Below are 113,026 nucleotides of genomic sequence, written 5' to 3'. Positions count from 1 at the left end.
TGGGCGCGGCGGCCCGGCTGCACCGGATCGGCCTCACCCCGTCCCCGGCCGGGGACCTGGCGTACACCATGCACCCCTGGGTGGTCAGTGTGAGCCGCCTCCACGACGCGGGATGGCGTCCCCAGTGGACGAATGAGGAGGTCCTCGCCGCGCTGCTGGAGGAGGTGGAGGGCCGCCACACGGTGGCCGGCCGCCGCCTCGGCCGCAAGGACGCGACCGCAGCGGGTGCCGCGGGAGCGACGGTCGCGCTGCTCGGTACGGCCGCGCTGGTGCGGCGGGCGCGCAAGGCGCGGCGGCGTCTGTAGGAGGCTCCAAGGAGGCGTGTTCCCGGCCGGGCGAATGGGCTATTCCGCGATGTCAGTGGCGTACGGCACGATGGACGGCATGGCAAGCAGGTACGACCACCCCGGCGAGCAAGCGGCGAACGACCCCATCCGCCTGCTCGCGATCCGTGACACCCCGCTCTCCGTCGACGAGGTCTTCGCTGCCGTCGGCGACGACGCGGCGGGAGGCACCGCGCTCTTCGTCGGCACGGTGCGTAATCACGACGGCGGCGCCGATGTCGACACGCTGGGGTACTCCTGCCACCCCACGGCCGAGGCGGAGATGCGCCGTATCGCCGAGAAGGTCACGGCGGAATTCCCCGTTCGGGCGCTCGCCGCCGTCCACCGTGTGGGTGACTTGGCAGTCGGCGATCTGGCGGTCGTCGTCGCCGTGTCGTGCCCCCACCGCGGGGAGGCCTTCGAGGCATGCCGGAAGCTGATCGACGACCTCAAGCACGAGGTGCCCATCTGGAAGCACCAGAAATTCTCCGACGGCACGGAAGAGTGGGTCGGCGCCTGCTGAGGCGGTGGGCCGATCGGAGCCCGTTGAAACCCGGTCGGCTCCCATGCGCCCCGATTTGCGTAACCGCCCCCCTGGCCTGAGCGTTGAACCGGCAGATGACTAGTCTGCTGATCATCCGGTTTCGTTCGCTCACAGGGTAGGGAGGTCGCGATGGCAGCACTCGCCTGGTTGCTGATTCCGCTTTTCGCTGCCGTCGGGGCTGCGATATGGGGAGGCTGGGCTTCACGGAACCGGACGACCGGGGATGTCGCCGAGCTTGCCGGTTATGCGCGGTTCCGCGACGCGATGGAGAAAACCGACTCCGGTACTGACGCCGCTTGACCCGGGTGTGACCCCGCCGCCGACCGTACGCAGTTGCCAAGTCGCCCCGTACGCAGCGTCCCCGACGGTGGTCTGACAGACCCGTCCCGTACTGTCGTTCCATGCCACGCCGCACCGCGACGATGCTCGCCTCCACCCTGACTTTCATCGCGCTTCTCTGCGCAGGGGTGTTCATCACCGTGCCGTACTCGGAGATGTCGCCCGGACCGACGGTCAACACGCTCGGCGCGGCTGGTGGCGAACCGGTCCTGCAGATCTCCGGCCGCAAGACATACCCGACGACCGGCCATCTCAATATGACGACGGTCAGGGTTACCGGCGCGGACTACAAGATGAACCTCGTCGAGGCGGTGTACGGCTGGCTGGCCCACGACGACGTGGTGGTGCCGCACGACACGCTCTACCCGGACGGGAAGACCGAGGAGCAGTCGACTCAGGAGAACGCCGAGGAGTTCAGCCAGTCTCAGGAGAGCGCCAAGGTCGCCGCGCTGAAGCAGCTGAAGATCCCGGTGAAGTCGCGGGTCGTGGTCTCCACGGTCCTCAAGGACTCGCCCTCGGAGAACCGGCTGCACGCGGGCGACGTCATCCGCGCCGTCGACGGCACGGCGGTGAAGGAGCCCGGTGACGTGGCCAAGTTGGTCGTGAAGCACAAGCCCGGCGAGGACGTGGTCTTCACGATCGTCCCCGCGAAGGAGGCGGCAGCGGCTGAGAAGGCGGGCAAGGAGCCCAAGGGCACCGAGAAGGTCAGCATCACCACGGTGAAGGCGGACAAGGGCGACCGGGCGATCGTCGGCATCCATGCCGGGACCGACCACACGTTCCCGTTCGGGATCGACATCAATCTGGCGGATGTGGGGGGTCCCAGCGCGGGCCTGATGTTCGCTCTCGGGATCGTCGACAAGCTGACGCCGGGGGACCTCACGGGCGGGAAGTTCGTGGCGGGCACCGGCACGATCGACGACCAGGGGAAGGTCGGTCCGATCGGCGGGATCGAGATGAAGCTCGTCGGGGCGCGCAATGCGGGCGCGAAGTATTTCCTGACGCCGAGTGAGAACTGCGCGACGGCGGCGTCGGACATTCCGGACGGGCTGACGCTGGTGAAGGTGAAGACGATCGACGACGCGGCGAAGTCGCTGGAGAAGATCAAGTCGGGGGACACGGCGGACCTGGTGGGCTGCTCGGCGAGCTGACGCCCGGGGCGGCGGGCTCCGCGGCGACGCCGCCCGGCGGTACTCCTCCGCCCCGCGAGGCGCCTGTAGGCCGCCCCGCGCCTGCTGGGCCGTCGCCTGCGCCGCTGCCTGCGGCTCTGCTCCGAGCGCGCCCCGCGCCTGCTCGGCCGTCGGCCGCGCGGGGCCCGCGGCTCTGCTCCGAGCGCGCCTCGCGCCCAGCCGTCCCGCGCCCGCCGCTGCGCCGCGCCGGGCGCCCGCACCGCGCCGCCCACGGCAAACCGCCGTACCGGGTCCCTCCCGACCCGGTACGGCGGTTTCCTCGTGCCGTCAGGACTGGCTACGCCTCGAACGTCGCCGCAAGCGCCTCCGCGAGGCCCGGGACCAGGGCCGAGCCCGTCAGGACCTCCTTCGGGGAGTCCTTCTCGCGCAGGCGCAGCGCCGACTCGCGGGCGCCGTCTCGGAGGACCGCCACCGTCATCCGGACCTCCTGGCGGTCCGGATGGGCGGCGACCCACTTGGTCAGGGCCTTGTCGTCGAGGCCGTCCGGGACGGAGGCCTCCGCCGACGGCGGGAGCATCTGGCGCTCCACCGTGAGCGCGCAGCCGGCCACGGCGTCCGGCCAGGCGATGGTGGCCAGGAACTCGTCCAGCGGGGTGCCGGCCGGGATCTCGTCCTGCTCGATCGGGGTCAGCGGCGCGGCCGCCTCATCGCCGTCGAGGCCGAGCTGGGCCGCGAGCTCCGGCTCCTGGGAGCGCAGTTGCCCGGTGTCGACGAGCGCGAAGAGCCTGGCCGGCTGGTCCCAGCCGAGCCCGGATGCGTACTCGTCGATCTCGAGCACTGCGCGGGTCAGCGGGCTCGCGGCGATCGGGCCCGACGCCGGAGGCGGCTGATCGGATGGGGTGGAAGGGGAAACGTTGGACATGCCTAATATCCTGCCTCCTTCCGACCCCAAGACGGGAACTAGGTAAAGCCTCAGTAAGTTGCAGTAGTGGGCTCTACGATCGCGGGGCCCGTTTCACACGACCGCGAACTTCGAGGTGCGCACGTTGGCTTTCCAGATGCCGGACCGCGGCGGAGGCCCGACCGGGCCACGGATCAGAGTGGGCCGGCCGTCCCGGCGTGTCCGCACCCTGCTTATGACACTGGGCGTCCTGGCGGTTCTGGCCATGGCGTTCGTCATGTTCGCCGGGTTCTGGACGGACTGGCTCTGGTACCGCTCGGTTCACTACTCGTCCGTCTTCACCACCACCCTGTGGACCAAGGTCGGACTGTTCGCCGTCTTCGGCCTGCTGATGGCCACGGCTGTCGGACTGAACATCTGGCTCGCGCACCGGCTGCGCCCGCCGCTGAGCGCGATGTCGCTGGAGCAGCAGAGCCTCGACCGGTACCGGATGGGCATCGCCCCGTACAAGAAGTGGGTGCTCCTCGCGATCACCGCTCTTGTCGGGCTGATCGCCGGAGCCTCCGCCACCGGTCAGTGGCGGACCTGGCTGATGTGGGTCAACGGCGTCTCCTTCGGCCAGAAGGACCCGCAGTTCCAGATGGACGTGTCGTTCTACGCGTTCGACCTGCCCTGGTACCGCTTCCTGCTCGGCTTCGGCTTCGCGGCCGCCGTGCTCTCGCTGATCGCCGCCGCCCTCACGCACTATCTGTACGGCGGACTGCGCATCACCAGTCCCGGTGCCCGGGCGACCGGCGCGGCCACCGGCCATCTCTCGGTGCTGCTCGGTGTCTTCGTCTCGCTCAAGGCCGTGGCGTACTGGCTCGACCGGTACGGCCTCGCGGTGAAGTCGAGCGACTTCAAGGCGACCGGCAACTGGACGGGCCTGCGGTACGTCGACGCCAACGCCTACCTTCCCGCGAAGACGATCCTCTTCTGCATCGCCGTCATCTGCGCCGTGCTCTTCTTCGCGACGCTCTGGCGCCGCACCTGGCAGCTGCCGGTGATCGGCTTCGGCCTGATGGTCCTGTCGGCGATCCTCATCGGCGGCCTCTACCCGGCGATCGTGCAGAAGTTCCAGGTCCAGCCGAACGAGCAGGCCAAGGAAAGCCCGTACATCAAGAAGAACATCGAGGCCACGCGGCACGCGTACGGCATCGACAGCGCCAAGCCGGAGGACTACTCCGGCAAGGGCGACCCCAAGCGGAAGGCCCAGCAGCGTGCCGCGGCTCCGACGGCGGCCAGCTACCGCCTCGTCGACTCGAACGTCGTCTCGCCCGCCTTCCAGCAGCTCCAGCAGGAGCGCAAGTACTACCAGTTCCCCGCGACTCTGGACGTCGACCGGTACAACGGCCCCGACGGCAAGCCGCAGGACACGGTCATCGGTCTGCGCGAGCTCAACATCAAGGGCATCCAGAAGCGCAACTGGATCAATGACCACTTCACGTACACCCATGGCTATGGCGCGATCGCGGCCAAGGGCACAAACACCATCACGGACCCGGACAAGGGCACTGTCGGTTCGCCCGACTTCACCGAGTCCGGTCTGCCGACCAGGGGCCAGCTCGGCAAGTACGAGCAGCGGATCTACTACGGCGAGAAGACCGAGCAGTACTCCATCGTCGGCGGTCCGCAGAAGGAGCTCGACTACGAGAAGAACGGCGAGGAGACCACCAGTTACAAGGGCAAGAGCGGGGTCAACCTCTCCAATCCGCTGAACCGCGCGGCGTACGCCGTCGCCTTCAGCGAGCCGCAGATCCTCTACTCGGGAGCTGTCGGCGAGGGCTCGCGGATTCTGTACAACCGCACGCCCAAGGAGCGCGTCGAGGCCGTCGCCCCCTGGCTGACCATCGACGGCGACGCCTACCCGGCGGTCGTCGACGGCCGCATCCAGTGGATCGTCGACGCGTACACCACGACCAACGGCTACCCCTACGCCTCTCGTACGACGCTGGGGGACACCACCGCCGATTCGCTGACCACCAATCAGCGCGCGGTCGTCGCCCAGCAGAACCAGGTCAACTACATCCGCAACTCGGTGAAGGCCACCGTCGACGCGTACGACGGCACGGTCAACCTGTATCAGTGGGACACCAAGGACCCGGTGCTGAAGACTTGGATGAAGGCGTTCCCGGGCACGGTGAAGGCGAAGGACAAGATCTCGCCGGAGCTCAAGGCCCATCTGCGGTACCCGCAGGACATGTTCAAGGTGCAGCGCGAGCTGCTCACCCGGTACCACGTCACCGAGCCGGAGCAGTTCTACAGCGGCAGTGACGCCTGGCAGGTGCCGGACGACCCGACGAACAAGGACACCAGCGCCGTCCCGCCGTACTACCTGAGCCTGAAAATGCCCGGGGACACGGCGCAGAAGTTCTCGCTGACGACGACGTTCACACCGGCCGGACGCCCCAACCTGGGTGCGTTCATGGCGGTCGACGCCGACGCCAACAGCGACAAGTACGGGACGATAAGGCTGTTGAGAGTCACCGAGACGGTCCAGGGACCGCAACAGGTGCAGAGTGAGCTCAACGGTGTGCCGGAGGTCGCGACCTTCGTCCGGGACCTCAGAGGCACCGACTCGGACATCGAGTACGGAAACCTGCTGACGGTGCCGCTCGACGGCGGGTTCCTCTACATCGAGCCGGTGTACGCACGGGGCGGAAGTGCGAACTATCCGCTGCTGAAGAAGGTCGCCGTCGCGTACGGCGGAGGCAAACCGGTCTTCAAGGACAGCCTCACGGACGCGCTCAACGCGGTCTTCGAACAGAACGGCGCGGAGCAGCCGCCGACGACGACACCACCGCCGGGCGACACCACCAAGCCACCACCGGCGACCGGTGACGCGGCGCTGAAGGCTGCGATCGCGGACGCCCAGAAGGCGTACGACGATGCCGAGGCCGCACTGGAGAAGAAGCCGACGGACTGGGAGGCGTACGGCAGGGCGCAGACTGCCTTGCAGGACGCGCTGGAGCGGGCCGCGGCGGCGCAGTCCAACCCCGCGCCGAAGACCACCCCATAGGCCGCTGAGCAGGCACCATCCCGCGTCGTGGTACGGTTGCAACACAACGACGCGGGGTGGAGCAGCTCGGTAGCTCGCTGGGCTCATAACCCAGAGGTCGCAGGTTCAAATCCTGTCCCCGCTACTGAAATGAAAGAGGGCCCGGATCCTTTGAGGATCCGGGCCCTCTTCGTGCGTATGTGCTGCCGGTGAGAACTGTGTGCCGCGTGGGGCGAGTTGGGGTCGGGCGTGTTTGACTTATCTCTCTGTGGGCATGTCGACAAAACGCTGTAGTGACCTCACTGGCTGCGGTATACCAGGTGTACGCGGGTTGCAGGTGGTGCGACGATGGAATTTATGGGGGACAGGGCAACTCTGTTGGAGACAGGGCGGTTTGTGCAGCGGCACGCCGGAAAGGTGGCGGACGCGACCAGTCCTGCCGATGCCGTTCACAACGTTGAAGGTGCCGGCAGCGGTGCGAGCGTCGACCCGGTGGAGACCGCCGGGGCCGAGGCACGGCACCGGCGTGCGGCCGACGGCGGCGACACCGCGTCGATGAGCGTGCTCGGCGCGCTGCTGCTGCGGCGCGGCGACCTCGACGGCGCCGAGCCTTATCTGCGTGCCGCGACCGCCGAGGGTGACCGTGCCGCGGCCAACAATCTGGGTGTCATGCTCCACCAGCGGGGATACGCCGACGAGGCGGCCGGGTGGTGGCGTATCGCTGCCGTCGCCGGTTCCGCGGCCGCGGCGCACGCGCTGGGACGGCACTTCCGCGAGCGCGGCGACGAGCCCGCCGCGGAGTACTGGCTGCGCCAGTCCGCCGAGCAGGGGCACGCGCTGGGCGCGTACGCCCTCGCCGATCTGCTGGAGCACCGCAGCGATGTGGGCGCGGAGCGCTGGCTGCGCGCGGCGGCGGAGCAGGGACACCGCGAGGCGGCGTACCGGCTCGCCCGCGCGCTGGAGCGCCAGGCGGCGCAGGAGGCCCGCGCGGGCGGCGCCGTGGGCCTGGTTATGGGACGCGCGGGGTCCCCGGCGAGGGACGCCGACGGCGTCGCCCCGGGGTCCGTCGGCAAGGGCGTCGAGGACGGCGGGAGCGGCGAGAGCGCTGAGCTGTCCGTACTCGATGAGGCCGCGCAGTGGTACCAGCAGGCCGCCGCCCGTGGGCATCGGCGGGCCGCGCTGCACCTCGGTGCGATCCTCGAGAAGCGCGGCGAGCTGAAGGAGGCCGGCCGCTGGTACCTCACCTCCGCCAAGGACGGCGAGGCCCGTGCCGCCTGCGCGCTCGGGTTTCTGCTGCGGGACGCCGGCGACGAGGAGAGCGCCGCCGTCTGGTGGCTCCGTGCTGCCCAGGACGGCGACGGCAACGCCGCCAACGCCCTCGGCGCGCTGCATGCCGCCCGCGGCGAGCAGCAGACCGCCGAGCGCTGGTACCGCGCCGCCATGGACGCCGGTGACGTCAACGGCGCGTACAACCTGGGGCTGCTCTGCGCTGCCCAGGACCGTACGCCGCAGGCCGAGCAGTGGTACCGCCGCGCCGCCTACGCCGGGCACCGTGAGGCCGCCAACGCGCTCGCCGTACTGCTTCTGCAGGCCGGCGACGCGACCGGCGCCGAGCCCTGGTTCTCCAAGGCCGCCGAGGCCGGAAGCGTCGACGCCGCCTTCAACCTGGGTATCCTCTACGTCGGCCGTGACGACGACCGTACGGCCCTGACCTGGTACGAGCGGGCAGCGGCGGCCGGTCACACCGAGGCCGCCCTCCAGGTCGGCATCGCGCTGCTCAGGGACGGCGACGAGCAGGCCGCCGAGCGTCGTCTGCGCTGCGCGGCGGGCGGCGGCAGTGCCGAGGCCGCGTTCCGGCTCGCCACCGTGCTGGACTCGCGCCAGCCGCCGCCCGGGCCGCCCGCGCTCGGCGAGCCGACGGCCGAGAAGAGTGAGTGCGAGGAGTGGTACGAGCGCGCCGCCGAGCTGGGGCACCGCCGTGCCCAGGTACGGGTCGGGATGCTCGCCGCCGCCCGCGGCGACATGGCCGACGCCGCCCGCTGGTACCGGGAGGCCGCCGAGGCGGGCAGCCGCAACGGCGCGTTCAACCTGGGGCTGCTCCTCGCCCGCGAGGGCAACGAGCGCGAGGCTGCCCTGTGGTGGTCCCGCGCCGCCCGCGCGGGGCACGGCCGGGCCGCGCTGCGCCTGGCGCTGCTCGCCGCCCGCAGGGGTGAGCTGACCGAGGGCCAGCGGTGGTGCGCGCGCGCCGTCGAGCTGGGGCCCGCCGAGGTGGCGGAGCGGGCCGCGCGGCTGCGCGAGGCGCTGCACCAGGAGCTCACGGCGTAGCACGGCGTAGCGACGAATATCGATTTGCGCTGGTCGGCGGGGTGACGTAAGGTCGTGTTCACCGACGCGGGGTGGAGCAGCTCGGTAGCTCGCTGGGCTCATAACCCAGAGGTCGCAGGTTCAAATCCTGTCCCCGCTACTGACAGACGAAGGCCCGGATCCTCAAGGATCCGGGCCTTCGTCGTATGCCCGCGAGCCGTATGCCCGCGAGCCGTATGCGAGCCGTATGCCCGCGAGCCGTACGCCGCTGAAACGCGAAAGGCCCGGCACCTCATCGGTGCCGGGCCTTTCGGATGCGTACGTCTCAGGCTGACGCGCAGTTCGGGCACGTGCCGCGGTAGGTGACCTCCACGTCGGAGATCGTGAAGCCGAAGCGCTCCGTGTCCGGCAGGTCCGCCAGCGGGTTGCCCGACGGGTGGACGTCCCGGATCGCGCCGCACTGGGCGCAGACCAGGTGCTGGTGGGGCTGGTGGGCGTTCGGGTCGTAGCGCTTGGCGCGGCGGTCCGTCGAGACTTCCAGGACTTCGCCCAGGCTGACCAGCTCGCCCAGCGTGTTGTACACCGTCGCCCGGGAGATCTCGGGGAGCCTCTTCACGGCACGCGCGTGCACCTCGTCGGCCGTCAGGTGGACATGGTCGCCGTCGAGGACCTCTGCCACGACACGCCGCTGCGCCGTCATGCGCCAGCCGCGTCCGCGAAGTCGTTCCAACAGGTCACTCATAAGGGCCAGCCTAACAGTGGTGGGACCCAGGTCCCGAACGGGTGTGAGTTTGGATGTTCACTTGACTTAGACAATGTCCATTGTAGGATCGGGACTCGGCAAACGCCAAGGGACAGGACTCGCAGTTATGACGCAGGAGGCGCACGTGACGCAGGGACCGCTCACTACGGAGGCCGGCGCGCCGGTCGCCGACAACCAGAACAGCGAGACTGCGGGCGTCGGCGGTCCTGTTCTCGTTCAGGACCAGGCTCTTCTCGAGAAGCTCGCGCACTTCAACCGTGAGCGGATCCCGGAGCGCATCGTGCACGCGCGCGGCGCCGGCGCGTACGGCACCTTCACGCTGACCCGCGACGTATCGCAGTGGACGCGTGCGAAGTTCCTCTCCGAGGTGGGCAAGCAGACGGAGACCTTCCTCAGGTTCTCCACCGTCGCCGGCAACCTCGGCTCCGCCGACGCCGTGCGCGACCCCCGCGGCTTTGCCCTGAAGTTCTACACCGAAGAGGGCAACTACGACCTCGTCGGCAACAACACCCCGGTGTTCTTCATCAAGGACGCCATCAAGTTCCCCGACTTCATCCACACCCAGAAGCGTGACCCGTACACCGGCTCGCAGGAAGCCGACAACGTGTGGGACTTCTGGGGCCTCAGCCCCGAGTCGACCCACCAGGTGACGTGGCTCTTCGGCGACCGCGGCATCCCGGCGACGCTGCGCCACATGAATGGCTACGGCTCGCACACGTACCAGTGGAACAACGAGGCCGGCGAGGTCTTCTGGGTCAAGTACCACTTCAAGACCGACCAGGGGATCAAGAACCTCACCACCGACGAGGCCAACCGCCTCTCCGGTGTGGACCCGGACTCGCACCAGCGTGACCTGCGTGAGGCGATCGAGCGCGGTGACTTCCCGTCCTGGACCGTGCAGGTGCAGATCATGCCGGCGGCCGAGGCGGCCACGTACCGCTTCAACCCGTTCGACCTGACCAAGGTCTGGCCGCACGAGGACTACCCGCCGATCGAGATCGGCAAGCTGGAGCTCAACCGCAACCCGGAGAACATCTTCGCCGAGGTCGAGCAGTCGATCTTCAGCCCCGCGCACTTCGTGCCGGGCATCGGCCCGTCGCCCGACAAAATGCTCCAGGGCCGTCTCTTCGCGTACGGCGACGCCCACCGCTACCGCGTCGGCATCAACGCCGACCACCTGCCGGTGAACCGCCCGCACGCCACCGAGGCGCGCACCAACAGCCGTGACGGCTTCTTGTACGACGGCCGCCACAAGGGCGCCAAGAACTACGAGCCCAACAGCTTCGGCGGCCCGTTCCAGACGGACAAGCCGCTGTGGGTGTCGACCCCCGTCGCCGGTGCGACCGGCAACCACGAGGCTCCGTCGCACGCCGAGGACGACAACTTCGTGCAGGCGGGCAACCTCTACCGGCTGATGTCGGAGGACGAGAAGGGCCGCCTCATCGAGAACCTCGCAGGGTTCATCTCGAAGGTGTCGCGCGACGACATCGCCGAGCGGGCGGTCAACAACTTCCGTCAGGCCGACGGCGACTTCGGCAAGCGGCTGGAGGCCGCGGTCCAGGCCCTGCGCGGCTGACGCGAGCTTGCCGTAGAAGAGAGGGCCGGACCCCCGTCCAGGGGGTCCGGCCCTCTTGTGCGCGCTGAATGGCGAATGCGCGCTGATCGGCGAGTGGGCGTGCTGATCGGCGGATGCGGGCGCTGATCAGCGAGTGCGTGTGCTGACCTGCGAGTGCGTGTGCTGACCTGCGAGTGCGCGTGCTAACCGGCGAGCGTCGCCGGGTGCCGCCTGGCCGGGGCCCAGCAGCGGATGATGTCGCGTACGGAGACGATGCCGACCGGCCCGTCGCCGTCGAGCACGATCAGATGCCGGAAGCCGCCGTGCGTCATGGCCTCCGCGGCCTCCTCCAGGGTCCAGGACGGCGCGGCGAAGACGACGTCGGTGGTGGTGTGGGTGCCTGCGGTTTCCAGATCGGGGTCCTGCCCCGCGCCCACCGAGTTCAGGATGTCGCGCTCGGTCAGAATGCCGAGCCCGCCGGCGTCGGTGTCGAGGACGACGGCAGCGCCGATACGGCGCGCGGCCATCAGGCGGGCTGCCTGGCGGAGTGTGTGTGCGGGTCCGATGGTGAGGACCACCGTGCTCATGGCGTCACGGACGAGCATGGATGGAGCCACCTCCTTGGTGGATCGGTCATTCGGGAACCGATTCACAAATTCACAAGTGGGGGGACTCTCAGAGTCTCAGCCCTGCGGGGTGGCAGCAAGAGGGCGAGCGCAGCCGGTTGGAAGGGTGTATGTGCCCGGCGAATACGCCCGTCAGTGGTGCTGGTTCCCGTCAGTAGCGCTGGTTGAGGTAGCCCAGCAGTTCCTCGTGGAGCAGACCGTTGGACGCGGCCGCGTTTCCGCTGTGCGGGCCCCGGCGTCCGTCCAGGCCGGTGAAGGATCCGCCCGCCTCCTGTACGACGATCGCGGTAGCCGCCATGTCCCACAGCGAGAGCTCCGGCTCCGCGCAGATGTCCACCGAACCCTCGGCGACCATCATGTACGGCCAGAAGTCGCCATAACCGCGGGTACGCCAGCAGGCCCGGGTCAGGTCCAGGAACCCGTCGAGCCGCCCCTGCTCCTCCCAGCCGCTCAGCGAGGAGTAGGCGAACGACGCGTCCCGGATCCGGCCGACCTTGGAGACCCGCAGTCGGCTCGCGGAGCTCAGGCTGCGCCCGGTGTACGCGCCGCCGCCCTGCGCGGCCCACCAGCGGCGGCCCAGCGCCGGGGCCGACACCACGCCCACGACGGGCTGGTAGCCGCCCTCGCCCTGCACCATCAGAGAGATCAGCGTCGCCCAGACCGGCACCCCGCGCACATAGTTCTTCGTGCCGTCGATCGGGTCGATGACCCAGCGGCGCGGGCCCGTGCCCTCGATGCCGTACTCCTCGCCGAGGATCGCGTCGCGCGGCCGTGCCCGCTGGAGCTGTCCGCGGATCAGCTCCTCCGCCGCCTTGTCGGCCTCGCTCACCGGCGTCATGTCCGGCTTGGTCTCGACCTTCAGGTCCAGAGCCTTGAACCGGTCCATCGTGGCGGCGTCGGCGGCGTCCGCGAGGACATGGGCCAGACGCAGATCGTCGTGGTAATCGGGCATGGTCGTCACTCTATCGGGGCTCACGGGGTCCATCCCTGGGCGCTGTCCGCCATGGCTATTGACAGTGGATGGCGTCCCGTCAACTCTGAGCGCAGTGCCGCACGGCCGGGGAGGCGCACGGCCGGAGAGCCGCATGGCCCGGGAGGCGTCGATGCCTACAGCTCGAGAGTCCTTGCTGAACGCCGCGCTCATGGCGCTCGCCCAGCTGCCCTGGTCAGGGGTGCGAATGGTCGATGTCGCCTCTGCCGCCGGGGTCTCGCGGCAGACCCTCTACAACGAGTTCGGCAGCAAGGACGGCCTCGCCCGCGGGCTGGTGCGCCGCGAGGCAGATACGTATCTGCACGGTGTCGAGCGGCTGCTCGCCGAGCGGACCGGGGCCGCGGACCGGCTGGTCTCGGTCGCCGAGTGGACCGTCGGCGAGGCGCGGGCGAAGCCGCTGCTGCGGGCCCTGCTCACCGGCTGCTGGAGCGAGCGGCTGCCCGTGCCGAGGCCCGCCCGCCGCGGTGCCGTGCTGTCCAAAGCGCCTGCCCAGCGCCGCGCCGACGCGGGGCTGCCGTCCCCGGCCGAGCTGGTCGCAGCCGTACGGGACCGCTCGGTGGCCGCGCTGGAGAAGGGGTCTGAGCACGGCCGCACGAAGGAGGAGTCGGCTGATCTCGCCCACCGCAGCGAACTCGCGGTGCGGCTCGCGCTCTCGTATGTGATCGCGCCTGTCGGTGAAGGGATCGGACCGTTGGTGCGCGCGGCCGTCGGCGGAGCCGTCAGTGCGACGAGCCCGACAGCTGCAGACCGATGACCCCGACAATCACCAGCGTGATCGAGACGATCTTCAGGGTGGAGACCAGGTCGCCCAGGAAAACCATTCCGTAGACCGCGGTGCCCGCCGCGCCGATGCCTGTCCACACCGCGTACGCGGGCCCCACGTCGAGCTTCCTCAGTGCGAGCGTCAGCAGGCCGAAGCTGCCCAGCGCGAAGGCGGCGAACGCGATCGTCGGCCAGAGCCGGGTGAAACCGTGCGAGAGCTTGAGACAGACGGCGAAGCCCGTCTCGAGGAATCCGGCGACCACCACCAGCAGCCACGCCATGGTCTGTGCCTCCCGCATCAGTCGGTGACTGCTTCGTCGCACTTGGTGCGAGTATGCACTTACCAAGAGCGGCGGGCCGCAAACGTGCGCGAGTCAGTCGCCTTCGCGTCGCTCCCGGGTAGCCAGCAGCCGCCGCAGCGAGTACAGCCGCGCCGGATCGGCATGCCCCTCGGCCACCCAGTCGTCGAGCGCGCAGTCCGGCTCGTCATGACTGCATGCTCGCGGACAGCCTTCCGTACCCGGTACGAGATCGGGGAAAGCGAGGATCACCCGGGACGGGTTGACATGGTGCAGCCCGAAGGAGCGCACGCCCGGGGTGTCGATCACCCAGCCGCCCTCCCTGTCCGCCAACGGGAGCGCGAGTGCCGACGTGGTGGTGTGCCGGCCGCGGCCGGTGACCGCGTTGACGACGCCGGTGCTGCGCCGGCGCTCCTTCGGTACGAGGGCGTTGACCAGGGTCGTCTTGCCGACGCCGGAGTGGCCGACGAACACCGTGGTCCGGCCCTTGAGGTGCTCATGGACCCGCTCGGCGGCGACGCCGTCCACGAACTCGTCGCGGGTGGTGACGATATGGGGGACGCCCAGCGCGCCGTACTTCTCCAGCAGCTCGTCGGGCGAGGCCAGATCCGACTTGGTCAGTACGAGGAGTGGCGTGAGCCCGCCGTCGTACGCCGCCACGATGCAGCGGTCGATCAGCCGCGGCCGTGGCTCGGGGTCGGCGAGCGCCGTCACGATCGCCAGCTGATCGGCGTTGGCGACGACGACCCGCTCGTACGGATCGTCGTCGTCGGCCGTCCGCCGCAGGACGGATTTCCGCTCCTCGATGCGCACGATGCGGGCGAGGGTGTCCTTCTCGCCGGAGAGATCGCCGACGATGCCGACCCGGTCACCGACCACCGCGGCCTTGCGGCCCAGCTCGCGGGCCTTCATCGCCATGACGACGCGGTCGTCGACGAGGCAGGTGAGCCGGCCGCGGTCGACGGTCAGGACCATGCCCTCGACCGCGTCCTCGTGCTTGGGGCGGATATTGGTCCGGGGGCGGTTGCCCTTGCGGTTGGGGCGGACGCGGATGTCGTCCTCGTCGGGGTTCTTGCCGTAGCGGCGCATCTCGTCAGGCCCCGAGCATTCCGGCCCACATCCGCGGGAAGTCGGGCAGGGTCTTGGCGGTCGTCGCCACGTTCTCGATCTGTACGCCCTCGACGGCGAGGCCGATGACAGCGCCGGCCGTGGCCATCCGGTGGTCGTCGTACGTATGGAAGACGCCGCCGTGCAGTGGGCGCGGGCGGATGTGCAGGCCGTCCTCGGTCTCCGTGACATCGCCGCCGAGCTCGTTGATCTCCTTGGTCAGGGCCGCGAGGCGGTCCGTCTCATGGAGGCGCAGATGGGCGACGCCGCGCAGCGTGGAGGGGGAGTCGGCGAGCGCGGCGACGGCCGCGATGCCGGGAGTCAGTTCGCCGACCTCGCTGAGGTCGGTGTCGATGCCGTGGATACGGCCGGTGCCGGTGAAGGTCAGACCCGCCTCGGTCAGCTCGCAGGAGCCGCCCATCTCGGTGAAGATCCGGCGCAGCGCGTCACCGGGCTGGGTGGTCCGCTCGGGCCAGTCGGGGATGGTGACCCGGCCGCCGGTGATCAGCGCGGCGGCGAGGAACGGCTGGGCGTTGGACAGGTCGGGCTCGACGGTCAGATCGCGGCCGAGCAGGGCGGACGGGGAGACCCGCCAGACATTGGGCTCACCGCCGGTCTCCGGCTCGTCGACCTGGGCGCCGACGGCGCGGAGCATGTCCACGGTCATCCGGATGTGTGGCATGGAGGGCAGGGTGCCGCCGATGTGCCGTACCTCCACGCCCTGGTTGAAGCGCGGGGCGGACAGCAGCAGGGCGGAGACGAACTGGGAGGACGAGGATGCGTCGATCCTGACCGACCCGCCGTCGAGCGCGCCGCTGCCGTGCACGGTCATCGGGAGCGAGCCGCGGCCGTCGTCGTCGATACGGGCGCCGAGGACACGCAGGGCGTCGATCACGCCGTTCAGGGGGCGCTCGTAGGAACGGGGGTCGCCGTCGAAGCGGACCGAGCCGTCGGCGAGGGCGGCGACCGGGGGCAGGAAGCGCATGACGGTGCCGGCGTTGCCGACGTCGACCGTGGCCGGGCCGTGCAGGCCGGCCGGGATCACGCGCCAGGTTTCGCCCTCGCCGTCCGGGCCCACGCCTTCCTCGATACCGACGCCGAGGGCGCGCAGCGCCTCCGCCATCAGGAAGCTGTCGCGGGAGCGCAGCGGGCGGCGCAGCCAGCCCGGCTCGGCGGCGAGTGCGGCCAGCACCAGGGCGCGGTTGGTGACCGATTTGGATCCGGGCACGGTGACCGTCGCTTCGACGGCCCCGGTCGCGTAGGGGGCGGGCCAGAGGGCGGGGTGGACGGAGCTATCGGTCATGGCCATCACTTTAGTGGCTCGACGGACGCCCGGATCTTGATCAAATGCGGCGAAATAGGGGCGTAACCGAGGAGTGATAGAGGGCTGTGCGGGTCTTCGGGCGGTCGGTCAGAGGCCCAGCAGCCAGCGGCCGCCGCCGATCAGCGAGCAGAGCGACACGGCGTGGAAGAGGAACAGCCACATCGCGGGCGGTACGTGAGTCAGCCGGGAGAGCTGATCGGCGTCCGAGTCGGGCGCTCCGCCGTGGCGGCGCTTGGACTGCAGTTCGAAGGCCGGTCGTACGCCGCCGAGCAGCAGAAACCAGACGGCTGCGTAGGCGAAGGCGGCCTGTACGCCGGGTTCTGTCAGCCAGGAGACCAGGAGGAAGGCGGCACCCGTGACGATCACGGTGAGCGCGCCGTACACATTGCGGATCATCACCAGCATCGCGATGAGCAGGGCGGTGGCCAGCCAAAGGAGCAGCGTGATGTGGTGGGCGGCGAGCAGCCAGGCGCCGCCGAGGCCGAGGAGGGGCGGCGCGGTGTAGCCGGCCGCTGCGGTCAGGATCATGCCGAGGCCGGTCGGCTTGCCGGCGCTGACGGTGAGGCCGCTCGTGTCGGAGTGCAGCCGGATGCCGTCCAGACGGCGGCCGGTGAGCAGGGCAACGAGGCCGTGGCCGCCTTCGTGGGCGATGGTGACGGCGTTGCGGGACAGGCGCCATATGGGGTGGGGGACGACGACGGCGAGGGCGACGAGGCCGGTGGCGATGACCAGCCACTCGTCCGGGGCGGGCTGATTGCCGAAGACGCGGTCCCACAGGTCGGCGGCGGACTGGGTGCTGGCCATTTGTCGGGCGGCTCCTCGGGCGGCGGGCGGGAGTGGCAGTGTGGCACTTATGTGCGGACGGTATGCAGCGAGTCGTAGACCCGAGGATCTCGCCGGACTCTTCGAGGTCGAGAAGTGGGAGCCGGAGGAGACCTTGGCGCCCGACTGGAACGTGGCCCCCACGAAGGAGGTCTACGCGATCCTCGAACGCCCTGTGAAAGACGCGGATGATCCCCGCCCGGTTCGCCAGCTGCGCGCGCTGAAGTGGGGGCTTGTGCCGTCGTGGGCGAAGTCGCCGGAGGGCGGGGCGCGGATGATCAACGCGCGGGCGGAGACGGTGCACGAGAAGCCGTCCTTCCGCAGGCCCTTCCTGACGCGGCGCTGCATCCTGCCGGCGGACGGCTATTACGAGTGGGTGACCGGGGTCGGTGAGCGGGAGCTGGAGGTCGAGGGCAAGAAGAAGCGCCCGCGGAAGCAGCCGTACTTCGTGACGCCTGCGGACGGGTCGGTGTTCGCCATGGCGGGGCTGTACGAGTTCTGGCGCGACCGGACGCTGCCGGACGACCATCCGCAGGCGTGGTGGGTGACCTGCTCGGTGATCACGACGGAGGCGGAGAAGGGGCCGCTGGGGGTGGCGCCGGCGGATGGGCCGCGGTCGCTGTCGGACATCCACCCGCGGATGCCGCTGATGCTGACGCCGGACCGCTGGGACGCGTGGCTGGACCCGTCGCGGAGGCAGCCGGAGCAGGTGCGGGCGCTGCTGGAGCCGCCGCCGGAAGGCTTGATGCGGGCGTACGCGGTGACGACGGCGGTGAGCAATGTGCGGAACAATGGGCCGGAGCTGCTGGAGGAGCTGTCAGGCCCGGAGGAGAGCACGCTGTTCTGACCCGCCGCTTCGTTCTGACCCGCCGCTCTGTTCTGACCCGCCGCTCTGTTCTGACCCGCCGCTTCGCGGTGCCGGGTCCCCCTCCTCCCGCCCCGGCGCGGCAGGATGGACGTGTGAGTGGCACTGAGATGGTAGAGACCGGCGCCGGCGACGCCCGCGTCACCTGGGTGTCCGCCGGGCGGCCTCGGCTTGTGGTGGCCGTCAGTCATGGGGCCGGGGGTGGGATCGACGCGCGGGATGTACAGGCCATCGCCCGGGCGCTGCCCGCGGACGGGGTCACCGTGGCGCTCGTCGAGCAGCCGTGGCGGGTGGCCGGGAAGAAAGTCGCTCCCGCGCCGAAGACGCTGGATGTCGGGTGGCGCGGGGTCTGGCCCGTGCTGGAGAAACGCGGGCTGCCCGTCGTCGCCGGAGGCCGCAGCGCCGGGGCGCGCGTCGCCTGCCGGACCGCGCGGGAGCTCGGGGCCGCCGGCGTACTCGCGCTGAGTTTCCCGTTGCATCCGCCCGGCAGACCGGAGAAGTCCCGCGCGGACGAACTGCTCGGCGCGGGCGTGCCCACCCTCGTCGTACAAGGGGGCAACGACCCCTTCGGACGGCCGGAGGAGTTCCCCGACGGGGACTACGAGCTCGTGGCAGTGCCGTACGGCGATCATGGGTTTGCAGTGCCCAAACGCGCCGGGATCAGCGAGGAGGAGACCCTCCGGACCATCACGGACGCCGTCCGGGCCTGGGCGCGCGGGCTCCGGGAATGATGCGCGTGCGCGCACTGTTGTGGCGGATGTCGGGACGTCAGTCAACAGAGCTTGCAGTAGGGAGTCCGTCGCATGGGTTCGACCATCTGCCCGAGCCGCTCGCACGCCGCTGACCTGGAGTGGACGGTGCTTTCCGCGGCCAAGACCGCCCCTGTTCAGGCGGCGGGCGGAGCGGATCGTCGTCTATCCTCCGATTCGAGCGGGTCCGCATTCGGCCTCGCCACATCGTTGGAGGAGGTGGGTCCGGTCACTGGGACCGACGCAGGGACCGACGACGGCCAGGCGGAGCAGTCCGAGGAGACGACCGTCGAGCGCAATGCCCGCTTCGAGCGGGACGCCCTCGGCTACCTCGACCAGATGTATTCGGCTGCGCTGCGCATGACGCGCAATCCGGCCGATGCCGAGGATCTTGTGCAGGAGATGTACGCCAAGGCGTACGGATCCTTCCACCAGTTCCGCGAGGGCACGAACCTCAAGGCGTGGCTGTACCGGATCCTCACGAACACTTTTATCAACTCGTACCGCAAGAAGCAGCGCGAGCCCCAGCGCAGCGCCGCCGAGGAGATCGAGGACTGGCAGCTCGCCCGCGCCGAGTCGCACATGTCGACCGGGCTGCGCTCCGCCGAGTCGCAGGCCCTCGACCACCTGCCTGACTCGGACGTCAAGGCAGCACTTCAGGCCATCCCCGAAGAGTTCCGCATCGCGGTCTATCTCGCGGACGTAGAGGGCTTTGCGTACAAGGAGATCGCGGACATCATGGGAACACCCATCGGGACGGTGATGTCCCGCCTGCACCGCGGCCGCCGTCAACTGCGCGGAATGCTGGAGGACTACGCCCGTGAGCGCGGGCTCGTCCCGGCCGGTGCGGGGGAGTCGAACGACGCGAAAGGCTCGGGCTCATGAGCTGCGGAGAGCCGCACGAGACGGACTGCTCAGAGGTCCTGGACCATCTCTATGAGTTTCTCGACCATGAGATGCCCGACGCCGACTGCACCAAGTTCGAAGTGCACTTCGAGGAGTGCTCGCCGTGCCTGGAGAAGTACGGTCTTGAGCAGGCCGTGAAGAAGCTGGTCAAGCGTTGCTGCGGCCATGACGACGTGCCCAGTGATCTGCGGGCCAAGGTCATGGGGCGCATCGACCTGATCCGGTCCGGTCAGGCCGTGCCCGACCACGACGTGACGGTCGCCGACGTGGAGCTGCCGGGCGTCGCCGCCCAGGAGTAGGCACCGGCACAGTACGTACGCACAAGGTGCGCCGCAGTTGTCGTGGCGCGCCTTTCGCGTATGCCCGCTTCACATGTGCCCGCTTCACATATACGCGCTTGCGTATACCCCGGCCTGTCACCCGTAGGTGCGAAAAGCTGACTACTCGCCGCCGCGGCACCACCAACTCGCTAGCCTGGCGCTCCATTTGAGAGAGGGCGAGAGAGGGCGGGGCAGTGAGGGCCATACCGGTGGCGGCACGCGCCTACATTTTCGGCGCGGTGCAGTGTGCTGTGGTATGCGCACTGCCCGCGGTGCGGCACGCAGCCGCGGTCCCCTGGAGCGCCGTGCTGCTGCTCGCCGGGCTCTACGCCGCGTGCGAGATGCCCGCCCGCTGCCGCTACATCGGGAAGTCCGTGCCGGTGGGCGCCGGGTCGTTCTTCCCCGTACTGCTCGCCGGGGCGTTTCTGCTGCCGCCGGCCGCGGCCGCGCTCGTCGCCGTGCCCGGCGCTCTGCTGGGCAGGGTCGACCAGCGGCCCGCGGGCGTACGGCGGATCTGGCGGGCGGCGCAGCTCGCGCTCGCGACATGGGGCGCGGCGCAAACGTATCTGCTGTTCGCCGGGGAGCCCACGCTGCGGGCGCCGGACTTCCCGTACGCGCTGCTGCCCGCCGCGGCCGGGGCGCTCGTCTTCTGTCTGGTGCTGACCGCGCTCGACGGCGGCATCCTCGCCACTGCGGAACAACTGCTCCTGCGGACCGCCTGGCGCGGGCTGCTGCTGCGATCGCTGGCGCCGCACTGTGTGCACGGCCTCGCCGGGCTGATGATGGCCGTGCTGTGGCGCAGTCCGTACGGGCCGCTGTCCGCGCTTCTCGTACTGCTGCCGATGTACATCTCCTGCTGGATCTTCGCGCAGTACCACCGGGAGCGTGCCGCGCACCAGGCGACGATCCGGGCACTGGTGCAGGCCGTCGACATCAAGGACAAGTACACCCGGGGCCACAGCGAGCGGGTCGGGCGCGCGTCCGTGCTGATCGCGCGCGAACTGAGCATGGACGAGGCGCGGCTCGAGCTGCTCCGGTTCGCCGGGATCCTGCACGACGTGGGGAAGCTCGGGGTGCCGACGCGGGTGCTGCGCAAGGACGGGCCGCTGACGCCTCAGGAGCGGCGGGTGATCGAGCTGCATCCGGAGTACGGGCACGACATGGTGCGCGGCATCGGATTTCTGGGGGAGGCGCGGGCGGCGATCCTGCACCACCACGAGCGGCTGGACGGGAGCGGGTATCCGTACGGTCTCGTGGGACGCCAGATCCCGGAGTTCGCGCGGGTGGTTGCGGTGGCGGACGCGTTCGACGCGATGACGTCGACCAGGTCGTACCGGCGGGCGCGGCCGGTGGCGGTGGCTCTGGAGGAGCTGAAGCGGTGCGCGGGGACCCAGTTCGACCCGCAGATGGTGCGGGCACTGGTGCGGGCGCTGGAGCGGCACGGGTGGGAGACGGCGGTGACGTCGGACGAGGGCCGGCGTGGGTGCGGGAGACGGTGCCGGGTCCGGCGTGGGGGCCGCCGGGCGGGGCGTACGCGGAAACGTCCCTCCGCAGCCGGACCAGGGACGTGTGACGGTGCCGGGGCGTGACGCCGGCTCTGCGGGCAGACCCGGGTGACCCCCTCGCCGGGGAACCTCGTCCGCGTCGTCTACGCCGCCGCCGCGTTGCTCACCGGCGCTGCGCTGGCCGCGACCCTGTGGCAGGGAGTGGACCAGCCCGGGAACGCCCTTGCCTTCGGGTCGTTCATCGCCGTCGGGGAGCTCGCCCGTTGGGGAGCCCTGCCCGGGGTGGGGGTACCTCCCATGCGCTTGGCGCCATGGGGGAGGGAGTCGGCGCCTCTGGGAGCCGCGGGTGCGCTCGCCTACGCGCTGCTCGGAGAGTGCGCGGGACGGCCCACCACGCACGGGGTGCTTCAGGTCGTCGCCGTCGTCGTCGCGGCCGCGCTCGCGGGGGCCGTACCGCATGTGGCGCGGGGGAGCGGCCCCGCGCTCGACCATGTGGCGCGGCGGGTGCTGACCGTCGGGTTCGCCGCCGTCTGCTTCCAGCCGCTCTACAACTCCGGTGAGCTGGAGCGCTGGGTCGGGCACGGTGCCTTTTACGCGGTGTTCCTTCTCCTGCTGCTCGTGCTGACCGCCCTCTGCGACGCCGTCCTCGCCGCCGCGATGCTGCGCGCCCGCACCCTCCCCCACAGCGCCAAGCGCATGGGAGGTACCCCCACTCCGTATGGCCCTTTCCTGCGCGACGAGCTCAGAGCCCTGCTCGGCATAGGCTCCGCGGTCTGCGCCACCGGAGCCGTGATGGCTCTCGCCGTCGCCGTCGCCGGACTCTGGGCGCTGCCCGTGTTCTGCGTGCCCCTCCTCCTCGCCCAGCTTTCCTTCCGGCGGTACGCCGCGGTCAGGACCACTTACCGGCAGACCATCGTGTCCCTCGCCCGCGCCACCGAGATCGCCGGGTACACCCAGCCGGGCCACGCCCGCAGAGTCGCCGCGCTCAGCACCGCCGTCGGGCGGGAGCTGGGCCTCTCGGGGCCCGATCTGACCGTCCTGGAGTACGCGGCGCTGATGCACGACATCGGGCAGCTGTCGCTCGTCGATCCCGTACCGGAGGGGGCCACCGCCACCCTGCCCGTCGCCGAGCAGCGGCGGATAGCGCTGCTCGGCGGGGCCGTCGTCCGCCAGACCGGCGTCCCCGCGGCCGTCGCCGTCGTGGTGGAGATGCAGGCCGACCCGTACCGCGAACAGCCGCTGCCCGCCCGGATCGTCCGGGCCGTCAACGCATACGACGATCTGGCCGGGGGAAGCGGAGGAACAGCGGGCGGGGCGCTCAGCGCACTCGAGCAGCTGCGGCTCGGCACCGGGCGCGACTACCAGCCCGAGGTGGTCGAATCCCTCGCCAGAGTCCTCGCACGAGGCGGTCTGGCCCCTGTCCCACCTGGGTAACCCATGGGTAATGAGCGAGCCTCCGACTAGGCATGGTTGGATGCGAAAGAAGGCATACAAGCATGCGTCCGGGGGCAGTGACCCGAGCGACCGGCAGGCGGGAATCGTGAGGATCTTCGGGAAGGTACGGCATCGGCCATCCGCCTCTTGGCGGCAGGCCACCGACCGCGCGTTCACGCTGATCGGCGACGGCCGGTACGAGGACGCGGGCGCACTCCTGACACGGGCGGCGGACCTCGAGCCCTGGCTCTCCGAGTCCTGGTTCAACCTGGCGCTGCTGCACAAGTTCCGGCACGACTGGGAGCAGGCGCGCGCCGCCGGCCTGCGGGCCGTCGCGCTGCTGGACAAGGAGACCGGCGCCCCCGACTGGTGGAACGTCGGGATCGCAGCCACCGCCCTGCAGGACTGGCCGCTGGCCCGTCGCTCCTGGCAGGCGTACGGACTGAAGGTGCCGGGCGCGGCCGCCGCCAATGGCGAGCCGGTCGGCATGGAGCTGGGCAGCGCCGCCGTCCGTCTCTCACCCGAGGGCGAGGCCGAGGTGGTGTGGGGCCGCAGGCTCGACCCGGCCCGGATAGAAGTGCTCTCCATCCCGCTGCCGTCCTCCGGACGCCGCTGGGGCGAGGTCGTCCTGCATGACGGCGTGCCCCATGGGGAGCGGACCACCTCCGCAGGGCCTTCGTACCCCGTCTTCGACGAGATCGAGCTCTGGGCGCCCTCGCCCGTACCCACCTGGGTGGTGCTGCTGGAGGCCGCGGCCGAGGCCGACCGGGACGCCTTGGAGCAGCTCGCCTCGGACGCCGGATTCGCCGCCGAGGACTGGTCCTCGTCGGTGCGGCTGCTGTGCCGGTCCTGTTCCGAGAGCCGGATGCCGAGTGCCGAGGGCGAGGGCGAGCACCTCGACCCGCACGACCACAGCGAGCCGGGCCATCCGGGGCCCCTCGGCCACCGCACTGCGGGCGATCTGTGGTCGCCGGAGCGCGAGTGCGGCATCGCGGCGCCCGCCGGGCTTGTCCGGGGGCTGCTGGACAGCTGGGTCGCAGACAGCCCGGACTCCCGTGAGTGGCGGGATCTCGAGGAAGTCTGCTGATCCCTGGCCGTAGGCTGTACGGGATCAGATTCGGGATTTCAGGAAGGCGCAGAAGCGGACATGGCGCAGCAGCGGACGGACGAGCAGGTGAACGACAGCTTCGTCGTCGACACGGAGGACTGCGAGGAGCGTGAGCTGGCGCACCGCGAGCGCGGTACGGCACGGCCGATCACGGTCGTCGGCAACCCGGTGCTCCACAAGGAGTGCAAGGACGTCACCGAGTTCGACGACAAGCTCGCCGCACTGATCGACGACATGTTCGCCAGCCAGAAGGCGGCGGAGGGCGTGGGCCTGGCCGCCAACCAGATCGGCGTGGACCTCAAGGTCTTCGTGTACGACTGCCCGGACGACGACGGTGTACGTCACACCGGTGTCGTCTGCAACCCGGTCCTGGAGGAGCTGCCGCCGGAGCTGCGCGTCCTCGACGACTCCAATGAGGGCTGCCTCTCGGTGCCGACGGCGTACGCCTCGCTGCCGCGCCCCGACTACGCGGTGGTGCGCGGGCAGGACGCCGAGGGCAAGCCGATCCGGGTGCGCGGCACGGGGTACTTCGCCCGCTGCCTGCAGCACGAGACGGATCATCTGTACGGCTACCTCTACATCGACCGGCTCTCCAAGCGGGACCGCAAGGACGCGCTGCGGCAGATGGAAGAGGGCACGCCGCGCTACGAGACCGTGCCGAACAGCTGAGTTCCGAGTCTGCGAAGGGCCCGCTCACGCCGAGCGGGCCCTTCGGTGTGTTCGCCGTCATTGGGTGGACAAATGATGCCGGACGAGACCCTGTTGACGCGTGTCGACCGTCCCGCCAGTCTCTGCCGTACACCGCACTCACGGTATGGAGGCCCGATGTTCCGGCACACCGCACGACTCTTGCTTTCTCTTGTCATGCTCATGGCTGCCGCCTTGGCCGGAGTCGTGGCGACGGCCGGCACCGCCCAGGCGGACGGCTGCTACACCTGGTCGCGCACGCTCTCCCAGGGCGCGTCCGGCGCCGACGTCACCGAGCTCCAGATCCGGGTCGCCGGACATCCCGGCTACGGCGGGGTGCTCGCCATCGACGGCGACTACGGCCCGGCGACCACCGCGGCCGTCAAGCGGTTCCAGTCGGCGTACGGGCTCGGCGCCGACGGCGTCGCGGGGTCCGCCACATTCTCCAAGCTCTACGCCCTCCAGGACGACGACTGCACGCCCGTCCACTTCACCTACCGGGAGCTCAACAACTGCAACAGCACCTGGGCCGGCGGTGCGGTGAGCGCCGCGACCGCCAAGTCCAATGCGCTGCGCACCATGTGGAAGCTGGAGGCCCTGCGGCACGCGCTCGGCGACCAGCCGATCACCGTCACCAGGGGCTTCCGCTCGCAGGCCTGCAACGACGCGGTCGGTGGCGCGGCGGGCAGCCGTCATCTGTACGGTGACGCGGCGGATCTGGGCGCGGGCCCGCACTCCCTGTGCAAGCTGGCCCAGCAGGCCCGCAACCACGGCTTCAACGGGATCCTGGGCCCCGGCTACCCGGGCCACCGCGACCACACGCACCTCGACCACCGCGCCAGTCGCTTCTGGTCGGCGTCGAGCTGCGGCATCTGAGCGCTCGGGTCAGGCGGCCGTGCTGGGGGCGATGGGTCCGCGGAAGGTCCTGCGGTAGGCGTTCGGGGTGGTGTCGAGCATACGGAGGAAGTGGTGGCGAAGTCCGGCCGCGTTGCCGAATCCGGCGCGGCCGGCGATCGCGTCCACCGTCTCGTCCGTCGTCTCCAGCAACTCCTGTGACAGCAGCACCCGTTGGCGCAGCAGCCAGCGGTAGGGCGTGGTCCCGGTCTCCTGCTGGAAGCGGCGGGCGAAGGTCCGCGGCGACATATGGGCCCGGGCGGCGAGCTGCTCGACGGTCATCTCGCGGTCCAGGTGCCGCTCCATCCAGGACAGGACGTCCCCGACCGTGTCGCAGGGGGTGCGCGGCAGCGGGCGCTCGATGTACTGCGCCTGGCCGCCGTCGCGGTGCGGCGGCACCACCATCCGGCGGGCGATCTGGTTGGCGACCTCGGGGCCGTGCTCCTGGCGTACGACATGGAGGCAGGCGTCGATCGCCGCGGCGGTGCCGGCCGAGGTGATCACCGCCCCCTCGTCCACGTACAGCACATCGGGGTCGACGAAGGCCCGCGGATGGCGCTGGGCCAGCGCCTGCGCGTGCCGCCAGTGGGTGGTGCAGCGGCGGCCGTCGAGCAGCCCGGCGGCGCCGAGGACGAACGCGCCGGTGCAGACGCTGAGCACCCGGGCGCCGCGATCGACGGCGCTGCGCAGTGCGGCGAGCAGCTCCTCGGGGTATTCGCGGGTGGGGTAGGAGCCGCCGGTGGGGATGGCGATGAGATCAGCGTCCGCCAGCTGTTCGAGGCCGTACGGAGTGCTGATGGTGAACCCGGCGTGGGTGGGCAGGGTGGGGCCCTCGGCGGAGACAGCCGCGAAGTCGTAGACCGGCAGGCCGTCGTCGCTGCGGTCGTAGCCGAAAACCTCGCTGAGGACGCCGAGTTCGAAGGGATGCACATCGTTCAGGAGGACGGCAGCCACATTTTTCAGCATGGAACCAGTGTGGCAGTAATTCGATTGTTTATGACAGTCCTGCCACTGATTTCTTTGGTGCGGAAGGGCGACAGTGGACGGCATGAACACATTCCTGGAGTACCTGTTCGTGATCGCCCTCTTCGCGCTGATCGCCCTTCCTTCCCTGGTCGGGTACGCGAGAGACCGTGCTGTCGACCGCCGGCTGCGTGAGGCCGAGCGTCGTCAGGCGCGGCTGCCCGAGGCGGAGCGCCGCTCCGCAAGCCCGAAGCCCAGGGCCTGGCCCCGCCCGGATTTCGGGGCGTCGTCGGTGAAGGCCCCGTGCCACTGAAACGACCGGGCGGACCCGCGAAAGGCACCCGCCCGGCCGTGTACCAGGAAGATCAGAAGTCGTCGTCGAAGCCGACCGAGCCCTCGACCGCCACCTGATAGGCGGAGGGGCGGCGCTCGAAGAAGTTCGTCAGCTCCTGGACGCCCTGCAGCTCCATGAAGGAGAAGGGATTCTCCGAGCCGTACACCGGGGCGAAGCCCAGCCGGGTCAGCCGCTGGTCGGCGACGCACTGGAGATACTCGCGCATCGACTCGGTGTTCATACCCGGCAGACCGTCGCCGCACAGATCGCGGCCGAACTGCAGCTCCGCCTCGACGGCCTCCTTCAGCATGTCCGTGACCTGCTGCTGGAGCGCGTCGTCGAAGAGCTCAGGCTCCTCCTTGCGGACCGTGTCCACGACCTCGAAGGCGAAGTTCATGTGCATGGTCTCGTCCCGGAACACCCAGTTGGTGCCGGTGGCCAGGCCGTGCAGCAGGCCGCGGGAGCGGAACCAGTACACGTACGCGAACGCGCCGTAGAAGAACAGCCCCTCGATGCAGGCCGCGAAGCAGATCAGGTTCAGCAGGAACCGGCGGCGGTCGGACTTCGACTCCAGCCGGTCGATCTTCTCGACAGAGTCCATCCACTTGAAGCAGAACTGGGCCTTCTCCCGGATCGACGGGATCTCCTCGACCGCGTCGAAGGCGGCCGCGCGGTCCTCCGGGTCGGGGAGGTAGGTGTCCAGCAGCGTCAGATAGAACTGGACGTGCACAGCCTCCTCGAAGAGCTGTCGGCTCAAGTACAGCCGCGCCTCGGGGGAGTTGATGTGCTTGTAAAGGGTGAGCACCAGGTTGTTGGAGACGATCGAGTCGCCCGTCGCGAAGAACGCGACCAGCCGGCCGATCATGTGCTGCTCGCCCGGCGAGAGCTTGGCGAGGTCGGCCACGTCGGAGTGGAGGTCGACCTCCTCGACGGTCCAGGTGTTCTTGATCGCGTCGCGGTAGCGCTCGTAGAAGTCCGGGTAGCGCATGGGGCGGAGAGTCAGCTCGAAGCCGGGGTCGAGCAGGTTTTTGTTGAGCACAGTCTTCTCGGGGACGGCCGTCGGTGCGGAGCGCCGTCCATCGGGGGTGGTGGCCGGGTGACGGGTGGGCATTACTGGCAGGCCTCGCAGGACTCGGGGTTTTCCAGGGAGCAGGCGACGGCGTCGGGGTCGGCCGCCTGCTGTACGGGGATTGGGGTCGCGGACTGAGCCGCGCGGGCGATCCGCGTCGCCGGGCGGGAGCGCAGGTAGTACGTCGTCTTGAGGCCCCGCTTCCACGCGTACGCGTACATCGAGCTGAGTTTCCCGATGGTCGGCGTCTCCAGGAACAGGTTCAGCGACTGCGACTGGTCCAGGAAGGGGGTGCGGGCGGCGGCCATGTCGATCAGGCCGCGCTGCGGGATCTCCCACGCCGTGCGGTACAGCGCGCGGACGTCGGCCGGGATCCAGCTGAAGCCCTGCACCGAGCCGCTTGACTCGCGCAGCGCCTCACGGGTCTGCGCGTCCCACACGCCGAGCTTCTTCAGCTCCTCCACCAGGTAGGCGTTGACCTGGAGGAACTCACCGCTCAGCGTCTCGCGCTTGAAGAGGTTGGAGACCTGCGGCTCGATGCACTCGTACACGCCCGCGATCGAGGCGATGGTCGCCGTCGGCGCGATGGCGAGGAGGAGGGAGTTGCGCATGCCGCTCTCGGCGACGCGGGTACGCAACGCGTCCCAGCGTTCCGGCCAGTTGAGCGCCACGTCGTAGTGGTCGGGGTGCAGCACGCCACGGGCCGCGCGGGTCTGGGACCAGGCGGGCAGCGGACCGTTGCGCTCGGCGAGGTCGCAGGACGCCTCGTACGCGGCGAGCATGATCCGCTCGGCGATCTTCGTGGAGAGCGCCTTCGCCTCGGGCGAGTCGAAGGGGAGGCGGAGCTTGAAGAAGACGTCCTGCAGGCCCATCGCGCCCAGGCCCACCGGACGCCACTTGGCGTTGGAGCGGCCGGCCTGCTCGGTCGGGTAGAAGTTGATGTCGACGACCCGGTCGAGGAAAGTCACAGCGGTACGGACGGTCTCGTCCAGCCGCTCCCAGTCGATGTCTCCCGACGCCAGCACGAACGAACCGAGGTTGACCGAGCCGAGGTTGCAGACGGCCGTCTCCCCGTCGTCCGTCACCTCCAGGATCTCGGTGCACAGGTTCGAGGAGTGGACGACCTTGCCCGGCTCGGCGGTCTGGTTCGCCGTGCGGTTGGAGGCGTCCTTGAAGGTCATCCAGCCGTTGCCGGTCTGGGCGAGCGTACGCATCATCCGGCCGTACAACTCCCGCGCGGGGATGGTCTTGCGCGCGAGTCCCCCGGCCTCCGCCTTGCGGTACGCCGCGTCGAACTCGTCGCCCCACAGGTCGACCAGGTCCGGCACATCGGCGGGTGAGAACAGCGACCACTGGGCGTCGGCCTCGACGCGCCGCATGAACTCGTCCGGGATCCAGTGCGCGAGGTTGAGGTTGTGCGTACGCCGCGCGTCCTCACCGGTGTTGTCGCGCAGCTCCAGGAACTCCTCGATGTCCGCGTGCCAGGTCTCCAGGTAGATCGCGGCGGCGCCCTTGCGCCGGCCGCCCTGGTTCACGGCGGCGACCGAGGCGTCGAGGGTCTTCAGGAACGGCACGATGCCGTTGGAGTGGCCGTTGGTGCCGCGGATCAGTGAACCGCGGGCGCGGATGCGGGAGTACGAGAGGCCGATGCCGCCCGCGTGCTTGGAGAGCCGCGCGACCTGGTGGTAGCGGTCGTAGATCGAGTCGAGCTCGTCCAGCGGGGAGTCCAGCAGATAGCAGGAGGACATCTGCGGGTGGCGGGTGCCGGAGTTGAAGAGCGTCGGCGACGACGGGAGGTAGTCCAGGCGGCTCATCAGCCCGTACAGCGCCGCGACTTCGTCCAGGGCGCGAGCAGAGGTGTCCTCGGCTAGGCCGGAGGCGACGCGCAGCATGAAGTGCTGCGGGGTCTCGATCACCTGACGGGTGATGGGGTGCCGGAGCAGATAGCGGCTGTAGAGGGTGCGCAGCCCGAAGTAGCCGAAACGGTCGTCGGCGTCCTGGTCGATCAGCGCGTCGAGACGGGCGGCGTGCAGCGTGACGAACTCGGCCGTGCGGTCGGCGATCAGGCCCTCGCGGTGCCCCACCGCGACCGACGCGGAGAAGGCCACCGCGCCCTGTCCGGCGGCCTCGTCCGCGATATGACGGGTCAGCAGGCGGGCGGCGAGCCGGGAGTAGGCCGGGTCCTCGGAGATCAGCCCCGCGGCGGCGTCGGTGGCGAGGCTGCGCAACTCGGCCGCGTCCGACCGGGCGTTGCGGCCGCGCAGCGCGGCGGCGGCGACGCGCCCCGGGTCGGTGTCCGGCAGGTGGGCGGTGAGATCGGTCAGGGTCCGCAGAAGCGCGGTCCCTGGGCCGTCGGTCTCCTCGGCAGCGTGCTCTGCGATGCCTGAAGCCGGATCGGCTGGCGCGATGGTCACGTGGTGCTCTCCCTCGCTCGGCTCTGGGCCGACGGGGGAGGGGGCGGGCCGCGGAGGCGTACGTACCCGGAAAGGGCAGCACACCGCACGGCGTCCACCGACCCAACCGCGAGGCCCGGACGTCTCGGCACCCGGTTCGGTCGAGCCGGATGCACCGTCGGCAGGTCTTCGGACTGGTGGGGTGCGACAAAGCACACCACAGCACACCGTTGCGGGACAGTTCCGGATTCGCACCGGATTCCCCTGCGGCGACAGCGAGCATGAGCATACATGTGGGGGCGGGGAGTTGCCGCACCCACCACATGTTGTGTCGGGGCGGCTACAGCTCCAACGCGTAAGTCAGCAGGGTGACCCCGAGAATGGGCCCCCAGTCTCGCTCGGGTGTTCGGATGAAGCCCATCCGCTCGTAGATCCGGTGGGCCGCTAGCATGCTGCGCTGCGTCGACAGCACGAGCCGCCTGCACCCCTCGACGCTCCGGGCGCGCTCGACACACGCCCGCACAAGGGCCTCGCCGACACCGCGCCCACGGGCCTGCTCGGCGACGGCGAGCATCCGGAACTCGGCCTCGTCGGAGCGGGCGACATCGGCCCACGCCCCGCCGCCCGAGACAAAGGTCACGCCACCGAGCAGGCGGCCGCGACCGTCGACGGCGACGAGCACCTCGGCCTCGGTGGCCCGCCGCGCCACATCCCGCAGCACAGGCAGATACGAATCGTCCTCGCCGAAGTCCAGCAGCCCGTCGCCCAGATAGGCCTGGGCGGTGATCTCGCCCAGCTCGGTGCACTCCTCCGGCCGCACTGCCCTGATGGTGATGTCCATGGGCGCAGTGTGGACCGGGTCAGCCGCTCACGCCCACCTCATTGTTGGGGGCGCCGTCGCCGGCCGGGGGCAGGTCGCCGCGCTCGACGGGCGTCTGTCCGCCGATGTCCTCGGCCTGGGGCAGGACCTCGTCCAGTTCGCGGTCGTCGGCGAGATGGGCCGCCTCGGCGGCCTCGCGCAGGACGTCGCGCTCCACCTGAGTGCCGGCGCTGATCTGGATCCGCAGCCCGTTCTCCGTACGGACGTATTCATGGCCGCTGTCCGAGGTGCGGTACCAGCCCTTGCCGTCCTTCGCGCAGGGTGCGCCGGCCGGGCCGGCCGCGCCCGTGGCCGAACCCATCGGGAGTTCGGCGCAGTTCGCCTCGTCCACCTCGCCCCGGTCGACCAAGAGCGTGATCTGCCCGCCGGTCTTCGAGACGTACGTGGCCGAGAAGCCGTCGCCGCCGATGACGCCCACGGACTGCCGCGCCAGCTCGAAGCCGTCGGACCGCGTCACATACACATGCTCGGGCAGGGTCTGAAGCGCTCGGGCGCGTGCCTCGAGCGCGGACCGCTCGGGCACGCGACCGCTGGTGCTCCCCGTACCGTCGCCGCCCCGCGTGCCGCTGTCGCCCGCCATCTCCGTACCGCAGCCGGCAAGGGCGAGGGACAGCAGCACAAGCAGCGACAAACGCGAACCACGTCTCATGCGCACATTCTTTCGGAGGTACGGCGAGGGCCGCCGCGCTTTCCCGTGGGAAGCGCGGCGGCCCTCGACCGGTGAGGCCCGGTGACCGGGTCGGTGCCGGCTCAGTGACCGGCGCCCGCGGTGGCCTTCGGCAGCTCCACCTGCACGCCCGGGTCGCCCGCGTCCGCCGTGTAGTCCGACGGGCTCGTCTCGTCGATGCCCTCCGGCGCCTTCGCCGCCCGCAGTACGAACGTCAGGACCACGGTGACCACCACGTTCAGCACGAACGCCGTCAGGCCGATGTAGCCGATCTCGCCGATGCCCGGGATCTCTGCCGACGAGCCGCCGAAGTGCTTCTGGGTCGGGCTCGCCACTCCGTACGCGGCCGCCGTGCCGTAGATCATGCCGACCGCCCAGCCCGCCAGCAGCGCCCAGCGGTGGAACCAGCGCGTGAACAGGCCGCCCACCAGTGCCGGCAGTGTCTGGAGGATCCAGATGCCGCCAAGAAGCTGGAAGTTGATCGCCACCGTCTTGTCCATCGTCAGGACGAAGACCAGCGCGCCCACCTTCACCAGCAGCGAGACCAGCTTGGAGACCTTCGTCTCCTGCGCGGGCGTCGCGTCCGGCTTGATGAAGTCCTTGTAGATGTTCCGCGTGAACAGATTCGCCGCCGCGATCGACATGATCGCCGCCGGCACAAGCGCGCCGATGCCGATCGCCGCGAAGGCGACACCCGCGAACCAGTCCGGGAACATGGTCTCGAACAGCTGCGGAATGGCCAGTTGCCCGTTCTGCACCTTGATGCCCGCCGCGATCGCCATGAAGCCGAGCAGCGCCAGCAGACCCAGCATCAGCGAATACAGCGGCAGGATCGTGGTGTTGCGGCGGATCACGTCACGGCTGCGCGAAGAGAGCGTCGCCGTGATCGAGTGCGGGTACATGAAGAGCGCGAGCGCCGAGCCCAGCGCCAGCGTGGCGTAGCCCCATTGTCCCATCTCGGCCGGCACCAGTGCGCCACGCGGCTTGTCCGTCACCGGGTTGATCTGCGCGAACGCGTCGCCCGCCTTCGCGAAGATGTCGTCGAAGCCGCCCAGCTTGATCGGGATGTAGATGATCGCCACCGTGATGACGAGGTAGATCAGCGTGTCCTTGACGAAGGCGATCAGCGCCGGAGCCCGCAGCCCGGAGGAGTACGTGTACGCCGCCAGCACGCCGAAGGCGATCAGCAGCGGCAGGTCCTTGATGAACCAGTTGGTGTTCTCGCCGCCGCCGACGCCCATCACGTCGAGCACCGCCTGGATGCCCACCAGTTGCAGCGCGATGTACGGCATCGTCGCCAGGATGCCGGTGACCGCGACCGCCAGCGAAAGGCCCTTCGAGCCGAAGCGCCCGCGGACGAAGTCCGAGGTGGTCACATACCCGTGCTTGTGCGACACCGACCACAGCCGCGGCAGGAAGGTGAAGATCAGCGGGTAGACGAGGATCGTGTACGGGACGGCGAAGAAGCCCGCCGCGCCCGCCGCGTAGATGGCGGCCGGGACGGCCACGAAGGTGTACGCGGTGTACAGGTCGCCGCCGAGCAGGAACCAGGTGACCCAGGTGCCGAACGACCGGCCGCCAAGACCCCATTCGTCGAGGCTGTCGCTCTCGGCCCGGCGCCAGCGCGAGGCCAGGAAGCCCATGACCGTTACGGCCAGGAAGAAGAAGATGAAAACGGCGAGTGCGACGCCGTTCACGCCGTCCTTCACTGCGACGCACCCCCCTTGCGGGCGCGCTGGTCGCGCTGCCACAGCTTGTAAGCGATCATGGTGAGCGCGGTGGAGATCAGCACCCAGAGCATCTGGTACCAGTAGAAGAACGGAATGCCGATGAAGGCCGGCTCGACCTTCGCGTACGAACCGACCCACAGCATCGCCACGAACGGCGCGAAGAGGCAGAGGGCGACGACCACGCGCACCGGCGTGATCAGCGGTTGTTTCTCGTCAGGCACTTCCGTCACTTCTGTCACTTCGGACATACGGCGGCTCCGATTCCTCACGCATCACCTTTGCAACGCGCAGGAAATCTAGGCCAGGGTTTCGCGTAGCGTCACCCCCCGTCCGCATATCGGTACGGCAACGACTTCGGGTTCACCCGCCCTGAACAGCACCTCAGCAGCAGCGGAACCCTGTACCGGGGTCCGACTCCTGACGGTCCGTACGCATACGCTCGAATTCCCGCCGGGACGGCACGGACACGGACGGATCGTGCGAACGCGCATGCGCGACATACCTCTCGTACGCCGACTCGTCCAGCAATTCCCGTACGTACCACCGCACCGCGCTAGCGGCCCGCAGCAGCCCGCTCCGAAGCATCCCGCACCCCCTCCGCCTTCTCCTCCTTGGTCGCCCACAGCCCGGCCGGAGCGGTCAACTTCGACTCCACGAACGGCGCTTCGTCCAGCGTCGCCAACGCCGGATTGCGTACGGCCTTCACACACACCCGGGCCGCGTCCACGACCACCACCACGATCAGCAGCGCCAGCACCGCCGAAAGAACGCCGTCCACCGTGGAGTTGGTGACGATGGTGTGCATGTCTTCCATGGACTTGGCGGGCGGCAGCAACTTGTCCGCGTCAACGGCGTCCTGGTAGCGCTCGCGCTGGGTGAAGAAGCCGACGCGGGGATCGCCGGAGAACATCTTCTGCCAGCTCGCCGTCAGCGTCACCGTGACGTCCCAGGCGAGCGGAATCCCGGTGATCCAGGCCCACTTGAGCCGTCCCGACTTCACCAGCAGCGTGGTGCAGACGGCGAGCGCGACCGCCGCGAGCAGCTGGTTGGAGATGCCGAAGATCGGGAAGAGCTGGTTGATCCCGCCGAGCGGCTCATGTACGCCGACCCAGAGGAAGTACCCCCACAGCGCCACCACGACGGCGCTGGTGACGACGATGCCCGGCTTCCAGCTGACGTTGCGGAAGGGCTTATAGACGTTGCCGAGCATGTCCTGGAGCATGAACCGGCCCACCCTGGTGCCCGCGTCCAGCGCGGTCAGGATGAACAGCGCCTCGAACATGATCGCGAAGTGGTACCAGAAGGCCTTCATCCCACTGCCGCCCACGACCTGGGAGAATATCTCCGAGACGCCGACGGCGAGGGTGGGCGCACCGCCCGTCCGCGACAGCAGTGACTGCTCCTCCACCGCCTCGGCAGCCTTCGCCAAATCGCTCGGAGAGATCGTGTATCCGAGGTTCGCGACCGCCTGCGACGCCGACTGGACGCTGTCGCCGATGACGCCGGCCGGCGCGTTCATCGCGAAGTAGAGCCCCGGGTCGATGATGCAGGCCGCCACCAGCGCCATGACCGCCACGAACGACTCCATCAGCATGGAGCCGTAGCCGATCATCCGGATCTGCGTCTCCTTCTGGATCATCTTCGGGGTGGTGCCCGAGGCGATCAGCGAATGGAACCCGGAGAGCGCGCCGCACGCGATGGTGATGAAGACGAACGGGAACAGCGAGCCCGCGAACACCGGCCCGTCACCCCGGCCCGCGAAGTCCGTCACCGCGTCCATCCGCATGTCGGGCATGGCGATGACGACGCCGAGCGCCAGCAGCCCGATCGTCCCGATCTTCATGAAGGTGGAGAGATAGTCGCGTGGCGCGAGCAGCATCCACACCGGGAGTACGGAGGCGATGAATCCGTACGCCACCATCCACAGCACCAGCGTCGAGGGCGCAAGCGTGAAGGTCTCGGCGAGCGAGGACTCGGCGACCCAGCGGCCCGCCACGATCGAGAGCAGCAGCAGCGCGACGCCGATCAGGGTGACCTCGCTGACCCGGCCGGGCCGCAGAACGCGCAGATAGAAGCCCATCAGCAGCGCGATGGGGATGGTCATGCCGATGGAGAAGGTGCCCCAGGGGGAGCGGGCCAGGGCGTTGACGATGACCAGCGCCAGCACGCCCAGCAGGATGATCATGATCATGAACGCGGCGAGCAGGGCCGCTGCCCCGCCGAACGGACCGATCTCGTCCCGTGCCATCTGGCCCAGCGACTTGCCGTTGCGCCGGGTGGAGAAGAAGAGCACCACCATGTCCTGCACGGCGCCCGCGAAGATGACGCCGACGATGATCCAGATGGTGCCGGGCAAGTACCCCATCTGCGCGGCCAGTACGGGTCCGACCAGCGGGCCCGCTCCCGCGATGGCCGCGAAGTGGTGCCCGAGCAGGACCCGCCGGTCGGTGGGGTGGAAGTCGATGCCGTTGTCGAGCCGTTCGGCCGGGGTGGCCCTGGTCCTGTCGACCTTCAGCACCCGGTTGACGATGAAGCGCGAGTAGAAGCGGTAGCCGATCGCGTACGAGCCGAGGGCGGCGGCGACCATCCAGGCGGCCGACACCTCCTCGCCGCGCGAGAGGGCCAGTACGGTCCAGCCGGCCGCGCCCACCAGCGCGACGAGCGTCCAGATGACGATGGTTCGTGGATTCGTGGTGCGCACCGGGTCGTCCTCCCGTCCCATGAGATGACGGGAGGACGGTAGAGCAGGAATGTGACCTGCGCTACACCATGTGCGGTACGAGATGTCAGCCGAGCCGCGTCAGTCCTGCGGCCCCGGCTCGGCGTCGTGTCAGTCCTGCGGCCGCTGCAGCCTCGCCACAAACTTGTACCGGTCGCCCCGGTACACCGAACGCACCCACTCCACCGGCTCGCCCCGCGCGTCCAGCGAATGGCGCGAAAGCATCAGCATCGGCAGGCCCACGTCCGTCCCCAGCAGCCCGGCCTCGCGTGGGTTCGCCAGCGAGGTCTCGATCGTCTCCTCGGCCTCGGCCAGATGGACGTCGTACACCTCCGCCAGCGCGGTGTAGAGCGAGGTGTACTTGACCAGACTGCGGCGCAGCGCCGGGAAGCGCTTCGCCGACAGATGCGTCGTCTCGATCGCCATCGGCTCACCGCTCGCCAGCCGCAGCCGCTCGATCCGCAGCACCCGCCCGCCGGTCGAGATGTCCAGCAGTCCGGCCAGCGTGTCGTCGGCCGTGACATACCCGATGTCCAGCAACTGCGAGGTGGGCTCCAGGCCCTGCGCCCGCATGTCCTCGGTGTACGAGGTGAGCTGGAGGGCCTGCGAGACCTTGGGCTTGGCGACGAACGTGCCCTTGCCCTGGATGCGTTCGAGGCGGCCCTCGACGACCAGTTCCTGCAGTGCCTGCCGCACCGTCGTACGCGAGGTGTCGAACTCCGCGGCTAGCGTGCGCTCGGGCGGTACCGGCGTGCCGGGCGGCAACGTCTCCGTCATATCGAGCAAGTGGCGCTTGAGCCGGTAGTACTTGGGCACGCGCGCCGTACGGGTCGGTGCCCCGCCCTCGGTCTCCGTACCGGCCCCGTCCGTGGTCATGGCCCGCCTTCCCGACTCCTGTGCTGCTGCCGTCACCGGCTCCTCCGTCTGTTGCGGCTCACATGGTGGCACGGTCCGGTCACGGGTCGTCGCCCTACCTCAGGTGTCGGTCCGATAACGGACGCGACAGCCCTTCTTATACACCCTTGACACCCCTAAAGGTCTAGGCCAAGCTCCGGGGTACTGGTCTAAACCATTAAAGACCAGGTCCCAGCCCCACGGGCAGACCCTGAAGCGCTGTCTCTGCGTATTGCGCGACTCCCGGGTGGTGGTGGGGGGTAACTCTTGCATCCCTTGAGGAGGGTGGCGTGAAGCGCAAGCTCATAGCCGCGGTAGGTGTGGCAGCGATGGCGGCTTCGGTCGCGGCGTGCGGCTCCAGCGACAGCAAGGCCGCGAAGGACCCGAAGGACCGCAAGGAGACGCTGACCGTCTGGCTGATGACGGACGCTCAGTCCACCTGGCCCGAGCTGGTCAAGGACGTCAACAGCCAGTTCAACGCGAAGTACCCGGGTGTCAAGGTCAATGTCCAGTACCAGCAGTGGGCGGACAAGACCAAGAAGCTGGACGCCGCGCTCGCCGGTGACAAGTTCCCGGACGTGGTCGAGCTCGGCAACACCGAGACGATGACGTACATCCTCAACGGCGCTCTCGGCGAGATCGACCCGAAGAAGTACGAGAACTCGGACACCTGGATCAAGGGCCTCAAGGACACCTGCGCATACGAGGGCAAGCAGTACTGCGTGCCCTACTACGCGGGTGCCCGTGTCGCGATCTACAACAAGGACATGTTCAAGGCGGGCACCGGCTCCGACGCCCTGCCCACCACCGAGGCCGAGCTCACCGCCGCCCTCGACAAGGTCCAGGCGAAGAACACCAAGGACAAGGCGTTCTCGCCGCTCTACCTGCCGGGCCGCTACTGGTACGCCGCCATGTCCTACGTTGCCGCGTACGGCGGCGAGATCGCCAAGTACGACGAGGGCAAGAAGGAGTGGAAGTCCTCGCTCTCCACGCCGGAGGCGCAGAAGGGCATCACGCACTTCGTCGACCTGGTCAAGAAGTACAACCACGGCGACAAGACCAAGGACGAGCAGGACCACGCCAACGTCATGGCCAACGAGAAGACCGCTCTTCTCTACGGCAACGGCTGGGAAGCCGGCAGCGTCATCGACCCCAAGGCCAACGGCAACGCCAAGCTGAAGGACAAGATCGGCACCGCCGGTATGCCGGGCCCCGACGGCAAGGCCCTGCCGTCCTTCATCGGCGGCTCCGACCTCGCCACCATCTCCAAGTCCAAGGTCCAGGACCTGGGCGAGGAGTGGATCTCACTGTTCACCAGTGAGAAGTCCGAGGCGGTTCTCGCCGCCAAGAACATCCTTCCCAACAACACCAAGCAGCTCGAGCCGCTGAAGGCGAAGCCGGAGACCGCTCCGATCGCCAACGCCGTGCCGGACGCCTGGTTCACCCCGATCGCCCCGGGCTGGTCCGCGATCGAGAAGAAGGAAGTTCTCGAGCTGATGCTCCTCGACATCATCAAGGGCAAGTCCGTCGAGGAAGCCACCAAGAAGGCCGACGCGGAGATCGACAAGCTGATCAACGAGAGCTCCTGACTCTCCTGATCGCACAGCGGGGGTGGCCGGTCCGTGCCCAGCACGGGCCCGCCGCCCCGCCCTCCGGTGACCAGTCCGAACGGAAGGCCACGCACCATGAGTGCCGCCGAAACGAAAGCAGTCGAACCGGCGGTGCCCGTCCAGCGGCACCCCGATGTCCTCGGCCCAGAGCCGGCCAAGAGCGGTCGCGCGCCGCGGAAGGCCGGCGCACTGCTGCCCTATCTGCTGATCGGCCCCACGATCGTCGCGATCGCCGCCGTCTTCGTGTGGCCGCTGATCAAGACGACGATCATGTCCTTCCAGGACGTCGGCCGCCGCGAGCTGTGGACCGGCGAGGCCGCACCGTGGGTGGGCTTCGAGCAGTTCTCCAGCATCTTCGGTGACCCGGCCTTCTGGGACTCGGTCGTGCTGACCGTCGTCTTCATGGCCGCCTGTGTGGTCGTCACCCTCGCCTTCGGCCTGGCGATCTCGCTGATGATGCAGCGGATGTCCACCTGGGTCCGGCTGCTGGTGACCGCCGGGCTGATCGCGGCCTGGTCGATCCCGCTGATGGTCGCCGCCTCGATCTTCCGCTGGTTCGCCGACTCCGACTACGGCGTCGCGAACATGGTCCTCACGAAGTACCTCGGACTGGACTTCCAGGGCCACAACTGGTTCCTCGACGCCAAGCAGGGCTTCCTGGTCATCGGCGCCGTCGTCGTCTGGGGCGCCATTCCGTTCGTCGCCATCACGCTCTACGCGGCCCTCACCCAGGTGCCCAAGGAGCTGGAGGAGGCCGCGGCCATCGACGGCGTCGGCGCGTTCGGCAACTTCCGCTATGTCGTCTTCCCGGTCATCAAGCCGGTCTTCCAGATGGTCGCCACCCTCTCGGTGATCTGGGACTTCAACGTCCTCGGCCAGGTCTGGCTGATGCGCGGCACCAAGCCCGAGCCCGAGTACGAGGTGCTCGGTCTCTACGCCTTCAACAAGGCCTTCGAGTCCAACTCCTTCAGCCAGGGCGCCGCCATCTCGCTGATCACGGTGCTGCTGCTGTCCGGCGTCGCCGTGTACTACCTGCGCCAGCTGCTCAAGATCGGAGAGGTCGAGTGAGCGCCACCACCTCCGCCCTGAAGGCCCCTGCCCCCAAGGCCGCCCAGATCCTCAAGCCCGACCGCAGGAAAAAGAGCCGGACCGTCTACAACGTCATCGGGCTGCTGACCTTCGTGGTCATGATCTTCCCGGTGTACTGGCTCGTCATCAGCGCCCTGCGGCCCAACGCCGAGATCCGCAGCTACGACCAGACGCTGTGGCCGTCGTCGGTCACCTTCGACAACTTCAGCCGCGCGATGGATTACGCCAACTTCGGTACGGCGGTCAAGTCCAGCCTGATCATCTGCGTCACCGCGGTGGTCGGCGCCATGCTCATGGCCACCATCGCCGCGTACGCGATAGGCCGCTTCCGGTTCTTCGGCCGCAAGGGCTTCATGATCGTCCTCATCCTGGTCCAGCTGCTGCCGCCGACCGCGATGCTGATCCCCATCTACCTCCAGCTCAACGACCTCGGCGCGCTGAACGAGTACTGGGGCGTCATCATCATCTACCTCGTCTCCACGCTGCCCTTCGCGACCTGGATGATCCGCGGCTTCGTGATCAACATCCCGAAGGAGCTCGAGGAGTCCGCGATGGTGGACGGCTGCAGCCAGATGGGCGCCTTCTGGCGGATCGTCTTCCCGCTGCTCGCCCCCGGCCTCGCCGCGGCGTCCATCTACTCGCTGATCAACGCCTGGAACGAGTACCTCCTCGCGTACGTCGTTCTCCAGGACAACGACAAGTACACGCTGAACGTGTGGCTGGCGAACTTCACCACCTCTCGTGGTGTGGACTACGGCGCCCTGATGGCCGCCTCGACGCTCATCGCCATCCCTGTCGTGGCCTTCTTCATGTTCATCCAGAAGAAGATGGCGGCGGGTCTCACCTCCGGTGCAGTGAAGGGATAACGCCGCCTCATGACCACTCTCGTACGTGGATCCTCGGACACCCTGACCCGCGACGCCCTCGCCGTCCTCCAGCCGGGTTTCATCGGCACCACCGCCCCCGAGTGGCTGCTGCGCCGGATCGGCGAAGGCCTCTCGGCCGTCGGCCTGTTCGGCCGCAACATCGCCTCGCCCGGCCAACTGGCCGCGCTCACCGCGCAGCTGCGGGCCGAACGGGACGATGTGCTCGTCGCGATCGACGAGGAGGGCGGGGACGTCACGCGCCTTGAGGTGCGAAACGGTTCTTCCTTCCCCGGGAACTACGCGCTGGGGGTGGTGGACGATACGGAGCTCACCCGGGCCGTCGCGCGTGAACTGGGCCGCCGGCTCGCCGAATGCGGGGTCGACCTCAACTGGGCACCCTCCGCGGACATCAACTCCAACCCGAACAACCCGGTCATCGGCGTACGGTCGTTCGGCGCCGACACCACGCTCGCCGCCCGGCACACCGCCGCGTACATCGAAGGACTCCAGGCGGCCGGAGTCGCCGCCTGCACCAAGCACTTCCCCGGGCACGGCGACACCAATGTGGACTCGCACCACGCGCTGCCCCGCATCGGTGTGGATCCAGACACTCTGCACGCACGTGAGCTGGTGCCTTTCCGCGCGGCGATCGCGGCGGGTTCCAAAGCGGTGATGAGCGCGCACATTCTGCTTCCCGCGCTCGACCCGAACCGCCCGGCGACACTGAGCCCGCAGATCCTCACCGGTCTGCTGCGCGAGGAGTTGGGCTACGAGGGCCTGATCGTCACCGACGGCATGGAGATGCAGGCCATCTCGGCGGCGTACGGCATCGAGCGTGGCTCCGTCCTCGCGATCGCCGCGGGAGCCGACGCGATTTGCGTCGGCGGCGGCCTGGCCGACGAGGAGACGGTACTGCGACTGCGCGACGCGCTGGTCACGGCGGTACGGGACGGCGAACTGCCCGAGGAGCGGCTGGCCGACGCGGCGGCGCGGGTACGCGCGCTCGCCGAGTGGACGCGGGGGGCCAGGGTGGCCGCAGCGGAGCCGGGCGCGGCTTCGGAGACCGGGGTCACCGCGGCGCAGCCAGGGGCCGGGAGCGCGCCTGGCACCGACATCGGGCTGATCGCGGCACGCCGGGCGGTACGGGTGACGGTGGGACAGCTGCCGTACGAGCCGGTGGCGGTCGCCCCCTATGTCGCCGCCTTCGCCCCGGTCGCGAACATCGCGGTGGGGGACGAGACCCCGTGGGGAGTGGCGGCGGAGCTGACCGCGATCCTGCCCGGCACCGAGACCGGCACATACGACAGCGCAACCGAGACCTCCGGCTTGGTCGGAAATGTGCTGGCTGCTGCGGCGGACCGTAGGATCATCGCTGTAGTACGCGACGTTCACCGCCACCCCTGGATGGCGGACGCTCTGGACGCCCTGATCGCAGCCCGGCCCGACACGGTCGTGGTCGAGATGGGTGTGGACCGGGCGGAGCCGAGGGGTGCCCTGCACATCGCGACCCATGGCGCCGCTCGCGTCTGCGGACGGGCCGCCGCGGAGGTCATCACCGGCAAGGGCGCCGGGGCCTGACCGACGCGGACCGTGCACAAGGAATGCCACATGGAGGCACCCCGCATGTCCGAGAAGCCGGGCCGGATCATGGCCGGTGAGATGGCAGAGCAGCCCGCGGTGCTGCGGCGCATCCTTCAGGAGGGCGCGCCGAGGATCCGCGAGGTGGCGACGGCGATCGCGGCGCGGAGCCCGCGGTTCGTGCTGCTGACCGCGCGCGGCACGTCCGACAACGCCGCGCTGTACGCGAAGTACCTGCTGGAGATCCAGCTGGGTCTGCCGTGCGGGCTGACCTCCATGTCCACGACGACGGCGTACGGCGCGCGTCCGGACCTGACCGACGTCCTGGTCGTCACGGTCAGCCAGTCCGGCGGCTCACCGGACCTGGTGGCCTCGACGAAGGCGGCGCGCGAGGCGGGCGCGGTCACGCTGGCGGTCACCAACAACCCGGACTCCCCGCTGGCGGCGGTCTCCGAATTCCACATCGACATCCTGGCAGGGCCGGAGAAGGCTCTCCCGGCGACGAAGACGTACACCGCGTCGCTGCTGGCGCTCTATCTCTTCGTGGAAGGGCTGCGGGGCGGCGACGGCGCGGCGGCGAAGGTGCTGCCGGACCTGGCGTCGCAGGTGCTGTCCCGCCAGGACGAGGTACGGCAGCTGGCGTCCCGCTACCGCTTCGCCGAGCGGATGGTCATCACGTCGCGGGGCTACGGCTACCCCACGGCGAAGGAGGCCGCGCTGAAGCTGATGGAGACGAGCTACATCCCGGCGCTCGCGTACTCCGGCGCGGACCTGCTGCACGGCCCGCTGGCGATGGTGGACAACATCTCCCCGGTCATCGCGGTGGTCACGGACGGCAAGGGCGGCGAGGCCCTCCAGCCGGTCCTCGACCGCCTCCGCGGCCGCGGCGCGGACCTGGTGGTGGTGGGCCCGGCTCCCCAGGTCGAGGCGGCTTCGGCGGGCTTCGTCCTCCCGACGGACGGGGTTCCGGAGGAGCTCCAGCCGATCCTGGAGATTCTCCCGCTGCAACTCCTGGCGTACGAGGTGACGATCGCCCGCGGCCAGGACCCGGACGCGCCGAGGGCACTGGCAAAGGTCACGGAAACGCGCTGAGCGGGGCGGTGGTGCCGGGGGCTTGCCCACCCGCCCGCCCGAGGTGTGGGGAACGGGGTTCCCCCACACCCCTGCTTCGCGACGCTCCGCGCGCGAACGGTGCCGCGCCTCCGGCGCGCTTCGGCCACTACGCCGCGCAATTGGCGCGTGTGTGCGGGGGCGGGCGCCAGGAGGTGCCGCGGCGCTTCGCGCGCCGCGGGCGCTGTGGGGCCGGGGGGAGCCTCGAGCGGCGAAGCCGCGAGTAAAAGTAGCCGCACGCACCCGCGGGCCGCGGCGCCTGACGGGACCCTCAACCCGTCCGGCACCGCAGCCCGGAGTTGCTCCGGCCGGCAGGTGTGCGGTCCGCGCGGCCGTATCGGAGGTCTCGGCGCAGTCAGGGCAGAGAGCGCCGGGTACCTCGTTCCACCCTCCTGTGCGGGGAGGATGGAGGCTTTACACAATCATTGTGGACTAGACCATTCTCCGCTGTCCATCCATCTGCAGAGCTTACTTCTCGGCCCATCCTCCAGCACGGCCGGGCAACTCAGCCGGTTCACCTCGCAGGTACGCTCGCAGATGTGCCCTCCATGAACGACCTCGTACACCAGCACACAGCCCTCAGTGAATCCGACCTCGAGTGGCTGCATCTGCTGGTCTCGGAGTGGCAGTTGCTCTCCGACCTCTCCTTCGCCGACCTCGTCCTGTGGGTCCCCACCCGCGACGGCACCCGCTTCGTCTCCGTCGCCCAGATGCGCCCCAACACCGGCCCCACCTCCTACCAGGACGACATGGTCGGCCATCTCGTTCCCCGTGGCCGGCGTCCGCTGCTCGACGCCGCGCTCGACGAGGGGCGGATCGTGCGCGAGGGCGACCCGGAGTGGCGCGAGGAGGTTCCGGTACGGGTCGAGTCCATCCCCGTACGCCGCGAGGGCCGCGTCCTCGGCGTCATCGCCAGGAACACCAACCTCCTTACCGTCCGTACGCCCAGCCGGCTGGAGCTCACCTACCTCCAGAGCGCCTCCGACCTCGCCCAGATGATCGCCGCCGGCTCCTTCCCCTTCCCCGGGCAACAAGTCGACATGGACGCTTCCCCGCGCGTCGGCGACGGGCTGATCCGGCTCGACGCGGACGGCGTCGTGCAGTACGCCAGCCCCAACGGCCTCTCCGCATACCACCGCCTCGGCCTCGCCTCCGACCTCGTCGGACACCACCTCGGCCAGATCACCGCCGAACTCGCCCCGTCCCGCGGCCCCGTCGACGAGGCCCTGGTCAAACTCGCCAGCGGCTATGCCCCCCGTGAGACCGAGGTCGAGGGCAACGGCGGCGTCATCCAGCTGCGCGCCATCCCGCTCAAGCCCAAGGGCACCCGGATCGGTTCTCTCGTACTCTGCCGCGACGTCACCGAACTCCGCCGCCGTGAGCGTGAGTTGATCACCAAGGACGCGACCATCCGGGAGATCCACCACCGGGTGAAGAACAACCTCCAGACGGTCGCGGCCCTGTTGCGGCTGCAGTCCCGCCGGATGGATTCCGTACGCGGCCGCGAGGCGCTCAATGAGGCGGTGCGGCGCGTCGGTTCGATCGCGATCGTCCACGAGACCCTCTCCCAGAACCTGGACGAGCGCGTGGAGTTCGACGAGATCGCCGACCGGGTCATCGCGATGGTCTCCGAGATCTCCCCGGGCAAGGTCGAGTGCCGCCGTACGGGCCGTTTCGGCATCCTCGACGCCGAGGTGGCCACCCCGCTCGCGATGGTCCTGACCGAGGTGCTGCAGAACGCCCTGGAGCACGCCTTCGCGCAGGGGGAGCACGGATCGGTGGAGGTCGCGGCCGTACGTGGCGATCAGCGCACGGACAGCCGGCTACTGATCACCGTCCAGGACGACGGGCGCGGACTGCCCGAGGGCTTCGACCCCCAGCAGACCGGCAATCTGGGTCTGCAGATCGTACGGACCCTGGTGGAGGGGGAATTGGGCGGAACGTTCGACATGGTCCCGGCCCCCGTGCGGGGCACCAGGGTCGTCCTCGACGTACCCGTACAGGCGCAGAAGCAGTAGCCGTAGCCGTAGCGTGCGGAAACAGCAGCGAGCCCCGGACCGTAGGTACACGGTCCGGGGCTCAGAGCTTTGTGCGCTTCGGGGTACTGCGCGCTGCGGCTCGGGAGGCGGTGAGTGCGTACTCTCTGTACGCGCCGCCAAGCTCAGGCTCGTAGCAGGGGCTGGCGTCAGGCGCTGGCGTTACGCGCCCGGTTGCGAGCGGCACGACGCTTCATAGCGCGGCGCTCGTCCTCGCTGAGGCCACCCCAGACGCCGGAGTCCTGGCCGGACTCGAGCGCCCACTGCAGGCACTGCTCCATGACGGGGCAGCGACGGCAGACGGCCTTGGCTTCCTCGATCTGCAGCAGCGCAGGACCAGTGTTGCCGATGGGGAAGAAGAGCTCGGGGTCTTCCTCGCGGCAAACGGCGTTGTGACGCCAGTCCATGGCTGCTACCTCTCCTTGGTATTACATGCGGGTTGCTTGTGAATGTGAACGCTTTCACGAATCCCCCCGCAAGGGAAGGGCCGACTGCCAGTTGCACTGGCGTGGTCCTGAGGTTTGAGGAGGGGTTCTGGCGGTCTGTGGGGCCGATGTTGCGGGCCGTCCCGATCGCCATGTAGAGATTCGCAAACCTCGGCGGCGGATACAACCCCTTCCGGAAAGTTTTTTTTGATTCCTCGGTGTCGGCTAGGTCACAGCCGTACTTCTATGGGGTGGAGCCCAGCCCATACGTTCGAGTTAAAGGACTTTCGGCCCTTCCACTCACACAATCACACGCAGTGCACGGCGTACGCCTGTGAACGTCACGCTCGTGCGGAGTCCCAGGTGGTCACCGTCCATCTGGAACGGGAGGGGAACCTTCGAATTCAAGGTGAAGTCGGTGAGGTCGTGGAGAGTGACCGCGTGCTTGCCGTGCGGTCCGCGCTCGGGGGTGGAAGTGAGCAGCTGGGTCGCGTAACGGGCCACGGCGGAGGTCGACATCTTGGACAGTGCGACGACGTCCAGGGCGGTGTCGAAGGAGGCCTCCGGGGACGCGTACACCGGGCGATTGCCCAGGTAGGTCCAGGGGGAGGTGTTGCAGATTATGGAGAGCACAAGATCGGTGACCGGGTCCTGGCCGGGGCGGTCCAGGGTGATCGGGCCGTTCCGGCGGTGGGGCTCGTCCAGGAACTGGCGTACCACCTGGCGCATATAGAGGGCGTGCGTGGACCGCTTGCCGCGCTCCCGCTGCTGTTCGACCCGGCCGATGACGCTCGCGTCGAAGCCGAGTCCGGCGCAGAAGGTGAACCAGCGGGCGGGGACCGCCTCGTCGTCGGTGCCCGGGGTGCCGGCCGCGAGACCGAGGCCGACCGTCCGCTCGGTCCGGTCGCGCAGTGCGTCCAGGATGGCGCCGGTCGCCTCGACGGCGTCGTTCGGGAGGCCGAGGGCGCGGGCGAAGACGTTCGTCGAGCCGCCGGGGACGACGGCGAGGCGTGGGAGGCGGTCGGGGTCGGGGCCGTGGTGGAGCAGACCGTTGACGACCTCGTTCACGGTGCCGTCGCCGCCGAGGGCGACGACGAGATCCATGTCGTCGGACTCCGCGGCCCGGCGGCCGACGTCGCGTGCGTGCCCGCGGTACTCCGTGTTCACGACCTCCAGCTTCATCTCGCTGGCGAGGGCGTGGATGAGTACGTCGCGAGTGCGGGCACTGGTGGTGGTTGCTGCCGGATTGACCACGAGGAGTGCGCGCATGCGCAGCAGCGTACCCAGTGGGATTTACCTGGCCCAGCCCAGGGCTGCCCACGACAGCTACCCTGCTGGGATGAGCGCTGACCAGACCCCCCGCCCTGCCCGCCTGACCGCCGCGGCCGCGGTGTCCGGCCTGGAAGGCCTGGCACTGGTCGCGTGCGGCGTCTACATGCTCGTGATGGGCCTGCTCGGCCGGCCGGACAGTCCGGCGCAGGCGGAGACGGGCGGAGTGACACTGATCGCACTCGGCGCGATCCCGCTGGCCGCGGCGCGGGGCCTGCTGCGACGCCGCAGCTGGAGCCGCGGCCCGGCGATCATCACACACCTGATGGCACTGATCCCGGCCTGGACGCTGCTGCGCGCGTCCGGGGCGCTGATCCCGCTGGGCATCGCACTGGCCGCGGTCGCGGTGACGGGCCTGGCTCTGCTGGTGAATCCGACGACGACCGAGGCCCTGGGCATCCGCGGCCCCGCGCGCGACGCGTAACCGCTCGCGCGCGGGGCGGTACGTCGCCCGGTGGCTCCCGGTGGGGAGGGGCCGCCCCCACGCCTCGCGGGCCGGTTACTCCTCCACCAGGAGCTTCTCGCGGAGCTGTGCCAGCGTGCGGGCCAGCAAGCGGGAGACGTGCATCTGGGAGATGCCCACCTCCTGTGCGATCTGCGACTGCGTCATGTTGCCGAAGAACCTCAGCAGCAGGATCCGCTTCTCGCGCGGTGGCAGGTCCTCCAGCAGCGGCTTCAGCGACTCGCGGTATTCGACGCCCTCCAGGGCCTCGTCCTCCGCGCCCAGTGTGTCCGCCACCGCCGGGGACTCGTCGTCCGTGTCGGGAACGTCCAGGGACAGCGTGGAGTACGCGTTCGCGGACTCCAGGCCCTCCAGGACCTCCTCCTCCGAGATGCCCAGGCGTTCCGCCAGCTCGTGGACCGTCGGGGAGCGGCCGTGCTGCTGGGACAGTTCCGCCGTCGCCGTGGTCAGGGCGAGCCGCAGTTCCTGGAGGCGGCGCGGGACCCGGACCGCCCAGCCCTTGTCGCGGAAGTGGCGCTTGATCTCGCCGACCACCGTCGGTGTCGCGTACGTCGAGAACTCGACGCCCCGATCCGGATCGAACCGGTCCACCGACTTGATCAGGCCGATCGTCGCGACCTGCGTCAGGTCGTCCAGCGGCTCGCCGCGGTTGCGGAAGCGCCGCGCCAGATGCTCGACCAGTGGCAGATGCATACGCACCAGTTGGTTGCGCAGCTCCGCCCGCTGCGACGAGCCGTCGGGCAGCTTGCGCAGCTCGATGAACATCGCCCGCGCCCCGCTGCGGTCATGTGGATCGTGGTGCTGCTGCTCGTGCACGTGCTCGCTCATACGGTCCGCCCGCTCTGCCTGCTCCGCCGCGGCCGTCCGGCCGTCAAGTCCGTCCAGTCCGTCCACCGGGTGCGGCCGCGCCTGCTGTTCCGGGATGCCCGTCACCGCGGGTGGCTCGTTCCGCACCGGACCGTCCCCGTTCCTCACGCCGGCCCGGGTCCCGCGCCGCGCTGTTTGTACAGGCTGATGGAGACCGTACGGTCTTCGGCGACCGTCGAGTCGACCTTGCCGGCCAGTGCCGAGAGCACCGTCCAGGCGAAGGTGTCACGCTCCGGCGCCCGGCCGTCTGTCGTCGGCGCCGAGACCGTGACCTCGAGCGAGTCGTCGACGAGTCGGAAGACGCAGCTGAGAACGGAACCGGGGACGGCCTGCTGCAGCAGGATCGCGCACGCCTCGTCGACCGCGATCCGCAGATCCTCGATCTCGTCGAGGGTGAAGTCCAAGCGCGCTGCGAGGCCGGCCGTGGCCGTACGCAGCACGGACAGGTAGGCACCCGCAGCGGGCAGCCGGACTTCCACGAAGTCCTGAGTCCCGGGCTCGCCTGCGATCTGGGACACCCTCACCTCCAAGGTGGCACAAGCTCTTTCGGGGCTACGGGAGGGGAGATCCCGAAGCCGTCGCTACGTAGTCGGTCGGTCTGTACGTAGCCGGTACTGGCCCGGCGACGCTATCGCGATCCATGGTGCCCTGTCGCCGGGACCCCCAGTCGGTGGCTGTCACTCATGGTAAGCATATGAGCACACACAGTGGCTAGAGGTCTGCGTCACCCAATTACGAGGAACCGGCGGAGGATTGACGTACCCACGCGTCAGACGATCGAACCGTCGACAAAGCACCAACGCCACCTCTCACCCGGCTCGAAGCTTCGCATCACGGGGTGCCCGGCCTGCGCGAAGTGCGCGGTGGCGTGCCGCAGGGGCGAGGAGTCGCAGCAGCCCACGAGGCCGCAGATCAGGCAGAGTCGCAGCTGTACGGGATTGCTGCCGACCGCCAGACACTCCAGGCAGGTCTCGCTCAGCGGCACCGGCTCGGGGCTGGGCAGTTCTGCTACATGCGCGCACTCGCTCATGATTGCCAGATTACGACGCGGGTGACGGACGTACGGACGGACGTGAGGGACGGCGAGATGGACCCATTGCCACTGGTCGCGCTGATCGCGGCGAGCGCCGCGATCGCCGGGGCGGCCCGCAGGACACCGGTGCCGGCGCCGCTGCTGCTGGTGACCGTGGGGCTGATCGGCGCGTATCTGCCGGGGGTGCCGGACTACACGCTCGACCCGCACATCGTGCTGCCCCTGGTGCTGCCGCCGCTGCTGCACACGGCCGCGCTCGACAGCTCGTACCTCGATCTGCGGGCCAATCTGCGGCCCGTCGCACTGCTCTCGGTCGGCTATACCCTCTTCGCGACCGTCGCTGTGGGTTACCTCGCCTATCTGCTGGTGCCGGATCTGCCGCTGACCGCCGCGCTGGTGCTTGGCGCGGTCGTCGCGCCGCCGGACGCGGTCGCCGCGAGCGCGATCGCCCGGCGGCTGGGGCTGCCGAACCGGCTCACGACGATCCTGCAGGGCGAGTCCCTGGTGAACGACGCGACCGCGATCACCGCGTACAAGGTGGCGCTGGCCGCGGCGGTCGGGGAGGGCGCGAGCTGGGCCGGCGGCATCGGGGAGTTCGCGCTGGCGTCGCTCGGCGGGATCGGCGTCGGCCTGGTGCTGATGGTGCCGATCCACTGGCTGCGTACGCATCTGAAGGAAGCACTCCTGCAGAACACCCTCTCGCTGCTGATTCCCTTCGTCGCCTACGCGGCCGCCGAGCGCGTCGGGGCGTCCGGCGTCCTCGCCGTGGTCGTCGTCGCGCTCTATCTGGGGCACCACTCCTGGCAGGTCGACTTCGAGACCCGGCTGCAGGAGGGGGCGGTCTGGAAGATGGTCGCGTTCATCCTGGAGTCGTCGGTCTTCGCGCTGATCGGGTTGCAGTTGCCGTACGTGGTGCAGGGCCTCGGCGGCTACTCGGCGGGCGAGACGCTCTGGTACGCGGTCGGGGTCTTCGTCGCCGTGGTGGTGGTGCGGTTCGTCTGGGTCTTCCCGGCCACCTTCCTGCCGCGCGCACTTTCGCCGCGGATCAGGAAGCGCGAGCCGGACACCAACTGGACCGCGCCGGTGATCGTGGGCTGGGCCGGGATGCGCGGGGTCGTCTCGCTGGCGATCGCCTTCTCGATCCCGCTGGCCACGGCGGGCGGCGAGCCGTTCCCGGCGCGGAACCTGGTGCTGTTCCTGACCTTCACGACGGTGATCGGGACGTTGGTGATCCAGGGGCTCACGCTGCCGGCGCTGATCCGGGCGCTGAAGGTGCCGGGGCGCGACCCGCAAGCCGAGACGCTCGCCGAGGCGCAGGCGCAGAGCCAGGCCTCACGGGCGGCGGAGCAGCGGCTGGACGAGCTGCTGGCGGACGAGCGCAACGCGCTTCCGCAGCCGCTGGCGGACCGGCTGCGGACGGTGCTGGAGCGGCGGCGGAACGCCGTGTGGGAGCGGCTCGGGGCGGTGAACCCGGTGACCGGGGAGTCGGCGGACGACACTTACCGGCGGCTGGCGCGGGAGATGATCGAGGCCGAGCGCGAGGTCTTCGTACAGCTGCGGGACCAGCGGCGGATCGACGACGAGATGATGCGTACGCTGCTGCGCCGTCTCGATCTGGAGGAGGCGGCGGCCTACCGGGAGGATTCCTGACCGGTGATGACAGCGGCGACGGCGGTGCCGGGCGGGAAGGCGCCGTCGGCGGCGAGGGTGGTCAGGCCATAGAGCATCTTGGCGACGTAGACACGCTCGACGGGGAGCTGGTGGCGGGCCTCGAAGTCGTCGGCGAAGGCGTCGAGTCGGGGGGCGGTACGGGCGTATCCGCCGAAGTGGAAGCGGTCGTCGAGCGACCAGTCGCCGGCCGGCCCGCCGAAGGCCTCGTCCTGGAGGCCGTGTATCTCGGTGGCGAGGAAGCCGCCCTTGAGGACGGGGAATCCGATGGCGCGCTGCCCGGGCGTCAGGCCGGCGGCGAGTCCGGCGAGGGTTCCGCCGGTGCCGCAGGCGACGGCGACGACGTCGGCGAGGTGGAGGAGCTCGTGGCCGAGGGCGGCGCAACTCTGGGCGGCGAGGGCGTTGCTGCCGCCTTCGGGGACGACGTAGACGTCGCCCGGGACCGCCCGCAGGATTTCGGCCAGAACCTCCGGCTCGTCCTTCGCGCGGTACGTCGCGCGGTCGACGAAGAGCAGGTGCATACCGTCCGCCGCGCACTGGGTCAGGGACGGGTTGAGGGGACGGGAGGCCAGCTCGTCGCCGCGGACCACGCCGATCGTCTCAAAGCCCAGCAGGCGGCCCGCCGCGGCCGTCGCACGCAGGTGGTTGGAGTACGCGCCGCCGAACGTCAGGAGCGGACGGCCCGCCGCCGCGTGGAGGTTCGGGGCGAGTTTGCGCCACTTGTTGCCCGGGAGGTCCGGGTGTATCAGGTCGTCTCGCTTGAGCAGAAGACGTATGCCGCGCCGGCTGAAGCGCTCGTCCTCGACCGGCTGCAGCGGCGACGGGAGTCGCGGCCGCAGGGCCGTGGTGAGGTCGAGCGCTTTCCGGGTCACGCACCCATTGTCACGTCAGGCGGTCTTGTCACGTCAGGTGGTCACGTCAGACGTTCGTGGATCCGTCCGCGCATGGAGTTCATCGTGAAGCCCCGGGGATCGACCTTTCCCGGCTGCCATTCGAGGTGGCCGATGACAGAGCGCTCGTTCCAGCCGTGACGGCGGCAGATCGCCGCGGCTGCTTTCTCGATCGCCTCCAGCTGGACGGCCGGCCACGGATCCTTGCCGTCGCCGAGGTTCTCGCACTCGAAGCCGTAGAAGTGGCGGTTTCCGTCGGTGTTCGCCTCGTTGTCCGCGGGGAGTGCCCTCTCCGCGATGACGGCGCGCAGCACATCGTCGTCGCCGAGCCCGGCGTGGTTGGCGCGGCCGTAACCGACGAGATGGACCTTGCCGTCCTTGGCGATGACGCCGTGGCACAGCGGCCCCGGCAGGCTGGCGTAGCCGTCCCGGCAGATGCGGACGGTGTTCGCGGTGCCCTTGGTGACGGTGTGGTGGATCATCACGCCGTGGACCGGGCCCCACGGGCCCTTGTGGTTGCGGTTGTGCGTACGCCAGTCGCCGACTTGGACGACCGTCAGCCCTTCGTCGCGCAGTGCGTCGAGGAAGCTGTTCGCGGACATGGGTGGGGACATGGCCGGGGTCTCCTTGTGAATGCGGGGGGAAGTGAGCGGAATGCTCCGTACTGCGCTTTTACCCCGAACTCCCTTGAAAGGACCATCTGTTCGTACTGCGCGTGAGCGATCCGGTCAGCCGCCGACCCGTAGATCACCGCACGCGCAGCGGTGCAACGTGCCCCGCCGGCACCGAACTAGTCCCATCCATTTGTGTAATGGCGCCCGTACTCTCCGTGATGGAACGCTTTCGAGTGCAGGTCAGACCATGATCGAGAGGGAGTCACATGTCGGTTGGTTCGGTTGGTTCTGTCGGCGACGAGGTCCGTGAGCAGCAGGCGTCGAAGCAGCAGAGTCTCGGTACGGCCGCCGCGCGGAACCTTGCGACAACCACCAAGTCCGCGCCCCAGATGCAGGAGATCACCTCAAGGTGGCTGCTGCGCATGCTGCCCTGGGTGCAGGTGCAGGGCGGCACCTACCGGGTGAACCGCCGCCTCAGCTACTCCGTCGGCGACGGTCGCGTGACATTCGTGCAGACCGGCGACCGGGTGGCGGTCATCCCCGCCGAGCTCGGCGAGTTGCCGGCCCTGCGGGAGTACGGCGACGAGTCGGTGCTCGCCGAGCTGGCGAACCGTTGCGATCAGCGGGAGTTCAGGGCCGGTGAGGTGCTTGCCGCCGCGGGCACCGCGGCGGACCGCGTCTATCTGCTGGCGCACGGCAGGGTCGAGCAGATCGGCACCGGTCCGTACGGCGACGAGGCGGAGCTCGGCGTCCTCGCCGACGGGGCGTGCTTCGGCGATCAGGCGCTGCTGGATCGCGAGGCCTCCTGGCAGTACACCGCGCGTGCCGCGACCGCATGCACGGTGCTCGTGCTGACCAGGGACGATGTGCTGAATCTCGCGGAGCGCGCCGACTCGCTCCGCGCGCATCTGGCCGGTCTTTCGTCCCTGCCGCAGCAGCGGACCAACAAGTACGGCGAGGCGGCGATCGACCTGTCCGCGGGCCATGTCGGCGAAGCCGTCGTCCCACACACCTACGTCGACTACGACGCGGCGCCGCGCGAATACGAACTGAGCGTGGCCCAGACCGTGCTGAAGGTCCACAGCCGTGTCGCCGACCTCTACAACCAGCCGATGAACCAGACCGAGCAGCAGTTGCGGCTCACGGTCGAGGCGCTGCGGGAGCGCCAGGAGCACGAGCTGATCAACAACCGCGAGTTCGGACTGCTGAACAACTGCGACTACGGGCAGCGGTTGCAGCCGCACGACGGCGCGCCCAGCCCCGACGACATGGACGAACTGCTCTCGCGGCGGCGCGGGTCGAAGCTGTTCCTGGCCCATCCGCGGGCCATCGCCGCCTTCGGGCGCGAGTGCAACAGGCGCGGTCTGGTGCCCGACAGTGTGGAGGTGGCCGGCCACCATGTGCCCGCCTGGCGCGGTGTGCCGATCTTCCCGTGCAACAAGATCCCGGTCACCGAGGCCAGGACCACCTCGATCATCTGCATGCGTACGGGCGAGGCCGACCAGGGCGTCATCGGACTGCAGCAGAGCGGCATCCCGGACGAGATCGAGCCCAGCCTGTCCGTTCGCTTCATGAGCATCGACGAGCAGGCGATCATCTCGTACCTGGTCACGGCCTACTACTCGGCGGCGGTGCTGGTGCCGGACGCGCTCGGGGTCCTGGAGAACGTCGAGGTGAGCCGCTGGCGGTGATCCGGCCCGGCCCGGGGCGCGGTATCGCGCCACGCTCCCGGCCGCACCGCTCGGCCCATGCCCGGTCGGCTTCCCGCCGGCCCATGCCCGGTCGGCTCCCCGTCGGCCCCCGGCGTGCCCAACACCTGGAAAGGCCTGCCCAGATGACCATGTCGGAGACCGTCGAGGCCCGCGAGGCCGTCGACCTCCTGGAACGCACCCGCAGCGCCGTCAATCCCCAACTGCGCACCACCATCGAGTCGTTGCCCGGATCCATACGCCGCGTCGCGATGTACCACTTCGGCTGGGAGCACGCGGACGGCACCCCGGCGGCCGGCTCGGCGGGCAAGGCCATCAGGCCCGCGCTCGTACTGGCCGCGGCCCGGGCGCTCGGCGGGGACCCGAGGCAGGCTGTGCGGGCTGCGGCCGCGGTGGAGCTGGCGCACAACTTCACGCTCCTCCACGACGACGTCATCGATGAGGACTCCACCCGCAGGCATCGCCCCACCGCCTGGACGGTCTTCGGCACCCCGGACGCCATCATCGCGGGCGACGCCCTGCTCGCCCTCGCGCTGCGGCTGCTCGCCGAAGACCGGCACCCCGCGTCTGCCGCCGCGTCGGAGCGGCTCGCGGCGTGTGTGATCGAGCTCTGTGCGGGACAGCAGGCGGACTGCGCCTTCGAGGAGCGCGCGCCGCAGGAGGTCTCCCTCGACGAGTGCCTTGCCATGGCGATGGCCAAGACCGGCGCGCTGCTGGGCTGCGCCTGCGCGCTCGGCGCGCTGTACGCGGGCGGGGGCGAGGAGGAGGCCGCGGCCATGGACGCCTTCGGGCGGGAAGCGGGGCTCGCCTTCCAGCTCATCGACGATCTGATCGGGATCTGGGGTGATCCGGCGCGTACGGGCAAACCGGCCGGCGCCGATCTGGCGTCCCACAAGAAGTCCCTGCCGGTGGTTGCCGCACTGACCTCCGGCACCCCGGCGGGCGCCGACCTGGCCGAGCTCTACCGCGGCCCGATGAGCCCCAGGGCCGTGCGCCTCGCCGCCGAGGCCGTCGACCGGGCGGGCGGCCGTGACTGGGCGCAGCTCCAGGCCGCGGACCGGATGGCCCGGGCCGTCCATGAGCTGGCCCGCGCGGTTCCGGACCTGACGGCGGCGGGCGATCTGCTGGCCCTGGCGGAATTCGTCACCCGCCGCACCCGCTGATGCGGCCCAAGTAGCGCGAGCCGCAAGCGGGTTGAGACGCTCGCCGGAGGAAAGGGCCTTGCGCAACCACTACACCTGAACCACTATAGGTGGAGTGGTTGCGCTCGGTTGTCGGCGGCCACGCTCGTATCCCCTGACAAGAGGACCGGTTTGCGAAAGCTCAGCTACTTCATCGCCGCGTCGATCGACGGCTTCATCGGGGCCCCGGACGGCAAGGCGGACTTCTTCACCCCGTTCGCGGTCGGGGACTTCCTCGACTACCTCAAGGCCGAGTGCCGGGACACCCTGCCGACCCCGGCGCGGCAGGCCTTGGGTATCGACGACACGCCGAACACCGAGTTCGACACGATCATCCAGGGCCGGGCCAGCTACGACCTCGCGCTGGACATCAAGGTCACCAGCCCTTACGCCCATCTGCGGGAGTACGTGGCGTCCCGCAGTATCAAGGAGTCGCCGGACCCGAACGTGGAGATCGTCTCCGGCGACGTGGCGGCCAAGATCCGGGAGCTCAAGCAGGAGGACGGGCTCGGCATCTATCTCTGCGGGGGCGCGAGCCTCGCCGGTCAGCTGCTGGACGAGGTCGACGAGCTCGTCATCAAGACCTATCCGGTGATCCTCGGCTCGGGAATGCCCATGTTCGCCGCGGAGTTCCGCATCGCGGACTTCACGCTCGATTCCGTCCGCACCTTCGGCAATGGCGTCCTCGTCAGGAAGTACCACAGGAAGCACTGACCGCAGGACTGTCCGGCTTGCCCATACCGCCATATCCTGGGGGTATGGGCAGCGAAGGATGCGATACCGTCCGCAGCCCGCAGGTCGAGCCACGTTGCCCGGCGTGCGGAGAGCCTGTCGGCACGGTCATCAAACGACGCAAGACGCTCGGTGCATTCGTCCCCGTCTGGGAACCCGGCCCGTGCCGTAGTCCCGGGTGTCCACGGAGCGACGTGAGTCAGAGCGAAAAGTCCTCTGAGGAGTCCCCCGAGAAGTCCGCCGAGAGGTCCGGCGGTGAGCCCGGCGGCGAGTCCGGCGGTGAGCCAGGCGCGGCGGTCGGGACGCCCTGAGGGATCCCGGCTGTTCAGCGGAACAAGTCGTACCGCTACAGTCCGCGCCATGTCATCGGAGTCGACGGAAGTCTGGGCGGGCTGGTACCGCGACCGCGCGGGCGCGGATGCGTTCACGATCGCGGCGAGCGGGCGGCAACTGCGCACGCGCATAAGGGATGTTGAGTACGAAGGGGCGACATTCGCCGCCCTCAGGGCAGTGGGCGCGGCCGGGGTGCTGTCGTCCTGCGTACTGGAATGGGACATGCCGCTGCCCGTCCACGCGGACGGCGCGGTCCAACAGGCCACGCTCAGCTGCCTGTTGACGCTCGGCGAGCCGCAGCAGGACGGGTCGCTGGACCGGGCGGACCTCAATCTGACCCTGCACTACGGCGGGACCGCGTACGAATCCGGTGTCGCCGGGGGTGACTTCGGCGACGCCCTCGGCAGCATCCAGAAGCAGCTGCCGCCCGGCGCGGAGTTCTCACTGCGGACGCCGGTGGGCGCCTGACGAGCAGCGCCGGGTGACCCCGCCGGTCAGCGCAGGCCGTCCCAGCCCCAGCGCGGGGTCGGACCCGGGTCCCCGAGGTCCGTGCCCGCCGGGTCTGCCGAGACCTCGCGGGCGATCTTCGTACCCCAGTCGAAGTACTCCAGCACCCGACGGCGCAGCAGCTCGTCGTCCGGGAGCTCCTTCGCCACGGCGGCGGTCATCAGCTCCATCCAGCGCAGCCGCTGCTCCTCGGTGATCGACAGCCCGAGGTGAGCGCGGAGCAGAGCCTGGTGGCCGCCCAGTTCGGCGGTGAAACGGGCCGGGCCGTCGAAGATCTCGGCGAGCCAGACGGCGACATGCTCGATATGGGTGGGCGTGAAGTCGGCGAAGACGGGGGCGAGCAGCGGATCGGCGAGGACGGCCTCGTAAAAGGTGTTGCTCAGCCGCGCCAGCGCGTCACCGCCGCCGACGGCCTCGTACAGAGTCTCCGGACGCTCACTCGGTCTCGTCATGGCACCACACTATGCGCGACCACGAAGGGGCGTCCCGCCACTGACGGCGGGACGCCCCTCTTGTGCCAGGGCAGGTAGGGCAGGCTCAGGAGACGCGGGCGATCGCCGCTGCCAGGCCGCCCGCCCACAGGGCGTTCACGCGGGCGCGTTCCTGCGCGTCCGGGTAGGCGTTCTGGCAGGACGTGCCCGGGCCGCCGCCCGACATCAGCTCGCTGCACGGTCCCGAGTAGTGGTCGGGCAGGCCCAGCACGTGCCCGGTCTCGTGGGCGGTGACACGGGTGGAGTTGTACTGCTGGTTCTGCTGGTAGTCGAGGAAGATGTAGCCGCGGCCGTGGCCGTCGGTGCTCGCGTACGAGCCGCGTGGGTCATTGCCCTCGCGGTACGAGAAGTCCGCGACCGATCCCTCCCGGAGCTTCACATTGCTGACTGAGCTGTTCCAGATCTGGGTGCTCTGGGATATCTGGCTGCGGAAGCTGGGCGCGTTGGTGGTGCTGTAGACGACGGTCACGGCCTTGGCGCCGGGGTTCGCGGCGCGCTTGTCGGCGACCGACTTCACGACGGCGTCGAAGAAGGCCTTGGTCGCCTTGGCGTCCTCGCTGGATCCTTCGTAGGCGGCGTACGACGAAGGGGCTGCGGCCGCAGGGGAGTTGGCCGCGGGGGAGTGGGCGGAGTGGATCGCTGTGGCAGCGGTCGCGGGTCCGGCGCCCAGTGCGGCGGCGAGGCCGAGACCGAGGCCGAGTGAGGCGGAGAGTAACGTCCGGGGATGACGCATGGGGTTGCGCATGTGGGGGGCTCCTGCTCGTCCGATGAATCCGATGAACGGGTTCGGTACCGCAGAGTGTCGAGGAGCCCGCCTCCGTCGCGGATGATGTCAACTGCCGATAACGCGAGCGCATCACCGTGTCCCGGTCCGTCCGCTGCGCCCCAACTACAGTGTCTGGTGTGACAGTTGGGGCGGCTCTACCCTCGGCTCATGGAGCTCGAGGTGAGGCACCTCCGTGCGCTGTGCGCCATCGCCGACACCGGCAGCCTGCACAAAGCCGCCCGGCGACTGGGCGTCAGCCAGCCGTCCCTGACCACCCAGCTGCGGCGGATCGAGAACTCCCTGGGCGCGGAGCTCTTCTCGCGTGAACGCACCGGCTGCCGGCCGACCCCGCTGGGCCGTTCCGTACTGAGCCGGGCCCGCCCGCTCGTGGCCGAAATGACCTCCCTCGTCGTCGAGGCCAAGGCGGCCGCCGCCCGGGCCGAGGGCCCCCGGCTGCGCGTCGGCTCCACCGCCAGCCGGGTTCTCGCGGGCTGGCTGCGCAGGCTGCGGCAGCGGCTGCCCGGCACCGACATCTCGCTGCACATGGACGTGTCGGCCAACGCGCTGCTGCGGATGGTCGCCGCGGGCCAGCTCGACGTCGCTTTTGTGCACGAGGTGGAGGGCTGTCCGCTGCTCGTGCCGGAAGGTCTGTCCGCTCGTGTACTGGTCGAGCGCGAGCCGCAGTTCATCTCGATGGCCCGCGACCACCCGGCCGCCGCCGCGGCCGTCGTGGAGCTCGCCGATCTGGCCGAGGACCGCTGGATGGTCGACCCGACGGTGGACGGCGAGTGGGACGGGCTGCGCCGGGTGCTGGGCGCGGCCGGCCTCAACCCGCCTGTCCTGCACGGGGATTACCTCACCGCCGCGTCCCTGATCGCGATCGGCGAGGCGGTCGCCCCCTGCCAGCCGACCACGGGCCCGCGCGACGACATGGCGATCAGGCCGCTGCGCGGCGACCCGCTCGCCGTACGGCTGCTGCTGTTCTCCAGACCCGGTGCGTGCCAGGAGCTTTACGACGCGGTGTACACGGAGCTGGCGGACGCGTACCGGGAGGCGGCGCTGCGTGCGGCGGCGTACCGGCAGTGGCTGCGAAGACACAAGAGCCCGCTGCTGCACGCGCCCGCGGCCTGACCCCCGTCACGGCGGAGGCAACTTGCTGCCACTGGAGCAGCCGGAACTCTGCAATTTCGTCAAGCCCCGAGTCCGGCCATGATTTGGCCGTATCCTTCCGCGCGGAGTCGGCCGAGCCGAGTGCCGCCTCCAGAGGGGAAACGCCGTGCCGACAGGTAGAGACCGGTCCCGGATGATCGCCACGGAGGGCGGTCATCGGGTGACGCCTGCCGAGCTGTTCTTCGACTTGGTGTTCGTCTACGCGATCACCCAGGTCACCGCTCTGATGGCGGCCGACCCGTCGGCACTGCGGCTGGTGGGCGCCATGGTGGTGCTCGCCCTGCTGTGGTGGTGCTGGTGTTGCTTCGCCTGGCTGGGCAATGTCGTACGAGCCGACTCCGGAGCCATGTTCGCCGTCCTCGTCGCGGTGATGGCGGTGGTGCTGGTCGTCTCACTGGCCGTGCCGGAGGTCTATGACGACCTACCCGGAGGCCTGTACGCGCCCCTGGTCTTCGTGCTCTGCTACGGCGCCGTACGGATCCTGCATCTGGTCACTTACTGGATCTCCAGCCCCGGTGACCAGGCCCTCCATGCCACCCTGCGCCGTACTGCGCTGCTGTCGGTGGCGCCGCCCTTCGCGCTGCTCCTCGTCGGCAGCAGCCTCACTGGCGTAGCCCAAGTACTCGTCTGGCTCGGCGCGGTCGCGATCGACTACTTCGGGATCTACCTCACGGGATCGTCGGGCTGGCGCGTGTCCTCTCCGGGGCACTTCGCCGAGCGGCACGGCCTGATCGTCATCATCGCCCTCGGCGAGTCCATCGTCGCGATCGGCGTCGGAGTGGCCGACCTTCCCATCTCCACGCCGGTGCTGGCCGCAACCGCTGCCGGAGTGCTGGTCGTTGCCGGACTCTGGCGGCTGTACTTCCGGCAGATCAGCGAGAGTGCCGAGCACCGGCTGACCGAGTTGGACGGCGACGACCGCACCCGCCTGGCGCGTGATGCCTACACCTTCCTGCATCTGCCACTCGTCGCGGGAATCGTGCTCACCGCGCTCGGCATGAAGAAGGTGCTCCACCAGGTCGCCGACAGCGAGCACTACGACCTCTCGGAACCGCTGCACGGCGTGGTGGCGTGGGCGCTCGCCGGAGGCGTGGGCATTTTCCTGCTGGCGGCGGCCGCGATCCTGCTGCGCACCGGCGGACGCAGGTCCCCGGTCCTCCTCCTCGGAGGGCTCGGCTGCCTGTGCGCGGGCCTGGTGGTGGTCCTGATCCCCGCCCTGCTCGCGCTCGCGCTGCTGGCCGCGGCGGTGACGGCCATGGTGGTCCTGCATAGCCGCAGGGCTGGAACGGCCGAGGCGGGCCCGGCCTGAGCGCGGAGCTGGGCGGGGACCCAGGGATCGGGCACCCCGGCTCGACGGGAGCGAAAACGCCGACAGCACCCGGCTCCGCGCGAATGCCGGGTGCTGTCGTACGCAAGCGAACGTGCGCAAAAAGGACGTGACCGGGAAGGTCAGGCCTTCTTCGTCTCCCAGAAGATCTTGTCGATCTGGGCGATGTAGTCCAGCGCCTTCTGGCCCGTCGCCGGGTCCGTCGACGCCTTCGCGGCCGACAGCGCCTTCAGGGCGTCGTTGACCAGCTGGTGCAGCTCCGGGTACTTCTCGAAGTGCGGCGGCTTGAAGTAATCGCTCCACAGCACCGAGACGTGGTGCTTGGCGAGCTCCGCGCGCTGCTCCTTGATGACCGTGGCGCGGGCCCGGAAGTGCGGGTCCTCGTTGGCCTGGAACTTCTCCTGGACGGCCTTGACCGACTCGGCCTCGATGCGGGCCTGGGCCGGGTCGTAGACACCGCAGGGCAGGTCGCAGTGGGCGCTGACCTTCACCTTGGGGGCAAACAGGCGGGAGAGCATTGAGCTGTCCTTCCTCGTGATCGTCTTCTCAGGTGGGACATTACTCCGTGAGTGACGTGTTTTCGCGAGTGCCCCCTAGGGCTTAGGACAAAAGTCCAGGGTCAGTATGGGACTGGTGGCCGAACGTACCGTGGGACCCGGAGGTGGCGGATGACTGAGCAGGGGCGGGAGCCGAAAGAGCCGTTCGGAGTCGCCGAAGTGACAGGTCCTTCCATGTACCCGACGCTCAAACACGGCGATCAACTGCTGGTCCATTACGGCGCGGAGGTGAAGGCCGGCGACGTCGCCGTGCTGCGCCATCCGCTCCAGCAGGACCTGCTCATCGTCAAGCGGCTCGTCGAGCGGCGCGAGGACGGCTGGTGGGTACTGGGGGACAACCCGGGGGCGGAGGGGGACAGCCGGCTGTTCGGCACCGTGCCCCACGAGCTGCTGCTGGGGCGGGTACGCGGCAGATACCGGCCGCTCGCGGAGGGTCAGCGCTCCGTGCGCGCGGTCGCCTCCTGGGCGTTCTCGGCAGTGCGTCCCGTGCTCTGCGACCGTTCCGTCTCCAGGCGTTTGCGGGCGCGGTAGGCGGCCACATTGGCGCGGGTCGCGCAGCGGTCCGAGCAGTAGCGGCGGGAGCGGTTGGTCGAGGTGTCGAGGTAGGCGTTGCGGCACGGCGTGGCCTGGCACAGGCCGAGCCGGTCCACTCCGTACTCCGTGAGATGGAACGCGAGCCCCATCGCGGCGATCGCGGCGTACCCAGCCGTCGCGTTGGAGGGGTGGTCCGCCAGGTGCATGTGCCACTTCGGGCGGCCGTCCTCGTCCCGGTGGTCGTGGCCCGAGATCTGCGGGTTGACCGGGAACTCCAGCAGCAGGGAGTTGAGCAGGTCGACCGCCTGGGTCTCGTCGCCCGCGTCGGCGGCGGTGAAGACCGCCCGCAGCCGGCCTCGTACCGACCGGAAGCGGGTGACGTCCGCCTCGGTGGCACGGCGCGCTGCCTGGGCGGACGGGCCGAAGAGCTCCCGGACGGCCTCGACCGAGGTGAGGGAGTCCTTGCTGCGGGCCGGCTCCTCGGTGTTGACCAGGCGCACTGCATAGTCCGAGTAATGGGCCAGTTCCACTTGTAGTCCTTACCGCGGCGTTCTAGTGTCGACGTAACAGCTGCTATAGCTTCGAGGGTATTACGGACGGGAGGGTTCCGGTGTCGGAGACGGTGACAGGGACGAGTACGGATACGGGTACGGGAGCAGGAGCCGACTGGCGGGCCTGGCAGGAGAGCTGGGACCGGCAGCAGGAGTGGTACATGCCCGACCGCGAGGAGCGGTTCCGGGTGATGCTGGACATGGTCGAGGCCCTGGTGGGCCCCGAGCCACGGGTACTGGATCTCGCGTGCGGTACGGGAAGTATTACGGACCGGCTGTTCCGGCGGTTCCCGAAGTCCACCAGCACAGGGGTCGATCTGGATCCCGCACTGTTGACCATCGCCCGGGGCTACTTCGAGAGCGACGAGCGGGTCACCTTCGTCACGGCCGACCTGAAGGACCCCGACTGGGTGACAAAGCTCCCGTACGACTCGTACGACGCCGTGCTCACCGCCACCGCGCTGCACTGGCTGCGCAGCGGACCGCTGACCGCGCTGTACGGACAGATCGCCGGGGTCGTCCGGGAAGGCGGCGTCTTCATGAACGCCGACCACATGATCGACCGCACCACCCCGCGCATCAACGCCGCCGAGCGCGCCCACCGGCACGCGCAGATGGACCGGGCGAAGGCCGCCGGCGCGCTCGACTGGGCCGACTGGTGGGCGCTGGCCGCCAAGGACCCCGTACTCGCCGAGCCGACGGCGAAGCGCTACGAGATCTACGGCGAGCACGCGGACGGGGACATGCCGTCCGTGCACTGGCACGCGGAAACGCTGCGTACGGCCGGGTTCGGGGAGGCCCGGGCCGTGTGGGCATCGCCCTCCGACACGCTGCTGCTCGCCCTCAAGTAACCGCAGTAACTGCGGGGAACGAAAAAGGGCGGTACGGACCACCGGGTCCGTACCGCCCTCTTCCGTACTGCTCCGTACCGCTTAAAGCACCTTCGAGTTAAAGCACCTTCGAGAGGAACGACTTCGTACGGTCGTGCTGCGGGTTGGTCAGAACGTCGCGCGGGTGGCCCGACTCGACCACCACGCCGTCGTCCATGAAGACCAGCGCGTCGCCGACCTCACGCGCGAAGCCCATCTCGTGCGTGACGACGATCATCGTCATGCCGTCCTCGGCCAGGCCGCGCATGACGTCGAGGACGTCACCCACCAGCTCGGGGTCGAGGGCGGAGGTGGGCTCGTCGAAGAGCATCAGCTTCGGCTCCATCGCCAGCGCGCGGGCGATGGCGACGCGCTGCTGCTGGCCGCCGGAGAGCTGGGCGGGGTAGTTCCTGGCCTTGTCGGACAGGCCCACCCGGTCCAGCAGCTGCTCCGCACGGGCACGGGCCACCGCCTTGGCCTCGCCGCGCACCTGGATCGGCGCTTCCATGACGTTCTCGATGGCCGTCATGTGCGGGAAGAGGTTGAAGCGCTGGAAGACCATGCCGATATCGCGGCGCTTGAGTGCGACCTCGCTGTCCTTGAGCTCGTACAGCTTGTCGCCCTTTTGGCGATAGCCGACGAGTTCGCCGTCGACGGACAGCCGGCCGGCGCTGATCTTCTCCAGGTGGTTGATGCACCGCAGGAAGGTCGACTTACCGGACCCGGAGGGGCCGATCAGACAGAACACCTCCTGCGGGGCGACCTCCAGATCGATGCCCTTGAGGATGTGCGCGGGGCCGTAGGACTTGTGGACGCCCTCCGCCTTCACCATGGCGCTCATGCCACGCCTCCCTTCGGACGGCCGATCGCCAGATTGGCCTTGATCTTCTGCCACGGCGTCGGCGGCAGCTGCCGCAGCGACCCGCGAGCGTAGTACCGCTCGACGTAGAACTGGCCGACGCTGAAGACGCTGGTCAGAGCCAGGTACCAGACCGAGGCCACCAGCAGCATCTCCATGACCGCGAACGACGTGGAGCCGATGTTCGTCGCTGCGCGCAGCAATTCGGTGTACTGCACCGCGGACACCAGGGATGAGGTCTTGAGCAGGTTGATGAACTCATTCCCGGTCGGCGGCACGATCACCCGCATCGCCTGCGGAAGCACGATCCGCCGCATGGTCTTGCCGCCGGGCATGCCCAGCGCGTGCGACGCCTCGGTCTGGCCCTCGTCGACCGACTGGATGCCGGCCCGGACGATCTCGGCCATGTAGGCGCCCTCGTTCAGGCCCAGGCCCAGCAGGGCGACCACGAACGGGGTCATGACGTCGACCATCTCGTCCTTGTAGAACCCGAGGTTCAGGACGGGGAAGATCAGCGCGAGGTTGAACCACAGCAGCAGCTGCACGAACACCGGGGTGCCGCGGAAGAACCAGATGTACAGCCAGGACACCGCACCCGTCACCGGGTTCTTCGACAGCCGCATGACCGCGAAAACAACGCCCAGAATCAGGCCCATCAGCATCGACAGCACGCTGATCAGCACCGTGTTGACCATGCCCGCCAGGATCCGGTCGTCGAAGATGAAGTCCCCGACCGTGCCCCAGTTGACGTCGCCCTGCGAGAACGAGTAGACGAGCAGGCCCAGCAACGCCACGACGACGACACCGCTGACCCAGCGGCCCCAGTGCCGTACCGGGATGGCCTTGATCTGCTCAGGGGGAACGAACGCCCCCTTGCTGACCGCCGAATCCGCTGGTGGCTCGTCGGCGGGCGTTTTGTCGAACTTGTCAGTCACAGTGACTGCCCTTCAGTGAACGCTTGAGGCGAGAGAACGCCGGATTACTTGCCGGCGTTGATGGTCGCCTCGGTCACGGCACTGTTCTTGACGTCCCACTTCTCCAGAACCTTCTCGTACTCGCCGTTCTTGATGATGGCGTTGAGGGCGTCCTTGAGCGCGTCGCGGAGCTGCGCGTTGTCCTTGTCGACGGCGATGCCGAACGGGCCGGCTTCGGTCTGGTCGCCCACGACCTCGAAGTCGTTGCCGCCGCCCGCGGTCTTCGCGATGTGCGCGGCGACCGGGTAGTCGTTGAGGTCGGCGACGGCGCCACCGGACTTCACGCGGGTCTGGGCCTCGGCGTCGGTGTCGAACGCCTCGATCGTGAGCGCGCCCTTGCCGTCCGTCTTGCACTTGGCGGCCTGGGTCTTGAAGGTGGCCTCGTAGGTCGTGCCGCGCTGGACGGCCACCTTCTTGCCGCACAGGTCGTCGAGCGACTTGATGTTCTCCGGGTTGCCCTTCTTGACCAGGAGCGAGACGCCGGAGGTGAAGTAGTCGACGAAGTCGACGCCCTCGCCGACCTTCTTGCCCTTGTCGTCCAGGCCCTGCTGGCGGGCCTTGGTGTCGCTCATGGCGGACATGACGATGTCCTGGCGGCCACTGTTGAGCGACGAGATCAGGCCGTCGAAGGTGCCGCTGGTGAACTGGAACTTGACGCCGAGCTCCTTGCCGAGGGCCGCGGCGATGTCGGGGTCGATACCGACGATCTTGCCGCCCTCCTCGAACTCCATCGGCGCATAGGCGGCGTCGGTGCCGACCTTGATCACGCCGGAGTCCTGGTACTTCTTCGGCAGCTTGTCGAAGAGCTTGCCCGACGTGGCGCCGTTGGACTCCTTGGTGCTCGAGCCCGAGTCTGTCTGGTCACCACAGGCGGTGAGCAGCAGTGCGCCGGCGACCGCGATCGCGCCGACCGCGGCGATCCGGGACCTGGTTGCGGTCGTACGACAGGCGTTGCTTGCGGTCATGGTCGGGATCCTCCGGCGGGTGAGGGGGCGCGTTTTGTCGGTCGTGCACTCATCTTCGAGTGTCGCGACCTTGAGTGTTTTCGGCATCTTGCCATTCGGACTAGCCCAATCAGGGGGCAGCGCATGTCAAAATCGGGTAACGGGACACCCCCGGACCCCCTCGGGCCGGTACATCAAGGCCGGACCTTTCACGGGAATGCCTTCTTCCGACCGGAAGATCTGCGGCCCGTCAGGCACTTCGCGCGGATTTTCAGGCGCAAAGCTGACGTGTCCTGACATTCGGCCATGAGTCATGTCAGCAGGCGGATATCGACTCGTCGCCGGGGCCATCGGTCAGGTAAGAAGGACGTTTACACCCCTCATCCGGGGCTCAGGGCGCGTGTGCGGCGCGCCCGCGCGTACGTACCTCCCCCTGCCAGGCGGGCCAACCGCTGAGGCAGGGCACGGACGCGGTGCCCGCCCACCCCTCCTCAACCAGGAGTGGCCACCCTCAACTGATGAAGACTTAAGGGGTCAACCAAATGGCAGCGGAGATCGTCAATCCTCGCAGCGACAGCGAAGACGGTGCGGAGGGAGCTCCCGAGGAGCCCTTCGATCCGGCCTTCGCGCTGCACCGCGGCGGCAAGATGGCCATCCAGGCCACGGTGCCGGTGCGTGACAAGGACGACCTTTCCCTCGCGTACACACCCGGTGTCGCCAAGGTGTGCAGCGCGATCGCCGAGCAGCCGGAGCTCGTCCACGACTACACCTGGAAGTCCCAGGTCGTCGCTGTCGTGACGGACGGGACCGCGGTGCTCGGTCTTGGCGACATCGGACCGGAGGCGTCGCTTCCGGTGATGGAGGGGAAAGCCATCCTCTTCAAGCAGTTCGGGGGCGTGGACGCAGTTCCGATCGCGCTGGCCACGACGGACACGGACGAGATCATCGAGACCGTCGTGCGGCTCGCGCCGTCCTTCGGCGGGGTGAACCTCGAGGACATCTCGGCCCCCCGCTGCTTCGAGATCGAGCGCAGGCTCCAGGAGCGGGTCGACATCCCGGTCTTCCACGACGACCAGCACGGCACGGCGGTGGTGACCCTCGCCGCGCTGCGCAACGCCGCGAAGCTGACCGGGCGCGGTCTCGGTGATCTGCGCGCCGTCATCTCGGGCGCGGGCGCTGCGGGCGTGGCCATCGCGAAGTTCCTGCTGGAGGCGGGCATCGGCGATGTGGCCGTGGCCGACCGCAAGGGCATCGTCAGCCAGGACCGCGAGGACCTCACCCCGGTCAAGCGGGAGCTCGCGGAGATCACCAACCGGGCGGGGCTGAGCGGCTCGCTGGAGACGGCACTGGCCGGCGCTGACGTCTTCATCGGCGTCTCCGGCGGTACGGTCCCGGAGCCCGCGGTCGCGGCGATGGCGCCCGGCGCCTTCGTCTTCGCCATGGCCAACCCGAACCCGGAGGTGCACCCCGAGGTCGCGCACCGGTACGCGGCGGTGGTGGCGACGGGGCGCAGCGACTACCCCAACCAGATCAACAACGTGCTGGCCTTCCCGGGGATCTTCGCGGGCGCCCTCCAGGTCCGGGCATCCCGGATCACCGAGGGCATGAAGATCGCCGCGGCCAACGCGCTGGCGGACGTGGTGGGTGACGCGCTGGCGGCGGACTATGTGATCCCGTCGCCGTTCGACGAGCGGGTGGCTCCGGCGGTCACGGCGGCGGTGGCTGCGGCCGCACGCGCCGAGGGTGTCGCCAGGCGCTGACGCTCCTGAGTATGTACGCGCACGGGCCGTGCCGTACCCCTTGAGGGGGTCCGGCACGGCCCGTCGCGGTTGCTGGGCGCTGCTGCTGGGCCCACATTCGCTCCGGGGGTTGCTCCGATCGGGCCGGGGCTTCCTCCGATCGGGTGGATCCGGGGCGGCCGCGAGGCATGCGCAGGACTCGGTGCAGGTCCGGCGGGACGCGTGTCACACCGGTGCGCGGTTCCGCCGCGCACCGGCCCGCCTTACTCTCAAGGTCATGTTCGCCGCCTACGCCGCACGCATCGACCGTGAAGCCCCGCTCAACGGCCTGGAGCTGGGCGAACGCCCGGCCCCCGAGTCCCGCCCCGGCTGGACCACCGTCACCGTCAAGGCCGCTTCCCTCAACCACCACGATCTCTGGTCGCTGCGCGGCGTCGGCCTCGCCGAGGACAAGCTGCCGATGATCCTCGGCTGCGACGCCGCGGGCATCGACGCGGACGGCAACGAGGTGGTGCTCCACTCCGTCATCGGCCAGACCGGGCACGGCGTCGGCCCGGACGAGCCGCGCTCCATCCTCACCGAGCGCTACCAGGGCACCTTCGCCGAGCAGGTCGCAGTCCCGACCTGGAATCTGCTGCCCAAGCCGAAGGAGCTCAGCTTCGAGCAGGCCGCCTGCCTGCCGACCGCCTGGCTCACGGCGTACCGCATGCTCTTCACCAACGCCGGGGTACGGCCCGGCGACTCGGTCCTCGTCCAGGGTGCGGGCGGCGGCGTCGCGACCGCCGCGATCGTCCTCGGCAAGGCGGCCGGACTGCGGGTGTACGCCACCAGCCGCGACGAGGCCAAGCGCAAGCGGGCCGTCGAACTCGGCGCGGAGGAGGCGTACGAACCGGGCGCGCGGCTGCCCCGGCGGGTGGACGCTGTCATGGAGACCGTCGGCGCCGCGACCTGGTCGCACTCGATCAAGTCGCTGCGGCCCGGCGGCACGCTGGTGATCTCCGGCGCGACCAGTGGCGACCGCCCCTCGCACGCGGAACTCACCCGGATCTTCTTCCTGGAGCTGAAGGTCGTCGGCTCGACCATGGGCTCCAAGGACGAGCTGGAGGATCTCCTCTCCTTCTGCGCGGCCACAGGGGTGCGGCCGGTGATCGACGAGGTGCTGCCGCTGGACCGGGCCAGGGAAGGCTTCGAGCGGATGGCCGGCGGCGATCTCTTCGGAAAGATCGTGCTGACGCCCTCTTGATGGGCCGTCAGGTGTGCTGATGGGATCCGCCCCATGCGTACGCGCCGAACGATCCGGGCACTTGCGGCGGTCTGCTGCACTCTTCTGCTGTTCACGGGGGCCGTCGGGGTCGCGGGGGCCGTGGGGTCCGCGGGGACGGTCGGGGCCGTGGGGGCTCCGGCCGCCGCGGACCCGGGCGGTCCCGACGCCATCCCACGCCTGACCGACGACCGCGGCCGCACCCTCACCCTGCGCGGCTGGAACGTCGAGGACAAGACGAACCGCGGCGAGCGGGCGCTTTCCGCCATCACCGAGAAGCACTTCCGTGACATGCGCGCCAAGGGCTTCAACTTCGCCCGCCTGCTGGTCTTCTGGGACGACCTCGAACCTCGGCAGGGCCACTACAGCGCGGCGTATCTGCGCAAGATCGAGCGGATCCTGGACTGGGCGCGGAAATACGACGTCCAGGTGCTCATCGACGCCCACCAGGATGTCTTCGGCCCTGCCTTCGGGCATCGCGGCATCCCGGAGTGGGCGACGAGGACCGACGGACTGCCTTTCACCCCGCACCCGGACGACTGGTTCTCCGAGTACTTCGAACCGGCTGTACAACGTGCTTTCACCCACCTCTACGAGGACGAGGACCTGCGGCGGGCGCAGGCGCGGATGTGGCAGGTCATCGCCGACCACTTCGAGCACCATCCGGCCGTCCTCGGCTACGACCTGATCAACGAGCCGATGGGTGAGCTGCGCGCGGGCGAGGATCTGCCCACCGCCGCCCGCCGGATCGAACGCGATCAGCTCACGCCGATGTACAACCGCCTTGCGGACGCGGTCCGTTCGGCCGACGACGGCAACTGGGTCTTCGTCGAGCCGACCCCGATCGTGGGCGAAGGCCTCCCCACGGGCCTCGGCAGGATCGAGGACCCGAAGGTCGTCTACGCCCCGCACTTCTACAATACGGCGATGGAGGCGGGCGCGGACTACGACCCGTCGGCGGGCTGGATCGAGTCGTACGAGGCAGCCGTCACCGCGTACCCGAAGGAGCGGCGGATCCCGGTCGTGGTGGGGGAGTGGGGTCCCCTCAACAACTCCCTTCCGAACATGTCCCGTTTCTACCGCGAGGCGCTGGCCTCCCTGAACCGCTACAGCTCGGGCTGGGCGGGTTACGTCTGGTGCTACGGCGGCGGCTACTGCGCGGTCGACGACCGGGGCCTGTTCCGTACGAACAAGGAGCAGACCGCGGCGCCGTACGCGGCGGCCGTCGCGGGGCGGGTCGCGTCCGATGCGTACGAGCCGGGGACCGGGACGTACCGCTTGGTGTACCGGGCGTCCGCTCGGGCGGGCATGACAGAGGTCTCCCTGCCTCCTGGCCCGAGCGGCTGGCGTATCGCCGTGGACGGCCCGGCCTGGACGAGCACCCGGACGGTGCCGGCGGGCAGACCGGGGACGGTGCGGGTCCTCGCCCGGCCCGGGGCGCGGATCGCGGTCATGGTCACGGCCGACGTCACCGTCACTCCTCGTACACCACGATGAAGTCGCCGCACTGGCTCGTGTGCGCGGCGAGGGCGTCGCGCAGCCGCCTCAGATGCGCCGTCGTCAGCTGGAGCGGGGGTTCGTCCGGCTGATACGTGGTGCCGCGGGGGTAGTCCCGGTCCGGGGTGGTCGTCATCTCTATGTGGCAGCCGAGGATGTGGCTGACGGGGGTGGCCGCGCAGAAGGCGAGCAGCCGGTCGACGGTGGCGGTGAAGGCGGCGGTGTCCTGGACGTACAGCCGACCCGGGTAGAGGGAGTCGCCGGTCAGCAGCAGTCCGGTGTGCCGGTCGTGGAAGACGACCGCGGCCTCCTGGTGCCCGGGGCCGGGCAGCAGGTCGAGAACCCGCCCGCCGAGGTCCAGCTCGGCGCGGCAGTCCGGCCAGTCCTCGAACCCGAAGAAGCCCCGCACCTCGTCGAGTGACGGTCCGACGACCTCGGTGTGCGGCCGGTCCGCGAACTGAAGGTCGCCCGCGATGTGGTCGCCGTGCCCATGGGTGTGGGCCACCACCAGCCCGTACTCCGTGCGCGGATGGCGGGCCAGCCACCGCTCGATCAGCGCGTCGACCGTCGCGCGCAGCGGGAAGTGCGCGGGGTCGGCCGTCGCTCCGGTGTCCAGCAGCAGCGCTCGTTCGTTCCCGAACAGCAGGAAGAGGAACGGGGCTTCGAAATGCACGGACTTGTTCTGCCGCAGGATCACGGTGTGCTCGTCGTAGGCATGCGTCTGTATCTCCGGGGAGGGGTCGTGCTTCGGAGAGGGCCAGCCGGCATGCCACTGGACGTCGAGGCTGCCGGTGAGGGACGAGGGCGTACGGAAATCGATCACGAGACCACGGTACGGCGAGGTGCTGTCAACGAGGGTTGACAGTGGATAACTGTCAATGTAGGTTGACAGTCATGACCGAAGCAACCGATCTCGCCGAGCGGGCGGGCGACCGCGACCCGCGGGTGGGGCTGCGGGCGGTCGCCGCGCTGCGGCGACTTCTCGAGCAGCTCGAAGCCGTACAGGTGCGCAGTGCCCGCAACCAGGGCTGGTCGTGGCAGGAGATCGCGGCCGAGCTGGGCGTCAGCCGGCAGGCCGTACACAAGAAGTACGGGAGGCAGTGATGTTCGAGCGCTTCACCAAGGATGCCCGTGATGTTGTGACGGGCTCGGTAGAACAATCGGAGCGGGCGGGCGCGGACTCCGTCACCGATGAGCACCTGCTGCTGGCGATGCTCGACCAGGAGGGGACGCGGACGGCGTTCGCGTTCAGGGCGCTGGGGATCATGGACCGGCGCGGGTCGGTGGAGGACGCGCTGGCGGACGCGCGGCGGCGGGGCGGTCTGTCGAAGGCGGACATGGATGCGCTGGCGGGGCTCGGGATCGATGTGGCCGGGATCGTCTCCAAGATCGAGGAGACGCATGGGGCGGGGGCGTTGCAGGTGGGTGGGGTGTCGAAGACGCGGTGGTCGCGTCGGCGACCCTTCGGCGCGGAGGCGAAGGGCACGCTGGTGCAGTCGCTCCGCATCGCGGCGGGCCGCGGGGACCGCGAGATCGGCGGCGAGCATCTGCTGCTGGCGCTGACGGCGCGGCGGGGGGTGGTGGCGGAGGTGCTGGCGGACCACGGGGCGACGTACGAGGCGGTGGAGCGGGTGATGTACGGGGGCGGGGCGGCGCGGGCGGGGTGACCTTGCGGTCCGCGGTGCGGGGGGGGGTTGGGGCTGTGCGGGGTGCCGGCGTACGCGGGTCGGGCTGTTTGTTCCCCCACCCCACCCCGCCCCTTCCCGGAACTGGGGCGGTGCCCCAGGCCCCCCGGGGGGAGGGGTGTGGGGGCTGACGCCCCCACACGCCGCGGGAAGCGGCAGCTTCGCGCCGCTTGGCTCGGCCCCAGGCGGAGCGGCAGCGCGGCAGCTTCGCGACTCGGGGTCCCCCGGATCGTTCCGGTGCGGGGGGCGCGCAGGGGTCGTGTTCTGGACGTAAAGCGGCGCAGCTCGCGCGAAGCGCGGTGAGGAAAGCAGTCCAGAATACGAGCCCCGGAGCGGCCCCAATCCCGCGCCCCGCGGTCCCGGGCGACCCGGACCCCAGAACCGCGCCCCGCGGTCGCGCCCTCAGGGCCCCGGTTTCCGTAGCAGCGCTCCGATGTGGGCCGCCGCTGTGGACAAGTGGCGCCTTGCCTCAGCCAGTTGTTGGGGCGTAACGCCGTGGTCCCGTGCCGCGTCCCTGATGTCGTCGCGGAAGCGGTCCAGCAAGCGGTCCAGGTCGCGGGCCGGGTCGCCCGAGTCCGTCGTGTCCTTCACCCAGCCCGGCTCGGGCTCCGGCCCCGGCTCCGGGACCACGGTCGTGCCGCGCGCCAGGCCGCCCAACTGCGCGCTCAGTTCCGACAGGCCCTCCCTTACGCCTTTGGGCCAGTCGCCCCGCGCGAAGTGGTCCTGCACCTGGTCCTGGACCTGCTTGGCGATGCGCTGCATCTCCTGGCGGGCCGTCTCCTGCGCCTCTTTCGCCTGGCGGCGCGCCTGCTGCGCGTCCTCACGGGCCCGGCGCGACTCGTCCTTCGCGCGGCGCGCCTGCTCCTTCCACTCCTGCTTGGCCTTGCGCAGCTCTTCCTTGGCCGCCCGCCACGACTCCTTGTCGCCCCAGTCCTTCTCCGTGCCGGACGTCGTCCGCGTCTGAGTCGCCGCCGCGCGCATCTCGCTGCGCAGCTTCCCCGCCGCGCCGCGCACGTCGTCGCGGATCTCCGCGGCCAGCTCGGAGACCGACTCGCGGATCTCCAGTTCGAGGTCGGCCAGCTCGCCGCTGCGCCCGGCCAGCTCCTCGCGGCCCGCGTCGGTGATCGAGTAGACCTTGCGGCCGCCCTCGGTGGCGTGCGTGACCAGACCCTCGGCCTCCAGCTTGGCCAGCCGCGGGTACACCGTGCCCGCCGAAGGCGCGTACAGCCCCTGGAAGCGCTCCTCGAGCAGCCGGATCACCTCGTAGCCGTGGCGCGGAGCCTCGTCCAGGAGCTTCAGCAGATACAGCCGCAGACGGCCATGGGCGAAGACGGGCGGCATGTCAGAGCACCTTTCCGGTGGGGGCTGCGTCGTACGGTTCGTCCTCCGCGGGCGGCCGGCGGAGCAGCGCTATCGAACCGGACACGGTCGTCGCCTTGAGCGTGCCCGTACCCGCGCCCAGCGTGCCGGTGATCTTCTTCGCGCCCCACTGGCCGCTGATCCGCAGGTCGTCGAAGGCGTTGGAGACCGAGCCGCTCGCGGTGTTCGCCTCGACCTGCGCGTCCGCGGGGTGCGGCAGCCGGATCGCCACCTCACCGGAGACCGTGGTCAGCCGGATGTCGGTGGGCCTGCCCGCCGGGTCGAGGTCTATGACCATGTCGCCGCTGACGGATTCGGCCCGTACGGACGAGCCCGCCCCCTCGATCACCGTCAGATCGCCGGAGACGGAGTTGTACCGCAGATCGCCGGTGACGGACTGGGCCTCCAGATTCCCGGAGACGGTGTCGGCCCGGACAGCGCCGGAGAGCCCGACGAGCGTGGTGTCGCCGCTGATGCCGCGTACGGCCGTCGTCCCCCGGATCCCGGATACGACCGCTCCCGCGCCGACGACGCCGACCTCCACGGTCGAGCCGGCCGGAACGGCGAGAGAGACGACCGCGCTGCGGTGCCAGCCCTTGCGGTCGAGCCACTTGAGGAAGCCCTTCCAGGGCAGGTCCTCGTACGCGACGGTGAGCGTGGCGCCCTGCTGGGTTACGACCAGCGGGGGGCCCTCGATCTCGGAGATCTCGAGGCGGGCGGAACCTTCGTCGGTGCCCACGACGTTGACCGTTCCATTGACGATGCGCACATTGAGTGCCGTAACGGGGTCGTCGAAGGTGAGCTTCTTGGGCTCAGAGACTTCCCACGTCGACTCTGCCATGGTGCTGACCTCCCGGGGCGGCTGCGACGCAATATATCGCGTCTTCTGCTCAACACGATATATCGCGGTTGAGGGATGTCAAGCACGATGCCGGGCTGCTAGGAGGGCATTTGGCGCCTTACCCGGACGAACTGGCCTAGCGTATGGGCCATGAATCCGACACCCGTGGGAGCGCTGCTGCTGTGCCGGGCCGAACCGGCTGCCGTACGACCCCCGGCCCATCTGCTGCGCGAGCGCCAGCTCCTCGCCCCGGCCGGGCAGCAGTGGAGCGTGCTCGTCCCGGAGGGAAAGCCCTGGCTGGACGGCGGCGAACCGGTCGACCGGGTGCTGGCCGGCTGGGCGGCCGCGCTCGCCGTGGGCGCGAACCGGCCGGTGCTCGCCCTGTGGTGGGACGGCGACCGGGCCGGATTCACCCTGGCCTCCGGCTTCCGCAGGCCCGTCGGCTACATCTGGCTCGCGGACGGTACGCCGGTCGGCGAGGACGAGGCGATGCAGACGTTCGCGGCCCGGCTCGGGCTCGATCCCGTACTCGATCTGCAGGCGCTGGAGCCGCTCACCCGGCCCGATCCGGAAGCGGACGCGCGGGCCCGGCTGCTCGGTCTGATCGCGGTCCTGGCGCGGACCGGACTCGCCCTGCCCACGGGCCTGGCCCCGGGCGAACCGGCAGACCGGCTGCGGTCGGTCGCCCGCGAGCTGGGCGCGGAGACGGTGGAGTGGTCCGGCTGGCGCGATGCCGTACGGGCGGACCTCCACGCGGTCGAGGAAGGCCCACTGGGCTCCTGGCTCCGCGGCCCGAAGGCGCGTTTGCTCGGGGCTGCCCAGCTGGCGGCGGGAGTGCCGCTGCTGGCCTGGGGCTTCGCCCGCCGCTCCGGCGGCTTGGGCTGGGCGGCGGCGGGCGTGGTGCTGGTTGCGAACGGGGCGCTCAGCCTGGTGTACGACCGGGTGCGGCGGGAGCCGGGCAGGTCCGACGGAGCCGGTCAGCCGGGTCGGCCGAACGCGGTCGGCTAGCCGGGCCGAGCCGCGATCCCCCGGGCCACCAGGACCGGGCCACCAGCACCGGGCCACCACCGATCCCCCGGGCCACCGGGACCGGCCACCCCCGATCCCCCGGATCAGCAGACCGGGCCGACCCGCGACTCCCGATCCCCGGCCCTACGCTCCCTACTCGTCCTCGTCCTCGTCGTCCAGCCGCGCCAGCCACGTGGCCAGGCGCTCCACCGGGACCTCGAAGTCCGGGTTGAGGTCGACGAAGGTGCGCAGCTGCTCGGCGAGCCACTCGAAGGTGATCTCCTCCTGGCCGCGTCGCTTCTCCAGCTCCTCGATGCCGCGATCGGTGAAGTACAAGACATGCTCCTGGTACGGACGGGGTCTATCTCTTTAGATTACGGCGACTTCCGACTCTCCCCTGCAACCGTGCAGGCCAGTAACGTCGTCGCCATTCGCACACCGCCCAAGTGCGTTAGCGCGGGGGCGAGTTGGCCGTGAAGACGGGGGGAACCGTGAACGCACGCGTCCAGCAGATCGAATTGCCCGGGGGAGCCGTCGTGCTCGCCCGGCTGTCCACCGCGGGCGGCGGATACGGCGAGGACGACGAGGACGTCGGCTTCGTCGAGAACGCCACCGCCAAGGTCCAGCAGCTCCAGCAGCTGATCACCGAGGTCGGCGCCTCGGTGCTGGAGGCCGCGGCCGCCGCCGAGCCGGACGAGGCGAGCGTCAGCTTCGGCGTCGAGCTCACCGCCAAGTCCGGCGTCGCCCTCGCCGTGCTCGCCGCCGGTGAGGCCAAGGCGTCGGTCCAGGTCACGCTCACCTGGAAGCTGAAGGATCAACAGAACGACATGAGCGATGACACGGCATGAGCGATTCCGACTCCGTCATCGACGCCCTCACCCGCGCCGCCACCGTCCACTTCTCACCCGTACAGGACGCACAGGACGAGCAGGACGAGACCGCAGCCATGTGGGGCAGCGGCTTCTTCGTCGCGCCCGGCTGGATCCTGACCTGCGCACACGTACTCGCCCCCCATCTCAAGGGCGACCGGAACCGGATCTTCCACCTCCGCGGCAGCGAGGTGAACGACGGCGAGCCGCTTCAGGCGCGGCTCGACTGCTGGCTGCTCGACGGCGAGCCGCGCGCCGAACAGCGCGTACCCGTCGAGCAGGATCTCGCCCTGGTCAGGCTCGTCGACCCGCACGTCGAGCACGAGTGCGTCTGGCTCACCGACCGCACCGACTACCCCGGCGGCCGCGGCATCGTCCAGGGCTACCGGCCCGAGCAGCAGGAGTACGGAGCCGAGAAACGCGCCGTGCGCTGGAAGGCCGCCGCGAGGATCAACGGCTTCGACGACGACTACGGGATGCGATTCAGGCCAGAAGCCGAGTTTCCGAAGGGCGGTTCGGGCTCGCCCGTGCTCGACGCCCACACCGGCGCCGTCGTCGGCATCCTCAAGTCCCGCCGGGCCGGCCGGGACGGCGGCATGGCGATCGCGGCCACCGCACTGCGCCGGTTCGGATCCACCTACCAGCTGCTGATGGCCGCGCACGACCGCTGGCACGGCCAGTCCCCGAAGGTCACCGGGCACAACTGGATCGAGCGCCAGCACCAGCTCCCGGGCGCCGGCGTGCACACCAGCGGCGACCAGTGGTGGAGCCCGCACGACCGGCGCGAGGCGCTGTTCCTGCTCGCGGGTGTGCACCCGCCGGGCGCCATCCGGCCCGTCGTGGAGCTCGCCAAAAAGGCCCGCGGCGGTGTCGCCTCCCCGCCCGGCCAGCTCCTGCCGCGCATCTGGCGCGACGGACACGGCCTGCTGTACGAGGCGGGGCAGCCCGTCGCCGCCATCGCCGCGCTGCACTACCTCCAGCTCGTGGTGGAGTACGAGCGCAGCCGCGGCGGTGACCCGGTGGCCCTCGCGGACTGGGTGGCCCGCCGGCTCCAGGAAGTGCCCCGCATCGTGCACACCGTGGTCACTCAGGCGACGCTGCCGCCCGGACTTCTGCACCCGCGCACGCCCGACGGCCAGGACCGGATCGTCGTCCGCTATCCGCGGCCCGGCGACGGGTCCGCCGTCGTCATCGTCGAGCTGGAGCCCGTCTGCGACGCCCGGCCCACCCGCTTCTACTGGCGGATCCGGGTCGACGACGGCCAGGACGTGAACGAGCCGCTGCACGAGGAGCAGACCGGCGACGGCGTCCCGCCCGAGCAGCTCATCCAGCGGCTGCGCGGCCCGTTGGACGAGGTCTTCGCGTCAGTCGACTCGCCCGGCGTCCCGGCACCGCTCGAAGTCGCCCTGCCCGTCGAGCATTTCGACACCGCCGTACACCGCTGGCAGCTGACCGAGATGGCCCGGCTGCACTATCCGGCGTATGTCGGCGTACGACGGATGGTGGTGCTGCGCGACCTGGCGAGACGAGGAAAACCGGACGCCGTCTGGCAGCGCCGCTGGGAGGGGATGGCGGCCGCCGATGCGCTCACCGCCTGCCGCACCCCGCCGCAGCGGCAGGTCCCCAGGCCCCGGCACTTCGAGGACATGCCGCCCTCCGCCGTGCCCGTCCTGTGCAGGCCCGCAGGCAGCGGGGTCGGCCGCAGAGCCATCGGCATGGCACTTCAAGCCGGGCACGGCATCGCCCTGTGGCACACCGACGGCCATCCCGACCACGGCTGTACGGAGTTCTGCGAGGACCTGCACCGGGGAGCGGCCCAGCTGCTCGGGCAGACCGCGGGCGCGACTGAGCTTCCCGACCGGCTGCGCCGTATCAGGGACGACATCAGCGGATCGAGGAACAGCCGCCACTGGGCGGAGGGGGTGGCCATGCTCTACGACGACCCGAGCCGCCCTCTGCCCGCCGACGACACCGGACCGGTGGACTCCCCATGAGGAGCCGCACCCGAGCAATGGGAGGGCAGGGCGGTGGGTACAGGACAGACGTGGTCCGCCACGGGTCCGCCCACCGACCGCCTACGAGGAGCGAGCGATGGACGACTGGCTGATCTACCGAGGCGTCGGGGCGCCGGATCCGGACCGGATCCGCCGACTGCCACCGCCGCCCCCCTGGCGTGCCTTCTCCGGAGAGCCGCTGCCCGACCCCGCGCCGCCGATCGACAGTTCGTCGACGCGGCGGCTCGGCGCGCGCGTGGCGGCTCCGCCCGCCCAGGACGCCGAGACCCTCGAACTCATCAACGCCGCCCTCTACTTACGGCGTCCGCTCCTCGTCACCGGCGAGCCGGGCTCCGGCAAGTCCACGCTCGCGCACTCCGTCGCGTACGAACTCGGGCTCGGCCGGGTCCTCCAGTGGCCCATCGTCAGCCGCACCGAGCTCAAGGACGGGCTGTACACCTACGACGCCATCGGCAGGCTCCAGGACGCCCAGCTCGCCGAGCGGGGATCCGAGCGTGGGTCCGACGACATCGGCCGGTACATCAGGCTCGGCCCGCTCGGGACCGCGCTGCTGCCGGCCGAGCTGCCCCGCGTCCTGCTCATCGACGAGCTCGACAAGAGCGACATCGATCTGCCGAACGACCTGCTGAATGTGGTGGAGGAGGGGGAGTTCGCCCTTCCCGAGCTGGAGCGGATGGCCGACCGGCCCGGCCAGGACGAGGTGCGGGTGCTCACCGACGACGGCCGCCGGGTGCCCGTCAGGGACGGCCGGGTGCGCTGCAAGGCGTTCCCCTTCGTGGTGATGACCAGCAACGGAGAGCGCGACTTCCCCGCCCCGCTGCTGCGCCGCTGCATCCATCTGCACCTCGACCCGCCGCGCGACGAGCGGCTCGCCGCAATGGTGCAGGCCCACTTCGGAGCCGGATCCGACGAGCGGAACCTCGATCTGATCGGCCAGTTCACCCGCGAGGACGGCGACGGCGAACTGCGGCCCACCGACCAGCTGCTCAACGCCATCTACCTCACACAGCAGGCGGTCCGCGCGGACGCCGGGCGGCGCGAGGAGATCGCCGAGCTGCTGATACGTCCGCTCGACACCCGACGGCGGTGACCGCGGTGAGCCCGGCGGTCCCGCCCCACGCACTGACCGCACTGACCGCGCTGGTCGCGCGGCTGCGCGAGGCGGAACTGAAACCCACCGCCGAGGAGTTGGCGGACGCCCTGTGGCTCTCCCAGCATGTGCCCGCTGCCGCATCCCGGCGGCCGGGGCCCGCGCCCGCGGGGACGGCCGGGCCGCAGCCTGCGGACCGCCCGGCCGTGGAGGTCACGGAGCAGCCCGCGCCCTCGCCGCTGCGGGCGGGAGCGCCGCCGCGCCCCCGCGTCGACCTGTACGGGCCCGCGCAGGGCGAGGGCGCGCCCGGCGGCGTACCGGCCGAAGGCATGCGCCGGGTGCCCGTCCCGGCCGCCGCCGCGCTGCCGGACGCGCTCGCCCTCCAGCGCTCTCTGCGGCCCCTTCAGCGGTACCGCCCGCCCATGCGACTGATACGTCGCGAGCTCGACGAGGTGGCGACAGCGGACCGGGCCGCCGACACAGGTCTTGTGGTGCCGGTCCTGCGCACCGCCCGGCGGCGTGAGGCGCGGCTCGCGCTGGTCATGGACGTCTCCTCGTCGAATGTCGTCTGGGACAAGGCACTTGACGAGCTGCGGCAGGTCTGCGAACGCGCCGGAGCGTTCCGCGAGGTCGCCGTGCACCACCTGAGCGAGGACGCGCCGACGCCCGCCCAGCTCGGCGACCCCACGGGGCGGCAGCTGACCGTGGTGCTCAGCGACTGCGCGGGCCCCATGTGGCGCAGCGGCCGTATGCAGCGCCTGCTCTACACCTGGGCGTCGACCGCGCCGGTCGCCGTCGTGCAGCCGCTGCCGCAGCGGATGTGGCGGCGTACGCATCTGCCCGCGCGGCCGGGTCTGCTGCGGCGGCGCGAAGGACCGGCGGGACGGCTGGAGTTCACCCCGCACCACGGCGGCCTCGAGCGGGGCATCCCGGTTCCGGTGCTCGCGCTGCGCCGCTCCTCGTTCGAGGCCTGGACCCGACTGGTCGCGGGCGCGACCGGGCAGTCGCTGAACGCCGCCGCGGCGCTGGTCAGGGCTCGCCACGAGCCCGCCTCGGGCCGGTCCCGTACCGCACAGGACATCGACGCAACGGCGCGGGTACGGGCCTTCCGCCGGACCGCGTCGCCCCCCGCCGCGCAACTCGCGGTCTATCTTTCGGCGGTCCCGCTGGTGCTCCCGGTGATGCAGCTCGTCCAGCGCGCCATGCTGGTGCGCAGCGGCCCCGACGTACTTGCCGAGGTGCTGCTCAGCGGCCTGCTGCGGAGGGACGACGAAGGACCGGGCGACCGGGAGGGCGGACCTTCGTACGTCTTCCTGGACGGGGTACGCGAGGAGCTGCTGGGTCAACTGGGCGCGAGCAGCGCCGCGTTGGTGCTCAAGCACTGCTCCGAGTACGTCGAGACGCGCTACGGGCGTACGGTACGCAACTTCCCGGCCATGGCCGCCGCCTTCCTCGCCGGGTCGGTCGACCCGCACCCGGCGGCGTCCGGCAGCCCCGACAACCGCAGCCAGATGGCCTTCGCGCAGATCTCCGCCCAGGTCCTGCGCCGGCTCGGCGGCCCCGAACCGGCCTCGCCCCCCGGCGGCCTGCCGCGACAGGGCCCAGCGGGTCTGCTGGCACAGGCCCGCGCCTGTCTGGCGCACTTCGGCGAGTACGGCACCGTACGAGACCTGGACGCGGCGATCAGGCTGCTCGGCTCGGCCACCCAGGCGGAGCGCCGCACCGCCGAACGGGCCGTGCTGTACGGCGAGTTGGCCGAGGCGCTGCTGCGGCGCTGGCTGGTGCGCCCGCTGCCCGAGGACCTGCGCGAGGCGCTGGACGCCGCGCAGAACGCGCTCACCGGGAAACCACAGGCGCATCTCACCCTGGCGCACGTCCTCGAGGCGATGGCGGACGAGGTGGAGGAGGGCAGGCTGAGCCCCGGGCTGATGCCGGAGTGGGTCCGGGTCCAGGCGGCCGCGGGCCCCGACGACGCGGGCCTCGTGGCTTCGATCCTGCTCTCGACCGCGGACGCCAGCCTCGCCGAACTGATCGAAACCCCGCCGCGGCCGGACGGCCCGGGCGGGCTCGGCAAGGCAGCGGCGGCCGCCAGGATCCGGGTGCTGCGGCGGCTGGCCGTGACCGGCGCTCCGTACGCGCTGCGCGGCCCCGTCCGCCCCGAGGACTGGTTCACCGAGACGCTGCAGATCGCCCTCGGCGTCGTACAACTGCTGCTGGCCGACGAACGCCGGGAGTCCGCGCTGCTCATCAAGGGCGGGCTGCTTCTCGAACTGGCCCGCCACTACCGGGGCGAGGGCCCCGTCGCGCGGGCCGCCGACGAGGAGGACCTGATCGCCTCCCGCGCCTTCGCCGACCGGGCCGACAAGGATCTGCACGCCGGCATCGACGGGCTCGACTGGGACGCCGTCCCGCAGACGGAGCTCTGCCGAGCCTGGCTGGACTACGCCGACGCCATCGAGTTCGCCCACCAGTACCCCGACGACGACGCCAGACTGCGCATCCTCCAGGCTCTCGACCAGGCGCGTCGCTACGTAGGCAAGGACGAGGAGGCACAGGCCGACATCCTGCTGCGGATGGCCCGCGTCCTGGAGCAGCGCTATGTGTCCACCGGCGGCTGGGCGCACCGCGACTCGGCGATCGCGGCCTGGACCGAGGCTGTGCCGCTGCTGCCCTGGCACGACCCCAGCCGAGCCGTCGTGCTCACCTCGCTCGGCAGGCAGCTGACGGAACGCGGCGTGGACAAGGAGTCGCCCGCCGATGTGCACGCGGCCGTACGAGCCCTGCGCGGGGCGATCGACGAGACATCGTCCGCCGATCCCGAACTCCCGCGCCGCCGGGCCCTGCTGGGCCACGCCTACATCGAGCGCTTCCGGGCTGAGCAGACCGTCGCCGACCTCCACGAGGCGGACTGGGCACTGGGCGCCGCCGCCCGCGCCGCGGCCGACCCCGAACTGGCCGCGTACGCCTGGTGGTACCGCGCCGTGGCCGCCGCCCTGCTGGCCCAGCGCACCGCATCCCACCCGAAGCTCCAGGACGCCGCGGCCCACTACCGCCACGCCGCTGCCCAGTCCGGAACCGGCGACCTGCTGGAGCGGGCGGCCACCGCCCAGTGGATGCGAGCCACTCGTCTGGAACGTACGGCGGGCTTTGAGCGCGCCCTGGAGGAGCACCGGGCCGTGCTGTCCATGCTGTCCGCCGCGGGTGCGTCAGGCTCGGAGGCGGCGAGCCTCATCCGCCACGAGATCGCCAGACTCGAAGAGGCCTGAACAGCCGAAGAGCCGGAAGGGCTCGAACAGCCGAAGGAGCCTGAACAGCCCGAAGGGCCCTGCCCCGCGCGGTGTGCGCGGGACAGGGCCCTTCAGTTCGTACGGTCAGACTCAGGCCTCGAAGACCTCGTTGAGCAGCTGCTGCTGCTCCGCCTGGTGACGCTTGGCCGAGCCGACAGCCGGCGACGAGCCGTGCCGCCGCGAGATGCGGCGCAGGCGCTCGGCGCCCGGGATGTCCGCGCCGACGGCCAGGTCCAGGTGGTCGATCAGGTTCAGCGCGATGAACGGCCACGCACCCTGGTTCGCCGGCTCCTCCTGCGCCCAGAGGTACTTCTCGGCGTTCGGGAACTTGGCGATCTCCGCCTGGAGCTCGGCGCCCGGCAGCGGGTACAGACGCTCGAGACGGATGATCGCGGTGTCCGTGTTGCCGCGCTTGATCCGCTCGGCGTCCAGGTCGTAGTAGACCTTGCCGGTGCAGAAGACGACCTTGCGGATCGCGCTCGGGTCCACCCTGCCCGAGTCAACCGCGGTGTCGCCGATCACCGGGCGGAAGCCGCCGTTGGTGAACTCCTCCGCCTTCGACGCCGCCGCCTTCAGACGCAGCATCGACTTCGGGGTGAAGACGATCAGCGGCTTGTGGTGCGGGTTGTGGACCTGCCAGCGCAGCAGGTGGAAGTAGTTCGACGGCAGGGTCGGCATCGCGACCGTCATGTTGTTCTGCGCGCACATCTGCAGGAAGCGCTCAGGACGGGCGGACGAGTGGTCCGGGCCCTGGCCCTCGTAGCCGTGCGGCAGCAGCAGCGTCACACCGGAGGTCTGGCCCCACTTCTGCTCCGCCGAGGAGATGAACTCGTCGACGACGGTCTGCGCGCCGTTGACGAAGTCACCGAACTGCGCCTCCCACATGACCAGCGCGTCCGCGCGGGCCAGGGAGTAGCCGTACTCGAAGCCCATCGCCGCGTACTCGCTCAGCAGCGAGTCGTAGACGTTGAAACGGGCCTGGTCCTCGGAGAGGTACTGCAGCGGGGTGTAGTCCTCGCCGGTCTCCTGGTCCACCAGCACCGCGTGGCGCTGGCCGAATGTGCCGCGGCGGGTGTCCTGGCCGGAGAGCCGGACCGGGGTGCCCTCCATCAGCAGCGAGCCGATGGCGAGGGTCTCGCCCATGCCCCAGTCGATCGTGCCGTCCTCCACCGAGGCCGCACGCCGCTGAAGCTGCGGCAGCAGACGCGGGTGGACGGTGACGTGGTCGGGGATGTTCACCTGGGACTCGGCGATCCGCTTCACGATCTCCTGGGAGACCGCGGTGGTGACGGCCACCGGGAACTCGGGCTGCGGTTCCGGGACATGGGCCGGAGCCGGGTGGCTGGTGGCCTCGCGCACCTCCGCGAAGACCTTCTCCAGCTGGCCCTGGAAGTCCTGGAGCGCCTGCTCCGCCTCTTCCAGCGTGATGTCGCCGCGACCGATCAGCGACTCGGTGTACAGCTTGCGCACCGAGCGCTTCTTGTCGATCAGGTTGTACATCTGCGGGTTGGTGAACTGCGGGTTGTCGCCCTCGTTGTGACCGCGGCGGCGGTAGCAGATGAGGTCGATCACGACGTCCTTGTTGAACGTCTGGCGGAACTCGAAGGCGAGCCGGGCCACCCGGACCACGGCCTCCGGGTCGTCGCCGTTCACATGGAAGATCGGCGCTTCGATCATGCGGGCCACGTCGGTCGCGTACATCGACGAACGCGACGACTCCGGGGCGGCGGTGAAGCCGACCTGGTTGTTGATGACGATGTGGACCGTGCCGCCGGTGCGGTAGCCGCGCAGCTGCGACATGTTCAGCGTCTCGGCGACGACACCCTGACCGGCGAAGGCCGCGTCACCGTGCAGGGCGACCGGCAGGACCGTGAAGTCCGTGCCGCCCTTGTTGATGACGTCCTGCTTGGCGCGAGCGACACCCTCCAGGACCGGGTCGACCGCCTCCAGGTGCGAGGGGTTGGCGACCAGCGAGACCTTGATCTGCTCGCCGTCCAGACCGGTGAAGGTGCCGTTGGCGCCCAGGTGGTACTTCACATCGCCGGAGCCGTGCATCGACTTCGGGTCGAGGTTGCCCTCGAACTCCCGGAAGATCTGCGCGTACGACTTGCCCACGATGTTCGCGAGGACGTTGAGGCGGCCGCGGTGGGCCATGCCGATGACGACCTCGTCCAGTCGCGACTCGGCAGCCGAGTCGATGACCGCGTCGAGCAGCGGGATGACGGACTCGCCGCCCTCCAGCGAGAACCGCTTCTGACCGACGTACTTGGTCTGCAGGAAGGTCTCGAAGGCCTCCGCCGCGTTGAGGCGGCGCAGGATCCGCAGCTGCTCTTCGCGCTCGGGCTTGGTGTGCCCGCGCTCGACGCGGTCCTGGATCCACTTGCGCTGCTTCGGGTCCTGGATGTGCATGAACTCGATGCCGGTGGTGCGGCAGTACGAGTCTCGCAGGACGCCCAGCACATCGCGCAGCTTCATCAGGGACTTGCCGGAGAAGCCGCCGACGGCGAACTCGCGCTCCAGGTCCCACAGCGTGAGGCCGTGCTCGGTGATGTCCAGGTCGGGGTGCTTGCGCTGGCGGTACTCCAGCGGGTCGGTGTCGGCCATGACATGGCCGCGGACCCGGTAGGAGTGGATCAGCTCGAAGACGCGCGCCGCCTTGGTGACGTCGTCGTCGTGCGAGGCGTCGATGTCCTTGAGCCAGCGGACCGGCTCGTACGGAATGCGCAGCGCCTCGAAGATGTCGTCGTAGAAGCCGTTGTCGCCGAGGAGGAAGTTGGCGACGATCCGCAGGAACTCGCCGGAGGCGGCGCCCTGGATGACCCGGTGGTCGTACGTCGAGGTCAGCGTCATGACCTTGGAGATGCCCAGCTTGTTCAGAGTGTCCTGGGACGTGCCCTGGAACTCCGCGGGGTAGTCCATCGAGCCGACGCCCATGATGACCGACTGCCCGGGCATCAGACGCGGCACGGAGTGGACGGTGCCGAGGCCGCCGGGGTTGGTCAGCGAGACGGTGACGCCGGTGAAGTCGTCCATCGTCAGCTTGTTGTTGCGGGCGCGCCGGACGATGTCCTCGTAGGCCTGCCAGAACTCGAAGAAGTTCATGGTCTCGGCCTTCTTGATGCCCGCGACGACCAGCTGGCGGTCGCCGTTGGGCTTCACCAGGTCGATGGCCAGACCGAAGTTGATGTGCTCCGGCTTGACGAGGGCCGGCTTGCCGTCCTTCTCCGTGTACGACCAGTTCATCGACGGCATGGCCTTGATGGCCTGCACCATCGCGTACCCGATGAGGTGCGTGAAGGAGACCTTCCCGCCGCGGGCGCGCTTGAGGTGGTTGTTGATGACGATGCGGTTGTCGAAGAGCAGCTTCACCGGGACGGCGCGCACGGACGTGGCCGTGGGCACCTCCAGCGAGGCGTTCATGTTCTTCGCGACCGCGGCGGCGGGGCCGCGCAGCGGGACGAGCTGGGGGCCCTCGGACGGGGCCGGCTCAGCTGCCTTGCCGGCGGCAGCCGCCGGCTTGGAGGTGGCGGTGCCTGCGGCACCGGCGCTCGCGGCCGGCTTCGCCGGTGCGGCGGGGGCCGCGGCGGCGGCCGGAGCGGCCTGCTGCGGCGCCGCGGGTGCGGCTGGGGTGGCGGCGGCGGGCGTGCCCGCAGACGCTGCGGGAGCGCTCGGGGCTGCGGCGGCCGGGGCCACGGTGGTGGCACCCGCAGCCCCCGCGGCTGCGGCGCCGGACTGCGCGGCGGGGGCTTCGCTCACCGGCTTCGCCCCTGCGGCGGCACCCGCGCCGCCCGGCTTGTAGTCGGCGAAGAAGTCCCACCAGGCACGGTCGACCGAATTGGGGTCCTGGAGGTACTGCTGGTAGATCTCGTCGACGAGCCACTCATTGGGACCGAACGCGGCGGCAGGGTTCTTACCCTGCCGGCCTTGGTCGGCCGAGATGCTCGAGTTACTGGGGGACTGAGACGACACGGCGGCAACCGCCCTCTTCCGCTTCACAAGGTGATGGACAGCGGAAATAAAGGCTACGCCTCCCTGGCCGGGAGGTGCAGGCGGGGCGGGTCATCGTCGCGCAAGTCACACCTGAAGGCGCGTTTCGGGGCTGTGAATGGCGGGAAAACAAGCGTGGTTCCGCTTCCCCGGGGGCAAGCTCGGGTACGCCACACCGCGGCCGCAGCCCGGTCGGCTCCTACGCCTCGACGGCGTACGGCCTTGTTCCGGCCACGTCCTCACTCAGCACACGCAGAACGCGCGCTTCCGGTTCGCACCCTACGTCAACCGCGTGCCGAAGGGATCCCCGGAAGGGTGACCTGGATCCGGCATCCCCGGGACGATTCGGCCACCCCGATGCGCCCGCCGTGCAGATCGACCGCCCAGCGCGCGATCGCCAGGCCCAGGCCGGTGCCGCCGTCGCTGCCCTTGCCGTGCGGGGAGGGGACGCTGCCCCGGTTGAAGCGCTCGAAGACGCGGTGCCGCTCCGGCTCCGGGATGCCCGGTCCCTCGTCGAGGACTTCCAGGTCGAGGGACTCCGGCTGCGGGCCGCGGCGGGCGCGTACCGTCACCCGGCCGTGCGGCGGCGAGTGCTTGACCGCGTTGTCGATCAGATTGGCGACGACCTGGTGCAGCCGCTCCGCGTCCGCGTGCGCGGTCAGCTCCGGCGGCGACACATCCAGGTGCAGATGCACGTCCGTACGGGTGTGGTTGCCGGACCCGGAGGTCAGACCGCGCTGGACCGCGGCCAGATTGGCCTCCTTCAGCACCCCGGAGAGGTACGGCCACACCTCGAAACGGCGGGCCTTGAGCGGTACGACGCCGTTGTCGAGCCGGGACAGGTCGAGCAGCGTCTCGACCAGGCGGCCCAGGCGTTCCGTCTGCTTGAGCGCCGTACGCATCGTCTCCGGGTCGGCGGCGGACACCCCGTCGACGACGTTCTCCAGCACGGCGCGCAGCGCGGCGATCGGGGTGCGCAGCTCGTGCGAGACATTGGCGACCAGCTCCTTGCGGTGCTGGTCCACGGCTTCCAGATCGTCGGCCATGCGGTTGATGGTGGAGGCGAGGTCGCCGAGCTCGTCACGGCGGTCGGCGCCGCGCACCCGACGGGTGTAGTCGCCGTGCGATATGCCTTTGGCCACGGTGTTCATCTCGTCCAGCGGCGCGGTCAGGCCGTGCGCCACGAACTGGGTGATCAGCAAAGTTGCGATCACCGAGAAGACGGTGATGAAGCGGACCTCGGTCTGGGTGCGCAGGGCGACCAGCAGCAGGCCCGTGGTGATGAAGACCGAGACGACGACCAGTGTCCCGAGCTTGGTCTTGATCGAGATCGCGATGGAGGCGGACCGCGGCCGGCTCCGCCGGCCGCCGCGGCCGGGCAGCCGGTCCCAGCGCCGCCGTCTCATGGAGCCGGCGTCTCCAGCGCGTAGCCGACGCCGTGGACGGTACGGATGCGCTCGGCGCCGATCTTCCGGCGCAGGGCCTTGATGTGGCTGTCGACGGTGCGGGTGCCGGACGCGTCGGCCCAGTCCCACACCTCCGCGAGCAGCTGCTCGCGGGAGAGGACGGCACGCGGGGTGTTCGCCAGGCAGACCAGCAGGTCGAACTCGGTCGGCGTGAGATGTACGTCCTCGCCGCGCACCCGGACCCGGCGCTGGGCGTGGTCGATCTCCAGCTCGCCCAGGCGCAGGATCCCGCTGCGGGGAGTGACCGCGGCGAGGGCCGCCCGCTCCACGCGGCGCAGCAGCACATGCACCCGGGCCGCGAGCTCGCGCATCGAGAACGGCTTGGTCATGTAGTCGTCGGCGCCCACGCCGAGACCGACGAGCATGTCGGTCTCGTCGTCGCGCGCTGTGAGCATCAGCACCGGGACCGGGCGCTGCGCCTGGACGCGGCGGCAGACCTCCAGGCCGTCGAAGCCCGGGAGCATTACATCGAGCACCATCAGATCGGGCTGCCAGGCCTCGGCGGCGTCGACGGCGGCCGGGCCGTCCAACGCCGTCTGGACCAGGAAGCCTTCCGCCCGCAGGCGGGCCGCGATGGCATCGACGATCGTCGAGTCGTCCTCGACGACCAGCACCCGGCGCTGGGCGCCGGGTGTGGCCGCGACGCCGTTGTGCGTGGTGTGTGTCTGCTCCATCGCCCCGCCCCTGTACGCGTTCTCGCGAGCTGCATGCCGGTGTAGATCTCGTGTGTAGGTCAGCAGCGTAAAGGCAGTGACGGCGTCCCGGCTACGCAGGGCGAACAGCGAGGTGGACGACGTCGGGTACGCCTCGGGCAACACGGATCTCTTCGGTGGTTACCCCGGTGAATCCGGCATTCCGCAACGCATCCTCAAAAGCAGGGGAGGGCTGCGCGGACCACACGGCGAGGATCCCGCCGGGCTCCAACCGGCCCTGGCAGGAGGCGAGTCCGGCCGCCGAGTAGAGGTTTTCGTTGTCGTCGGTGACGGTCCAGTCGGGTCCGTTGTCGATGTCCAGACAGAGAGCGTCGTAGCGGTCCGTGGTCGTGCGCAGGTATGTGACGAGGTCCGTGTGAAGGATCACGCTGCGGGGGTCGGCGAGCGCGTCGCCGGAGATCTGTCCGAGGGGGCCGGTGCGGTGCCAGTCGATGATCGCCTGCTCGCGTTCGACGACGGCGATGTGCCGCCAGCGGGGGTTGGCGGCGGCACGGGCGAGGGAGAAGCCGACGCCGAGTCCGCCGATGAGGAGGGTGGGGTCGCTCTTTCCGGCGGCGGCGAGGGCTTCGTACGCGGCGTCGACGAGCAGCCGCTCGGAGCGGCCGTCGGAAGTGTCCATCAGGAAGCACCCATTGGCGATGATCTCGTGATGCGCACCGCGCTGCCGGAGCACGACCTCCCCGTGGGGCCCCTCTCGCCGGTCGAGGGTGACGGGTCCGTCGGCTTGGAGTGGCATGGCGGGTGACCTCCGGGTGACGGGTGCGGGGCGGACGCGTGTCGGTGGTCATGGTGGCGGGGCGGGGCGAGCGGGACAAATGGTTTCGGCCGAGGGCGGCCGTGGTCTGCCGGGCCAGGGCTGGTCCCACGTGCTCGCGACGTCCGGGAACCTGTGAAGGTTGCCCCGTGTGGCGCACGTCATAGACGGGTGTGATGGTGATCGCGTTGGGTGGGGGTTTGTTCGGGGGCTTGACGAAAGGGGCCTCACGCGGTGCATCGGCCGACGACACGCGACCCGGCCACGGGCCAGGAACTGCTGAACGCCGTCCCGACCCAGCGGAGACCATCCGCGCCGGTCGTCTCGGCTCCCGTCCAGGCCCCCGTAACGCCGGCAGCTGTCCCACCGGCTGTCGCACCGGCTGTCGCACCGGTGGTGACGCCCGCCCCGACGCCCACCGCGAAGCCCGCCCCGCCCGTGGGTCTCCCGGCCTGGCGGCGCGTGCTCCAGCTGCTGCCCACGCCCACCGGGACACCGTTCACCTTCTGCTACGTCCTCGTCCTGCTCGCCACCTCGCTCTTTGTGCAGTACGGAGACCCCGCGACCGTCTCCTCGCTACTCCGCGGCTCCAGCACCGATGTCGCCCATTTGGCGGACACCCCCCTGCTCGTTCTCGGCGCCAGCGCGCTGTGGGTCGCGGGCGACCTGCTGGGCCCGTATGCCGTCGCCTTCTTCTTCACGCTGACCGCACTGGAACGCCGCATCGGAGGCTGGCGCACCGCCGGCGTCTTCCTGGCCGGCCATGTCGCGGCGACGCTGGCCACCGAGATCCCGGTCGGGGTCTCGGTGGTGGCCGGACATCTGCCCGCCACCTCGCTGCACCGCCTCGACTACGGCATCAGCTTCGGCCTGATGGCGAGCATCGGCGCCCTTGCCGGGCTGTTCAGTCCGGTCCTGCGCGCGATGCTGCTCGGCTTCGTCTCCCTGATGCTCCTTCAGGACCTGCTCGCCTTCGAGGACCCGCTCACCAACTGGGGCCATCCGCTTGCGCTGTTGGTCGGCATCGCCTGCTGGCCCGCGGTGCGCCGCTGGGCGCGGTGGCGGAACGGTTTCGCGCTCCGCGACCGGTGAGCTTCAGGACCTGCGCGACCCCCTGACCAGGCACGAGAGCCGATCGCTGACAGCGAACACCCCCTGGGAACATCTCCGCAGTGCTGTGCATTGAGTCCATACAGCTCAACTTCACTGCCTAAGGGGAGATCATGGCTTCGACGTCCACACCGCTCACCCTGCCCGTGCTGCCGCTCGACGACGAGGTCGTGCTGCCCGGAATGGTGGTGCCGCTCGACCTGTCCGACACCGACGTACGAGCCGCGGTGGAGGCCGCCCAGGCTGCCGCGCGTTCCAGTGGTGCCAGCAAGCCGACGGTGCTGCTTGTTCCGCGCGTCGACGGGACCTACGCCGCGACCGGCGTGCTCGGAACCGTGGAGCAGGTCGGCCGGCTCTCCGACGGCGACCCCGGCGCGCTCATCCGCGGCCGCGGCCGGGTGAGGATCGGCGCGGGGACCACGGGCCCCGGCGCCGCGCTCTGGGTCGAAGGATCGCGCGTCGAAGAGATCGTGCCCGACCCGCTGCCCGGGTCGGTCACCGAGCTGGTCAAGGAGTACAAGGCGCTCGCCACCGACTGGCTGAAGAAGCGCGGCGCATGGCAGGTCGTGGACCGCGTCCAGCAGATCGACGACATCTCGCAGCTGGCCGACAACTCCGGCTACTCGCCGTTCCTGTCCACCGCTCAGAAGATCGAGCTGCTCGAGACCGCCGACCCGGTGGCCCGCCTCAAGCTCGCCACCGAGCAGCTGCGTGAGCACCTCGCCGAGCAGGACGTCGCCGAGTCCATCGCCAAGGACGTCCAGGAGGGCGTCGACAAGCAGCAGCGCGAGTTCCTGCTGCGCCGCCAGCTCGAAGCCGTACGCAAGGAGCTGCGCGAGCTCAACGGCGAGGACGGCGAAGACGAGTCCGACGACTACCGGGCCCGCGTCGAGGCCGCCGACCTTCCCGAGAAGGTGCGCGAGGCCGCGCTCAAGGAGGTCGAGAAGTTGGAGCGGTCGAGCGACCAGAGCCCCGAGGGCTCCTGGATCCGCACCTGGCTCGACACCGTCCTCGAACTGCCGTGGAACGAGCGGACAGAGGACGAGTACGACATCCAGGGCGCCAAGGCGATCCTGGACGCCGAGCATTCCGGCCTGCAGGACGTGAAGGAACGGATCACCGAGTACCTGGCGGTGCGCAAGCGGCGCGCCGACCGCGGGCTCGGCGTCGTCGGCGGACGGCGCGGCGGCGCGGTCCTGGCGCTCGTCGGCCCGCCCGGCGTCGGCAAGACCTCGCTCGGCGAGTCCGTCGCGCACGCGATGGGACGGAAGTTCGTCCGGGTCGCGCTCGGCGGCGTACGGGACGAGGCGGAGATCCGCGGACACCGGCGTACGTACGTGGGTGCTCTCCCCGGCCGGATCGTGCGGGCCGTCAAGGAGGCCGGTTCGATGAACCCGGTCGTCCTCCTCGACGAGATCGACAAGGTCGGCTCGGACTTCCGGGGCGACCCGGCGGCCGCGCTGCTCGAAGTCCTGGACCCGGCGCAGAACCACACCTTCCGCGACCACTACCTGGAGGTCGAACTCGACCTGTCCGACGTGGTGTTCCTCGCCACGGCGAACGTCCTGGAGGCCATCCCGGAAGCCCTGCTCGACCGGATGGAGCTGGTCAGGCTCGACGGCTACACCGAGGACGAGAAGGTCGTCATCGCCCGGGACCACCTGCTGCCGCGCCAGCTGGAGCGGGCGGGCCTTGAGCCCGGCGAGGTCGTCCTGGAGGACTCGGCGCTGCGCAAGCTCGCGGGTGAGTACACCCGCGAGGCGGGCGTCCGTAACCTGGAGCGTTCGGTGGCCCGGCTGCTGCGCAAGGTGGCGGCCCAGCACGAACTGGGCGAGCGTGAGCTGCCGTTCACGGTCGGCGCCGAGCAGTTGCGCGGCCTGATCGGACGGCCGCACCACGTGCCCGAGTCCGCCCAGGACCCGGCCGAGCGCCGGACGGCCGTGCCCGGCGTGGCCACCGGCCTCGCGGTCACCGGCGCGGGCGGCGACGTGCTGTACGTCGAGGCGTCGCTGGCCGACCCGGAGACGGGCGCGGCGGGGCTGACCCTCACCGGCCAGCTCGGCGACGTGATGAAGGAGTCCGCGCAGATCGCACTCTCCTTCCTCCGCTCGCACGGGGCCGAACTGGAGCTTCCGGTCGCCGACCTGAAGGACCGGGGCGCGCACATCCACTTCCCGGCGGGCGCGGTGCCGAAGGACGGGCCGAGCGCGGGCATCACGATGACGACGGCGCTCGCGTCGCTGCTGAGCGGCCGCCAGGTGCGTACGGACGTCGCCATGACCGGCGAGGTCTCGCTGACCGGCCGCGTCCTGCCCATCGGCGGTCTGAAGCAGAAGCTGCTGGCCGCTCACCGGGCGGGCATCACGACGGTCGTGATCCCCAAGCGGAACGAGGCGGACCTGGACGACGTCCCGGCGGAGATCCTCGACAAGCTGGAGGTGCACCCGGTGACGGATGTCCGCCAGGTGCTGGGGATCGCGCTCTCCCCGGCGGAGGTTCCGGTGGCTGCCGCGGCGGCCTGACCGGGGTGCGCTGTGGGCCCGGCGGTGTTCCGGCACCGCCGGGCCTTCGCGTTGTCCGGCCGCGGCCTTTCATCCGGCCGCGGCCCTTTCCCGGCGCTGGCCCTTTGTCCGGCCGCGGCGTGTTATCCGGCCGTGGCTTCGTCGTACAGCGCGCGGGCACGGTCGTCGAAGAGGGCGGCCGTCGACTCGCTGTCCGTGTCGCCGCCGCTCAGTACGCCGATGAGCCTGCCCTGATGCCTGGCGTCCCGGTAGTCGGCGAGCCAGGGTCCGCCGCTGGTGCCTTCCCAGAAGCCCGCGCACTCCATGAGCAGCGTCTTCGGCAGATCCGGGTCGGGGCGGGTGTCGGTGGTGCAGGCGACGGGGCGGTTGGCGGGGTTGTGGTCCCGGTTCGGATACCCGACGACGGTGACCCGGCGCTCGGGCGGCGAGGCCCAGTCGGCGGTGGCGGCGCCGACGGCCTGCTGCACCTGACGGCCCTTCGCGTCCGGCTTCAGGACGAGGAACGCGTAGTCGGCGGCATCCGCGTCGTCGTCGCCGTCCGTCCAGCGCTCGTCGACGTGGATGGCTCCGACCTTCCAGCGCCCGTACGGATACGTCCCCTTGCCCCTGCCCGAGAACCCGGGCGCGAACTCCAGCTCGCCCGGCCCGTACGCGTCCGCGCTGCCCGAGTCCTGGATGCAGTGCGCGGCGGTGGCGATGACATTGCCCTTGGGGCTGGCCACGACGCTCGCGGTGCAGAAGTGCTCGCCGTCCGGATCGATCAGCACCCCGACGGACGAGGCTCCGGCAAAGGTGGTGGCGGAGGCCCGCGGCGCGGGGGCGACGGCCCGCGCCCCGGCCGACCGGTCCGCCGCGGTGGCTTTGGGCGGCGCGGCGGAAGAGGTGGGCCCGGCGCACGCGGTCGCGGCAGTCAGCACGGCCATGGTGGTCAGCACGGCCATGGCGGACCACACCAGCCCCCTGAACGTGCCGCTGGTTCTGTTCGTACGGCTGTGCCAACTCATCCGGACATCCTGCCCGCTCGAGGCTTTCAGTCCAGCCAGCCCCTCAACGTCGCCTGCGCCCCCGCCTGGAAGCGCGTCTCCGCGCCCAGCGTCTCCAGCAGGTGGCTGATCCTCCGGCGCGCCGTGTGCACGTGGACGCCCAGGCGGCGGGCGATCGCCTCGTCCTTGAGGCCCGCCGCCAGCAGGCCGAGCAATTCCTTCTGGGCCTTCGGCAGCGCCGCGCACGCCCGGGCCGAGCCGCCCAGTGGCGTGGCCCGGTCCCAGACCGTCTCGAACAGCGGCACCAGCGCGTTACTCAGCAGCGAGTCGCCGATCACCAGCGCCGAGGCCTTCGGGTCCGCCGCGTCGGTCGGGGGGAGCAGGGTGATCCGGCGGTCCACCGCGATCAGTTTGGTGGGGACGGCCGTCGACACCCGCGCCCGCAGGCCCTGTTCGACGAGGCCGGTCACCGAGCGCATCCGGCCCGGGTAGGCGAGCCCCTCCCGGTCCAGGACGGTCCGCACCTGAACGCCCCGGTCGAGGAGCGCCTCGATGCCGAGACCCGGCTGCGCGGCGCTGCCGTCCCGCGGCCCTTTCACATACGGCGGACGGTCCAGGATCGCCACCTCCCGTTCCGCCGACGCCAGCAGGTACTCCGCCCGTTCGCCGATCGCCCGCGGGCCCGTCACTACCTCGATGCCGCCATCGGGCGCGCAGGGTGACCCGGACATCAGCCGGCCCGCCAGCTGGTCCGCGGTCATCCGTAATCGCTCCAACTCCGCGGACCGTAAGTGCAGTTCGGCCTGTCGGCGGTGGATGAGCGTACGGATCGCGGCGGCCGGAGCGGCCGGATGCGGCAGCCCGTCGCCGTCCCCGTCCGCGGGCAGCGCGAGCCCGTGCTCGACCAGATGGCCGAGCGCCCGGTCCAGCCGGTCCCGCGGCAGCCCCAGCAGCCGCGCCAACTCCTCGGCCCCAGCGGCCCGTTCCTTGACCAGTGCCTCGTAAGCGCGCTCCTCGGCCTCCCCCAGGCCGAGGGTGTGCAATTCCCCCTCGCTCATGCGTTGGATTCTCACTCCGCCTTCACGAGGCACACAAGTGGGCATGTCCACTTGTCAACGCGCAGGCCACATTGATCGGTTGGCGTCCCACCGGTTGCATGGCCATGACCACCTTTACGGCTTGACCAGCACGTGGGAGGGGTACGAACTGTGCGCAAGGCCAGGACAAGCACACAGAGACCGGGCATATCCAGGGGGACCGGTCTCGCCGCGCTGCTCGGAGCAGCCGGGCTGCTGCTCACCGCGGTACCGGCACAGGCGGTCACTCCGCCGGCCGCCGCACCGCCCGCCGATGTCATACCGGGGGCCGAGACGGCCACCCCGTCGCTCGTCGACGGCATCCGGGAGGCGGTGGACGCCAAGGCCAGCCCTGCGGACGCGGCCCGCGGCCATCTCGACGCCAAGGACGGCCGCTACCGGATCGCCGACGCCCGGCGCGACCTCGCGCCGCTGCAGACCGTCAGACACGGCGTGGCAGAGGTCGTGAGGCTTCAGCAGAAGCACCACGGCATCCCGGTGTTCGGCGGCCAGTACGTCGTACGTATGGAGTCCAAGGGCGGCAAGCGCTTCGTCACCGGCACCTCCGGCAAGTACTTCACTGGACTGAAGACCGGCACGAACGCGACGTTGAGCAAGGAGACGGCGGTGCGCCGCGCGGTCGCGGCGACCGCGGCGCGCCTCGGCGGCAAGACGCTGAGCAAGGCCGACGCCGTACGCGGCAAGGGGGGCAAGTCCGCGAAGGCCGCCGCGCTCAGCGGCGCCGCCGGCGGCCTCGTGGTGATCCCGCGTGGCGAGGGCGTGCTCGCCTACCACGTGACCGTACGCGGCACGAATCCCACCACTGGCGAACCGGTGCTGCAGCAGGTCTACGTCGACGCCCGCGCCGGCTACCCGGTGCTGCAGTTCAGCGGCATCAAGACGCTGACCGCGAAGAAGGCCACCGCGTCCGCCGCCACCGCGTCCGGCACGGCGGCGAAGGCCGCACCGCGGTCCGCGCGCGCGGCCGACGCCGACCCCGCCGCCGGCCTCAAGGGCACCGGCGTCAAGCTGGACGGCGCCAAGGTCGAGCTGGACGTCCAGCTCGACACCACCCGCGACCAGTACGTACTGATCGACCAGTCGCGGATGGGCGCCACCAGCAAGAACACCCTCACCACCTGGGACGCGCGGGACCGCGACGTGAGCGAGGTGGCCGGCGCCTGGCCGAGCGGGCTGAAGGAATTCGGCCACCCGGCCAAGGACTTCGGCAAGGACGCAACCGAGTCCGGCGCGGTCGACGCCCACTGGGCGGGCGGCAAGGTCTACGACTACTTCAAGACGAACCACGCCCGCGACAGCCTCGACGGCCGCGGCATGACCGTCAACTCCCTGGTCGGGGTCACCTTCTTCGGCGGTCCGTACGTCAACGCCTTCTGGGACGGCCAGAAAATGGTCTACGGCAGCGGCGACGAGGACTACAAGCCGCTCTCCGCCGACCTCGACGTGGTGGGCCACGAGATGACCCACGGCGTCGTCGAGAACACCGCCAACCTCGTCTACGCAGGCCAGTCCGGCGCCCTCAACGAGGCACTCGCCGATTACTTCGGCAACGCGATCGACACCAGCGCCTCCGGCGTCTCCATGGACGACCCGGACGCCGGTCTGATCGGCGAGGACCTCTGCCGTACCACGAAGCCGCGCGAGTGCGCCTTCCGCAATCTCAACGACGGTGCGACCACCTCGAAGAACTTCCTCGGTGTCGCCTTCGGCACCGACAACGGTGGCGTGCACCTCAACTCCACCATCTTCTCCGGCGCGCTGTGGGACCTGCGCCAGGACGTGGGCGGGGAGCTCGCCGACCGCATCGTGTACAAGGCGCTGGCCGAGTACATGACGCCGCTCGACGGCTTCACCGACGGCCGCAACGCGGTGCTCGCGGCGGCCAAGGACCTCGGCGTCACCGCGAAGCAGCTCACCGCGGTGAAGCGCTCCTTCAACGCCCACGGCATCGTCCCCGGCTGGGAGGACGCGCTAGGCGTCGACTCCGACCAGCTGCTGGGCAAGGTCAACACGTCCGGTACCGGGGTCCAGGCGGGCGGCGGCTGGTGGGCCGCGTCGCAGTCCAACGACGACGGCTCGGAGCCGTACTCCGTCTACGCGGGCCGTACGGACGGCAAGGGCGCCCCGAAGCTGATCAGCCCCAACGACGGCCGCTACCACGTCTACCCGGCGACCGACGGCAAGACGGTCGTCTGGGCGGCCTACGGCACGACCAGCCTCGACATCCTCTCCCGGCCGCTCGCGGGCGGTCCGATCAAGAAGCTCCACACCTCGTTCACGGACGTCGGCGGGCTGCGCGTGGAGAACGGCGTCGTCGTCTTCGAGAGCTTCGGCATCTTCGGCGACCGGCATGTGGGCTATCTGCGCCCCGGCGACCGTGAGCCCACATTCGTGGACGGCGGCGGCTTCGACATACTCACCGCACTCCCGGCGGTCAAGAACGGGAAACTCGTCTACGCCAAGCTGTATCCGACCCCCGAGGAGTACAAGCTCGGCGTCGAGGTCTACGACCTCAAGACCGGCAAGGCCACCCTCGCGGGGCAGCTCGGTGAGCCGCAGATCCTCGGTCAGAGCGGGATCAACTCCACGCACGCCTTCTGGCTGGTGGACGAGAATCTGAATGACGAGGGCCAGATGGCCGTCCGCCGCTCGGGCCTGGACGGCACCGGTACGGTGGACATCAGCCCGGAGGCCAAGCCGACCGCGCTGCTGCCCTTCGACCTGACGGCCTCCGAGGACGCGGTCACTGTCAACAGCGTGCTGCCCGACACGGTGTTCCGTAACGAGTCGCTGTCGAAGTTGTGGCAGCTGACGACGGACGGCTCGCGCAAGGAGCGGGTCTCCTGCAACCGCGGTGAGCAGATCTCCCCGGCCGCGGTCTCGGGCCGGCAGGTGGTCTGGATCGACGGCACGACGGGCTGGACCGACCTGGTCACCCGCGAGCGCCCGGCCGGCCTGTGCGGCTGACGCCCCCGCGATGATCTCTCGGTGAGAGACGGACCCCCGGCGCCCGTGCGCCGGGGGTTCGGGGGTCCGGCGGTGGCGGCCCGGGAGGACACAGCACAATGGCTGGTGTGAACGACCAACGCGATGACCGGGCCCTGCGGGCGGACTGCGGGAGCTGCTTCGGACTGTGCTGCGTGGCACTGCCCTTCTCGGCATCCGCGGACTTCGCGATCAACAAGGACGCCGGAAAGCCCTGCTCCAACCTGCAGACGGACTTCCGCTGCGGCATCCACACGCGGCTGCGGCAGAGCGGCTTTCCCGGCTGCACGGTCTACGACTGCTTCGGCGCGGGACAGAAGGTCTCCCAGGTCACCTTCGGCGGCACCGACTGGCGACAGGCCCCGGAATCCGCGTCGCAGATGTTCGCGGTGTTCCCCGTCGTACGACAGCTTCATGAGCTGCTCCGCTATCTGACCGAGGCGCTCACCCTGCACCCCGCCCGCGCGCTGCACGGCGAGCTGCGGCGGCTGCTGGAGGAGACCGAGCGCCTCACCGGGCTCGGCCCCGACGCCCTCGAAAAGCTGGACGTGGCCACGCACCGGCAGGACGTCAACGTGCTGCTGCTCCGTACGAGCGAACTCGTCCGGGCCGAAGCGGCGGGCAAGATGAAGGACCGCAAGAACAAGGACCGCAAGAACAAGGACCGCAAGAACAAGGACCGGAAGAAGGACCGCAGGGGAGCCGACCTCGTCGGTGCGCGGCTGCGGGGCGCGGACCTCAGGGGCGCCGATCTGCGCGGCGCGTATCTCATCGCCGCCGATCTCACCGGCGCCGATCTGCGTCTCGCCGACCTCATCGGGGCCGACCTCAGGGACGCGAACCTCGCGGGCGCGGATCTGACCGGCAGCATCTTCCTCACCCAGCCGCAGCTGAACGCGGCCAAGGGCGACCTGTCCACCAGGGTTCCGCCCGGGCTGACCCGCCCCGCGCACTGGTCGTGACCAGCGGGCGCGGGACGGCTGCGTGCGCCGCTCACCCGTTGGCGAGCGCCACGACGCGGTCCAGCGCGCCGTTGAACTTGTTGTGGTCCCCGACGATCGGTCCTGACGAGGTGTACTGCCACATCGTCTGGTAGGCCCAGCCGGCCGGCAGGGTGCCCGGCGTGGTGTTGTACCGGGCGATCCACAGCGGGTTGGCCGCGCCGAAGCCGCTGTAGTTGCCGGTGCACTGCGTCCACCAGCTGGTGGCGGTGTAGATCACCGCGTCCCGCCCGGTGCGCGCCTTGTAGCGGTTCAGGAAGTCGCGGATCCAGGTGACCATCCCGGACTGGGTCTTGCCGAAGCAGGCGGCGCCGTACGGATTCCACTCGATGTCCAGCGCGCCCGGCAGGGTCTTGCCGTCCCGGGACCAGCCGCCGCCGTTGTTCACGAAGTAGTCGGCCTGCGCCGTTCCGGTCGCGGTGTCGGGGGTGGCGAAGTGGTAGGCGCCGCGGATCATCCCGATGTTGTACGAGCCGTTGTACTGCTGCGCGAAGTACGGATTCCTGTAGTAGGTGCCCTCGGTGGCCTTGACGTAGGCCCACTTCACGCCGCTGCTCCACAGGCCGGACCAGTTGACGTTGCCCTGGTGGCTGGAGACGTCGACGCCTTCCGTCTGGGCGGCGCGGTTGACCGGCGGTAGGCCTCCCTGTCCGTCGTGGGCGATGACGCCCATGCCCAGGTGCGCCGAGCCGCGCGGGGGAGTGTCAGCGGCGCCGGCGGTGGCGGGGAGGGTGAGGAGGAGCGAGAGAACTGCGAGGAGAGTGCCGGCCGCTGTCGCGAGGCGTGAGCGGTCGGTCGATCCGGATCTGAGCACGGGCATAGCGTGCCTCCGAAGACCTCGGTGGGGGAACTGACGATGTGTCGACATGTCGTGGCGGATTTTCATGGTGTGGACATGCCAGCTATGACGCTACGCACGTAGAACCCCCTTGTGGAAGGAGGTCAGGGTGCTGCCGTTGGTCTACGCCTGCGAAATACTGGCCGAGCTGCGGCAATGGGTGCCGCCGGAAGAAACTTTCAGGATCCGGAAAGCGCGCGAGGGGTGCTGACGTGCACGAAAGCGGTACAGGGAGTGAAGCGGACCCCAAGGGCGGGAGTGGTGTGGACCACGAATTCCTCGCTCTGGAACGGGAGTTGGCCGTCTTTCTGCGCCGGGCCCGGGCGTCCTCCGGCGAGATGGCCCGCGAGGTCCACCCCGATCTCGAACCCGCCGCGTACGGACTTCTCGTGCGTCTTGAGGAGGCCGGGCAGCAGCGCGCCACTGACCTCGCCGGCTACATCGGCGTCGGCAAGGCGACTATGAGCCGCCAGTTGCGCGCCCTGGAGGAGCTCGGCCTGGTGGTCCGCGAACCCGACCCGGCCGACGGCCGCGCTTCACTCGTCCGGCTCACCGACGAAGGGCGCTCGAGCTTCCGCCGGGTGCGGGACGCGCGGCGCGACCGCTATATGAGCAAGCTGGCGGGCTGGGACCGCGGCGAGGTCGCGGAGCTGGCCCGGCTGCTGCACCAGCTGAACCAGCGGGCCGAGAGCGAGGGGTGACTCGGGTCAGAGCTCCGCGAAGACCGCCGCCGCGTCGTCGTGCAGCTTCCAGCGGATCACGCTCCCGCGCTCCTGGGCCGAGTTCTCCAGCGCCCTGACCCGGTCGATCAGCCCCTGCGGCCCCTCCTTGCGCAGCAGCCCCAGGCACTCGGCCCAGCTGCCCTCCGCGAACATCTCCACCCAGCGGGCCGCTCCATCGGTCAGCGCGGCCACGGCCCGCACTTCGCCGCGGGGCGTGCTGCCCGTCACCACGCGGACAGCCACCCCCGGATCGGCCGCAGCGGTGAAGAACCCGCCCTCCGTATTGCGCAGCGCGTCCGCCGAGGCATGTGTACGCAGGGACTCGCGGGGCAACTGGTCGATACGGTCGTCCAGCACCGCCCGCACCTCCCCGTCCGGCGACTCCAGCAGCAGCGTCGAGTCGGAGAGCACCAGATGCTCCACCGGCTCCGCCCGGCCGCCCCAGCGCGCCATGACCACCGTGGCCTGCGGTGTACGCACGTGAGAAAGGTCACAGGTGTCCCGGTGGGCATCCGCGGTGCGCCGGATTGCCTCCGAAAGGACCTCTGCCAGTGTCATATCCCGTCGCGAACCGGACAGTTCGACCAGCGCGCCGCCGAGCCTGGCGGTGAACCAGGGCACCCCGTGCACACACCCGTAGTCCCCCGCGGGTGGCGTCACACCGTCCAGCACCACGAGCGTTCCGCCCTGGCCGGAGCCCGGCAGGGCCACGGAAGCCCAGTCTTCGTTGGGGCGTTCGGGCGTGCCGGGGGCGGTCGCGAGTTCGATACGCATAATCCCCAGTCTGCATGACACCTTCACGAAGCCCGCATGACCACGCAATTGGCCCGTACAAGCAGGTCAGGGCGTGTTCAGGGGCTGTGTGACGCGGGCCGCCCCGGCTGCGGGCGCGCATCCTGCCAAAGCCCGGCCGGAAGATCCAGCCGATGCCCGGCGCGCCGCCGTATCGGCCGCGGCGGCGACTTGTTCGCCAACTCCCGAGTGATGTTCACTCGTTTCCGTACCAGGGGTAGGCCCTCGCGTGTGACCGGTCGTCATCTCTGGTCTGGTTCATGGGCGGACGAGTCAAGCAAGATTGCGAGCACCGGTGCAGATGAAGCGGCCTCGGGGCAACGGCGGCAGGCCCATCGAAACTCCGGACGGCTCCCCGGCCCCCCGCGTCGTACGGGTACGCAGCCGTCTGGTGGCAGGAGTCGCAGCCGTCAGCCTCGTCGTGATCGCGGCGGGCGCCCCCGGCGTCCTCGCCACGTCCGCCGAACTGACCGAGTCCCAGGACCTGGTCACCCTCGCCGCGCTGAACCGCCAGGCCGTCACCCTGGCCCACTCCCTCGCCGACGAGCGCGACGAGGTCACCGCGTACATCGCGGCGGGCCGTGACGACCAGAAGGGTGACAAGGACGACCGGCGCGAGATCTCCGCCAGCCGCAGCACCCGCGTCGACCGGCAGATCGACGAGATCCGCGGCGCCATTCCCGGCGACCACGCCGAACTGCGCCGCGACCTGTCCGCCGTGCCCTCCGTCCGCCGCACCGCCCTCACCGGCAAAGGCACGGCGATGGAGGCCTACCGGGCGTACTCCGCGGTCATCGCGAACCTGCACGCCCTGGCCGACGAGCTCGCCGACAAGACCCCACCGCGCGCCGCCGCGGGCACCGTCCCCCAGAGCCTTCGGCCTGGGGGGACCCCCAGCTCGCTGCGCTCGTCCGCCGCGCTCGGCCTCGCCGTCGAGCAGGCGTCCGCCACCCGTGGGCTGCTGCTGGCCGCACTCTCCGTGCCGCGCAAAGAGAGCAGCCCGAGCTTCGACCCGGTCACCGGACTGCCCGTCCAGGACGAGGGCGGGGACGACGGCGAGAGTGACCGTACGCGCAACGAGCTGAGCGCCGCCGCCCAGCAGTCCCGGGTGCGTGAACTCGCCGCGCTCGCCGATTTCGACCAGGCCGCAGGCAAGGATGCCCGCGACTCGCTGGCCGCCACCGTCACCGGATCCGAGGTCAAGGCCGCCGAGCGCTATCTGGCCCGGCTGACCGACCAGCCCGAGCTCTCCTCGGCCGACCGCAAGTCCAACCGCGAAAAGCTCGAATCCTCGCTCACCGCCCGGATCGAGCAGATGCGGGGCGTCGAGTCCTCCCTCGCCGCCGAACGGACCGAGCGCTTCGAGCAGCTGCGCGACGACGACGTCACCGCGCTGGAGATCCGGATCGCCCTGCTCGGCGGCCTGCTGATCGTCGCCATCGGCGTGTCCGCCGCCGTCGCCCGTACGCTCACCCGGCCGCTCGCCGTCCTGCGGATCGGCGCGGCCCGACTCGCGGCCGCCCCCGAGGTCGAGGAGCCGGTCCGCTTCACCGGCCGCAACGACGAGTTCGCGCAGGTCGTACGGTCCCTGAACACCCTGCACGACAAGCTGCGGGACCTCGGCGTACGGGCCGAGCGGCTGGACAGCGACCGCGGCGACCTGGCCGACGCCCGTGACGCGCTGGCCGCCGAAGTGGCCGCCGGCCGCGCCGAACTCCAGGCGCACACCCACCAGCTGACCGCCGAGCTCGAACGGCTGCGGAACACCGTCCAGCACACCTTCGTCAACCTCTCGCTGCGCACCCTCGGCCTCGTCGAGCGGCAGCTCGGCGTGATCGAGAAGCTGGAGGAGCGCGAGCAGGACCCCGAGCGGCTCGCCACCCTCTTCAAGCTCGACCACATGGCCACCGTCATGCGCCGCCACAGCGAGAACCTGCTGGTCCTCGCGGGCGCCGAGCACGGCCAGGGGCACGCGAGCCCGGTCCCGCTCATCGACGTACTGCGCGCCGCCGTCAGCGAGATCGAGCGGTACGAACGGGTCATCATCCAGTCCCTGCCGCCGCACGCGCAGGTCGCCGGATTCGCCGCGGACGACCTCAGCCATCTGATCGCCGAGCTCCTGGAGAACGCCACCTCCTTCTCGCCGCCGGACGCCCAGGTCGAGCTGTCGGGCTGGCTGCTGGAGAGCGGCGAGGTGATGCTCTCCGTACAGGACACCGGCATAGGGATGACCGCCGGGCGGATGGCCGAGCTGAACGCGCGACTCGAGGACCCGGACGCGTACGAGACCCAGGCCGGCCGGGACGGCGAGGGCCTCGGGCTGCGGGTGGCCGGGCTGCTGGCCGCACGCCACGGTGTACGGGTGCAGCTGCGCGAGCAGAAGCAGGGCGGGATCGCCGCGGTCGTCGTTCTCACGCAGGCGCTGCTGCCGACCGGACCGCCGGCCGCCGAGACGCACACCGTGCCGGTGGCGGGCACCGTCGGGACACCGACGCAGCATCTGCCCGGGTCGGTGGCGGAGGCCAACTCCAATGCGCTGCCGGGCAGTTCGCGCCGGATTGACCCGTTGGTCGTGGCCGCCGAGCAGGCGATCCGCGCGGCGGAGCCGGACGTGCACGAGCGGATGGCCGACGGGGACCCGGAGAGCACCGGGGTCGACGAGGCGACGTTCGCGATGCGCCTGCCGGAGTCGGTCGCCGAAGAGCCGGTGGCCGAGGAGCCGGTGGCCGAGGAGCCGGTGGCCGAGGAGCCGGTGGCCGAGATGGAGCTCGAGCCGGCCGCTGGGTTCGAGCCGGTCGCCGAGCCCGAGCCGGTCGAGGAGCCGCGGCCCGCCTGGGAACGCGTCACCGACAAGGGCCTGCCCAAGCGCACCCCCAAGGTCGTCAAGCCCGCCGCCGCGCCCAGCGAGCGCGCCGGCAGCGTCGACGCCGACGCCCTGCGCCGCCGCCTCGGCGGCTTCCACCAGGGCGCGAAGGACGGCCGCCGCGACGCCGAGGCGGAGATCGCGGAGATCGCGGACCAGACGGAGACGGATGCAGGCACCGAAGCAGCAGAAGCGGGGGACACAGTCGAGGAGGCACGCAGTTGACTGCGACCGGGACATTCGGCCTGAGCAGTGAAGCCCGCAATCTGCACTGGTTGCTGAGCAATCTCGTGGAGGAGGTGCCAGGGGTTCGCTCGGTCGCTGTCGTCTCGTCCGACGGACTGCTGCTGCTCTCGTCCGACCCCGCCCAGAACGCCGCTCCGGCCGCCACCGGCCGCCGGGAAGGCCCCAGGGGCTCCAGCGCGGACCTCGCCACCATCGTCTCCGGCATCGGCAGCCTCACCATCGGCGCCGCCAAGCTGATGGACGGCGGCGGGGTCAAGCAGACGATGGTCGCGATGGAGGAGGGCAGCGTCTTCGTGATGTCGATCAGCGACGGCTCGCTGCTCGGCGTGCACGCCACTCCCGACTGCGACATGACCGTCGTCGCGTACCACATGGCGCTCTTCGTCGGCCGCGCCGGACATGTCCTTACCCCCGAACTCCGCAGCGAACTGCGCAAATCGATGGAGAGCGCTCAGTGACGCCCGCCGCTGAACCCGCCCGAAGGCTTCCCGTCCGCGGTGAGAGCCGACGCCCCGCCCGGGTCCGCCCCTACTCACTCACCGGCGGCCGCACCCGCTTCGGCCATGTGCTGCTCGTCGAGACGTTCGTCGCCGCGCTCGAAGCCCCCGAGGAGCGCAGGGAACTGCCCAACGGGGACCTCTCCTCGCGCGTCATGCCCGAACTGCGGGCGATCGTCGAGCTGTGCCGACGTATGCGTACCGTTGCCGAGATATCGGCCCTGCTGAAGATGCCGCTCGGTGTCGTCCGGGTGCTGCTCAGCGACCTGGCCGACCAGGGAAAGATCCGCGTGTACGGGACCGGGCACGGCGCCGGCCAGCCCGACCGCGCGCTGCTCGAAAGGGTGCTGAGTGGACTCCGCCGCCTCTGACACGCTGCTTGCCCGTCCCCACCCGCAGCCCGAAGAGGAGCTGCAGGCCTGGCAGTTGGACCACACCAGGGCACCCATCGCCACCAAGATCGTGGTCGCTGGCGGCTTCGGCGTCGGCAAGACGACCTTCGTCCGCTCGGTCTCCGAGATCACGCCGCTGCAGACCGAGGCGCTGATGACGCAGGCGAGCGAGGAGAGTGACGATCTCGCCGCGACGCCCGACAAGCTCACCACGACCGTGGCCATGGACTTCGGCCGGATCACGCTCGACGACGATCTGGTGCTGTACGTCTTCGGCACGCCGGGCCAGCAGCGCTTCTGGTTCATGTGGGACGACCTGGTGCGTGGCGCGATAGGCGCGGTCGTGCTGGCCGACACCCGCAGGCTGCCGGACTGCTTCCCGGCGCTCGACTACTTCGAGAGCAGTGGCCTGCCGTACATCGTCGCCGTCAACCACTTCGAGGGTACGGAGCTGTTCGAGGCCGAAGACGTGCGGGAAGCGCTGACGGTGCCGCCCCACATACCCGTGGTGATCATGGACGCGCGCAACCGGATCACGGTGATCGAGTCCCTGCTCACGCTGGTCGCCCACGCCCTCGAAGCAACCCCCGAATAGCTACGCAACGGAGAACACCCGCCATGCGGAAGATACTCATAGTCGGAGCCGGTCAGTCCGGTCTCCAGCTCGCCCTCGGACTCCAGTCGCAGGGCTACGAGGTCACCCTCATGTCCAACCGCACGGCCGACGAGATTCGGTCCGGCCGGGTCATGTCCACGCAGTGCATGTTCCACACGGCGCTGCAGCACGAGCGCGATCTCGGCATCAACTTCTGGGAGTCCCAGGCCCCGCGCATCGAGGGCCTCGGCGTCTCCGTCGCCGCCCCGGACTCCACCCGCGCCATCGACTGGGTCGGCAAGCTCGACGGCTACGCCCAGTCCGTCGACCAGCGCGTGAAGATGGCCGGCTGGATGGAGACGTTCGCGCAGCGCGGCGGCCAGCTCGTCATCCACGGCGCGGCGGTCTCCGACCTGGACTACTTCTCCCGTACGTACGACCTGGTGATGGTCTCGGCGGGCAAGGGCGAGCTGGTCTCGATGTTCGGCCGGGACGCCTCCCGTTCCCCGTACGACGAACCGCAGCGCGCGCTCGCCGTCGCCTACGTCCACGGCCTGGGCCCGCGCCCCGAGCACCCGGACTATGACGCGGTCCGCTGCAACCTGGTCCCCGGCGTCGGCGAGCTCTTCGTGATGCCGACGCTCACCAACAGCGGCCGCGCGGACATCCTCTTCTGGGAGGGCATCCCGGGCGGACCGCTCGATGCCTTCCAGGGGGTCAAGGACCCCGCCGAGCATCTCTCCCTGACCCTGGAGCTCATGGAGAAGTTCACGCCCTGGGAGTACGCGCGCGCCACCAAGGTCGAGCTGACCGATCCGAACGGCACGCTCGCGGGCCGGTACGCCCCCACCGTCCGCAATCCGATCGGCCGCCTACCCGGCGGCGGTCTGGTCCTCGGCGTTGCGGACGTCGTCGTCGCCAACGACCCGATCACCGGGCAGGGCTCCAACTCGGCGTCCAAGTGCGCCGCCTCGTACCTCGCATCGATCACCGAGCACGGCGACCGGCCGTTCGACGAGGCGTGGATGCAGTCCACGTTCGACCGTTACTGGGACACCGCGCAGCACGTCACCAAGTGGACGAACGCGATGCTCGGCGTCCCGCCGGAGCACGTGCTCAACCTGATCGGCGCGGCCGGTGGGCTCCAGCCGGTCGCCGACCGGTTCGCGAACGGCTTCAACGACCCGGCCGACTTCGAGAACTTCTTCTTCGAGCCGGAGAAGGCGAACGCCTACCTGGCCGAGGTGTCCGGAGCTTCCGCCGCGGAGTAGCCGTCGTCCTTCCCCGCCGTGGCGCCCTTCGGGAGCTGCGGCGGGGTGTACGTGCTCAGCGGGCTGCCGTCCGGGTCCGGGCGGACCGCGCCGATCAGCGGATTCGACGCGATGGCGGAGACCTTGACCTTGGTGCCCGGGCGGGGGGCCTGGACGACCATGCCGTTGCCGAGGTAGATGGCCACATGGGTGGCCTTGGGGAAGTAGATCACCAGATCGCCGGGCCGCAGTGAGCGCAGTGAGACCTTCGGGAGCTGGGCCCACTGCTCCTGGCTGGTCCGTGGGATCTCGCGGCCTGCCTGTGCCCAGGCCTGCGAGGTCAGCCCCGAGCAGTCGTACGACCGCGGGCCCTCCGCGCCCCAGACGTACGGCTTGCCGATCTGCTCGACCGCGTACTCCAGCGCCCGCTCGCCCTTCTGCGTCGGCGTGCGCTTACCGTCGAGCACACCCGAGGCAAGGAGCTTCTCCTGGGCCTTGGCCGCGTTGGACCGCTCCAGCGCCGCCACTTCGGCGATCTCGGCGGCGGAGAGCGAGGCGAGCATCTTCTCGACGTCCTTCAGCCGCGCGGTCGCGTTGTCGCGCGCCTCCTTCTGCTTCGTCGCCAGCGTCAGCTCCCTGTCCAGCGCCTTGCGGGACGCGGCCGCCAGCCTGGCGGCCCGCTTCGCGCCCGCCTCAAGACCGGCCATCGTCGCCAGCCGGTCGGCGGCCGCGCGCTCCATCAGATGATCCTGGTCGAGGGCCTGTTTCGGATTCCGGGCGAGCAGCAGCCACAGATACGAGGAGAGCTCGGACTGGCCCCGGTACTGCTCGCGGGCCAGCCGTCCCGCTTCGCCGCGGGCCGCGACGAACGCGTTGCGCGCGCCCGCCAGCTCCCGGGCGAGCCTCGCCGTCTCGGCGCGCTGCTTCTTGAGCTCCTCCTCCGTCGCGTTGTACGTCTCGCCGGCCTCCTCCACCTGGCGGTACAGCGTCTGAAGCGCGGTCAGCATCCCGGAGACGGTCGTGGGCGGTGCGGGTGCGGGTGCGGGTGCGGGTGCGGGTGCCGGTGGGGGTGCGCCGGCGGCGGGTGCGGCCGGTACCGCCGCGACGGCGGTCGCGGCCGCCAGCGCCGCCGTACAGACAGAGCGGAGCAATCTGCCTGACACTTCATCACCTCCGGCTGCGGGCGAGGGCGGGCCGTCCGCCCCACGGCCGATCATGCGAGGGCGCGCGTGGGGGTGCCCCGCGAGTGGTCAGATCGGCGCAATACGGTCACTCGTTGGGGCGGAGTGCGGGCAGCTTCCGGCGTGTCAGTCCACCGGCAGCGCGTAGAAGGTCCCCTCCCGCTGGACGACGAGATTCCGGCCGCCGCCACCCGGCAGGGGCACATAGCGGGGGCCGCCCGGGACGTCCTTCACGCCCGCCTCCTGGAACTTCCACAGCCGCCTGCCGTCGCGCGCGGCGAACGCGGTGAGCTGCGCGCCGTCGCCCGCGAGCACCGTGGCGCCGCTCGCGCTGAGGGCAGTTCCGGGGACGCCGTTCCAGACGGGCGCCTCGGTGGAGCGCCGCCACTGCTGGCGGCCGGTGGCGGTGTCGATCGCGCACACCTGCTGGTAGCGGTTGGCGACGTACAGCACCGGGCCACGCAGGGTCCCCTTGCCGAAGGGGAAGATTCCGGTCTGGCCGGCCGCCGGGGTGGCGGCGGCCAGCCGCCACAGCCGTGCGCCGGTGCGGCTGGTGAAGGCGTGCAACTCGCCCGCCGCCGCGGCGAACAGCCTTCCCGTCGTATCGCCGACGACTGCGGCGGCAGGCACCACGCCGGGCAGCGGCAGCGACTGACGCAGCTTGCCCGTCTTCCGGTCGAACGCGAGTAGCACGGACGCGCCCTTGGACGCGGTGCGCTGCTTGGGGGTGAGGGACGCCGCGTCCTGCCGTACGACGATGTCGGCGGGGCGGACGGCGATCAGGTCGTACCGGGGGATGCGCGGGGGGAGGCCGTTCGTGACCGGGGTGCGCCACAGCCACTTGCGCGCGACGAGGTCGTACGCGAAGAAGTACGCGGCGAGCGCGGCGCCCTTCTTGACGTGGCCGGTCACCCAGAGCGTGCTGCCCTCCCAGCCGGTGATGCTCCCGAGGGTCAGGGTCTCGCCAGGGCCGGCGAGGGTGGTCTTGGCGATCCGGTGCCTGATCTGCCCGTCCAGCGCGGAGATCCACAGGAAGTGGGTGGGGCCGTCGACGAGACAGAGCGCGTCGTCGACGGGCACGGCGCGGGAGAGCGAGGCGGCCTCCTTGAGCTGCCAGAGCCGGCGCCCGGTGCGCAGGTCCACGCCGACGGCCTGGTCACCACCGGTCAGCACGAGCACGCGGTCGCGCCAGACGGTGGCACTGGGCGGCGCGTCGCCCTCCTTGCCGGGCTGCTCGTACCGCCACGCGGGCTCCGGCGGCATTCCCGCGACGCGGGTGCGCCGGGGAGCGGGGCGGGCCTTGGGGGCAGCGTCTGATTCCCCGTCAGCGACGGCGTACACCCCACCGCCACCGAGGGCGACCCCGGCGAGACCGGCGGCGATGCCTACGAGCAGGGCCCGCCGGTCGGGCTTGGCGGGGGAATGGGCGGGGGCGGGTAGGGGGGCCGGTGCGTATGCGGGTACGGGCATGGCCTGAGGCATGGGCGGGGCGCTTCGCGCGGCGGGCAGCGCGAGGGCGGCGGTCATCCGGTCACCGGGCGTCGCGTTCGGCACGGGGACGCTGCCGCCGGCCGGCGGGCGCCCGCCGAACGGGTGCGGGCCCGGGGCTTGGCCAGGTAGGCCGACGCCAACGGGTTCGGCGACGGCGCCTGCCGCGTGCTGCGGCACCACCACACCGTGCTGCGGCACCACCACACCGTGCGGAACGGCCACACCGAGGGTGAGCCCCTCCACCGCTCCCGCCTGTGACTCCACCGCCTTCACCAGGCTCGGTGGCAGCCAGCCGTCCCTAGCCAGTGCCGCCGCGCCCTCCAGAGCCAAGGTCGCCGCCGCAGTGCTCGCCGACGGGCGGTCCTGAGGGAGCTTGGACAGGCAGCTCGCCACCAGCGGGCGCAACTCGGCCGGCACCCCGCCCAGCTCCGGCTCGCCGTGCGCGATGCCGTCCGCGTCGCCCAGGGGGGTGGTTCCGGTTGCCGCGTACGCGAGAAGCAGGCCGAGGACGAAGATGTCGGACGCCGGGCCCGGCTCCGAACCCGTCGACTGTTCCGGGGTCAGATATCCGAGCTGTACGGACAGTTGCCCGCCCGGGCCCGCCTGGGTCACCGCCGCCGCGCCCAGCGCCCCGAAGGCGGTGAGCCGGGGGCCGTCCGCCGCCAGCAGCACGGTGTCGGGGGCCAGGCCGTGCAGCACCGCACCCGTGGCGTGCACCCGGGACAGTGTCTCCGCCAGCGCCGCGCCCAGTATCCGAACGGCCCGCTCCGGCAGCGGGCCGGCCAGCGCGATCGCCTCGCGCAGCGTCAGCGCCGGGATGTACGCGCTCGCCGTCCACAGTTCCTCGTCCGTGCCGGACCCGAGAGGCTCGGGCACCCACCCGCCGGCCAGCCGTTCCGCGGTCCGCGCCTCGGCCTGGAAGCGGCGCCGGAACGCCGGCACCGCGGCCAGCTCGGGCCTGGCGGCCGAGACCACCACGGTCGTGCCGTCGGGCCCCTGAGCCAGATAGCGGACGCTGCTCGCCGACTCCCACAAGCGCGCCAGCGTGGCGTAGGGGCCGAACTGGCGCGGATCGTCCTGCTGCAGCGGCTCCATGGCGAGCATCCCCCCTGGCGAAACGGTCCTCGCGATCTTATGGCGCGCCGTTCGGCTTCGACCAGGGCCACTTGAGCGCGCGTCGCTCAACGCCCTCGGGGGCGTACTCGTACTTCCAGCCGCGCCGCAGACCGAGCCGCTTGGTGTAGCCCGCGGGGACGCGCCGGTATGCGTACACCGTCGGCGGCGTGCCGTCGTCGTTCGGCACGGGGACCTCGTACCACTTCGGGGGATGCCCGGTCGGCCCGACCAGAACCGGCAGCACGCGCCCGTCCAGCGGCCCGCCCACGAAGGGGGTGTTCTCACTTCTCACACCATCAGTCTCACGCAGGCCCGCCGCGCCGCCGGCACCGGGCGCGCCCGCTGTCCGGTGGATGGAGCTGAATGGCCATGACGTGGGCCCGTTGGAGTGCTGTCCCGGACCCGCTCGGTCGGCGCCGTTGACGCCCCACGGGGCGTGGCGTATCACTTTCGGCTAGTGCCGTAACTCCCGTTCCTTTCGGAGGTGTTACCCCTGTGACGACGCGACGAGCGTTTCTCGCCGGCTCGACCGCAGCACTGTCCGCCTCTGTACTGTCGTTAGCAGCTCCGAGCACCGCGTCCGCCGAGGAGGCGCTGATGCGCGACCCCGTATCGCTGGGTGTACCGCTCGCCGACGTCCTGCTTCTGGGCGGCACGGTCGCTCCGGGGCCGGGCGGCAAACCGGCCCTGTGGAACGTGTCGACGGGCAAGCCCGCCTATCTCAACGCCATCGACCCGGCCACCGGAGAACAGCTGGTCAGCGCGCCCCTCACCGGAGCCGACGGCTCCTGGGCCGTCGCCGCCGCGCCCGACGGGGTGTACGCCGGGACCTACGGCAACGCTCATCTCTACCGCTGGCGGCCCGGCGCCGGCGACGTCGCCGAGGACCTCGGCCTGCCGCTCGCCGCGCAGACCTTCATCTGGTCGCTGACCTCCGACGCCGACGGCAAGATCTGGGGCGGCACCTTCCCCGGCGGAAAGGTCTTCCGCTTCGACCCGGTGACCAAGGAGTACACCAACTTCGGACAGGTGGTCGCGGGTCAGACTTACGTACGGAGCATCGCCTGCGCCGGCGGCAAGGTCTACTCCGGCTCGTACGCCGCGGCACACATCGCCGAGCTGGACCCGGCGACCGGCTCGGTCACCGAACTCCCCAAGCCGCCCGGCCTCAGCACCATAGAGGGCAAGGCCGTGTACGACCTGGACGCTTTCGGCGGACGGCTGTACGCGCGGATCGGGTCCGATCTGCCGAGTCCGCTCTTCGTCTACGACCTCGCCGCGCGCGCCTGGACCGATGAGATCCCCGACGCACACGGCCTGAAGATCGCCCCGCCCGACTCCGGCGGCGGCATCCACCTCATCCAGCGGGGCGAACTGCGCCGCTACGACCCGGCCACCAAACAGCTCACAGGCACCGGCCTCACGCTCACCGGCAAGGTGCAGAACACCCGGTCCATCGGCTGGGCCGAGATGGGCGTCGCGGACTATCCGGGGCGCAGCGTCGTCGGCACGCTCTGGCGCGGCGAGATGTTCCGCTACAACCCCACCACCGGGGCGCACGCGATCGTGGAGACCAAGGTCCGCAAGGAGCCCATAGAGATCCTGGCGGTGACCGGGGGCGGGCGCAGAACCGTCTACGTCGGCGGGTTCCTCAACGGCGGCCTGGGCGCGGTCCGTACGGACACCGGGGCCTCGTCGTTCCACCGCTTCGCGCAGATCGAATCGATCCTTCAGTCCTCGGACGGCTC

General features: G+C 70.2%; 102 protein-coding genes, 2 tRNA genes and 1 riboswitch (2 of these 105 cut by a window edge). Of the genes, 57 read left to right on the top strand and 47 right to left on the bottom strand.

All coding sequences use genetic code 11. The features are described from left to right. From QFZ67_RS13025 to QFZ67_RS13010, 4 genes are all read left to right on the top strand, one after another. Window positions 1-305: the end of an SDR family oxidoreductase gene (locus QFZ67_RS13025; protein WP_307661248.1), read on the top strand. It extends 823 nt beyond the left edge of the window; 305 of the gene's 1,128 nt are visible here — the last part of the coding sequence; its start codon lies beyond the left edge, outside the window; the stop codon is at window positions 303-305. 79 nt (window positions 306-384) lie between these two features. Further along, window positions 385-846, top strand: coding sequence for a molybdenum cofactor biosynthesis protein MoaE (locus QFZ67_RS13020; protein WP_307661247.1), 462 nt, complete (start codon window positions 385-387; stop codon window positions 844-846). A 150-nt stretch (window positions 847-996) separates the two neighbouring features. Continuing rightward, entirely contained in the window at window positions 997-1,167 is a 171-nt protein-coding gene (locus QFZ67_RS13015; RefSeq protein ID WP_307661246.1) for a hypothetical protein, read from the top strand. Window positions 1,168-1,268: 101 nt separating this feature from the next. Further along, complete coding sequence (locus QFZ67_RS13010) at window positions 1,269-2,357, top strand: PDZ domain-containing protein (protein ID WP_307661245.1); 1,089 nt, start codon at window positions 1,269-1,271, stop codon at window positions 2,355-2,357. A 316-nt stretch (window positions 2,358-2,673) separates the two neighbouring features. Here the strand turns inward: QFZ67_RS13010 and QFZ67_RS13005 are convergent, their stop codons facing one another. Then, on the bottom strand, window positions 2,674-3,258 hold the full coding sequence (locus QFZ67_RS13005; protein WP_307661244.1) for a PPA1309 family protein: 585 nt from the start codon (window positions 3,256-3,258) through the stop codon (window positions 2,674-2,676). A gap of 136 nt (window positions 3,259-3,394) precedes the next feature. On the opposite strand from QFZ67_RS13005, the gene QFZ67_RS13000 reads away from it, so the two are divergent. From QFZ67_RS13000 to QFZ67_RS12985, 4 genes are all read left to right on the top strand, one after another. Next, window positions 3,395-6,295 carry a UPF0182 family protein gene (locus tag QFZ67_RS13000; RefSeq protein ID WP_307665831.1) on the top strand — a complete coding sequence of 967 codons (2,901 nt, stop codon included), beginning with the start codon at window positions 3,395-3,397 and terminating at the stop codon, window positions 6,293-6,295. A 50-nt stretch (window positions 6,296-6,345) separates the two neighbouring features. Next, a tRNA-Met gene (locus QFZ67_RS12995) sits at window positions 6,346-6,419 on the top strand. 203 nt (window positions 6,420-6,622) lie between these two features. Then, the gene (locus tag QFZ67_RS12990) at window positions 6,623-8,599 is read left to right on the top strand and encodes a tetratricopeptide repeat protein (protein WP_307661243.1); all 1,977 of its coding nucleotides are present in this window, start codon (window positions 6,623-6,625) and stop codon (window positions 8,597-8,599) included. 65 nt (window positions 8,600-8,664) lie between these two features. Continuing rightward, window positions 8,665-8,738 (top strand) — tRNA-Met (locus QFZ67_RS12985). 165 nt (window positions 8,739-8,903) lie between these two features. On the opposite strand, the gene QFZ67_RS12980 is transcribed toward QFZ67_RS12985, so the two are convergent. After that, a complete protein-coding gene (locus QFZ67_RS12980; RefSeq protein WP_307661242.1) occupies window positions 8,904-9,320 on the bottom strand; it encodes a Fur family transcriptional regulator in 417 nt (138 codons plus the stop codon). A gap of 127 nt (window positions 9,321-9,447) precedes the next feature. Here QFZ67_RS12980 and QFZ67_RS12975 point away from each other — a divergent pair, with 127 nt between their 5' ends. After that, entirely contained in the window at window positions 9,448-10,917 is a 1,470-nt protein-coding gene (locus QFZ67_RS12975) for a catalase (protein ID WP_307661241.1), read from the top strand. Window positions 10,918-11,099: 182 nt separating this feature from the next. Here the strand turns inward: QFZ67_RS12975 and QFZ67_RS12970 are convergent, their stop codons facing one another. Then, window positions 11,100-11,501: a cyclic nucleotide-binding/CBS domain-containing protein gene (locus QFZ67_RS12970; RefSeq protein ID WP_307661240.1), complete on the bottom strand. Its 402-nt coding sequence runs from the start codon at window positions 11,499-11,501 to the stop codon at window positions 11,100-11,102. A 172-nt stretch (window positions 11,502-11,673) separates the two neighbouring features. Beyond that, window positions 11,674-12,474, bottom strand: coding sequence for a histidinol-phosphatase (gene hisN / locus QFZ67_RS12965; protein ID WP_307661239.1), 801 nt, complete (start codon window positions 12,472-12,474; stop codon window positions 11,674-11,676). A gap of 151 nt (window positions 12,475-12,625) precedes the next feature. On the opposite strand from hisN, the gene QFZ67_RS12960 reads away from it, so the two are divergent. Further along, entirely contained in the window at window positions 12,626-13,267 is a 642-nt protein-coding gene (locus QFZ67_RS12960) for a TetR/AcrR family transcriptional regulator (RefSeq protein WP_307661238.1), read from the top strand. On the opposite strand, the gene QFZ67_RS12955 is transcribed toward QFZ67_RS12960, so the two are convergent. The 4 genes from QFZ67_RS12955 to QFZ67_RS12940 form a co-directional block, all read right to left on the bottom strand. Then, on the bottom strand, window positions 13,233-13,556 hold the full coding sequence (locus tag QFZ67_RS12955; RefSeq protein WP_307665830.1) for a multidrug efflux SMR transporter: 324 nt from the start codon (window positions 13,554-13,556) through the stop codon (window positions 13,233-13,235). The two genes, QFZ67_RS12960 and QFZ67_RS12955, sit on opposite strands and share 35 nt — an antisense overlap. A gap of 93 nt (window positions 13,557-13,649) precedes the next feature. Next, window positions 13,650-14,663, bottom strand: coding sequence for a ribosome small subunit-dependent GTPase A (gene rsgA / locus QFZ67_RS12950; RefSeq protein WP_307661237.1), 1,014 nt, complete (start codon window positions 14,661-14,663; stop codon window positions 13,650-13,652). Window positions 14,664-14,667: 4 nt separating this feature from the next. Beyond that, window positions 14,668-15,984: a 3-phosphoshikimate 1-carboxyvinyltransferase gene (aroA, locus tag QFZ67_RS12945; protein ID WP_307661236.1), complete on the bottom strand. Its 1,317-nt coding sequence runs from the start codon at window positions 15,982-15,984 to the stop codon at window positions 14,668-14,670. A gap of 108 nt (window positions 15,985-16,092) precedes the next feature. Continuing rightward, complete coding sequence (locus QFZ67_RS12940; RefSeq protein ID WP_307661235.1) at window positions 16,093-16,809, bottom strand: M50 family metallopeptidase; 717 nt, start codon at window positions 16,807-16,809, stop codon at window positions 16,093-16,095. A gap of 49 nt (window positions 16,810-16,858) precedes the next feature. Here QFZ67_RS12940 and QFZ67_RS12935 point away from each other — a divergent pair, with 49 nt between their 5' ends. The 9 genes from QFZ67_RS12935 (at window position 16,859) to QFZ67_RS12895 (ending at window position 25,277) form a co-directional block, all read left to right on the top strand. Further along, window positions 16,859-17,674 carry an SOS response-associated peptidase gene (locus QFZ67_RS12935; protein ID WP_307661234.1) on the top strand — a complete coding sequence of 272 codons (816 nt, stop codon included), beginning with the start codon at window positions 16,859-16,861 and terminating at the stop codon, window positions 17,672-17,674. Between the two features lie 128 nt (window positions 17,675-17,802). Beyond that, a complete protein-coding gene (locus QFZ67_RS12930; protein WP_307665829.1) occupies window positions 17,803-18,423 on the top strand; it encodes an alpha/beta family hydrolase in 621 nt (206 codons plus the stop codon). Window positions 18,424-18,660: 237 nt separating this feature from the next. Continuing rightward, a complete protein-coding gene (locus QFZ67_RS12925; protein ID WP_307665828.1) occupies window positions 18,661-19,326 on the top strand; it encodes a sigma-70 family RNA polymerase sigma factor in 666 nt (221 codons plus the stop codon). Further along, a complete protein-coding gene (gene rsrA, locus QFZ67_RS12920) occupies window positions 19,323-19,646 on the top strand; it encodes a mycothiol system anti-sigma-R factor (protein WP_307661233.1) in 324 nt (107 codons plus the stop codon). The genes QFZ67_RS12925 and rsrA overlap by 4 nt, the downstream gene beginning before the upstream one ends. A gap of 215 nt (window positions 19,647-19,861) precedes the next feature. Next, window positions 19,862-21,256 carry an HD-GYP domain-containing protein gene (locus QFZ67_RS12915; protein ID WP_307661232.1) on the top strand — a complete coding sequence of 465 codons (1,395 nt, stop codon included), beginning with the start codon at window positions 19,862-19,864 and terminating at the stop codon, window positions 21,254-21,256. A 24-nt stretch (window positions 21,257-21,280) separates the two neighbouring features. Continuing rightward, complete coding sequence (locus QFZ67_RS12910; protein ID WP_307661231.1) at window positions 21,281-22,606, top strand: HD-GYP domain-containing protein; 1,326 nt, start codon at window positions 21,281-21,283, stop codon at window positions 22,604-22,606. 106 nt (window positions 22,607-22,712) lie between these two features. Beyond that, window positions 22,713-23,693 (top strand): hypothetical protein, encoded by a 981-nt coding sequence (locus QFZ67_RS12905; protein ID WP_307665827.1) that lies wholly within the window; start codon window positions 22,713-22,715, stop codon window positions 23,691-23,693. A gap of 60 nt (window positions 23,694-23,753) precedes the next feature. Then, window positions 23,754-24,383, top strand: a complete 630-nt coding sequence (gene def, locus QFZ67_RS12900) for a peptide deformylase (RefSeq protein WP_307661230.1) — start codon at window positions 23,754-23,756, stop codon at window positions 24,381-24,383. A gap of 156 nt (window positions 24,384-24,539) precedes the next feature. Then, window positions 24,540-25,277, top strand: a complete 738-nt coding sequence (locus tag QFZ67_RS12895; protein WP_307661229.1) for a D-Ala-D-Ala carboxypeptidase family metallohydrolase — start codon at window positions 24,540-24,542, stop codon at window positions 25,275-25,277. A gap of 9 nt (window positions 25,278-25,286) precedes the next feature. Here the strand turns inward: QFZ67_RS12895 and QFZ67_RS12890 are convergent, their stop codons facing one another. Next, window positions 25,287-26,261 carry a GlxA family transcriptional regulator gene (locus QFZ67_RS12890; RefSeq protein ID WP_307661228.1) on the bottom strand — a complete coding sequence of 325 codons (975 nt, stop codon included), beginning with the start codon at window positions 26,259-26,261 and terminating at the stop codon, window positions 25,287-25,289. Between the two features lie 82 nt (window positions 26,262-26,343). Here QFZ67_RS12890 and QFZ67_RS12885 point away from each other — a divergent pair, with 82 nt between their 5' ends. Then, on the top strand, window positions 26,344-26,571 hold the full coding sequence (locus tag QFZ67_RS12885; RefSeq protein WP_307661227.1) for a hypothetical protein: 228 nt from the start codon (window positions 26,344-26,346) through the stop codon (window positions 26,569-26,571). Between the two features lie 52 nt (window positions 26,572-26,623). On the opposite strand, the gene QFZ67_RS12880 is transcribed toward QFZ67_RS12885, so the two are convergent. From QFZ67_RS12880 to QFZ67_RS12840, 9 genes are all read right to left on the bottom strand, one after another. Further along, on the bottom strand, window positions 26,624-27,580 hold the full coding sequence (locus QFZ67_RS12880; protein WP_307665826.1) for a ribonucleotide-diphosphate reductase subunit beta: 957 nt from the start codon (window positions 27,578-27,580) through the stop codon (window positions 26,624-26,626). Window positions 27,581-27,702: 122 nt separating this feature from the next. Beyond that, complete coding sequence (locus QFZ67_RS12875; protein ID WP_307661226.1) at window positions 27,703-30,075, bottom strand: ribonucleoside-diphosphate reductase subunit alpha; 2,373 nt, start codon at window positions 30,073-30,075, stop codon at window positions 27,703-27,705. Between the two features lie 141 nt (window positions 30,076-30,216). After that, a riboswitch (cobalamin riboswitch) is annotated at window positions 30,217-30,384 on the bottom strand. A gap of 10 nt (window positions 30,385-30,394) precedes the next feature. Continuing rightward, complete coding sequence (locus QFZ67_RS12870) at window positions 30,395-30,895, bottom strand: GNAT family N-acetyltransferase (RefSeq protein WP_307661225.1); 501 nt, start codon at window positions 30,893-30,895, stop codon at window positions 30,395-30,397. Window positions 30,896-30,914: 19 nt separating this feature from the next. Continuing rightward, entirely contained in the window at window positions 30,915-31,583 is a 669-nt protein-coding gene (locus QFZ67_RS12865) for a hypothetical protein (RefSeq protein WP_307661224.1), read from the bottom strand. A 101-nt stretch (window positions 31,584-31,684) separates the two neighbouring features. Continuing rightward, the gene (gene mctP, locus QFZ67_RS12860; protein WP_307661223.1) at window positions 31,685-33,310 is read right to left on the bottom strand and encodes a monocarboxylate uptake permease MctP; all 1,626 of its coding nucleotides are present in this window, start codon (window positions 33,308-33,310) and stop codon (window positions 31,685-31,687) included. Next, on the bottom strand, window positions 33,307-33,579 hold the full coding sequence (locus QFZ67_RS12855) for a DUF3311 domain-containing protein (RefSeq protein ID WP_307661222.1): 273 nt from the start codon (window positions 33,577-33,579) through the stop codon (window positions 33,307-33,309). Before QFZ67_RS12855 ends, mctP begins: the two co-directional genes overlap by 4 nt. Window positions 33,580-33,712: 133 nt before the next feature. Next, on the bottom strand, window positions 33,713-33,916 hold the full coding sequence (locus QFZ67_RS12850) for a YbdD/YjiX family protein (protein WP_307661221.1): 204 nt from the start codon (window positions 33,914-33,916) through the stop codon (window positions 33,713-33,715). Then, the gene (locus tag QFZ67_RS12845; protein WP_307665825.1) at window positions 33,885-36,032 is read right to left on the bottom strand and encodes a carbon starvation CstA family protein; all 2,148 of its coding nucleotides are present in this window, start codon (window positions 36,030-36,032) and stop codon (window positions 33,885-33,887) included. Before QFZ67_RS12845 ends, QFZ67_RS12850 begins: the two co-directional genes overlap by 32 nt. Before the next feature lie 129 nt (window positions 36,033-36,161). Continuing rightward, window positions 36,162-36,926, bottom strand: a complete 765-nt coding sequence (locus QFZ67_RS12840; protein ID WP_307665824.1) for a GntR family transcriptional regulator — start codon at window positions 36,924-36,926, stop codon at window positions 36,162-36,164. A gap of 308 nt (window positions 36,927-37,234) precedes the next feature. Between QFZ67_RS12840 and QFZ67_RS12835 the strand changes: the two genes are divergently transcribed. The 6 genes from QFZ67_RS12835 to QFZ67_RS12810 all read left to right on the top strand — a co-directional run bounded on the left by QFZ67_RS12835 (window position 37,235) and on the right by QFZ67_RS12810 (window position 45,215). Beyond that, entirely contained in the window at window positions 37,235-38,533 is a 1,299-nt protein-coding gene (locus QFZ67_RS12835) for a sugar ABC transporter substrate-binding protein (protein WP_307661220.1), read from the top strand. Between the two features lie 96 nt (window positions 38,534-38,629). After that, window positions 38,630-39,622, top strand: a complete 993-nt coding sequence (locus QFZ67_RS12830) for a carbohydrate ABC transporter permease (RefSeq protein ID WP_307661219.1) — start codon at window positions 38,630-38,632, stop codon at window positions 39,620-39,622. Continuing rightward, window positions 39,619-40,509 (top strand): carbohydrate ABC transporter permease, encoded by an 891-nt coding sequence (locus QFZ67_RS12825; RefSeq protein ID WP_373430002.1) that lies wholly within the window; start codon window positions 39,619-39,621, stop codon window positions 40,507-40,509. Before QFZ67_RS12830 ends, QFZ67_RS12825 begins: the two co-directional genes overlap by 4 nt. A gap of 9 nt (window positions 40,510-40,518) precedes the next feature. Continuing rightward, window positions 40,519-42,087: a glycoside hydrolase family 3 protein gene (locus QFZ67_RS12820; protein WP_307661218.1), complete on the top strand. Its 1,569-nt coding sequence runs from the start codon at window positions 40,519-40,521 to the stop codon at window positions 42,085-42,087. A 30-nt stretch (window positions 42,088-42,117) separates the two neighbouring features. Then, window positions 42,118-43,179 (top strand): SIS domain-containing protein, encoded by a 1,062-nt coding sequence (locus QFZ67_RS12815; protein ID WP_307661217.1) that lies wholly within the window; start codon window positions 42,118-42,120, stop codon window positions 43,177-43,179. Window positions 43,180-43,736: 557 nt separating this feature from the next. Next, window positions 43,737-45,215, top strand: coding sequence for a sensor histidine kinase (locus QFZ67_RS12810; protein ID WP_307661216.1), 1,479 nt, complete (start codon window positions 43,737-43,739; stop codon window positions 45,213-45,215). Between the two features lie 167 nt (window positions 45,216-45,382). Here the strand turns inward: QFZ67_RS12810 and QFZ67_RS12805 are convergent, their stop codons facing one another. Continuing rightward, complete coding sequence (locus QFZ67_RS12805) at window positions 45,383-45,640, bottom strand: WhiB family transcriptional regulator (RefSeq protein ID WP_003953983.1); 258 nt, start codon at window positions 45,638-45,640, stop codon at window positions 45,383-45,385. A 318-nt stretch (window positions 45,641-45,958) separates the two neighbouring features. Further along, window positions 45,959-46,927, bottom strand: coding sequence for a diacylglycerol kinase family protein (locus tag QFZ67_RS12800; RefSeq protein ID WP_307661215.1), 969 nt, complete (start codon window positions 46,925-46,927; stop codon window positions 45,959-45,961). Window positions 46,928-46,997: 70 nt separating this feature from the next. On the opposite strand from QFZ67_RS12800, the gene QFZ67_RS12795 reads away from it, so the two are divergent. After that, window positions 46,998-47,411 carry a hypothetical protein gene (locus QFZ67_RS12795; RefSeq protein ID WP_307661214.1) on the top strand — a complete coding sequence of 138 codons (414 nt, stop codon included), beginning with the start codon at window positions 46,998-47,000 and terminating at the stop codon, window positions 47,409-47,411. A gap of 75 nt (window positions 47,412-47,486) precedes the next feature. Here QFZ67_RS12795 and QFZ67_RS12790 read toward each other — a convergent pair whose 3' ends face one another. The 3 genes from QFZ67_RS12790 to QFZ67_RS12780 all read right to left on the bottom strand — a co-directional run bounded on the left by QFZ67_RS12790 (window position 47,487) and on the right by QFZ67_RS12780 (window position 49,347). Continuing rightward, window positions 47,487-48,533: an RNA polymerase sigma factor SigF gene (locus tag QFZ67_RS12790; RefSeq protein ID WP_373430219.1), complete on the bottom strand. Its 1,047-nt coding sequence runs from the start codon at window positions 48,531-48,533 to the stop codon at window positions 47,487-47,489. Further along, window positions 48,422-48,835 carry an anti-sigma regulatory factor gene (locus QFZ67_RS12785; protein ID WP_307661212.1) on the bottom strand — a complete coding sequence of 138 codons (414 nt, stop codon included), beginning with the start codon at window positions 48,833-48,835 and terminating at the stop codon, window positions 48,422-48,424. The genes QFZ67_RS12790 and QFZ67_RS12785 overlap by 112 nt, the downstream gene beginning before the upstream one ends. A gap of 251 nt (window positions 48,836-49,086) precedes the next feature. Continuing rightward, window positions 49,087-49,347, bottom strand: a complete 261-nt coding sequence (locus tag QFZ67_RS12780; RefSeq protein ID WP_307661211.1) for a UBP-type zinc finger domain-containing protein — start codon at window positions 49,345-49,347, stop codon at window positions 49,087-49,089. A 57-nt stretch (window positions 49,348-49,404) separates the two neighbouring features. On the opposite strand from QFZ67_RS12780, the gene QFZ67_RS12775 reads away from it, so the two are divergent. Further along, window positions 49,405-51,000 (top strand): Na+/H+ antiporter, encoded by a 1,596-nt coding sequence (locus tag QFZ67_RS12775; RefSeq protein ID WP_307661210.1) that lies wholly within the window; start codon window positions 49,405-49,407, stop codon window positions 50,998-51,000. On the opposite strand, the gene QFZ67_RS12770 is transcribed toward QFZ67_RS12775, so the two are convergent. Both QFZ67_RS12770 and QFZ67_RS12765 read right to left on the bottom strand, forming a co-directional pair. After that, window positions 50,982-51,890, bottom strand: a complete 909-nt coding sequence (locus QFZ67_RS12770; protein WP_307661209.1) for a 1-aminocyclopropane-1-carboxylate deaminase/D-cysteine desulfhydrase — start codon at window positions 51,888-51,890, stop codon at window positions 50,982-50,984. The two genes, QFZ67_RS12775 and QFZ67_RS12770, sit on opposite strands and share 19 nt — an antisense overlap. 41 nt (window positions 51,891-51,931) lie before the next feature. Beyond that, window positions 51,932-52,522, bottom strand: a complete 591-nt coding sequence (locus QFZ67_RS12765) for an N-acetylmuramoyl-L-alanine amidase (RefSeq protein WP_307661208.1) — start codon at window positions 52,520-52,522, stop codon at window positions 51,932-51,934. A gap of 266 nt (window positions 52,523-52,788) precedes the next feature. Between QFZ67_RS12765 and QFZ67_RS12760 the strand changes: the two genes are divergently transcribed. From QFZ67_RS12760 to QFZ67_RS12740, 4 genes are all read left to right on the top strand, one after another. Continuing rightward, window positions 52,789-54,213 (top strand): family 2B encapsulin nanocompartment shell protein, encoded by a 1,425-nt coding sequence (locus QFZ67_RS12760; RefSeq protein WP_307661207.1) that lies wholly within the window; start codon window positions 52,789-52,791, stop codon window positions 54,211-54,213. Between the two features lie 143 nt (window positions 54,214-54,356). Continuing rightward, window positions 54,357-55,394 (top strand): family 2 encapsulin nanocompartment cargo protein polyprenyl transferase, encoded by a 1,038-nt coding sequence (locus QFZ67_RS12755; protein WP_307661206.1) that lies wholly within the window; start codon window positions 54,357-54,359, stop codon window positions 55,392-55,394. A 150-nt stretch (window positions 55,395-55,544) separates the two neighbouring features. After that, window positions 55,545-56,126, top strand: a complete 582-nt coding sequence (locus tag QFZ67_RS12750) for a dihydrofolate reductase family protein (protein WP_307661205.1) — start codon at window positions 55,545-55,547, stop codon at window positions 56,124-56,126. Between the two features lie 378 nt (window positions 56,127-56,504). After that, window positions 56,505-56,945: a DUF6304 family protein gene (locus tag QFZ67_RS12740; protein ID WP_307661203.1), complete on the top strand. Its 441-nt coding sequence runs from the start codon at window positions 56,505-56,507 to the stop codon at window positions 56,943-56,945. A 26-nt stretch (window positions 56,946-56,971) separates the two neighbouring features. On the opposite strand, the gene QFZ67_RS12735 is transcribed toward QFZ67_RS12740, so the two are convergent. Both QFZ67_RS12735 and snpA read right to left on the bottom strand, forming a co-directional pair. Further along, window positions 56,972-57,436 (bottom strand): group II truncated hemoglobin, encoded by a 465-nt coding sequence (locus tag QFZ67_RS12735; RefSeq protein WP_307661202.1) that lies wholly within the window; start codon window positions 57,434-57,436, stop codon window positions 56,972-56,974. An 85-nt stretch (window positions 57,437-57,521) separates the two neighbouring features. After that, window positions 57,522-58,208 carry a snapalysin gene (snpA, locus tag QFZ67_RS12730; protein ID WP_307665822.1) on the bottom strand — a complete coding sequence of 229 codons (687 nt, stop codon included), beginning with the start codon at window positions 58,206-58,208 and terminating at the stop codon, window positions 57,522-57,524. Between the two features lie 201 nt (window positions 58,209-58,409). Between snpA and QFZ67_RS12725 the strand changes: the two genes are divergently transcribed. Together QFZ67_RS12725 and QFZ67_RS12720 are read left to right on the top strand one after the other, a co-directional pair. After that, the gene (locus QFZ67_RS12725; RefSeq protein WP_307661201.1) at window positions 58,410-59,372 is read left to right on the top strand and encodes a LysR family transcriptional regulator; all 963 of its coding nucleotides are present in this window, start codon (window positions 58,410-58,412) and stop codon (window positions 59,370-59,372) included. Window positions 59,373-59,517: 145 nt separating this feature from the next. After that, complete coding sequence (locus QFZ67_RS12720) at window positions 59,518-60,720, top strand: low temperature requirement protein A (protein WP_307661200.1); 1,203 nt, start codon at window positions 59,518-59,520, stop codon at window positions 60,718-60,720. Window positions 60,721-60,860: 140 nt separating this feature from the next. On the opposite strand, the gene sodN is transcribed toward QFZ67_RS12720, so the two are convergent. Beyond that, complete coding sequence (gene sodN / locus QFZ67_RS12715) at window positions 60,861-61,256, bottom strand: superoxide dismutase, Ni (protein WP_215095254.1); 396 nt, start codon at window positions 61,254-61,256, stop codon at window positions 60,861-60,863. A 150-nt stretch (window positions 61,257-61,406) separates the two neighbouring features. Between sodN and sodX the strand changes: the two genes are divergently transcribed. Further along, window positions 61,407-61,826: a nickel-type superoxide dismutase maturation protease gene (sodX, locus tag QFZ67_RS12710; protein ID WP_307661199.1), complete on the top strand. Its 420-nt coding sequence runs from the start codon at window positions 61,407-61,409 to the stop codon at window positions 61,824-61,826. Here the strand turns inward: sodX and QFZ67_RS12705 are convergent. After that, window positions 61,730-62,359: a CGNR zinc finger domain-containing protein gene (locus QFZ67_RS12705; RefSeq protein ID WP_307661198.1), complete on the bottom strand. Its 630-nt coding sequence runs from the start codon at window positions 62,357-62,359 to the stop codon at window positions 61,730-61,732. The two genes, sodX and QFZ67_RS12705, sit on opposite strands and share 97 nt — an antisense overlap. Window positions 62,360-62,439: 80 nt before the next feature. Here QFZ67_RS12705 and QFZ67_RS12700 point away from each other — a divergent pair, with 80 nt between their 5' ends. Next, window positions 62,440-63,231, top strand: a complete 792-nt coding sequence (locus tag QFZ67_RS12700; protein ID WP_373430000.1) for a trans-aconitate 2-methyltransferase — start codon at window positions 62,440-62,442, stop codon at window positions 63,229-63,231. Window positions 63,232-63,328: 97 nt separating this feature from the next. Here the strand turns inward: QFZ67_RS12700 and QFZ67_RS12695 are convergent, their stop codons facing one another. Genes QFZ67_RS12695 through QFZ67_RS12685 form a run of 3 tightly spaced genes read right to left on the bottom strand, consistent with a single transcriptional unit; the run spans window position 63,329 to window position 66,047 of the window. Further along, complete coding sequence (locus QFZ67_RS12695; RefSeq protein ID WP_307661197.1) at window positions 63,329-64,090, bottom strand: amino acid ABC transporter ATP-binding protein; 762 nt, start codon at window positions 64,088-64,090, stop codon at window positions 63,329-63,331. Then, entirely contained in the window at window positions 64,087-65,043 is a 957-nt protein-coding gene (locus QFZ67_RS12690; protein ID WP_307661196.1) for an amino acid ABC transporter permease, read from the bottom strand. Before QFZ67_RS12690 ends, QFZ67_RS12695 begins: the two co-directional genes overlap by 4 nt. Window positions 65,044-65,087: 44 nt before the next feature. Then, window positions 65,088-66,047: an ABC transporter substrate-binding protein gene (locus QFZ67_RS12685; protein WP_307661195.1), complete on the bottom strand. Its 960-nt coding sequence runs from the start codon at window positions 66,045-66,047 to the stop codon at window positions 65,088-65,090. Between the two features lie 521 nt (window positions 66,048-66,568). Between QFZ67_RS12685 and QFZ67_RS12680 the strand changes: the two genes are divergently transcribed. The 3 genes from QFZ67_RS12680 (at window position 66,569) to QFZ67_RS12670 (ending at window position 70,523) form a co-directional block, all read left to right on the top strand. After that, complete coding sequence (locus QFZ67_RS12680) at window positions 66,569-67,786, top strand: NADP-dependent malic enzyme (protein ID WP_307661194.1); 1,218 nt, start codon at window positions 66,569-66,571, stop codon at window positions 67,784-67,786. A 256-nt stretch (window positions 67,787-68,042) separates the two neighbouring features. Then, a complete protein-coding gene (locus QFZ67_RS12675) occupies window positions 68,043-69,008 on the top strand; it encodes a zinc-binding dehydrogenase (RefSeq protein ID WP_307661193.1) in 966 nt (321 codons plus the stop codon). Window positions 69,009-69,041: 33 nt separating this feature from the next. Continuing rightward, window positions 69,042-70,523, top strand: coding sequence for a cellulase family glycosylhydrolase (locus tag QFZ67_RS12670; RefSeq protein WP_307661192.1), 1,482 nt, complete (start codon window positions 69,042-69,044; stop codon window positions 70,521-70,523). On the opposite strand, the gene QFZ67_RS12665 is transcribed toward QFZ67_RS12670, so the two are convergent. Continuing rightward, complete coding sequence (locus QFZ67_RS12665) at window positions 70,501-71,346, bottom strand: MBL fold metallo-hydrolase (protein ID WP_307661191.1); 846 nt, start codon at window positions 71,344-71,346, stop codon at window positions 70,501-70,503. The genes QFZ67_RS12670 and QFZ67_RS12665 overlap by 23 nt on opposite strands. Window positions 71,347-71,417: 71 nt before the next feature. Here QFZ67_RS12665 and QFZ67_RS12660 point away from each other — a divergent pair, with 71 nt between their 5' ends. Continuing rightward, window positions 71,418-71,627 (top strand): helix-turn-helix domain-containing protein, encoded by a 210-nt coding sequence (locus QFZ67_RS12660; RefSeq protein ID WP_018571396.1) that lies wholly within the window; start codon window positions 71,418-71,420, stop codon window positions 71,625-71,627. Then, on the top strand, window positions 71,627-72,190 hold the full coding sequence (locus QFZ67_RS12655) for a Clp protease N-terminal domain-containing protein (protein WP_307661190.1): 564 nt from the start codon (window positions 71,627-71,629) through the stop codon (window positions 72,188-72,190). Before QFZ67_RS12660 ends, QFZ67_RS12655 begins: the two co-directional genes overlap by 1 nt. 420 nt (window positions 72,191-72,610) lie before the next feature. Here QFZ67_RS12655 and QFZ67_RS12650 read toward each other — a convergent pair whose 3' ends face one another. After that, window positions 72,611-73,549: a PadR family transcriptional regulator gene (locus tag QFZ67_RS12650; protein WP_307661189.1), complete on the bottom strand. Its 939-nt coding sequence runs from the start codon at window positions 73,547-73,549 to the stop codon at window positions 72,611-72,613. Window position 73,550: 1 nt separating this feature from the next. Further along, complete coding sequence (locus QFZ67_RS12645) at window positions 73,551-74,408, bottom strand: DUF4097 family beta strand repeat-containing protein (protein WP_307661188.1); 858 nt, start codon at window positions 74,406-74,408, stop codon at window positions 73,551-73,553. Between the two features lie 150 nt (window positions 74,409-74,558). On the opposite strand from QFZ67_RS12645, the gene QFZ67_RS12640 reads away from it, so the two are divergent. Then, window positions 74,559-75,416, top strand: coding sequence for a hypothetical protein (locus tag QFZ67_RS12640; protein ID WP_307661187.1), 858 nt, complete (start codon window positions 74,559-74,561; stop codon window positions 75,414-75,416). 153 nt (window positions 75,417-75,569) lie between these two features. Here QFZ67_RS12640 and QFZ67_RS12635 read toward each other — a convergent pair whose 3' ends face one another. After that, a complete protein-coding gene (locus QFZ67_RS12635) occupies window positions 75,570-75,752 on the bottom strand; it encodes a DUF6104 family protein (protein WP_307661186.1) in 183 nt (60 codons plus the stop codon). 155 nt (window positions 75,753-75,907) lie between these two features. Here QFZ67_RS12635 and QFZ67_RS12630 point away from each other — a divergent pair, with 155 nt between their 5' ends. The 4 genes from QFZ67_RS12630 to QFZ67_RS12615 all read left to right on the top strand — a co-directional run bounded on the left by QFZ67_RS12630 (window position 75,908) and on the right by QFZ67_RS12615 (window position 82,656). Continuing rightward, window positions 75,908-76,264: a CU044_2847 family protein gene (locus QFZ67_RS12630; RefSeq protein ID WP_307661185.1), complete on the top strand. Its 357-nt coding sequence runs from the start codon at window positions 75,908-75,910 to the stop codon at window positions 76,262-76,264. Then, window positions 76,261-78,279 (top strand): trypsin-like peptidase domain-containing protein, encoded by a 2,019-nt coding sequence (locus QFZ67_RS12625; RefSeq protein ID WP_307661184.1) that lies wholly within the window; start codon window positions 76,261-76,263, stop codon window positions 78,277-78,279. The genes QFZ67_RS12630 and QFZ67_RS12625 overlap by 4 nt, the downstream gene beginning before the upstream one ends. A gap of 97 nt (window positions 78,280-78,376) precedes the next feature. Then, entirely contained in the window at window positions 78,377-79,390 is a 1,014-nt protein-coding gene (locus QFZ67_RS12620) for a MoxR family ATPase (protein ID WP_307661183.1), read from the top strand. Beyond that, window positions 79,387-82,656 carry an SAV_2336 N-terminal domain-related protein gene (locus tag QFZ67_RS12615; protein WP_307661182.1) on the top strand — a complete coding sequence of 1,090 codons (3,270 nt, stop codon included), beginning with the start codon at window positions 79,387-79,389 and terminating at the stop codon, window positions 82,654-82,656. Before QFZ67_RS12620 ends, QFZ67_RS12615 begins: the two co-directional genes overlap by 4 nt. Before the next feature lie 111 nt (window positions 82,657-82,767). On the opposite strand, the gene QFZ67_RS12610 is transcribed toward QFZ67_RS12615, so the two are convergent. The 4 genes from QFZ67_RS12610 to QFZ67_RS12595 form a co-directional block, all read right to left on the bottom strand. After that, window positions 82,768-86,646, bottom strand: a complete 3,879-nt coding sequence (locus tag QFZ67_RS12610) for a multifunctional oxoglutarate decarboxylase/oxoglutarate dehydrogenase thiamine pyrophosphate-binding subunit/dihydrolipoyllysine-residue succinyltransferase subunit (RefSeq protein ID WP_307661181.1) — start codon at window positions 86,644-86,646, stop codon at window positions 82,768-82,770. Window positions 86,647-86,948: 302 nt separating this feature from the next. After that, complete coding sequence (locus QFZ67_RS12605) at window positions 86,949-88,070, bottom strand: HAMP domain-containing sensor histidine kinase (protein WP_307661180.1); 1,122 nt, start codon at window positions 88,068-88,070, stop codon at window positions 86,949-86,951. After that, window positions 88,067-88,804: a response regulator transcription factor gene (locus tag QFZ67_RS12600; protein WP_307661179.1), complete on the bottom strand. Its 738-nt coding sequence runs from the start codon at window positions 88,802-88,804 to the stop codon at window positions 88,067-88,069. The genes QFZ67_RS12605 and QFZ67_RS12600 overlap by 4 nt, the downstream gene beginning before the upstream one ends. 91 nt (window positions 88,805-88,895) lie before the next feature. Continuing rightward, window positions 88,896-89,579 carry a spermidine synthase gene (locus QFZ67_RS12595; protein ID WP_307661178.1) on the bottom strand — a complete coding sequence of 228 codons (684 nt, stop codon included), beginning with the start codon at window positions 89,577-89,579 and terminating at the stop codon, window positions 88,896-88,898. A gap of 252 nt (window positions 89,580-89,831) precedes the next feature. Between QFZ67_RS12595 and QFZ67_RS12590 the strand changes: the two genes are divergently transcribed. Then, window positions 89,832-90,689 (top strand): rhomboid-like protein, encoded by an 858-nt coding sequence (locus QFZ67_RS12590; RefSeq protein ID WP_307661177.1) that lies wholly within the window; start codon window positions 89,832-89,834, stop codon window positions 90,687-90,689. Between the two features lie 131 nt (window positions 90,690-90,820). Then, window positions 90,821-93,229, top strand: coding sequence for an endopeptidase La (lon, locus tag QFZ67_RS12585; RefSeq protein ID WP_307661176.1), 2,409 nt, complete (start codon window positions 90,821-90,823; stop codon window positions 93,227-93,229). A 122-nt stretch (window positions 93,230-93,351) separates the two neighbouring features. Here lon and QFZ67_RS12580 read toward each other — a convergent pair whose 3' ends face one another. Next, entirely contained in the window at window positions 93,352-94,233 is an 882-nt protein-coding gene (locus QFZ67_RS12580; RefSeq protein WP_307661175.1) for a serine protease, read from the bottom strand. Window positions 94,234-94,259: 26 nt separating this feature from the next. Further along, window positions 94,260-95,270, bottom strand: a complete 1,011-nt coding sequence (locus QFZ67_RS12575; protein ID WP_307661174.1) for a helix-turn-helix domain-containing protein — start codon at window positions 95,268-95,270, stop codon at window positions 94,260-94,262. A 150-nt stretch (window positions 95,271-95,420) separates the two neighbouring features. Between QFZ67_RS12575 and QFZ67_RS12570 the strand changes: the two genes are divergently transcribed. Next, complete coding sequence (locus QFZ67_RS12570; protein ID WP_307661173.1) at window positions 95,421-98,276, top strand: M4 family metallopeptidase; 2,856 nt, start codon at window positions 95,421-95,423, stop codon at window positions 98,274-98,276. Window positions 98,277-98,374: 98 nt separating this feature from the next. Next, on the top strand, window positions 98,375-99,256 hold the full coding sequence (locus QFZ67_RS12565; RefSeq protein ID WP_307661172.1) for a pentapeptide repeat-containing protein: 882 nt from the start codon (window positions 98,375-98,377) through the stop codon (window positions 99,254-99,256). A 31-nt stretch (window positions 99,257-99,287) separates the two neighbouring features. On the opposite strand, the gene QFZ67_RS12560 is transcribed toward QFZ67_RS12565, so the two are convergent. Then, window positions 99,288-100,115, bottom strand: a complete 828-nt coding sequence (locus QFZ67_RS12560; RefSeq protein WP_307661171.1) for a lysozyme — start codon at window positions 100,113-100,115, stop codon at window positions 99,288-99,290. Window positions 100,116-100,345: 230 nt separating this feature from the next. Between QFZ67_RS12560 and QFZ67_RS12555 the strand changes: the two genes are divergently transcribed. After that, entirely contained in the window at window positions 100,346-100,834 is a 489-nt protein-coding gene (locus QFZ67_RS12555; protein ID WP_307661170.1) for a MarR family winged helix-turn-helix transcriptional regulator, read from the top strand. A 6-nt stretch (window positions 100,835-100,840) separates the two neighbouring features. Here the strand turns inward: QFZ67_RS12555 and QFZ67_RS12550 are convergent, their stop codons facing one another. Beyond that, on the bottom strand, window positions 100,841-101,629 hold the full coding sequence (locus QFZ67_RS12550) for a hypothetical protein (protein ID WP_307661169.1): 789 nt from the start codon (window positions 101,627-101,629) through the stop codon (window positions 100,841-100,843). A gap of 313 nt (window positions 101,630-101,942) precedes the next feature. Here QFZ67_RS12550 and QFZ67_RS12545 point away from each other — a divergent pair, with 313 nt between their 5' ends. From QFZ67_RS12545 to QFZ67_RS12525, 5 genes are read left to right on the top strand one after another with little or no spacing between them, the layout of a single operon-like run. Continuing rightward, the gene (locus tag QFZ67_RS12545) at window positions 101,943-104,735 is read left to right on the top strand and encodes a nitrate- and nitrite sensing domain-containing protein (protein WP_373429995.1); all 2,793 of its coding nucleotides are present in this window, start codon (window positions 101,943-101,945) and stop codon (window positions 104,733-104,735) included. Then, window positions 104,732-105,214, top strand: a complete 483-nt coding sequence (locus QFZ67_RS12540; protein ID WP_307661167.1) for a roadblock/LC7 domain-containing protein — start codon at window positions 104,732-104,734, stop codon at window positions 105,212-105,214. Before QFZ67_RS12545 ends, QFZ67_RS12540 begins: the two co-directional genes overlap by 4 nt. Further along, window positions 105,211-105,624, top strand: coding sequence for a DUF742 domain-containing protein (locus QFZ67_RS12535; protein WP_307661166.1), 414 nt, complete (start codon window positions 105,211-105,213; stop codon window positions 105,622-105,624). Before QFZ67_RS12540 ends, QFZ67_RS12535 begins: the two co-directional genes overlap by 4 nt. Beyond that, window positions 105,605-106,240 (top strand): ATP/GTP-binding protein, encoded by a 636-nt coding sequence (locus QFZ67_RS12530; RefSeq protein WP_307661165.1) that lies wholly within the window; start codon window positions 105,605-105,607, stop codon window positions 106,238-106,240. The genes QFZ67_RS12535 and QFZ67_RS12530 overlap by 20 nt, the downstream gene beginning before the upstream one ends. A 23-nt stretch (window positions 106,241-106,263) precedes the next feature. Continuing rightward, entirely contained in the window at window positions 106,264-107,511 is a 1,248-nt protein-coding gene (locus tag QFZ67_RS12525) for a styrene monooxygenase/indole monooxygenase family protein (RefSeq protein WP_307661164.1), read from the top strand. Here the strand turns inward: QFZ67_RS12525 and QFZ67_RS12520 are convergent. From QFZ67_RS12520 to QFZ67_RS12510, 3 genes are all read right to left on the bottom strand, one after another. Next, the gene (locus tag QFZ67_RS12520) at window positions 107,472-108,653 is read right to left on the bottom strand and encodes a C40 family peptidase (protein WP_307661163.1); all 1,182 of its coding nucleotides are present in this window, start codon (window positions 108,651-108,653) and stop codon (window positions 107,472-107,474) included. The genes QFZ67_RS12525 and QFZ67_RS12520 overlap by 40 nt on opposite strands. A gap of 144 nt (window positions 108,654-108,797) precedes the next feature. Beyond that, the gene (locus QFZ67_RS12515; RefSeq protein WP_307661162.1) at window positions 108,798-111,257 is read right to left on the bottom strand and encodes a PQQ-binding-like beta-propeller repeat protein; all 2,460 of its coding nucleotides are present in this window, start codon (window positions 111,255-111,257) and stop codon (window positions 108,798-108,800) included. Window positions 111,258-111,294: 37 nt separating this feature from the next. Continuing rightward, window positions 111,295-111,570 (bottom strand): hypothetical protein, encoded by a 276-nt coding sequence (locus QFZ67_RS12510; protein WP_307661161.1) that lies wholly within the window; start codon window positions 111,568-111,570, stop codon window positions 111,295-111,297. Between the two features lie 305 nt (window positions 111,571-111,875). Between QFZ67_RS12510 and QFZ67_RS12505 the strand changes: the two genes are divergently transcribed. Then, window positions 111,876-113,026, top strand: partial view of a hypothetical protein gene (locus QFZ67_RS12505; protein WP_307661160.1) — the 5' portion only. 784 nt of this gene lie beyond the right edge of the window; the window shows 1,151 of its 1,935 coding nt (coding positions 1-1,151); it begins with the start codon at window positions 111,876-111,878; its stop codon lies beyond the right edge, outside the window.

This window comes from Streptomyces sp. V1I1, from assembly GCF_030817355.1.
Classification (GTDB): Bacteria; Actinomycetota; Actinomycetes; order Streptomycetales; family Streptomycetaceae; genus Streptomyces.
The sequence above is the reverse complement of the archived record's forward strand: the minus strand, read 5'-3'. Positions and strand labels throughout refer to the sequence as shown.

What these genes read in the sequence shown, in the direction of transcription:
- QFZ67_RS13010 (WP_307661245.1), top strand. Translation starts at nt 1,269, where the DNA reads ATGCCACGCCGCACCGCGACGATGCTCGCCTCCACCCTGACTTTCATC.
- QFZ67_RS12765 (WP_307661208.1), bottom strand. Translation starts at nt 52,522, where the DNA reads ATGTCCCCACCCATGTCCGCGAACAGCTTCCTCGACGCACTGCGCGAC.
- QFZ67_RS12940 (WP_307661235.1), bottom strand. Translation starts at nt 16,809, where the DNA reads ATGGCCAGCACCCAGTCCGCCGCCGACCTGTGGGACCGCGTCTTCGGC.
- QFZ67_RS12885 (WP_307661227.1), top strand. Translation starts at nt 26,344, where the DNA reads ATGAACACATTCCTGGAGTACCTGTTCGTGATCGCCCTCTTCGCGCTG.
- QFZ67_RS12670 (WP_307661192.1), top strand. Translation starts at nt 69,042, where the DNA reads ATGCGTACGCGCCGAACGATCCGGGCACTTGCGGCGGTCTGCTGCACT.
- sodN (WP_215095254.1), bottom strand. Translation starts at nt 61,256, where the DNA reads ATGCTCTCCCGCCTGTTTGCCCCCAAGGTGAAGGTCAGCGCCCACTGC.
- QFZ67_RS12865 (WP_307661224.1), bottom strand. Translation starts at nt 31,583, where the DNA reads ATGAGACGTGGTTCGCGTTTGTCGCTGCTTGTGCTGCTGTCCCTCGCC.
- QFZ67_RS12960 (WP_307661238.1), top strand. Translation starts at nt 12,626, where the DNA reads ATGCCTACAGCTCGAGAGTCCTTGCTGAACGCCGCGCTCATGGCGCTC.
- QFZ67_RS12760 (WP_307661207.1), top strand. Translation starts at nt 52,789, where the DNA reads ATGTCGGTTGGTTCGGTTGGTTCTGTCGGCGACGAGGTCCGTGAGCAG.
- QFZ67_RS12580 (WP_307661175.1), bottom strand. Translation starts at nt 94,233, where the DNA reads ATGAGTTGGCACAGCCGTACGAACAGAACCAGCGGCACGTTCAGGGGG.
- QFZ67_RS12605 (WP_307661180.1), bottom strand. Translation starts at nt 88,070, where the DNA reads ATGAGACGGCGGCGCTGGGACCGGCTGCCCGGCCGCGGCGGCCGGCGG.
- QFZ67_RS12685 (WP_307661195.1), bottom strand. Translation starts at nt 66,047, where the DNA reads ATGACCGCAAGCAACGCCTGTCGTACGACCGCAACCAGGTCCCGGATC.
- QFZ67_RS12695 (WP_307661197.1), bottom strand. Translation starts at nt 64,090, where the DNA reads ATGAGCGCCATGGTGAAGGCGGAGGGCGTCCACAAGTCCTACGGCCCC.
- QFZ67_RS12575 (WP_307661174.1), bottom strand. Translation starts at nt 95,270, where the DNA reads ATGAGCGAGGGGGAATTGCACACCCTCGGCCTGGGGGAGGCCGAGGAG.
- QFZ67_RS12640 (WP_307661187.1), top strand. Translation starts at nt 74,559, where the DNA reads ATGAATCCGACACCCGTGGGAGCGCTGCTGCTGTGCCGGGCCGAACCG.
- aroA (WP_307661236.1), bottom strand. Translation starts at nt 15,984, where the DNA reads ATGACCGATAGCTCCGTCCACCCCGCCCTCTGGCCCGCCCCCTACGCG.
- QFZ67_RS12645 (WP_307661188.1), bottom strand. Translation starts at nt 74,408, where the DNA reads ATGGCAGAGTCGACGTGGGAAGTCTCTGAGCCCAAGAAGCTCACCTTC.
- def (WP_307661230.1), top strand. Translation starts at nt 23,754, where the DNA reads ATGGCGCAGCAGCGGACGGACGAGCAGGTGAACGACAGCTTCGTCGTC.
- QFZ67_RS13005 (WP_307661244.1), bottom strand. Translation starts at nt 3,258, where the DNA reads ATGTCCAACGTTTCCCCTTCCACCCCATCCGATCAGCCGCCTCCGGCG.
- QFZ67_RS12795 (WP_307661214.1), top strand. Translation starts at nt 46,998, where the DNA reads ATGAGCGCTGACCAGACCCCCCGCCCTGCCCGCCTGACCGCCGCGGCC.
- QFZ67_RS12660 (WP_018571396.1), top strand. Translation starts at nt 71,418, where the DNA reads ATGACCGAAGCAACCGATCTCGCCGAGCGGGCGGGCGACCGCGACCCG.
- QFZ67_RS12820 (WP_307661218.1), top strand. Translation starts at nt 40,519, where the DNA reads ATGACCACTCTCGTACGTGGATCCTCGGACACCCTGACCCGCGACGCC.
- QFZ67_RS12890 (WP_307661228.1), bottom strand. Translation starts at nt 26,261, where the DNA reads ATGCTGAAAAATGTGGCTGCCGTCCTCCTGAACGATGTGCATCCCTTC.
- QFZ67_RS12970 (WP_307661240.1), bottom strand. Translation starts at nt 11,501, where the DNA reads ATGCTCGTCCGTGACGCCATGAGCACGGTGGTCCTCACCATCGGACCC.
- rsgA (WP_307661237.1), bottom strand. Translation starts at nt 14,663, where the DNA reads ATGCGCCGCTACGGCAAGAACCCCGACGAGGACGACATCCGCGTCCGC.
- hisN (WP_307661239.1), bottom strand. Translation starts at nt 12,474, where the DNA reads ATGCCCGATTACCACGACGATCTGCGTCTGGCCCATGTCCTCGCGGAC.
- QFZ67_RS12740 (WP_307661203.1), top strand. Translation starts at nt 56,505, where the DNA reads ATGTCATCGGAGTCGACGGAAGTCTGGGCGGGCTGGTACCGCGACCGC.
- QFZ67_RS12955 (WP_307665830.1), bottom strand. Translation starts at nt 13,556, where the DNA reads ATGGCGTGGCTGCTGGTGGTGGTCGCCGGATTCCTCGAGACGGGCTTC.
- QFZ67_RS12805 (WP_003953983.1), bottom strand. Translation starts at nt 45,640, where the DNA reads ATGGACTGGCGTCACAACGCCGTTTGCCGCGAGGAAGACCCCGAGCTC.
- QFZ67_RS12930 (WP_307665829.1), top strand. Translation starts at nt 17,803, where the DNA reads ATGGTAGAGACCGGCGCCGGCGACGCCCGCGTCACCTGGGTGTCCGCC.
- lon (WP_307661176.1), top strand. Translation starts at nt 90,821, where the DNA reads ATGGCTTCGACGTCCACACCGCTCACCCTGCCCGTGCTGCCGCTCGAC.
- QFZ67_RS12560 (WP_307661171.1), bottom strand. Translation starts at nt 100,115, where the DNA reads ATGCCCGTGCTCAGATCCGGATCGACCGACCGCTCACGCCTCGCGACA.
- QFZ67_RS12815 (WP_307661217.1), top strand. Translation starts at nt 42,118, where the DNA reads ATGGAGGCACCCCGCATGTCCGAGAAGCCGGGCCGGATCATGGCCGGT.
- QFZ67_RS12850 (WP_307661221.1), bottom strand. Translation starts at nt 33,916, where the DNA reads ATGCTTCGGAGCGGGCTGCTGCGGGCCGCTAGCGCGGTGCGGTGGTAC.
- QFZ67_RS12775 (WP_307661210.1), top strand. Translation starts at nt 49,405, where the DNA reads ATGGACCCATTGCCACTGGTCGCGCTGATCGCGGCGAGCGCCGCGATC.
- QFZ67_RS12800 (WP_307661215.1), bottom strand. Translation starts at nt 46,927, where the DNA reads ATGCGCGCACTCCTCGTGGTCAATCCGGCAGCAACCACCACCAGTGCC.
- QFZ67_RS13000 (WP_307665831.1), top strand. Translation starts at nt 3,395, where the DNA reads ATGCCGGACCGCGGCGGAGGCCCGACCGGGCCACGGATCAGAGTGGGC.
- QFZ67_RS12855 (WP_307661222.1), bottom strand. Translation starts at nt 33,579, where the DNA reads ATGTCCGAAGTGACAGAAGTGACGGAAGTGCCTGACGAGAAACAACCG.
- QFZ67_RS12735 (WP_307661202.1), bottom strand. Translation starts at nt 57,436, where the DNA reads ATGACGAGACCGAGTGAGCGTCCGGAGACTCTGTACGAGGCCGTCGGC.
- QFZ67_RS13015 (WP_307661246.1), top strand. Translation starts at nt 997, where the DNA reads ATGGCAGCACTCGCCTGGTTGCTGATTCCGCTTTTCGCTGCCGTCGGG.
- QFZ67_RS12675 (WP_307661193.1), top strand. Translation starts at nt 68,043, where the DNA reads ATGTTCGCCGCCTACGCCGCACGCATCGACCGTGAAGCCCCGCTCAAC.
- QFZ67_RS12830 (WP_307661219.1), top strand. Translation starts at nt 38,630, where the DNA reads ATGAGTGCCGCCGAAACGAAAGCAGTCGAACCGGCGGTGCCCGTCCAG.
- QFZ67_RS12880 (WP_307665826.1), bottom strand. Translation starts at nt 27,580, where the DNA reads ATGCGCTACCCGGACTTCTACGAGCGCTACCGCGACGCGATCAAGAAC.
- QFZ67_RS12975 (WP_307661241.1), top strand. Translation starts at nt 9,448, where the DNA reads ATGACGCAGGAGGCGCACGTGACGCAGGGACCGCTCACTACGGAGGCC.
- QFZ67_RS12550 (WP_307661169.1), bottom strand. Translation starts at nt 101,629, where the DNA reads ATGCGTATCGAACTCGCGACCGCCCCCGGCACGCCCGAACGCCCCAAC.
- QFZ67_RS12870 (WP_307661225.1), bottom strand. Translation starts at nt 30,895, where the DNA reads ATGGACATCACCATCAGGGCAGTGCGGCCGGAGGAGTGCACCGAGCTG.
- QFZ67_RS12595 (WP_307661178.1), bottom strand. Translation starts at nt 89,579, where the DNA reads ATGCCACTCCAAGCCGACGGACCCGTCACCCTCGACCGGCGAGAGGGG.
- QFZ67_RS12895 (WP_307661229.1), top strand. Translation starts at nt 24,540, where the DNA reads ATGTTCCGGCACACCGCACGACTCTTGCTTTCTCTTGTCATGCTCATG.
- QFZ67_RS12515 (WP_307661162.1), bottom strand. Translation starts at nt 111,257, where the DNA reads ATGGAGCCGCTGCAGCAGGACGATCCGCGCCAGTTCGGCCCCTACGCC.
- QFZ67_RS12620 (WP_307661183.1), top strand. Translation starts at nt 78,377, where the DNA reads ATGGACGACTGGCTGATCTACCGAGGCGTCGGGGCGCCGGATCCGGAC.
- QFZ67_RS13020 (WP_307661247.1), top strand. Translation starts at nt 385, where the DNA reads ATGGCAAGCAGGTACGACCACCCCGGCGAGCAAGCGGCGAACGACCCC.
- sodX (WP_307661199.1), top strand. Translation starts at nt 61,407, where the DNA reads ATGACTGAGCAGGGGCGGGAGCCGAAAGAGCCGTTCGGAGTCGCCGAA.
- QFZ67_RS12655 (WP_307661190.1), top strand. Translation starts at nt 71,627, where the DNA reads ATGTTCGAGCGCTTCACCAAGGATGCCCGTGATGTTGTGACGGGCTCG.
- QFZ67_RS12980 (WP_307661242.1), bottom strand. Translation starts at nt 9,320, where the DNA reads ATGAGTGACCTGTTGGAACGACTTCGCGGACGCGGCTGGCGCATGACG.
- QFZ67_RS12625 (WP_307661184.1), top strand. Translation starts at nt 76,261, where the DNA reads ATGAGCGATTCCGACTCCGTCATCGACGCCCTCACCCGCGCCGCCACC.
- QFZ67_RS12990 (WP_307661243.1), top strand. Translation starts at nt 6,623, where the DNA reads ATGGAATTTATGGGGGACAGGGCAACTCTGTTGGAGACAGGGCGGTTT.
- QFZ67_RS12780 (WP_307661211.1), bottom strand. Translation starts at nt 49,347, where the DNA reads ATGAGCGAGTGCGCGCATGTAGCAGAACTGCCCAGCCCCGAGCCGGTG.
- rsrA (WP_307661233.1), top strand. Translation starts at nt 19,323, where the DNA reads ATGAGCTGCGGAGAGCCGCACGAGACGGACTGCTCAGAGGTCCTGGAC.
- QFZ67_RS12680 (WP_307661194.1), top strand. Translation starts at nt 66,569, where the DNA reads ATGGCAGCGGAGATCGTCAATCCTCGCAGCGACAGCGAAGACGGTGCG.
- QFZ67_RS12935 (WP_307661234.1), top strand. Translation starts at nt 16,859, where the DNA reads ATGTGCGGACGGTATGCAGCGAGTCGTAGACCCGAGGATCTCGCCGGA.
- QFZ67_RS12840 (WP_307665824.1), bottom strand. Translation starts at nt 36,926, where the DNA reads ATGACCACGGACGGGGCCGGTACGGAGACCGAGGGCGGGGCACCGACC.
- snpA (WP_307665822.1), bottom strand. Translation starts at nt 58,208, where the DNA reads ATGCGTCATCCCCGGACGTTACTCTCCGCCTCACTCGGCCTCGGTCTC.
- QFZ67_RS12600 (WP_307661179.1), bottom strand. Translation starts at nt 88,804, where the DNA reads ATGGAGCAGACACACACCACGCACAACGGCGTCGCGGCCACACCCGGC.
- QFZ67_RS12565 (WP_307661172.1), top strand. Translation starts at nt 98,375, where the DNA reads ATGGCTGGTGTGAACGACCAACGCGATGACCGGGCCCTGCGGGCGGAC.
- QFZ67_RS12725 (WP_307661201.1), top strand. Translation starts at nt 58,410, where the DNA reads ATGGAGCTCGAGGTGAGGCACCTCCGTGCGCTGTGCGCCATCGCCGAC.
- QFZ67_RS12650 (WP_307661189.1), bottom strand. Translation starts at nt 73,549, where the DNA reads ATGCCGCCCGTCTTCGCCCATGGCCGTCTGCGGCTGTATCTGCTGAAG.
- QFZ67_RS12755 (WP_307661206.1), top strand. Translation starts at nt 54,357, where the DNA reads ATGACCATGTCGGAGACCGTCGAGGCCCGCGAGGCCGTCGACCTCCTG.
- QFZ67_RS12525 (WP_307661164.1), top strand. Translation starts at nt 106,264, where the DNA reads ATGCGGAAGATACTCATAGTCGGAGCCGGTCAGTCCGGTCTCCAGCTC.